The organism is Massilia sp. CFBP9026 (genome assembly GCF_034045165.1).
GTDB lineage: Bacteria > Pseudomonadota > Gammaproteobacteria > Burkholderiales > Burkholderiaceae_D > Telluria > Telluria arenae.
The window spans coordinates 1-114177 of record NZ_JAXCWH010000014.1; the positions used below are offsets into that span (position 1 = coordinate 1).

A 114177-nucleotide genomic window follows, 5' to 3' on the forward strand; every position below is an offset into this window, starting at 1 on the left:
CAAAGAAATGGTCATGCCAGGCGATAACGTCTCGATCACCGTCAAGCTGATCGCTCCGATCGCGATGGAAGAAGGTCTGCGCTTCGCAATCCGCGAAGGTGGCCGTACCGTCGGCGCCGGCGTGGTTGCCAAGATCTTGGCCTAATACGCCAAGGTAGAGGGAAGCAGGCAGGGTTGCAAAGCCGGCTTGTTTCCCTCGAACAGCATTGCCAGTGAGCGCGCGCTTGCTGTATAATGCTGGATTCAGCAGTAAAGTCTTCGTAGGGGTGTAGCTCAATTGGCAGAGCGTCGGTCTCCAAAACCGAAGGTCGCGGGTTCGATTCCCTCCGCCCCTGCCACCGAATTCTGGTGCGCAGCACCGAAAGTAAAGAAGAATGTCTAATCAATCCGTGCAAACTGTCAGCACCTCGAATGACAAGTTCAAGGTCGCGCTGGCGGTGGTTGCAGCGATTGCAGGCGTCGTCGGGTTCTTTTACCTGACTGGCCAGAACAAACCAGCCTTGGTCGCCGCAGGCGCCCTCGTGGCTGGTTTAGTTTTTGCTGTCCTGCTTTTGTGGACTTCCACCACTGGCCGTGATTTCCTGAGCTTTGCCAAGGAGTCGGTGCGCGAGACCAAGAAGGTTGTCTGGCCTACCCGCCGCGAAGCCATGCAGATCACCGGCATCGTGTTCGCCTTCGTGGTCGTGATGGCGATTTTCCTGTGGGGCACGGATAAGCTTCTCGAGCTCCTGTTGTACGACTTTGTCCTGGGTTGGAAATAACATGAGCGATAACGTGCAAGAAAATGCACCAGTGCCGGACGATGTTCCGGCCTCTGACGCTGGTGAACAGCCGGCTGCCGCTCCAGTGAGCGTCCCGGTCAGCAACAAGCGCTGGTACGTCGTCCATGTCTATTCGGGCATGGAAAAGAGCGTGATGCGCGCATTGACCGAGCGTGTCGAACGCGCGGGCATGCAAGAACAGTTCGGCCAGATCCTGGTGCCGACCGAGGAAGTCGTCGAGATGCGCAACGGCACCAAAGCCGTTTCCGAGCGCCGCTTCTTCCCGGGCTACGTGCTGGTTGAGATGGAAATGACCGACGAAACCTGGCACCTGGTGAAGAACACCAGCAAGGTCACCGGTTTCATCGGCGGCAAATCGAACAAGCCGACCCCGATTCCAGCACGCGAGATCGACAAGATCATGCAGCAAGTGCAAGAGGGCGTCGAAAAACCTCGTCCGAAAGTGCTGTACGAAGTGGGCGAGCAGGTCCGGATCAAAGAGGGCCCGTTCACCGACTTCAACGGCAACGTCGAGGAAGTGAACTACGAAAAATCGAAGGTGCGTGTCTCAGTCACCATCTTCGGCCGCGCAACTCCGGTGGAACTGGAGTTCGGGCAAGTCGAGAAAGTTTAAACGCCGTAATCGGAGCGTCGCAGTAGTCAGGCGGAATCCGGTAAGAGGAGCCCCGCCGAGACGAGTAGTCGTGGTGGGGCGCTACTACTCAAGTCAAAGATAGGAGCCTTTCATGGCAAAGAAAATCATTGGCTTTATCAAGCTGCAAGTTCCAGCTGGTAAAGCAAACCCATCCCCACCGATCGGTCCAGCACTGGGTCAGCGCGGTCTGAACATCATGGAATTCTGCAAGGCGTTCAACGCCCAGACCCAGGGTGTCGAGCCAGGCATGCCAATCCCGGTCGTGATCACCGCGTTCGCCGACAAGTCCTTCACCTTCGTGATGAAGACCCCACCGGCAACCTACCTGATCAAGAAAGCCGCTGGCATCACCAAGGGTTCGCCAAAGCCGCACACCGACAAGGTTGCGTCGCTGACCCGCGCCCAGGCTGAAGAAATCGCAAAAACCAAGCAGCCGGACCTGACCGCCGCCGACATGGACGCCGCAGTGCGTATCATCGCTGGCTCGGCACGTTCGATGGGCATCACGGTGGAGGGTCTGTAATGGCTAAGCTGTCCAAGCGCATTAAAGCAATCAAAGCAAAAGTTGACCGTAACAAGGTCTACGAGTTCGACAACGCTGTGTCGATCGTCAAGGAATTCGCCACTGCCAAGTTCAACGAGTCGATCGACGTCGCCGTTCAACTGGGCGTGGACCCGAAGAAGTCGGACCAGGTGGTTCGCGGTTCGGTCGTGCTGCCAGCTGGCACCGGCAAGACCGTGCGCGTCGCTGTGTTCGCTTCGGGCGACAAGGCTGAAGCTGCTAAAGCAGCCGGCGCCGATGTGGTCGGTATGGAAGACCTGGCAGAGCGCGTGAAGGCCGGCGACATGCCGTTCGACATCGTCATCGCTTCGCCAGACACCATGCGTATCGTCGGTACCCTGGGCCAGATCCTGGGCCCACGTGGCCTGATGCCTAACCCGAAAGTCGGCACCGTGACCCCAGACGTCGCTACCGCCGTCAAGAACGCCAAAGCCGGTCAGGTCCAGTACCGTACCGACAAGTCGGGCATCATCCACGCGACCATCGGCCGCAAGTCGTTCAGCGACGCAGATCTGAAGAGCAACCTGGTTGCCCTGATCGACGCCCTGAACAAGGCCAAGCCAGCGACCTCGAAAGGCGTGTACCTGCGCAAGGTCGCCCTGTCGTCGACGATGGGTGCCGGCGTTCGCGTCGACCACGCGTCGATCTCGGCTGCTGCTTAAGCGATAACGGCGCTTGCGCCGTTGTCGTCCCCGCGAAGGCGGGGATCCAAGTTGCTGTAAAAGTTTAAGTCGTCACAATTGTGACGCGCATCTTTGGGCTGTCGGAGCAATATACCGCTCCGGCAGGCAATCAAAGACCGTTGGGCCGAAAGCAGAGGTTGAGCTGACGGTTAATAGACCACCCAACGCAGATGGTGTACCCGAACAAGTTTTGTAGTCCAGCTGTGTGAGTTTATCCGCCCAGTTTTAAGACTTCTTAACTTCGGACGCCGTGTGTTCGAACCGATAAGGACATCTCGTCCCTATCATTTAAGGAGATTGACCGTGGGTCTTAATCTGAATGACAAAAAGGTCGTCGTCGAAGAAGTTTCCGCAAAAGTAGCAACTGCGCAAACCATCGTCGTGGCTGAGTACCGTGGCATCCAGGTTAGTCACTTGACCAAGCTCCGTGCAACCGCACGTGCCCAGGGCGTGTACCTGCGTGTTCTGAAGAACACGCTGGCTCGCCGCTCTGTCGAAGGCACGCAGTTTGCCCCGCTGGCTGATGCCATGACCGGTCCGCTGATCTACTCGATCTCGGACGACGCCGTTGCTGCCGCTAAAGTCCTCGCCGACTTCGCGAAAACCAACGACAAGCTGGTCCTGAAAGCCGGTAACTACGCAGGTAAGCAGCTCGACGTAGCTGGTGTTACCGCGTTGGCAAGCATCCCATCCCGTGAAGTCCTCATCTCGCAGCTGTTGGGCGTCATGCTGGCTCCGGTGTCGGGCTTTGCACGTGGTCTGGCTGCACTGGCAGCGAAAAAAGGCGAAGGTTCTTCCGAGGCAGCTCCGGCAGCCGAAGAAACCGCTGCTGCTTAATTTAAGCACAGCCTTTTTTCTCAAGTACTAACTGAACTACACACAAATCAAAACTGGAGTTTCAAATGGCAATTAGCAAAGACGATATCCTGAACGCAGTGAGCGAAATGTCCGTCATGGACCTGAACGAACTGGTCAAGGCATTCGAAGAGAAGTTCGGCGTGTCGGCAGCTGCAATGGCAGCTCCTGCAGCTGGTGGCGCAGCCGCTGGTGCAGCAGTTGAAGAGCAGACCGAATTCAACGTCGTCCTGACCGAAGTCGGCGCGAACAAAGTCGGCGTCATCAAAGCCGTCCGTGAAATCACCGGTCTGGGCCTGAAAGAAGCCAAAGACGTGGTCGATGGCGCACCGAAGACCGTGAAAGAAGCCCTGCCGAAAGCTGACGCTGAAGCCGCTAAGAAGAAGCTGGAAGAAGCTGGCGCCAAGGCCGAGCTGAAGTAATACATATGCACCGGGCACTTGATACAAGTGCCCAGCGCGGGAGTCAAAGCTTGCAAAACCTTCCGGAAGGAAGGAATTGCTGCTTTGGCTCTTTTGTCGTCCCTGCGGCAAACGTCAGAATATAGTGGCGACAGGGAACAGGCAGTACCGAATTCAGCAGCATCGTATCACAGCAGTTTGCTTGTCCTTTTCATCTGGCGCGAAAGAGTAAGAGACTTCAGGACTTGTGTGTGGTAGTGGCGTTCGCCACTGGCAAATCCTGAAATCTCCATCCTTTCTGTCACTCACGGAGTGTCCATGCACTACTCATTTACTGAGAAGAAGCGCATTCGCAAGTCGTTCGCGAAGCGCGCCAACGTTCACAACGTTCCCTACCTGCTGGCTACCCAGCTGGAATCCTACGAGAACTTCCTGCAGGCCGAATTCGCTCCGTCCTCGCGCAAGAACGAAGGCCTGCAATCGGCCTTCTCCTCGATTTTCCCTATCGTGTCGCACAATGGTTTTGCGCGCCTCGAGTTCCTGTCGTATGTGCTGGGCGACCCCGCGTTTGACGTGAAAGAGTGCCAGCAGCGTGGCCTGACCTTCGCGTCGCCGCTGCGCGCCAAGGTGCGTCTGGTGATCCTGGACAAGGAATCGCCGACCAAGCCTGTCGTCAAGGAAATGAAAGAGCAGGAAGTCTATATGGGCGAGCTGCCGCTGATGACCACGAACGGTTCGTTCGTGATCAACGGCACCGAGCGCGTCATCGTCTCCCAGCTGCACCGTTCGCCTGGTGTGTTCTTCGAACACGACCGCGGCAAGACCCACTCGTCGGGCAAGCTGCTGTTCTCGGCACGTATCATTCCTTACCGCGGCTCGTGGCTGGACTTCGAGTTCGACCCGAAAGACATCCTGTTCTTCCGCGTCGACCGTCGCCGCAAGATGCCGGTAACGATCCTGCTGAAGGCCATCGGCATGACGCCGGAGCAGATCCTGGCGAACTTCTTCGTCTTCGACAACTTCACCCTGCGCAACGATGGCGGCGAGCTCGAGTTCGTCTCCGAACGCCTGCGCGGCGAAGTCGCGCGCTTCGACATCGTCGACAAGGCGGGCAAGACCATCGTCACCAAGGACAAGCGTATCAACGCCAAGCACGTCCGTGACATCGAAGCTGCCGGCATCAAGTCGATCTCGGTGCCAGAGGACTACCTGCTGGGCCGCGTGCTGGCCAAGAACATCGTCGACCAGGACACCGGCGAGATCATCGCCGTGGCCAACGACGAGCTGACCGAAGAACTGCTGGGCAAGCTGCGCGACGCCAGCGTGACCGACATCCAGACGCTGTACACCAACGATCTGGACCAGGGCGCCTACATCTCGCAAACCCTGCGCACCGACGACACCGCCGACCAGACCGCCGCACGCGTGGCGATCTACCGCATGATGCGTCCTGGCGAACCGCCAACCGAAGAATCGGTCGAAGCCCTGTTCAACGGCCTGTTCTACATGCCGGAACGCTACGACCTGTCGGCTGTCGGCCGCATGAAGTTCAACCGCCGTATCGGCCGTGACGAACTGACCGGCGACATGACCATGTCGAACGAAGACATCCTGGCCGTGATCAAGATCCTGGTCGAGCTGCGCAATGGCCGCGGCGAAGTCGACGATATCGATCACCTGGGTAACCGTCGCGTGCGTTGCGTCGGCGAACTGGCTGAGAACCAGTTCCGTGCCGGCCTGGTGCGCGTGGAACGCGCCGTCAAGGAACGCCTCGGCCAGGCCGAAGCGGACAACCTGATGCCGCACGATCTGATCAACAGCAAGCCGATCTCGGCCGCGATCCGTGAATTCTTCGGTTCGTCGCAGCTGTCGCAGTTCATGGACCAGACCAACCCGCTGTCGGAAGTCACCCACAAGCGCCGCGTCTCGGCACTGGGACCTGGCGGTCTGACCCGCGAACGTGCAGGCTTCGAGGTGCGCGACGTGCACCCGACCCACTACGGCCGCGTGTGCCCGATCGAAACGCCTGAAGGCCCGAACATCGGCCTGATCAACTCGCTGGCACTGTACGCCCGCCTGAACGAATACGGCTTCCTGGAAACCCCGTACCGCAAGGTCGACGATTCCAAGGTCACCGACAAGATCGAATACCTGTCGGCGATCGAAGAAGGCCGCTACATCATCGCCCAGGCGAATGCGGCGATCAGCGACGCAGGCCAACTGGTCGACGAACTGGTCTCGGCGCGTGAAGCCGGCGAAACGATCCTGGTCTCGCCAGAGCGCATCCAGTACATGGACGTCGCCCCAGGCCAGATCGTGTCGGTCGCAGCATCGCTGATTCCATTCCTGGAACACGATGACGCGAACCGTGCACTGATGGGCGCCAACATGCAGCGCCAGGCCGTGCCTTGCCTGCGTCCTGAAAAGGCCGTGGTCGGCACCGGTATCGAGCGCACCGTTGCGGTCGACTCGGGCACCACCGTGCAGGCACTGCGTGGCGGTGTGGTCGACTACATCGATGCAGGTCGTGTCGTGATTCGCGTCAACGATGAAGAAGCGACGGCTGGTGAAGTCGGCGTCGACATCTACAACCTGATCAAGTACACCCGTTCGAACCAGAACACCAACATCAACCAGCGTCCGATCGTGCAGGTTGGCGACCGCGTTGCCCGTGGCGACGTGATTGCCGACGGCGCATCGACCGACCTGGGCGAGCTGGCACTGGGCCAGAACATGCTGGTGGCGTTCATGCCGTGGAACGGCCTGAACTTCGAGGATTCGATCCTGATCTCGGAAAACGTCGTCAAGGACGACCGTTACACCTCGATCCACATCGAAGAGCTGTCGGTGGTCGCTCGCGACACCAAGCTGGGCGCGGAAGAAATCACCCGCGACATCTCGAACCTGGCAGAAAACCAGCTGGCGCGCCTGGATGAATCGGGCATCGTCTACATCGGCGCCGAAGTGCAAGCCGGCGACGTGCTGGTCGGTAAAGTCACGCCAAAAGGCGAGACCCAGCTGACCCCGGAAGAGAAGCTGCTGCGCGCGATCTTCGGCGAAAAAGCGTCGGACGTGAAAGACACCTCGCTGCGCGTGCCTTCGGGCATGGTCGGCACCGTGATCGACGTCCAGGTGTTCACCCGCGAAGGCATCCAGCGCGACAAGCGCGCCCAGCAGATCATCGACGATGAACTCAAGCGCTATCGCCTGGACCTGAACGACCAGATGCGTATTGTCGAGGGCGATGCCTTCGAGCGTCTGGAGCGTATGCTGATCGGCAAGATCGTCAACGGCGGTCCGAAGAAGCTGGCCAAAGGCGCGGCGATCACGTCGGAATACCTGGCAGACCTGGACAAGTTCCACTGGTTCGACATCCGCCCGGCCGAAGACGACACCGCGAACGCCCTCGAAGCGATCAAGGAATCGATCAACGAGAAGCGTCACCAGTTCGACCTGGCCTTCGAAGAGAAGCGCAAGAAGCTGACGCAAGGCGACGAGCTGCAGCCTGGCGTGCAAAAGATGGTCAAGGTCTACCTGGCCGTCAAGCGCCGCCTGCAGTCGGGCGACAAGATGGCCGGTCGTCACGGTAACAAGGGTGTGGTCTCGCGTATCGTGCCGGTGGAAGACATGCCGTTCATGGCAGACGGTCGTCCAGCCGACGTCGTGCTGAACCCGCTGGGCGTTCCGTCGCGTATGAACGTCGGTCAGATCCTGGAAACCCACCTCGGTTGGGCAGCCAAGGGCCTGGGCTGGCGCATCGGCGAAATGCTGCAGGCGCAAGCCAAGGCTGCAGATCTGCGTCCGTTCCTGGCCAAGATCTACAACGAAACCGGCCGCAAGGAAGACCTGGACAGCTTCAGCGATGAAGAAATCCTGACCCTGTCGGCGAACCTCAAGAACGGCGTGCCGTTCGCGACCCCGGTGTTCGACGGCGCACACGAGGAAGACATCCGCCGCATGCTGGACCTGGCGTTCCCTGACGACATCGCTGCCCACCTGGGCATGACGCCGTCGAAGAACCAGGTCACCATGTTCGACGGCCGCACCGGCGAAGCGTTCGAGCGCAAGGTCACCGTTGGCTTCATGCACATGCTGAAGCTGCACCACCTGGTCGACGACAAGATGCACGCCCGTTCGACCGGTCCGTACTCGCTGGTGACGCAGCAGCCGCTGGGCGGTAAAGCCCAGTTCGGTGGCCAGCGCTTCGGTGAGATGGAGGTGTGGGCACTGGAAGCGTACGGCGCATCGTACGTGCTGCAGGAAATGCTGACTGTGAAGTCGGATGACGTGAACGGCCGTACCAAGGTGTACGAGAACCTGGTCAAGGGCGACCACGTGATCGACGCCGGCATGCCGGAATCGTTCAACGTGCTGGTCAAGGAAATCCGTTCGCTGGGTATCGACATCGATCTCGAGCGCAACTAAGCAGGGCCAGCATGGCCGCCAGCCTTCGGGCCCGGCCTGCTGCTCTTGAATTGTCGTTCCCGCGCAGGCGGGAACCTAAGCCCGGTGGTTTGCCGGCAAACTTGGATTCCCGCCTGCGCGGGAATGACCGTTTTAAGGGTTAGCGGACCGCGCAAGCACCGGCGAAAATCGGTGAGAAGCGGCGGCAGTAGTACTTAGTACAGAATCAATCACCTTTGGAGTGATACATGAAAGCACTGCTCGATCTATTCAAGCAAGTTCAGCAAAACGAAAGTTTCGACGCCATCAAGATTGGCCTGGCGTCGCCTGAAAAAATCCGTTCGTGGTCGTTCGGCGAAGTCAAGAAGCCGGAAACCATCAACTATCGTACGTTCAAGCCTGAGCGTGACGGCCTGTTCTGCGCCAAGATCTTTGGCCCGATCAAGGACTACGAATGCCTGTGCGGCAAGTACAAGCGCCTGAAGCACCGCGGTGTGATCTGCGAGAAGTGCGGCGTCGAAGTCACCCTGGCCAAAGTGCGCCGCGAGCGCATGGGCCACATCGAACTGGCTTCGCCAGTTGCGCACATCTGGTTCCTGAAATCGCTGCCGTCGCGTCTGGGCATGGTCCTGGACATGACCCTGCGGGACATCGAACGCGTGCTGTACTTCGAAGCATACGTGGTGACCGATCCTGGCATGACCCCGCTCAAGAAGAGCCAGATCATGTCGGAAGACGACTACGCCGCCAAGTACGAAGAGTACGGCGACGACTTCACCGCCTTCATGGGCGCCGAAGGCATCCGTGAACTGCTGCGCTCGATCGACATCCACCGCGATGCCGAAGCCCTGCGCGTCGAGCTGAAAGAGTCGAAATCCGAAGCCAAGATCAAGAAATACGCCAAGCGCCTGAAAGTGCTCGAGGCGTTCCAGCGTTCGGGCATCAAGCCTGAGTGGATGATCATGGAAGTTCTGCCGGTCCTGCCGCCAGAGCTGCGTCCGCTCGTTCCTCTGGACGGTGGCCGTTTCGCGACCTCCGACCTGAACGACCTGTATCGCCGCGTCATCAACCGTAATAACCGCCTGAAGCGCCTGATGGAACTGCGCGCACCAGAGATCATTACGCGTAACGAAAAGCGCATGCTGCAGGAAGCGGTCGATTCGCTGCTGGACAACGGCCGTCGCGGTAAAGCGATGACCGGCGCCAACAAGCGTCCGCTGAAGTCGCTGGCCGAAATGATCAAGGGTAAAGGCGGTCGTTTCCGTCAGAACTTGCTCGGTAAGCGCGTCGACTACTCGGGCCGTTCGGTCATCGTGGTGGGTCCACAGCTGAAACTGCACCAGTGCGGTCTGCCGAAGCTGATGGCCCTGGAGCTCTTTAAACCCTTTATCTTCAACAAGCTGGAACTGATGGGTCTTGCGACCACCATCAAGGCTGCGAAGAAGCTGGTCGAAGTGCAAGAGCCAGTGGTCTGGGACATCCTTGAGGAAGTCATCAAGGAACACCCAATCATGCTGAACCGTGCACCAACCCTGCACCGCTTGGGCATTCAAGCATTTGAGCCAGTCCTGATCGAAGGTAAAGCGATCCAGCTGCACCCGCTGGTCTGCGCGGCGTTCAACGCCGACTTCGACGGTGACCAGATGGCAGTCCACGTCCCGCTGTCGATCGAAGCGCAGATGGAAGCGCGTACGCTGATGCTGGCGTCGAACAACATCCTGTTCCCATCGAATGGCGAACCGTCGATCGTGCCGTCCCAGGATATCGTGCTGGGTCTGTACTACGCGTCGCGCGAGGCGATCAACGCCAAGGGCGAGGGCATGATGTTCCCGGACGTGTCGGAAGTCATCCGCGCGTACGACAACAAGGAAGTCGAACTGGCGACCCGCATCACCGTGCGTATCGTGGAATTCCCACGCAACGCCGAAGGTGGCTTCGACCAGACCCTGACCCGCTACGAGACCACGGTCGGCCGTGCGATCCTGTCCGAGATCCTGCCGAAAGGCCTGCCATTCTCGGTGCTGAATCGTTCGCTGAAGAAGAAAGAAATCTCGAAGCTGATCAACACGTCGTTCCGCAAGTGCGGCCTGCGTGCGACGGTCGTCTTCGCCGACAAGCTGATGCAGTCGGGCTTCCGCCTGGCAACGCGCGCCGGTATCTCGATCGCTGTCGACGACATGCTGATCCCGGACGTCAAGAAGGGCATGATCGCGACCGCCGAAGCCGAAGTGAAACAGATCGAGCAGCAGTACAGCTCGGGTCTGGTCACGGCTGGCGAGCGTTACAACAAGGTCGTCGACATCTGGGGCAAGACCTCGGATGAAGTCGGCAAGGCGATGATGGACCAGCTGAAAATCGAGCCGGTCACCAAGCGCGACGGCACCGAAGGCACCCAGGAATCGTTCAACGCGATTTACATGATGGCCGACTCGGGCGCCCGTGGTTCGGCAGCCCAGATTCGCCAGCTGGCGGGTATGCGCGGCCTGATGGCGAAACCGGACGGTTCGATTATCGAAACGCCGATTACCGCGAACTTCCGCGAAGGCCTGAACGTTCTGCAGTACTTCATCTCGACCCACGGCGCTCGTAAAGGTCTGGCGGATACGGCACTGAAGACCGCGAACTCGGGTTACCTGACCCGTCGTCTGGTGGACGTGACGCAAGATCTGGTGGTGATCGAAGACGATTGCGGCACCAACAACGGCACGCACATGAAGGCGCTGGTCGAAGGTGGTGAAGTCATCGAAGCCCTGCGCGACCGTATCCTCGGCCGTGTGACCGGCACCGATGTCGTCAATCCTGAAACCCAGGAAACCCTGTACGAAGCCGGCACGCTGCTGGACGAAGACATGGTCGAAGAGATCGAACGCGTCGGCATCGACGAAGTCAAGGTCCGCACCCCGCTGAACTGCGACACGCGCTTCGGCCTGTGCGCCAAGTGCTACGGTCGCGACCTGGGCCGCGGTAGCCTGGTCAACAGCGGCGAAGCAGTCGGTGTGGTCGCTGCACAGTCGATCGGTGAGCCGGGTACCCAGCTGACCATGCGTACCTTCCACATCGGTGGTGCGGCATCGCGTGCAGCAGTGGCATCGTCGGTCGAAGCCAAGTCGAACGGTACGGTCCGCTTCACCGCGACCATGCGTTACGTCACCAACGGTAAGGGCGCGCAAATCGTCATTACTCGTTCGGGCGAAGTGCTGATCACCGACGACCACGGCCGTGAGCGCGAGCGTCACAAGGTGCCGTACGGCGCGACCCTGCTGGTCAAGGATGGCCAGACCGTCAAGGCTGGTATCGCCCTGGCAACCTGGGATCCGCTGACCCGTCCGATCATCACCGAGTACGCCGGTACCATCCGCTTCGAGAACGTCGAAGAAGGTGTCACCGTGGCTCGCCAGGTCGATGAAGTGACCGGTCTGTCGACCCTGGTCGCGATCGATCCGAAGCGTCGTGGTTCGGGCAAGGTCGTGCGTCCACAGGTCAAGCTGCTGAACGAAGAAGGCCAGGAAGTGAAGATCGCCGGCACCGAACACGCCGTGACGATCGGTTTCCAGGTCGGCGCGCTGATCATGGTCAAGGACGGTCAGCAAGCAACCGTTGGTGAAGTGCTGGCACGTATCCCGACCGAATCGCAGAAGACCCGCGACATTACCGGTGGTCTGCCGCGCGTTGCCGAACTGTTCGAAGCACGTTCGCCGAAAGACGCGGGCATGCTGGCTGAAGTCACCGGTACCGTGGCGTTCGGTAAAGAAACCAAGGGCAAGCAACGCCTTGAGATCACCGACATGGATGGCAACAAGCACGAGTTCCTGATCACCAAGGACAAGCAAGTGCTGGTCCACGACGGTCAAGTCGTGAACAAGGGCGAGATGATCGTGGACGGTCCGGCCGATCCGCAAGACATCCTGCGCTTGCTGGGTATCGAAGCGCTGGCCCGCTACATCGTGGACGAAGTGCAGGACGTGTACCGTCTGCAAGGCGTGAAGATCAACGACAAGCACATCGAGGTGATCGTTCGCCAGATGCTGCGTCGTGTTCAGATCACCGAAGCAGGCGACACCGACTACATCGTCGGCGAGCAGGTGGAACGTTCGGAACTGCTGGACGCGAACGACCGCGTGAACGCAGTCGGCAAGCTGCCGGCACAGTACGAAAACGTGCTGCTGGGTATTACCAAGGCATCGCTGTCGACCGATTCGTTCATCTCGGCCGCATCGTTCCAGGAAACCACCCGCGTGCTGACCGAAGCGGCGATCATGGGCAAGCGCGACGGTCTGCGCGGCCTGAAAGAGAACGTCATCGTCGGTCGCCTGATCCCTGGCGGTACCGGTCTGGCATTCCACCGCGCCCGCAAAGAGAAGGAAGTGTGGGAAGCGGAAGAGCGTCAGGCACTGCTGCAGCAAGAGAAGGCCAATATGGCTGCTGAGCTGCAAGCGATGGAAGACCAGCAAACTGCACAGGCTTCGGCTGAGCAGCATAACGACGGCGAGTGATCGCGTAAGTTGTTAGTGAAAGCGGCACCCTGAGGGGTGCCGCTTTTTTTTGTCCGATGAATTCGCGGCGACGGTCACGATTGCCTACGTCGGTGCCAGAGATAGCCTAAGGCTAGTCCGCCTATGACAAGTGCCAATGCACCATAGGCTCGCAGGTGGTAGCTGCTGCCTTGTGATTGGTGAAACGCATTCTACGAAGCAGGCATCTAGTCGAAGCGCTCGAAGATATTCAGCAAATGCTTCCACCGATACTCTTCCCGGTGACGAGATCGAAGCCGAAGTTGCAGATGTGGTCGCCTTCCTTGCTGCGCGTGCACGAGAGATTCTCTTTATCTCTGGCACGAAATCGCGTCCCACTTCCCTCGGTGCATGCATCATGTTTGTCTGGCCCAATCGCATCGAAGATCTGTTGGGCCGCCTCTCCTTCAATAGAGAATGCAATCTTCTTGTCGTTCGTCTTGGGAGGAATGGGATCTCCAAGTCCGCCACCATACAGCCAGTACGAGGCTTTTGCCGGCTTATATGGTTCGAGATTGTCGCTGGCGACAGAAGCGGGCGGGATCAAGAGGATCAATAAAAGACGCAAGAGTCGAATGTTCATCGCCTGCCTCAAGCTAGCCCAACATGAAAATGGTCGTCGTGCCCGCGGCTGGGCCGGACGCCAGTGATGGAAGCGTCATTAAAAAGTATCCCTTGAACGTAAGGATGGCGCAGGAATAGCCCAATCAAGACAGCGGTTGCTGCCTGATCATATTGCGGATCACCGATGCTGCATCCAATTTCACGACCGTCTTTTCGGATTGTGCGAACATCTACTTGAAGCCCGTCTCGATGTGACCGATGAGGCTTGAATTCTGCACCATTCGCAAGGCTGATATTTCCCACGCCAAACTTTCGGCGGTCAAGTTGACTCCATTGATAGCCTATCAATAGCAGAAGCGTGATCATGCGCGGATGCGCATACTGTCCCTGTCCCCTGCTAGGCGTGCCGTAGGTGTAATAGCCGCCTCCCTCGTATCGTTGTGGAAGAACGAAAAAACCACGATCGTCCTGCGGTGATGCTGTCATCGACGCTCTCCAGAATAGGCATGGGCACCACGCTTACTTTAATCAAGCCGCATCGCTGAGAACTGACAAAAGGCAAGCATTGAAGAGCACCGCACGGACGGGGGCACGCGGACGGGGTCAGGTGCCTACCTGCCAGAGAAGAACAGCAACGCTTGGGGAGTGTGATGCCGCATCCCGATGTCCTTTAAGCTCACGAAGCAATCAGCATCACGGTATGTCCCGCCGACAATCGAGGCTCATTCTTCAATGCGCTCCGCACGAGATAATCGCGCAGCGCTGGCACTGCTATCACGCGGCCCAGCAAGCGGTAGCGCATGCTGTTATCGATCAAGCGGGAACGATAGACGCCGAATCGTGCCAGTGCGTGATAGGCCAGCGTCGTCGCATGCCACTCCTTGTGGAAGTCGGCAACGGGTTCGTGCCAGATATCGGCTTTTTGGAAGCCTTCGCGATGAGCCAGATTAGTCAGGGCGCGATCGGTCCAGCGCGTGACGTGGTGCGGGGCATATTAAGCGGCGAGTTCGTCGCATGGACGGGGTCACGTCGCATGGACGGGGTCAGGTCTGACATCCGGACACGACCTCAGCTGTATCCTGTGGTTCTTGTTGCGATCGCGAGCGCATGGACGGGGTCAGGTCTGACATCCGGACACGACCTCAGCTGTATCCTGTGGTTCTTGTTGCGATCGCATGGACGGGGTCAGGTCTGACATCCGGACACGACCTCAGCTGTATCCTGTGGTTCTTGTTGCGATCGCGAGCGGATGGAGATAAGTCAGGGCGGTTTGCGCCTGTGCAAGAAATAGCCTCCGATGAGTCCAGAGACGACAAGTCCGCATGCCGCATACGCTTGCAGGTAGTAACCGTTGCCCTGTTCCAATCGCAGATACGGCCCAACGTCAGGCGAGTGTATTTCCAGGAATAGACCGGTAAACCAGATCGCCGCCGGCGCAAAGCAAATCGCGCCGAGCCATGGCCTGAAGCGAGCGGTGAAGAGGCATAGAAGCGCCGCGGCCAAACCCACCTGCCAAAAAAGGACAGCACTAGGCTCCTTATCGCTTACTTCAGCTTGTAGAACTGCGGGATAGAAAAGGCAGGCGAGCGCTAGTATTGCACGGTGAGAATGACATAGCATTCCGGAAGTCCTCCGAGCTCCTGCTTGAGGCGCTCAACAAACCTGTCGATATACTGGACTAGATCGATGCAGCCTGCACTGCCCGCCACGGCACCCCCATGGATGAAGAAGCCTCCTCGGCCATGTGTCTGCGTATGCGGATATGGATGGATTGTAAGTCTAAAATTACCCCAAGCTCCTCGAGGTGAATGAAGAGCGCTCTTGATCCAGTTGTTTTCCCATAGTTGGGATGGCTGGATCCAGTATTGACCGGCAGGGATAGGCCCGTGGAAAGGAATGCGTTGCCGCTCTGTCGAGTAGTCGAAGTGTCCTCTCCCGTTCGGCTTTCCTGACGCTGCGGGGAAGACCAATGACGCTTTGGTTCCGAAAGCGTGTAGCGTTTTTCCATCAAATCTCAACGAAATGCTTGATTTTGCACACGCTGGCGAGCACGGCAATCCTCTTTCCTCAGCATATCTTGCCATCATCCGCATCCTCGATAGATCGGCTTGAGCATGTGCTTGCCGCCAATGGATGATTGGTCATTCTGCGAAGGTCTAATTTATTCTTACTCAAGTTAACTGAAGATGCTCGCCAGTGAACGGCAACGTTCAATGGTGGGTGGAGGGCCAGAGCAGGTTCGATCCTTCAGGTTACGAAGCAGCCAGCATTACTGTATGTCCGACCGTCAGTCTTGGGCTAGCCCTAAGTGCACTCCGCATGAGATACCGGCGCAGCATGGGTCTGCGAACCAGGTGACCAAGCAGTCGATAGCGCATGCCGTTATCGATCAAGCGAGGACGATAGAGACCGAACCGCGTCAACGCGTGATAGGCCAGCGTCGTCGCATGCCACTCCTTGTGGAAGTCGGCCACGGGTTCGTGCCAGATGTCGGTCGTGCTGAAACCTTCACTACGGGCCAGATTGGTCAGCGCACGGTCAGTCCAGCGCGTAACATGATGCGGCGGCATATTGAGCGGAGAGTTCGGTGCGATCGCCAGGAAGCTGTCCTGGGCTGGCACGGCGATCAGCAGGGTGCCGCCGGGCTTGAGCGCCTGGACGCAGGCGTGGAAGAACTGTTTGGGATGCTCCACATGTTCGAGCACCTGGAACGCGCACACGACGTCGTAACGGGGGCTCGCGGCGGCATGCTCCTCGACCGGCTGTTTCATGACGTCCAGCCCAGCCGCACGCGCCTTTTGTACCGCCTCGTCATTGAACTCGAGCCCGGTGTACCGGATCGATTGCGGCAGCCAGCGCCGGAATGCTCCCTTTCCACAGCCGACTTCGAGGACCGAGCTATCTCGGTGAATCAGCTTCGCCGCATGGGCGTATTCTGGTTTGTCATCCTGGTAGTACCAGTCCTGTGTCTGCAACTGCTCGTAGAAGCGACCATCACCCACGCACGCTGGATCGAAAAAGCCCAGTTTGCAATGATTGCAGTGGCATAAGGTGACGCTGTCGCCATGGAGATAGGCACTGACGTCGATGCCTTTCTGGCGATAGCTGCGGATCAGGTCCTTCCGATCGACTGAGTCGACGGCCTCGGTATCGTTGGCATGGCATGCTGGACAAATGCGCTCAGGCATAACGTCCTCTCATGGCGGAGTCCTGGTCGATCAAGTGGCGTTGCTGGTCAGCGTAGCAAGCGGTGGATGTGTCAATCTGCCCATCCTCAAACGTGCGCACTTGCATGCCAACGTGCGCAGTATTCGATCGCATCCAATAATCGTTGCTCCACGTAACTCCTGTATCCCGACAGCACTGGCATAAGTTCGAACAGAACCTCCGTCGGCAGTCATACCCAAGTCAGCAGGACGCCCCAATGCATGGGATTGTTCTACACTGGGTTGGCTTTTTACTATCCCTGTAGATCTTCGAAGGAGCAAACAATGAAAATGCGATGGATGAGCGCCGTCCTGCTGAGCGCCGTATGCGCTACCGCCAGTGCTGCCGACAATACCGTGACCCTCAAGCTGGCCACCGACAAAGGCGATGGCGCCACCGTTGGCACCGTGACGCTCAGCGAAACCAAGTTCGGCGTCGTGCTCACGCCCGACCTCAAGGACCTGCCTCCGGGCCTGCACGGCTTCCACATCCACGCCAACAGCAGCTGCGCGCCGAACCAGGCTGACGGCAAGACCGTCCCGGCCGGCGCGGCGGGCGGCCACCTCGACCCTGCCAAGACGGGCAAGCACGGCACCCCATGGGGCGACGGCCACCTGGGCGACCTGCCTGCGCTGACCGTCGACGCCAAGGGCGTCGCCACCAACCCGGTCCTGGCTCCACGCCTGAAGATGTCGGATATCAAGGGCAAGGCCCTGATGGTCCACGTCGGCGGCGACAACCACTCCGATCACCCGGCGCCGCTGGGCGGCGGAGGCGGTCGCATGGCGTGCGGCGTGATCCAGTAATCCTCGACTCGCACTGACAGCGGATGGCGGCGCCTGGCGCGCCGTCCGCGATCAATCCACGCGCGCCTGCCCGCGCAGCCACACCAGGCTCGACGCGGCATAGTTCATCACCGAGATATGCCCATCGTCCGGCCGCTGCCACAGCTCGGACGCACAGCAGTGACGCGCCAGCCATTCGCTGTGCGAGGCCGGCACCACGCGATCCTGCATCCCATGCACGAACAGCGCCGGACAGGCGATGCGCGTGCAATCGAATCCCCATGGCGTCACATAGGCGATATCGTCGTCGATCAAGCCGTCGGTTCCCTTGGCCACCGCCGGTCCCACCACGCTGTCGAACCATGACCACGGTCCCGCCAGCGCGTCCCAGTCTTCAAGCGTAAACATCTCCCGGTCGAACGCGAGCCCGAGCGCCTCGTGATATGCCTTGGCCGCACGCCCCTGCGCGGCAGCGCGCAGCGCCGCCGCCCCGAATGCGCCCATGCCTTTGAACCAGTCGAGTCCCTGCGCGTCGGACGGCGCCAGGCCCGCGATGCTGACCGCGCCCACTACCCGCTCGGGCAGCAGGGCGGCGCAAGCCAGCGCATGCGGCCCGCCGCCTGAATGTCCCATCACCGCGAAGCGCCGGATGCCCAGCCGGTCGGCGATGCGCTCGACGTCGAAGGCAGCCGAGGCGACGTCCCGCCCGCTGCGTTCCGACGAGCCGCCATAGGCCGGGCGGTCGTAGCCGATCCAGCGGATGTCCAGCTCCGCCGCGAGCGCGAACAGCGGCTCGGGCGGGCGGCCGATGTTCGGCGTGCCGTGGTGCCAGAACACGGCCAGCTCCTGCTCGCCGGGTGGCGCCAGGTCGTAGAAGTGCAGCGTGCGCCCGTCGCCGAGCACCAGGTCTTCTTCGCGCATCGTTCGCCTCTCTCGTCAGTAGGTCGGAAATCGTTGGCCCAAACGCGTCGTTCCCGCGGAGGCGGGAACCTAAGTGTGCCAGCGTTATCGTAACGCGAACAACTTGGGTTCCCGCCTGCGCGGGAACGACGTGGTACTGCTGACTAAACGTGAAGCTTGGCGGGTACGATTACTTCGCCGCGCGCGCCTTGCCGAACGGATCGCCTTCCTTCCACGCCGGCATCTTCGGCGCGTCGGCCACTGCGCGGCCCAGGTTCAGCGTGTACTGCGCCTGTTGCACCATGCCCGACAGGTCCCAGCTCGGATCGTATTCGTCCGACGCTTGATGGTACTTGTCGCGGTAGGTCGCGGCCTTGGCGTTGTTGGCTTCGACGTCCTTCACCCAGCTGCGGCCCGCGCCCACCGAGAAGGCCGGCACGCCGGCCTTGGCGAAGCTGAAGTGGTCGCTGCGGAAGTAGCCGCCGGCCAGGTCAGGCTTAGGCTGCGCGACGGTCAGGCCCATGGCCTGGGCGGTGGTGGCGGCCATCGCACCGAGTTCGGTGCGCTCGCTGCCCGGCACGCTGACGTCCTTCACCAGGCCCACCCAGTTCAGGCTGTCCAGGTTCAGGTTGGCGGCGGTCTTTGCGATCGGCCACAGCGGCTTGGCGACGTAGGCGGCGCTGCCCAGCAGGCCTTGCTCTTCGGCGGCCACCCACAGGAACATCTGGCTGCGCTTGGCAGGGTTCTTGACGGCTTGCTCGGCCATCGCCAGCAGCGCGCCGGTGCCCGAGGCATTGTCGACCGCGCCGTTGAAGATGGTGTCGCCCTCGGTGCCCTGCTTGCCCATGTGATCCCAGTGCGCGCTGTAGATCACCACTTCGTCTTTCAGCTTCGGATCGGTGCCCGGCACCACGCCGGCCACGTTGAACTCTTCGAGCTTGCGCACTTCCGCGCGCGCCGTGCCTTTCAGGCGGGCCTTCAGGGTCACCGGCTTGAAGTTCTTGTCTTCGGCGGCGGCGCGCAGTTTATCGAGGTCCTGGCCGGCCGCGGCGAACACCTTGCGTGCGGTGGCGTCGGTCATCCAGCCCTGCAGGCCGGTGCCTACCTTGCCTTCGGTGAGCTGGAAGCGCTCGGCGTTGGCCCAGCTGTTCTGCACCACGCTCCAGCCGTACGAGGCCGACTTGTCGGTGTGGATCAGGATGGCGCCGGCCGCGCCCTGGCGGGCCGCTTCCTCGAATTTATAGGTCCAGCGGCCGTAGTAGGTCAGGCCTTCGCCGTTGAAGCGGTTCGGTTCCGCTGCGGTCGGCAGTGGGTCGTTCACCATCATCACCAGTACCTTGCCCTTCAGGTTCATGCCCTTGAAGTCGTTCCAGCCGCCTTCTTCCGGCGCCACGGTGCCGTAGCCGACGAAGACCAGGTCCGCGTCCAGCTTGTGGTCGGCCTTGCCGTCGCCCGGGCCCCAGACCCAGTCAGCGCCGAACTGCAGCGGCAGCGCCTTGCCGCCGGCGGTGATCGCGATGTCGCTCTTGGCCGGCAGCGAACGCACGCCGGCGATCTTGACCGCCTGGCGGAAGCTGTTGCCGTTGGCCGGCTTCAGGCCGGCGGCCTTCGCCTGCGCCTCGAGGTAGGCGACGGTCAGCTCGCCGCCGCGCTGGCCGGTGCCGCGGCCTTCCATGGCGTCATCTGACAGGTGGGCCAGGTGCGCGCGCAGCGGTGCTTCCTGGACGGTTTGCGCATGGGCCGGATAGGCCAGTGCCAGGCTGCCGGCGATGGCGGTAAAGACGAGGGAAGAGACGATCTTGTACATAAAATCCTGCGACTTGAGTTGATCGGGAAGGGCACGTTCGTGGCGTGCGCGGAACATTCTATGACAAGTTCTCAATAAAATCGCAGGATATCGGTCGACATCGTCATTCCCGATTGCTCCCGTAAATACGGGGCGCCTTCGTCGCGCGAGGGTAGAAGATGCTGCGGTACGCCGGGCATGCGCTCCTGCACCGTGATCGCGAAAATCTCGTCGGGCGCACTCTCGATCTCGAAGTGCAGCACCCGGTCTTCCATTCCGTACAGCGACAGCAGCCACGGCGCCTCCTTCGACGTGAGCGGCATGCCGTCGAGCCGTGAGCGCAGCGCCTTGGCGCCCGACATGCGCAGCTCGATGTGCGGCGCGCGGTTTTTTGAACGCACAGTGAACGTAGCGCGCCGCACCTTGCCGACGGTGTTGAGCAGGGCGAAGCATTCGGGGAAGGCGACCGCATCGTCGCGCGGCGCCTCGGCATACCACTGGCGCGGGCTGTTCCAGCCGAAGACTTCGACGAAGATGGTCGGCTGCCGGCCGGGGAACAGCTGGCGGCGCCAGTCGTCGAGCGGCTGCTCCGGCAGCAGCCAGTAGGAGCGCCAGGTGTTCGCATCCTTGTAATAGACCAGGCGTTCGAGGCCATCGGATACGGGCAGCGGCGCGTCGCGTGGCGCCGCCTGTCCCGGCAGGGCGAAGCAGCTTGCGGCCAGCAACGCCAGCACAGCGGCGACGGCCGGCGCGATGGACAGCACCATCAACAGGCTGGCAAAGCACAGCATCGGCAGCGCCATCAGCATCGGCGGCAGGTACATGTGGTGCGGCGTGAGCAGTAGCCAGGCATCGCGCAGCGCCGGGGGGAACAGCGCGGCGGCCGGCGCCAGCCCGGCCACCAGCACCAGCAGGCGCAGGGCGAAGGCCTGGCGCCCGCCCCAGCGCGACTGCAGGCCGAGGAAGGCGGCCAGCGCCGCCGTCAGCGGCCAGGCCAGCACATAGGCGGCGCCGGGCAAAAAGAAGACGACCAGCAGCAGCGCCAGCGCAGGCCAGGCCAGCGCGCCGAGCACCATCGCGGCGGCGCCGACGCTGCGGCGGAACAGATACAGCCCGGCGACGAAGACGCAGGCCGCGACGATCATCACCACCAGCGGCAGGCGGTGCTCGCCCGCAAGGCCGGCGGCGGCCAGCTCTTCGCGCCAGGTCCAGCTGCCGACGCGCACCACGAGCAGCAGGAAGCAGACGCCGAACACGCCTTGCGCCGCCTCGGTCGCGCCGTCCGCACCGAACAGGCGGCGCCAGGCGAAGCCCAGCATCAGGCAGGACAAAATCGCCGGCGCCCAGGTAAGCCAGGCCGGGTGCTGCACCAAGCCGACGATGGGCAGCGAAAAATAGGCGGCGGCCGTCTGCGCTCCGCGCTCGAGCGGCGTGTCGCCGTAGGCCTGCGCCAGGCGCAGCATCGCGTCGCCCAACTGCCGCGGATCGTTCTCGCCGCCGGCGAACAGCAGCACCGGCGTATCGAGCGCCGCCAGCGGACCGACGTGCGGCGCGTCGTTCAGCATGCGCGCCAGGGTCGTCTCGAGCGAGGAGCCGCGCAGCTCGGGCGCGGAGCGTATCCAGCCGGCCAGCGCGGCGCCGCCCGCGCCGCTGGTTTCAAGCATGCGCAGGCCTGCATCGCCGGCAGGATCGAACTTGAGCGCCAGGCCGACGTTGGCGGCCAGCGGATGCTGTTCGACGAAGCCCTTGGCGCCGAGCGCGCCGACATGGTGGCCGTCGGCGAACAGCAGCACGACATCGTTGGCGGGCGGCGCGGCGCGCAGCGAGCGCGCCGTTTCGAGCAGGGCCGCCATGGTGGCGGCGCCGCGCGCTGTATCGCGCACAGCGTTGCCGCTGTCGTAGTGCGCCGTGAGCAGCAGCGCCGGGCGGCGGCCCGCATCCGGCGCGCTGCCGGGAATCCTGGCGACGACGTTATGGACGACGCCAACTGTGTTGTGGATGGCGCCAAAATAGTAGACGACCGACTTGCGCACCGTGGCGCGCTGCACCGCCGGCGCCAGGCCCATCGCCCGCAGCTCCGACAGCAGGTAGGTGCGCGCCTGGGCATTGCCTTCGGTCGCGATCGAACGCGGACTGGCCCCCAGCACTCGCATGTGCTCCTGCACGCGGGCGTTCCAGCTGCCGGCTGCGATCTCCGCCTTCGGCTCGGGCGGCGCCGGTCGCGTCAACGCCATCCAGCCCAGGATGACCAAGATGGCCAGTCCCAGGCCGCCGGCAAGGGCCTGCATGAACCCGGTGACACGTATCGCCGGTATCTGTGCGCTTGCTGCATCCATGTGTTCTCTCTCCATTGTTGTTGTGATCGGATGTCGCCCGTGCTGGCGTCTATGCACCAGTCATAGGGGCGAAAAAAAGCCCGCCGGATGAAGATTGGCGGGCTCAAGAGGGGAAGACGGTCTTACTCGAGTGTCCAGACATAGGCGAGCTGCGCCCACCCGGATTCGGCTGTTCCGCCGTTCATCGCCGGCTGGAATTTGCACATGCTCAGGGCATGCACGGCAGCCCGATCGAGCTCACGCGAGCCGCTGGAAGACTGGATGCGGGAGTCCTGCACCCGGCCATCGGTCCCGACCAGCAGCGCCAGGGTCACGGTCCCGGTCTCGCCATTGCGCGCAGCGCGCACCGGATAATCGGGTTTGGCGCAGCCGTTGGCGTCGGCCAGCACGGCGCTACGCATCTCGCCGCTGTTCGACGACGGCGTGGAGGCCGGCTGCGGCGGGGCTTCGGACTGGGTTTGCTGGGACGGTTCGGGCGATGGCTCCGTGCTTGCCTCTATCGCCTGCTCGATCGGCGGCGCGGGCACTTCGACTTCCACATCCGGCACCACGATATCGGGCGGTGCAGCCTTGGCGACGGGTTTCGGCGGTTCGGGTGGCGGGGCAGGCGGCGGCGCCTCCGGCTGGATCCACACCAGCTTGTCTTCCAGCATGGCGGGCAGCGAGAGCGACTTGGCGTTCATGGTGCTGATGACGCCCATCGCCACCAGTACGTGCAGGCCGGCCACCAGGGCGAACTTGCCGGCCTTGCCGCCGGCGCCTTGATTGATGTCAGAAAAATGCATGGCAACCTCCTTTATTCGTTCCGGCATCCCGCGGGATGGCCAAGTTTACTACCTTGGAAGAATGCATATCTACAGCTCGTTAGAATCAATATATGCTATGTCCTAGCAATTTGCAAATCCATAATCTAGTAAATTTGTTTCCAGTTGTGTGTGCGCCAACATACCAAGCGATGCCAGCCGTAGGGTGGACCGCTCCGCCGTCCCCGCGTCCAGCAAAAGGAAGCGCCTCAAAAACGCCTGCCGCAGAGCACAAAAGTTCTCCGCCTTTCCATTCGCTTCCCCGCCCGTTGTATGAAATAATTCCCAACTGTGCCGGGGCTTTTCGCCCCGACCTACGCAAAGCCAGACACTGGCAAAGCACACCGGCCACGCGCCAGGAGAATCAAATTGGCAGAACAGAACAAACCCATCCGCGTCATGCTCGCGGATGATCACCCGATCGTCATGACCGGTTTCGCCATGTCGCTGGAAGCGGCCGGCATGCAGGTGGTGGGGCAGGCCAAGACCCCGAGCGAGGCGACCGCGCTGTACGCCGCCGAGCACCCCGACGTCGCCGTGCTCGACATGCGCTTCGGCACCGAGCTGACCGGCATGGACGCGGCCCAGGCCATCCTCAAGTCCGACCCGTCGGCCAAGATCGTTTTCCTGAGCCAGTTTGACCAGGACAGCCTGATCAAGGAAACCTACCGCCTCGGCGCCCATGCCTTCGTCACCAAGGATTGCGACCCGGCCGACCTGGCCACCGCGGTGCGCCACGCCCACGAGGGCAAGCTTTACTTCCTGCCGCACATCGCATCGCGCCTGGCCAGCATGGCGGTGCGCGGCGAAGTCACGCCGCAGTCGCAGCTCGACGAGCGCGGACTGGAGATCTTCAAGCTGATGGCCGAGGGCATGACCAATGCCGAGATCGCGGAGCGCCTCGACCTGTCGACCAAGACCATCAGCAATATCAGCCAGTCGATCAAGGAAAAGCTGGGCGTGCACCGCCAGGCCAGCATCACGCTGCTGGCGGTCAAGCACGGCCTGATCGAGCCCTGACGCGATGGCCATCCTCCCGCGCCGCATGCCCCACCAGCGCAGGCGCGCGCCCGTGCTGGCGCCCCTGCTGGTCCTTGCCTTCATGCTGGCGCTGTCGGCCGGTGGCGTCCACGCCGCCCAGCAGTCCGAACGCGAACGCGAAGAAGCGCAGGGCTTCCGCTTCCAGATCCTGACCGGCGACGACAGCGCCGTCACCCATCGCATCGCCGACGACCTGTACAAGCGCCTGGTGCCCACCTTCGCTGCCTTCCGCACCGAGCTGGCGCAGAAGCGCCGCATGCTGTACGTGGCGATCGGCCCGACCGCGCTGCGCGACGCGCTGTCGCGCCGCTGCGATTGCGTGGTGATCTCGGCGTACACCTCGAGCCAGGTGTGGCGCACGCTCACCGCGCGCCTGCCCAAGCCGCGCCGCATGGCCATGACCGCGATCTATGCCGAGCCGGCGCCGAACGACCAGATGCGCCTGGCCGAACTGCTGTACGGCCGCCCGGTGCGGGTCGGCGTGCTGCTCGGCCCCGACACCGCTTTCCTGAAGCCGGCGCTGACCGATGCCACCGAAATCCAGATGTATGCGCCGGGCGACGACCTGAATCACACGCTCAACAGCATGACGCGCGCCGAGACCCTGCTGGCGCTGCCCGACAGCGACATCTACAACGCCGAGAACGTGCGCAACATCCTGCTCTCGACCTACCGCCGCAAGCAGGGCGTGATCGGCTTCTCGGCCGACATGGTCAAGGTGGGGGCACTGGCCACCACCTATTCCGAGATCGAGGAGATCAACGCCCAGGTGGCCGAGCTGGCCGCCGACTTCGTGCGCACTGGTGAACTCGATCCGCCTCAGTTCCCGCGCTACTTCCGCACCATCATCAACGAAGGGGTGGCCAGTTCGCTCGACCTGCGCGTGACCGACAGCGCCCGCAACTTCGCACGGCGCGCGCCGGCTCCGCAATGAACCTGCGTTTCTGGCGCGGCTGGGGTGTCGGACGGCGTATGGCCGTGATCACCATGCTGCCCGTGATCCTGCTGTTCACCTCCTTCGTCTGGTATTCCTGGTATGCGCACCGGGCCCAGGTGGCCGAAGAGCTGGCCGAGCGCGGACGCATCCTGGCGCGCGCGCTGGCCGAGACGTCCGAGTACAACGTCATCTCGGGCAACCTGTCCGACCTGCGCCTGACCATCAACGGCCTGGTGCAGTCGGACCGCAGCATCTACAAGGTCGACGTGATCGACGGCAGCGGACGCGCCGCGGTGCGCGTGGTGTCCGACTCGGCCAGCGACGCCCAGGCCCATTACTACGAGGCGCCGATCCGCAAGCAGGTGGTGTGGATCAACCTGTTCTCGGACAACGGCACGCCGCACGTGTCGGCATCGAGCGATTCGCGTCCGCCCACGCTCACCACCGAAGTCGTCGGCTGGGTGCGGGTGACGATGTCGCCGGCGAACATGATGGCCAAGCAGACCGACCGCTTCCAGATCGAGCTGTCGATGGCGGCGCTGGCGCTGGCCGCGAGCGGCATCCTGGCATGGGTGCTGGCGCGCTCGCTGATCGTGCCGCTGCGCGAGGCGATCGGCACCCTGCGCCAGATCCGGGGCGGCAACTACCGCGTGCATCCACCGGTCACCACCGGCGGCGAGATCGGCGAGCTGCAGGCCTCGATCGGCGAGATGTCGCTGGCGCTGGACGAATCCAAGCGCGACCTCGAGAACAAGGTGGCCGAGCGCACGCGCGACCTGCTGGCTTCGCGCAACGAGGCGCTGCGCGCCGACGCCGACAAGCGCAAGCTGATCCAGAAGGTCAACGAGATCATCGAGGACGAGCGCAAGAGCATCGCGGTCGAAATCCACGACGAACTGAATGCGTCGCTGATCGCGGCGCGCCTCGAGGCGCAGTCGATCGGCCTGCTGGCGGCCAAGGCGCCGCCCGGGCCCGAGGTCGACGAGATCCGCCGCAAGTCCGAGGCCATCACCAAGCTGGCGCTCGACCTGTACGCCAACGGCCGGCGCCTGGTGCGCCGCCTGCGTCCCGAAGTGCTCGACATGCTGGGCCTGCACGGCGCGGTGGAAGAGATGGTGCGCCACTACGACACCACGTCCGGCTGCCGCTTCGACCTGCACAGCGAGGGCGATTTCGCGCGCCTGTCGAACGAGCTGGCGATCTCCGCCTACCGCATCGTGCAGGAAACCCTGTCCAACGTCATGAAGCACGCTGCCGCGCGTTCGGCCCACGTCAGTCTGCTGCTCGACGAAGGCAAGGGCCTGCTGCGCATCCGCGTGGTCGACGACGGCGCCGGCTTCGACACCGCCAGCGCCTCGGAAGGCATTGGCCTGATCGGCATGCGCGAGCGCGCCTATGCGCTGCACGGCACGATCGAGGTGCGCTCCAGCCCGGGCGAGGGCACCGACGTCGCGATCGCGCTGCCGCTCAACCTGCCGGTCCAGACGCCGGCCGTGCCGGCGACGATTTCTGAAGCATCAACCTCACAACGATAAGATTTATGTCCACTGAACTGCTGACGCCCTACGAAAAGGGCAACCTGAACCAGACCACCACCTGGGCCGAGTGCATCGCCTGGTACGAAGACCTCGCGCGCCGTTTCCCTTCCGTGCTGCGCTTCGAGAAAGTGGGCGTGTCGGATGCGGGCGTGCCGATCCACGCGGGCGTGGTCAGCAGCGACGGCGTGTTCGAGCGCGAGGCGATCAAGCGCGCCGGCCGTCCGGTCTTCTTCAACAATAACGGCATCCACCCGGGCGAGCCGGAAGGCGTCGACGGCTGCATGGCGATCGTGCGCGACTTCTGCCTGCAGCCGGAGAAACTGGCGGCGCTGGGCCAGACCGTGTTCCTGTTCGTCCCGCTCTATAACGTGGACGGCAGCTTCAACCGCGCCGACACCTCGCGCGTAAACCAGGACGGGCCGGAGCAGTTCGGCTTCCGTGGCAACAGCCGCCACCTCGACCTGAACCGCGACTTCGTCAAGTGCGACACCCTGACCGCGCGCACCTTCAATCAGCTGTTCGCGAGCTGGGATCCGGACGTGATGGTCGACACCCACACCTCCAACGGCGCTGACTACAGCTATACGATGACCCTGATCCACACCCAGGCCGACAAGCTGGGCGGCGGTCTGGGCGAGTTCCTGCGCGCCGAGATGCTGCCCGCGATGTATGCCGGCATGGATGCGCGCGGCTGGCCGACCTGTCCCTACGTGAATCCGGTCAAGGACAGCCCGGACCACGGCATCGCCGAATTCCTCGAGACGGCGCGCTTCTCGACCGGCTACGCGGCGCTGCACCACACGATCGGCTTCATGCCCGAGACGCACATGCTCAAGCCGTTCAAGGACCGCTACGAGTCGATGCTGGCGCTGGTCGAAGTGGCGCTGGAGTTCACCGTCAAGAACGCCGACCGTATTCAGACGCTGCGCCGCGCGGCGCGCGAGGAAGGCCGCAAGCAAAGTGAATGGCCGGTGCGCTGGAAGATGGACGAAGCCAATCCGGCGAGCTTCCGCTTCAAGGGCTACGAGGCCAGGTACAAGAAGAGCGCCATCGGCGACTACAGCCGTCTGTACTACGACCGCAGCAGCCCATGGGAACGCGACATCGCCTATTACAACAGCTTCCCGGTCGACGTCGCGGTGCCGGCCCCGCAAGCCTATGTGGTGCCGCAGCAGTGGCGTGAAGCGATCGAGCGCCTGGAGTGGAATGGCGTGCGCATGGAGCGGGTCGAGGCGGACCGGGTGCAGGAAGTGGCCTATTACCAGATCGCTTCGGTGACCTCGCGCCCGTCGGCCTACGAAGGCCATATGTTCCATGACGAGGTGGCGCTGGACCGCCGCATTGGCCAGGTCCTGCTGCGCGCCGGCGACTACATCGTGCCGCTGGACCAGGACCGGGCGCGCTATGCGGTCGAAACGCTCGAGCCGCTGGCGCACGACAGCTTCTTCCGCTGGGGCTTCTTCAACAGCGTGCTGGAGAAGAAGGAGCATTACTCGGATTATGTGTTCGAGGACGAGGCCGAGAAATTGCTGGCGGACGAACCCGAACTGGCGGCGAAGTTCGCCGAGTGGAAGGCTGCGAATCCAGGGCTGCTTACGAGCCAGGAAGCGGTGCTGGACTTTATCTATGCGAACTGCGCGCGTTATCGCGAGCCGGAGTGGAACCGGTATCCGGTGTTCATGATCGCGCGCTGACGCGCATTCACATCAATCCGTAGCGCTAAAACGTCGTCCCCGCGAAGGCGGGGACCCAAGTCTGCTTGCGCAGCCACTTCGCTTGATAGGTCGGCAGCGCGAAAAAACTTGGGTCCCCGCCTCCGCGGGGACGACGTGGTTTAGTGGGTGGTTAATTCGACAGCGCTTACTTCGACGCCGCAATCCACCGATCGACCTTCGCCTCCAGCACCGCCAGCGGCAAGGTGCCTTCGTCCAGCACCACCTCGTGGAACTTCGGCAGGCTGAACTTATCGCCCAGCGCAGCCTGCGCACGCTGGCGCAGTTCCATGATCTTCAGCGAACCGATCTTGTACGCCAGTGCCTGGCCCGGCATCACCATATAGCGCTCGATCTGCGCGCGCGCTTCCAGTTCGGCGTAGCCCAGCGTATCGCGGAAGTACTTGATGCCCTGATCGCGGCTCCAGCCCTTGGTGTGCATGCCGGTGTCCACCACCAGGCGCGCGGCACGCAGCATCTCGTCGTTCAGGTGGCCGAAATAGTCTTCCGGCTGCTCGAACAGGCCCATCTCCTTGCCCAGGGTCTCGGCATACAGCGCCCAGCCTTCGGTGAAGGCGGTGTTGCCGCCGAACTTGCGGAAGTTGGGCAGGCCAAGTTCTTGCAGCAGCGCGATGTGGAAGTGGTGGCCCGGCTGGCCCTCATGCAGGTACAGGGTCACCATGCCGGTGCGGCCGTACTTGGTCGGGTCGTTCACGACCGACCAGAACACGCCCGGCCGCGAGCCGTCGGCCGCCGGCGCCGAGTAATGGTCCGATGCGGTTTCGCGCGTCAGTTCCGGCTCCAGCCGCACTTCCAGCGGCGCCTTCGGCATCAGGGTGAACAGGGCCGGCAGCTTGGCGCGCACTTGCGTGTCCAGCTTCTGGAACACCTCGATCACCTGCTGGTCGGTCGTGAACGGCTTGTACTTCGGCTGCTCCGACACCCACTTCGGCAGGCCGGCGGCCGGGCCGGTATAACCCATCTTCGGGCCGATCTTGCCGTATTCGCCCTGGATGCGCGCCACTTCCTTCAGGCCGATCGCGTGGATCTGCTCGGGCGTCATGTCGGTGGTGGTCATCGCCGCCACGCGCGCCTTGTACCACTCGGCGCCGTTCGGCAGCGCGTTCCAGCCGGCTGTGGTGCGGGTCTTCGGTAGGTAGTCCTTCTCGACGTAGTTCGCCAAGCGGTCCAGGGCGGGATTGAGCTTGTCGACCGTCTTGCGATAGGCATCCGTCAGGCTGCGCTTGTCGGCGGCCGAGAAGCCTTCCGGCAGCTTCTTGATCGGGGTGTAGAAGATGCTGGCTTCCGCGCTCTTGGCCTGCAGCTGCTTGAGCTGCGGCAGCAGCGACTCGATTGGCTGGCGCGGATGCACGACGCCGCGCTTGACGCCTTCGCGCATGTTCGCGATCGACTGGTCGATGTAGGCCACCATCTGGTCCAGGCGGTTCAGGTAGTTGCGGTAGTCCTTCGGCGTGGCGAACGGTTGGGCGCCTTCGCCACCGGCGTAGTTCGCGATGAAGGCCGGCATATTGAACATCTGGTCCATCGGCAGCAGGTGCTCGGGGAAGGCGCCCAGGCGCAACGCGGTCTCGAGCTCGAACTTGACGATGTCGTAGCTGGCCTGCTCGTGCGCATTCAGGCGCTCGCGCGGGATCGTGGCCAGGCGCTTCAGGTAACCGCGGTACAGCGCAAACTGGGCTTCGCGGTTCTTCGGCGCGATCGACAGGCCGAGCTGGTCGAAGAAGCGGCCGTCGCCGCTCTCGGTCGCCCACACCGGCTCGAAGCGGGCATAGGCCTCGTAGTACTCGTCGACCAGCTTGTTGATCGCCTTGCCGGCTTCGGTCGTGGCGACTTTTTGTTTGGCTGGCGCAGCATTGGCGGCGACCGCAGGCGCGGCCTGGACGGCTGCGCATGCGAGCAGGGCGCCAAGCGCCAGCGCGCCGAGCTTGAAGTTCTCTCTCATCTTGTTTTCCTTGTGGTGGTCAGTAGCTGGCCAGCGGCGTCAACGCGCCGTTCTTGAAGGTGTACACCGTCACCGCCGTTTTCTTGAGGTTGCCCTTGGCGTCGTAGCCGTAGGCGCCGACCACGCCCTGGTAGCTGATCGCGTGCATCGCGGCGCCGACCTGTTTGGCGTCGACCGACTTCGCCTGGGCGATTGCCTGGGCGATGAACTTGGTCTGGTCGTAGAACGATGGCGCGTAGACGTCGGGATCGCGGCCGAAGCGCTTCTTGTAGCTGGCCAGGAAGGCCGGGCCGCCCGGCTGCTTGGCGACGATGGCGCCGGCCTGCGCGCAGCGCACGTTCTCGCCGACCGCCGCGCCGCCCAGCCTGGCCATCTCGGGGCTGCACAGGGTGTCGCCGCCCAGCAGCGGCACGTTCAGGCCCAGCTGCTTCATCTGGCGCACCATCGGCGCGCCTTGCGGGGCGTAGCCGCCGAAGAAGATCGCGTCCACCTTCTTGGCGCGCAGCGAGGTCAGGATGGCGGCGAAGTCGCTCGCCTTGTCGTTGGTGAATTCATGGCCCGCGACCTTGATGCCGGCTTGCTGCGCCTGGCGCTTGAATTCCATCGCGATGCCCTGGCCGAAGGCGGTGCGGTCGTCGATCACGCCGACGTTCCTGACCTTGAGCTCCTTGGCGGCATAGCCGGCGACCGACGCGCCTACCTGCGTGTCGCTGGCCACGATGCGAAACACCGTCGGGTAGCCGGCGGCCGTGATCTTGGGATTGGTGCCGACGGTCGACATCAGGATGCCGTTGTCGTTGTAGACGCGCGAGGCCGGAATCGCCACGCCCGAGTTGTACGGGCCGAGCACGTACTTGACGCCGGCGTCGGCGAATTTCTGGGCCACGGTCACGCCCTGTTTCGGGTCGCCCGCGTCGTCCTCGGACTGCAGCACGAAGCGCAGCACGTTGCCGCCCACCTGGATCTTCTGCGCGTTGAGTTCTTCGATGGCGAGGCGCACGCCGTTCTCATTGTCCTTGCCGGCGAAGGCGTTGGAACCCGACAGCGGGCCGCTCACGCCGATCTTCACGACTTGTTCCGCGGCGGTTGCCTGAGCGGCGAACAACGCCGCCAGCGCCAGCGGCGCCATCTTTATTTTCGATCGCATTCCCTTGGTCTCCGTTGATGTCAACGGGCGCCATCATCGCACGATTCGCACGCCGCGCGAAAGCACGGCGCTCCGTGTAAACACTCAGGCCGGCACGCCGTGCGAGATCAGTTCGAGCGGCAGGGCGGTGGTCGACTTGATCTGTTCCATCGAGAAGGCGGACGACACGCCAGTCAGGCGCGCAGTCTTGATCAGCTTTTTGTAGAAGCGGTCGTAGCCGGCGATATCGGTAGTGACGACCTTGAGCAGGTAGTCGACGTCGCCGCTCATGCGGTGGAACTCCAGCACTTCGGGCAGGGCGATCACGGCGGCGGCGAAGCGGGCCAGCCATTTTTCGTCATGCTCGGTGGTCTTGATGCTGACGAACACGGTGACCGGCAAGCCGACCTTCTGGCGGTTGACGATGCTGACGCGGCTTTCGATATAGCCGTCTTCCTCGAGGCGCTTGACGCGCTTCCAGCAGGGCGTGCTGGAAAGGCCGACTTTTTCGCTCAGGCCCGAGATGGAGAGGGTGGCATCCGCCTGCAAGGCGGCGAGAATCGCACAATCAAACTTGTCGAGTGAGTTCATATTCCGTAAAGCGTGTTTATAAGAATAATTATTCTATTAACAGCCCACAAATCGAGAAATTTGGGACGTTTCGATTGGCGTATTTCCGTACCATATTACTGGACAATAACGTGTTGTGCGACACCTTTTTTTATGTTTTTGGCAGCTAATCCATGATCACCGAAATCTATCTCGACGCCAATGCGACTTCGCCGGTGCTGCCTGCCGCCGCTGCTGCCGCCATGGCCGCGCTGCAGGAGTGCTTCGGTAATCCGAGCAGCAGCCATGCGAGCGGCCTGCGCGCACGCGCGCTGCGCGAGGGCGCGCGCGCCTGCGCACGGCGGGTGCTGGGCGCCCCGAGCGGACGGCTGATGTTCAATAGCGGCGCCACCGAGGGCATCCAGACCGCGGTGCTGTCGGCGCTGTGCGCGGTGCGCGAACGGCGCGCGCGGGGTGAGGCCTGCGGAGACGTCGTGCTGATTGGCGCCACCGAGCACAAGGCGGTGTCCGAAAGCCTGGCGCACTGGAACCGGCTACTGGGAACCGGACTCGAATTGCGCGTGCTGCCGGTCGACGGCGACGGCCGCCACCGCCTGGACGTGCTGCGCGCGCTGGCGCCGCGCCTCGCCTTTGTCTGCACCATGGCCGCCAACAACGAGACCGGCGTCGTGTCCGACCTGGACGGCATCGCGGCGGTGCTGAACGAGACGGCCAGCCCGGCGCTGTGGATGGTCGATTGCGTGCAGGCGCTCGGCAAGCTGCCCTTGAACCTGGGCGCAAGCCGCATCGACTACGCCCCGTTCTCGGGCCACAAGCTGCATGCGCCGAAAGGCATCGGCATGCTGTACGTGCGCGAAGGCGCGCCGTTCACGCCGCTGATCTGCGGCGGCGGCCAGGAAGACAATCAACGCTCGGGCACCGAGAACATGGCCGGCATCGCGGCGCTGGGCGCGGTGCTCGAGGCACTGGAGCGCGGCGACACCTTTCTCGGCCATGAAGCGCTGCAGGCCTGGCGCGCGCGACTCGCGGACGCCCTGACCCTTGCCTTCCCCGGCATCGTGTTCAACGCGCCGCCGGCATACGCGCTGCCGACCACGCTCAACTTCTCGGTCCCCGGCGTCGCCAGCGCCGAGCTGCTCGACCTGTTCGATGCCGCCGGCATGCGCGTCAGCGCCGGTTCGGCCTGCGCCGCGTCGAAGGCCGCGCCGAGCTATGTGCTCGATGCGATGGGCTTGCCGGCCTGGCGCAGCGCGTCGGCGGTGCGCCTGTCGATCGGGCCGCTGCTGGACGAAGCCGCGCTGGAACAGGCGTGCGAGCGCATCGCACGCTGCGGGGCGGCGCTGGCAATGCCGGCGCCTGCACCGGCTGCGGTAACGACGGCAGCGCAGCCGGATGCCACGCTGGACGCCGGCATGGAGCTCGACGTCATCGCGGCGCGCGGCTGGCTGGCGGCCCATCCCGACGCCATCGTGGTCGACGTGCGCGATGCGCGCGAGCACAGCGTCGCCGGCCAGGTTGAGCTGCACGGCCGCATGGCGCTCAACGTGCCGCTGGCGAGCGTGGCCGAACACGCCGCCGCCTGGCTGGGCGCCGATGTCCGCCCCTTGCTGTTCGTGTGCCGCAGCGGCGCACGCAGCGCCCGCGCCGCGCGCACCCTGCGCGCCCTGGGTCATCCGCGCGCCTGCTCGCTGGCCGGCGGTTTCGCGCTTGCCTGAGTAAGAGCCTATCCCGGCCGCCTGCCAGCCCGGCAGGCGGTGTGTGTACGCCAGCGCACGGTAACTTTCCGGTCCTTTCCCTAGCATGGAGTCAGCCGTGCGCGCCCAGCATTGTTTGTCTGGTCTCTTGCCCTGACTACCCCAGGGTGTCCCACCGCGCACGCCTCCATCCCGAGGTCCCCGTTGAAAGTTGAGAACGACAAGATGCCCTCCGGGCAGCATGCGCCACATGGCGCCGGCGCCACCGCCCCCGTGGCGCTGCTGGCCGCGAATGCGGAGGCCATCGTTCGTTCCTGCGATACGCTCGACCGCGCCATGCGCGCCGGGATCGAACTGCCGCCCGCCGGCGCACGCCTGCTCGATGGCTACCACCTGCTCGACACCCAGCTGCGGCTGGCGCGAGCACAAGCGCGGCAAGTCGCCGCCCACGGTGGCGCCGCGCGTGTGTGGGATCTGGCGGTCGACGCGGTGGCGCGTGCCGACGGCGTCGTCGACACCGAAGAATTGGCAAGCATCCTCGCCGCCAGCCAGCAGGACGCGCCGTTGCGTGTCGCCGAACTCGATGCGCTGCCCGCGCTATTGCGTCTCGCGCTGATCGACCGGCTGGCCGCCCTGGCGGCGCGCGCCGCGCATGCCTGCGCCGGCCGCGAACGCGCCGCCGCCTGGGCCGCGCGCTTCCTCGACACCGCCGAGGCCCGCCCGGGCGACCTGGTGCTGCTGTTCGCCGACATGGCGCGCAGCGAAGACGCGGACAATGGCGCTTTCATCGCCGAACTGGCGCGCCGCCTGCAGGGCCGCGGCGCGGCGCTGGCACGGGTAGCGGACTGGCTCGACGCGCGCCTGGCGGATGCGCAGGGCAGCATCGCCGCGTTGACGCAGGACGAGAGGAGCAGCCAGGCGCAGGATGCCGTCGTCGCCGGCAACGCACTGGCCAGCCTGAGAGCGCTCGGCGGCGTCGACTGGCGTGCATTCACCGAGCGCCTGGGCGTGGTCGATGCGCTGCTGCGGGACGATCCGGATGGCAGTTATGCGCGCATGGACGGCGCCACGCGCGACCGCTATCGCCACACGATCGCGCGCCTGGCGGCCTCCCTCGGCGTGAGCGAACCCGCGGTGGCGCAAGAGGCGATCGCGCTGGCCGGCGTGCATCGCGCGCCGGGCGAGGGCGGGCTCGATACGCGCATCCGCCACGTGGGCCATTACCTGGCCGGCCCTGGCCTGGCGACGCTCGAAGCCAGGTTGCGCGGACGGCATGGATGGGCGCCACGCGTTCGCGCCGCATTACAGGGCGCTTCCTCCGGCATGCATACCGGCGCCACGGCGGCGCTGGCCCTGCTGTTTACGGGCGCGGGACTGGTCCACGCCTGGCAAGGGGGGGCCGGGCCGCTGCTGCTGGTCCTGATCGGTATTCTGGCGTTGCCGGTCGCCGGCGCCCTGGCGCGCGCCCTGATGGGCATGGCGGGGCACTGGCTGGGCCGGCCCGAAGCCACGCCGCGCATCGACGTGGCGGCCGGCATTCCTGACGATGCGCGCACGCTGGTGGCCGTGTCGGCGCAGCCGGCCGACGCCGCGCAGCTCGCGGCGCTGTGCGAAGATCTCGAAGTGCGCTACCTCGGCAACCGCGATCCGCGCCTGCGTTTCTGCCTGTTGCTCGACCTGCCCGACGCGCCAGAGGCAACGCTGCCTCTCGACGCCGGCCTGCTCGCCCAGGCGGGCGGCGCGATCGAGGCGCTCAACCGCAAGTACGGCGTTGAACAGGATGGCCCCTTCATGCTGCTGGCGCGTGCGCGCACCTGGAGCGAAGACCAGCAGGCCTGGATCGGCCGCGAACGGCGGCGCGGCCAGCTGGCCGACCTGGATGCCTGGCTGTGCGGCGAGCGCGAACGCTTCGCGCTCGCGGTCGGGAACCTCGGCGGCGCGGCCGAGATGCGCTACGTGATCGCGCTCGATGCCGATACCGGCCTGCCGCGCGACGCCGCGCGCAGCCTGGTGGCGGCGATGGCGCATCCGCTGCACCGGCCGTTGCAGGATGAAGCGGGCCGGGTACTGGAAGGCCATGCCATGCTGCTGCCACGGCTCGGGACCGCCTTGCCGCAGCCGGGCGCGATGCGCTACCAGCGCCTGTGGCCTGACGGTGGCCATGGCTGGGCCGCGATCTACGACGTCGATGCCTGGCGCCGCGCGATGGGTCTCGAGCTGCGCGACGAGGGCCGGGCGCAACCCGGCGCGGTCGAGGAAGACCGCCTGCGCGCCGCGCGCGTGGACGACCTGCGGCTCGATGCCGCGCATCCGGGCAGCTTTGGCGAATACGTGCTGCGTCGCCATCGCACCTTGCGCGCCGCCTGGCAGGAAGCGCGCCGCCTCGGGCGGGGCGCCGATAGCCTGCGCGCCGCGCGGGTGCGCCGGCGCCTGTTCGACACGCTGGCCGGGAGCCTGGCCGCGCCGGCGTCGATCGCGCTGCTCGTGTTGTGCTGGAGCCTGCTGGCCGCGCCCGTGTTCTGGGCCGTGGCCATCCTGGCGCCGCTCTGGCTGCCGGCGCTGCTCGAGCTGCTTGCCACGCTGGCTGGCCGCGCGCCGGATGCGCCGCTGCGCCAGCACCTGGACGCCTGGGTGCGCGGCGCGCGCACGACCCTGGTGCGCGCCGCGCTGGCGCTGGCCTTCCTGCCGCACCGGGCCTGGCTCGACGCCGACGCGGTCGTGCGCGGCCTGTGGCGGCGCGACGTGAGCCGCCGCAAGCTGCTCGAACTGCGTCCGCCGGCACTGGCGCGCGCCAGCAGCGCGATGGAGAACACCTGGCGCACGATGTGGTTCGCGCCGCTGCTTGCGGTCGGCGTCGCGGTGCTGCTGACCTTCGCCAACCCCTACGCCCTGTTCGCGACAGCGCCGCTGCTGCTGGTGTGGTTCCTGTCGCCGGTGCTGGCCTGGTGGGTCAGCCAGCCGTCGCGGCGCGGCATGCGCCTGGCGAAGGGGCAGACCCTGTTCCTGCGCACGCTGGCGCGCCGCAGCTGGGCCTTCTTCGAGCAGCACGGCGCGGGCCGGCACGGCCTGGCGCCGGAAGCCGTGTTCGACCATTCCGAGCCCACCGTCGACGAGCGGGTGTCGCCCGCCAGCATGGGCATGACCCTGCTTGCAACCCTGAGCGCGCGCGACTTCGGTTATCTGCCGCTGGGAGGCCTGCTCGCGCGCAGCGAGCAGGCGCTGGCGTCGATGGCCTTGCTGGAACGCTGGCATGGCCACCCCTTCGAATGGTATGACGGCGTCACGCTCGCTCCCCTCGAACCTGCCCGTGTCGATACCGCGGCCAGCGGCGGCCTGGCGCTGGCGCTGCGCACCTTCGCCGCCGGCCTCGATGAATTGCCGGACCGGCCGATCTTCGACGCGGCCGCGCTGGACGGCATCCGCACCACGCTGTGCGTGACGCGCGAGCATGCACCGCCGGACCTGCTGCCGGCGCTGGACGCGATGGACGAGTCCCTGGCGCCGGGCCACCGCCGCGCCACCGATACCTTGCCGGGCCTGGCCGACTGCCTGCGCGCGGTCGTGGCCAAGGCGGCCGAGCTGGATGCCGGCTTGCCTGGCGACGCCGCCCCCGCGTTGCGCGCCTGGACGGCGCGCCTGGCGCGGCAGTGCGCGGCGCAGCTGGACGACCTGCATGCGCTCACGCCCTGGACCCGCGCGGTGCAGGAATACGTGCTCGATGCCGGCCTGACCCGCATCCCGACCCTGCGCGAGCTGGCCGCGGTCGAGCCGCCAGGCGACAACGCGGGCCTGGCCCAGTTGGTCGCGCAAGGGCGCGACTGCGCGCAAGAACGCATGGACGGCATCGCGCGCCTGGCCGCGCAGGCGCGGCAAGCGGCGCGCATGGATTTCGGCGCGCTGGTCGACCCGTCCACGGGCCTCTTGGCCACCGGCTGTCACGTACGCGAGGGGCGCGACGGGCGCCTGGACGGCGACAGCTGCGACCTGCTGGCGTCCGCGGCGCGCATGGCCAGCTTCGCCGCCGTCGCCCAGGACCAGTTGCCGCAGCGGCACTGGTGGGCGCTCGGCCGTCCCTTGCGCATGACCGGGAGCGGCGCGCTGCTGCTGTCGCGTACGGGCGCGCTGGCCGACTATCTGGCGCCGCAGCTCGTGATGCCTTCGTTCCGCGACACCCTGCTGGACGACGCCGGCCGCGCGGTGGCGCGCTTGCAGGCGGCCCATGCCAGGGGCCGGAACCTGCTGTGGGGCTATACCGAATCGGGCTGCAACGCGGTCGACGCGGCGGCGCGCTACCGCGTCGGACGCTTCGGCCTGGACGCCGCGGCGCTGCAGCGGCGCGCGGCCGACGACCTGGTCGCCGCGCCCCATGGCGCCGCGCTGGCGCTGGCCGCGGCGCCGGCGCTGGCGGCGGCCAATCTGCGCCGCATGGCCGAGCAGGGCCTGCTGGGCGAGAACGGCTTTCATGAGGCGCTCGACTATGCCCCGGCGCGCCTGCCGCAGGGTGAACGCCAAGCGGTGGTGCGGGCCCAGCTCGCGCGCCACCAGGCCACGACCCTGCTGGCGCTGGCGCGCCACCTGCAGGGCGAACCGATGCAGCGCCGCTTCATGCGCGATCCCGAATTGCGCGCCGCGCTCAGCCTGTTGCAAGAGGCGGCGCCGGCCGCCGGCGCCGAGCCGCCCCTGCGTTACGAGGCCGGTCTGGCGCTTGAAGGCGTCGCGGCGATCCGCCCCTACGCGCGCGTGCTCGCGCCGGACGCTTCGCCGCTGCCGGAAATCCAGCTGCTGTCGAATGGCCGCTACCACCTGGTGGTCGACAGCGCTGGCGCCGGCGCCAGCCGCTGGGATGGCGCCATGTTGACGCGCGCCGGAAACGGCGAGACCGGCCTGGCCCTTCACGTGCGCGATACGGCCTCCGGCGCCACCTGGGCCAACGTCCTGCTGCCCGGCGCACCGGCGCCGGACGAGGTCGAGGCGGTGCTGGCCGAAGGGCGGGCCAGCCTGCGCCGCGTGGACCACGGCATCGAGATGCGCACCGATGCGGTGGTGGCCCCTGGCGACGACGTCGAGCTGCGCCGCATCCGCATCGTCAATCGCGCGCCCGAAGCGCGCACCCTGGAGTTGACGGGCTGCGTGGCGCTGGCCGGGCCGCCGCTGGAAGAGGGCGGCCGCAGCGACATCCGGATCGAATTCGACGGCGCCGCCGACAGCCTGCTGTGCGTGACCGAGGCCAGCGCGCCCGTCCTCGTGCACCGCATGACGGTGCGCGCGATGGCGGGGCAGCCGAGCGTGGAAACGAATCGCGCGCGCTTCATCGGGCGCGGCCATGACCTGTGCCGGCCGCAGGCGGTGAGCAACGGCGGCGCGCTGCCGGGCCTGGACCCGGAGCCGGACGAAGCATTGCTGGCGCTGCGGCGCGGCGTGACCCTGGCGCCGGGGCAGGAGATCACGGTCGACCTGGTGCTGGGCGCCGCCGCCAGCCGCGCGCTGGCGCGCGAGCTGGCGGCGCGCTATGGCGTCGCTCACGAGGTCGACCACGCGATCGAGGCCGCCTGGACCCTGGCCCAGGCCGAGCTGCGTCGCGCCGAGATCGGCGAAGCCGACGCCCAACTGATCAACCGCCTGGCCGGATGCCTGCTGCGGCCCACGCTGGCGCTGCGCGCCGATCCCGCCGTCATCGCGCGCAACCTGCGCGGGCGGGCCGACTTGCCGGCGTATGGCATCGCGGGCGACTTGCCGCTGCTGTTGCTGCAACTGGGCGAGGGACCGGACACCGGCCTCGCGCGCCAGCTGCTGCAAGCCCACGGCTATTGGCGCGGCCACGGCCTGGCGGTCGACCTGCTGGTCCTGTGCGACAGCCGCGCGGCGCGCGAAGCCCTGATGCACCTGGCGGTGCCGCTGGTCGATCCGTCCAGCTTCGACCAGCCCGGAGGACTGCACCTGCACCTGAAGGAAGACGTGCCGCACGAAGATCGCATCCTGCTGCGCGCCGCCGCCAGCGTACTGCTCACGGGCGAGCGCGGCGACCTGGCCGACCAGCTGCGCCGCGCCGGGCGCGCGGGCAGCGCTGCAGCGGCGCCATTCGTCGTCGCCACGCCGGCGCCAACATGGACCGCCGCGCCCTCGACCGAGGCCGAGCTGGAACTGATGTTCGACAACGGCACCGGCGGCTTCACGCCGGATGGCCGCGAATACGTGGTGCGCAGCAGCCCAGGCATCGCCGCGCCTGCCGCGCCGTGGATCAACCTGCTGGCCAACGAGGCCTTCGGCAGCATCGTCTCGGAGCGCGGCCATGCCGTCAGCTGGAGCGGCGAGCGCGCCACGCGCCTGACAGCGGGGGACATTGATGCGGTCGCGCCTCAGGGTGGTGAAGCCTTCTACCTGCGCGACGAGGACAGCGGCGCAGTCTGGTCGCCGACGCCGTGGCCGGCGCCGTCGCCAGAGGCGTACACGACGCGCCACGGCATCGGCTACAGCGTGTTCGAACACCGTGTCCACGGCATCGATTCCGCGCTGCGCTGCTTCGTCGCCCAGGACGCGCCGCTCAAGTACAGCGTACTGCGCCTGCGCAACGACAGCGATGCGCCGCGCCGCCTGAGCGTTACCGCTTATGTGGAGTGGCTGCTGGACGACCGCCACGCAGCGCCAGGCCTCCAGGTAGTGACGGGACGCGATCTGGCCAGCGGCGCGCTGTTGGCGCGCAATGCCTTCGGCGCGGGCTTCCATGACAAGGTCGCGTTCTTCCACGTCGACGCCGAGCAGGTTGCCGTGAGCTGCGACCGCCAGGAGTTCATCGGCAGCCTGGGCTCCATCGCGCGGCCGGCGGCGCTGGAGCGTGCCGGGCTGTCGGACGCCGCCGGCGCGGGCTTCGACCCATGCGCGGCGCTGCAGGTCGGCGTCACCCTGGAGCCGGGCGCCGAGTGCGAACTGGTCTTCGTGCTGGGCGTGGCCGGCCCCGGCAGCCTGGACGCCAGCGCGGTCGTGCAGCGCCATGGCACGGCGCAAGCCGCCGCCGCCGCATGGCATCGCCTGCGCGACTGGTGGGATCACACGCTGGGCGCACTCACCGCGCACACGCCCGACCCCGGGTTCGACCTGCGCGTCAACCGCTGGCTGCCTTACCAGGCGCTCGGCGCCATGATGGGCGAGCGCGATCCGGCGCTGCGCCTGCAGTCGGCCCTGGCCTGCGCCCACGCCCGCCCTGAGCTGCTGCGCGAGGCCTTGCTGGGCGCCGCGCCCGCATTCACGACGGGGGCCGATGTCGAGGACTTCCTGTGGCTCCCCTACGCGTTGACGCACTATCTGTCGGTAACGGAAGACCATGCGCTGCTGGCGGTGCCCGTGTCGGACCGTGACGATCTGTACCAGCACTGCGTGCACGGCCTGCGTGGCTGCCTGCGCTTCGGGCCGCGCGGCCTGCCGCCGGCGGCGGGGCGCCTGCATGAGGAAGGCGTCGCCGGCCGCGTCGAAAGCGTGCGCCTGGGCTTCTTCATGGCGACCGTGCTGCAGCGCTTCGCCGAGGTGGCCGACCGGCGCGGCGACTTCGGTTTCGCCACCACCTGCCGCGGCGCGGCGCTGGCGCTGCGCGCACAATGCGAGGAACACGGCTGGGACGGCGACTGGTATCGCTGGACCTGGCTGGACAGCAGCACGGCCCTCGGCTCGATCGCCAATGCCGCCTGCCGCGTCGAGCTGTCGACCCAGTGCTGGGCGCTGGAGGCCGGCGCGGCGCACGGGCCGCAGGCGTTGCGCGCGGCGGTGCGGCGCCTGCGCATCGACGGCGCCGTGCCGCGCTGCGATCCGCCGGTGGATGGCGACTGGAGCGAGCGGGTAAGCTCGAGCCCCGGCCAGGACCATCGCGCCACCGCCTGGGCCGCGGCCGGATTCGCACGGCTGGGCGACACCGGCAGCGCCTGGCAGCTGGCGCGCATGCTCGACCCGATGGCGCAGGGCGACGGGCCGCCCTACCTGATGAGCGGTGGCCTGCGCACGATCGCGCCGCATGCCGGCCGCGCCACCGGCGGCTTCGCTACTCCGGCGGCGGGGTGGACCTGGATGCTGTTCGTCGAAGCGTTGCTGGGCCTGGAACGCCATGGCGACACGCTGCGTTTGAGGCCGCGCCTGGCGCCGGGCTGGGATGGTTTCAGCCTGCGCTACCGTCATCGCGGCGCGTTCTACGAGATCGCGGTGCGCGCCACGGAAGGCGTTGAAGAGATGCTGCTGGACGGCCAACCGTGCCCGGATTGGACGGTCGTGCTGCGCGACGATCGGCGTGACCACAAGGTAGAATTGCGGGTTGCGCGCACGCCGATAGCGCCGGAAGCATAGGAACAAGATCATGAACATCGTCACCCGCGCCTTCGGCTGCGGCGCCTGCCTGCTGGCCGCGGGATTCGCGGCCGGTCCCGCGCAGGCGCTCGACTGGAGCGATACCGCCGTCAGTTGGCGTTACGGCAGCCGCTTCGCCGAGCCCTTCAATCCGGACCACATCGACAAGCACGTCCTCGCGCTGACCCACGCCAGCGGCTACAAGTACGGCAGCAACTACTTCAACCTCGACTGGCTCAAGTCGGACCGCAACGATCCGCGCTCGCTCGGCGGCAGTGCCGGCGCCGAGGAAGCCTATCTGCTGTACCGCCACACGCTCGACATCGGTGCGCTGAGCGGACGCGAGCTGCGCTTCGGGAAGGTGAAGGGCATCGGGCTCACCGCCGGCTTCGACGTCAACACCAAGCGCGACGTCGGCTACAACTCGCGCAAGCGCATGCTGGTGCTCGGGCCGACCCTGATGTGGGACGTGCCGGGTTTCCTCAGCACCAGCATACTCCTGATCCGCGAAAGCAATGCGCCGAGCGGCGCCTTCGCCCCGATCTCCGACGTGCGCGGGCGCTACAAATACGAGAACCACCCGATGCTCAACGTCAGCTGGGGTATTCCGCTGAACGAACGCTGGGCCTTCGAGGGCTATGCCAACTTCATCGCCGAGAAGGGACTGGACGAAACCGGCAACCCGACCGGCGCCGAAACGAATATCGACATGCAGCTGATGTACGACGCCGGCGCGCACTTCGGCCAGAAGAAGAACCGCTTCCGTGTCGGCGTCGAATACCAGTTATGGAACAACAAGTTCGGCAATACGCGGGCAACCACCGGCGGGCGCGGACAGCGCGCCAGCACGCCGATGATCCGCGCCGAGTATCACTTCTGAGCTATGTTCCGCTGAAGTAGCGCCACAGCCGCACCATGGCCAAGGTATCGAGTTCGCAGTAAGCGAGCAACTGCGTCTCGATCGCGCGCTTGCGCGCCGGCGCCGTGCCGGCCGCGATCGCCTCCAGGTAGGCCTGCATCGCGGCGCCGCCGTCCTGCACGCCGTCCAGGTCGTCGTAGCGCAGGTCGGGCGCGACCGCCGGCAGCACCTTCTTGATGCTCCAGCTGCCCTCTTGCGACGGGTGGTAGTAGCGCTCGCGCGCCACCGGCAGCAGGTCGACCACGCGCGCATTGATCGCCAGCAGTGCATCGTGGAGGGGTGGTAAGCGCTCGGCCAGTTCCTTGATGCGCGACTTCTCGAAGCCGGCGTTATACACGAACACGGGGCCGTGCTCGCCGCAGGCCTCGATCAGCCTGATCGCGAAAGCGTGCGACGGATCGTCGCCCGAGATGTCGAGGAAGGCGGCGTGTTCGAGCTCGCCCTCGCGATCCAGCCGGTGCACGCTGAACTGGAACGGGATCATCTGGAACGGCCGCGTGCCTGGCCAGACCGGCACCGCGAAGGCGATGGTCTCGAAGTCGAGGAAATACCCCGGCAGCGGATGCGGCGCCAGGTCGGCGGCGGCGCCGGCGGCATCGAAGTAGGCCTGTCCCGACATGGTGTGCTGCTTCACGCGCAGCTGCCTGTCGTTCAGCAGCGCATCCGGGATATCGCGCATATCGAGCGCGCCATCGTCCACGCATTGCCTGGCCGCCTTGCTGCGCAGCTGCGGCAGCCAGGCGACCGGAAACTCGGCTTGCGGCATGCCGCTGGCGCAATGGGCGACGAAGCCGCAGTCGAAGGGACTGGCGCAATGCTTGCCGGGCTTGACGTCGGGTTCGTCGATCGAGGCGGCCACGGCGCGCGCGCCGGCCACCCAGGCCGCGACTTCGTGCCCGCGGCCGAAGGCTTCCTGGGTCAGGTCTTGCTCGACCAGCAGGCCGCGATAGTCGCCGCCTCCCGGATAGACCCAACTGCTGTCGATGTGGGCCAGCGCAATGCCTTCCAAGGCCACTCCGGCGTCCAGCGCCACCCGCGCCTGGATCGCGGCGTCGTCGCGGTGGTAGTCCTTGACCGAGGTCGAGGACTTGACCTCGACCATGCGCCAGCGGCGCGGCCCCTGGCCCGATACGGGAAGCAGGATGTCCGCGAAGGCCATGGCGCCGCCGGCGGCGAAGCCGGCCTCGAAGATCGGCCGGCCGGAATCGAGCAGCGCCAGGCTGCGCGCCAGCGCCGCATCGAAGCCTTCGGTGTGCGGATCGAGCAGGGCGCCCGTGCCGTGCGGGTCGTACAGGCTGCGCGCCAGGTCGCCGACCTGGTGACCGGCGGCGAAGGCCGCCATGCTCGCCGCATTGTCCGCGCGTAGCGCGGGGCGGTGCAGCTCGAGCCACAGGCGACGCTCGCACTGGCGATAGGCCATCAGCCTGGATTTCGAAAGACGTCGCATCGTTTCTCCTTCTGAACGGTGATTATGGCATCGCGGGTTCAGGCCAGGAAGCCGATCGATGCCTGGCGGCCGCGCTTCCCCGCGCACTCCTGCTCGAGCGCCGCCACCAGTTGCGCGCAACCGGCAAAGGGGGCGAAGCGGTGGCGCCGCGCCAGGGCGGCGAAGTCGCCCGGGGTCAGCTGCGCCTGGCCTTTCACGCGCGCAGCCTCGGATGCGCCGGGCGGCGCCAGGCCGAGTGCGGCGCACTGGCGTTCCAGCATCAGCAGCGCCTGTTCCGGGCGCAGGTAGCCGAAGCGCAGCTTGAGGTCGAAGCGGCGCAGCGCGGCCGGGTCGATGTCGTCCATCAGGTTGGTCGAGGCGATGAACACGCCGCCGAAGGCTTCCATCCGGGTCAGCATCTCGTTTACGCGCGTGACTTCCCACGAGGCGCGCGCGCCTTCGCGGTCGCGCAGGAAGCTGTCGACTTCGTCGATCATCAGGAGCGCGCCTTCGCGCTCGGCCTGGCGGAAGGCCTGGGCGATCGCCTTTTCGCTCTCGCCGACATATTTCGACATCAGTTCCGAGGCGCTGCGCAGCATCAGCGGCATCTCGAGCTGTTCGGACAGCCAGCGTCCGAAGGCGCTCTTGCCGGTGCCGGGCGGGCCGTACAGGCAGATGCGCCCCGAGCGGGCATGCTGCAGGCCGGGCAGCAGCGCCGCCAGCGCGGTGTCGGCGTTCAGGATGGCCGGGTCGTAGTCGGACGGCAGCCGGCTGGCGGCGCCGGCATCCAGGCCCGCATGGCCTTGCGCCTCGAGCGAGCGGTTGGCGAGCCAGGCGACGGCGCGCGCGGCGCCGCGCGCGTCGAACTGGTCGCGGATCGTGCGCACCACGGAGGCCACGCGGTCGACCACGGCCGGGGCCAGCGTCTCCACCTGTGCCATGCGCGCCAGGGTCGGCGGATCGACCAGGTCGCCGCAGGCGGCCTGCAGGATGCGTTCGCGCTGGGCGCGCGGCGGCACCTGCACTTCGACCAGCACGTCGAAGCGGCGCAGGAAGGCCGGGTCGATGCCGGCGATCGAGTTCGACAGCCACAGGGTCGGCACCTGGTTTTGTTCCAGCGTGCGGTTGATCCATGCCTTGCGCCGCTGGGCGGTGCTGCGCTGCCCGAATATGCCGTCGTCGGCGAACACGTCCTCGACCTCGTCGAACAACAGCAGCGCGCGGCGGCGGTCGAAGAAGCTCTGGGCGGCGCGGTAGGCGCGCAGCCGGCGTTCGCCGCCGACCGGGTCGCCGTCCTCGTCTTCGCTGGCCACTTCGAACAGCTCGCAGCCCAGCTCCGCCGCCAGTGCGCGCGCCAGCTCACTCTTGCCGGTGCCGGGCGCGCCGTAGACGAACACGTTCACGCCCTGGTGCACGCCGTCCCGGGCCACGGTGCGCGCCAGGTAGGGGCGCAGGATGGCCAGTTCCTGTTCCAGGTGGGGAAAGTCGTCCAGCGTCAGGCGCGCCGGCGCGCTCGGCGCCACCGTGTCGCGCAGCAGCGAGATCGGATCGGCGTCGAGGCCGACGACCGAGTCGGCGAAGCGGTTCGACAGCAGATCGAGCTTGCTGCGCAGCGAGCCGTTGATGGCGCGGTCGACGGTGAGCAGGCCCGAGCGCGCCAGCACGCCGCCGGCGCCCAGCGCGGCGCGCACCGCGTCGGGCTGCAGCTCGAGCAGCGTGGACAACACGTCGACGATCTTCGCCGCCGACAGGTTGCCCAGCATCTCGGCGGCGTCGTCGAGGATGCGCTCGTGATGCAGCATGGTGGCGAATTCGAGGATGCGGCATTCGGTGGAGGACATCCCGACCAGGGCCGCCAGGCGCGCCACGTTAGCGTGCAGGATCGCGGGCACCTTGCGCTCGGCGTCACGCCCGGCCTCGCGCTCGGCCTCGCGGTGCAGCTCGCGCAGGCGCGCGCGCACCATTGCCGCATCGAAGCCGCGTTCGTCGTCGTCGATCCAGTCTCCCAGTCCCAGCGCGCGCGCCAGGTGGTCGTTGGAAAAGCACATCGACCCGACCAGGTCGCGGTGGCCGCCGAGCGGCATCATGATGCGCAGGACCCACAGGCTGACGGCCGGGGCGAGGTCTTGGGGGACGGAACGGGAACGGCGGCGGCGTACGGTCAAATTGGCTCTCCTGGTGATGGGGTGACGTCATTGTGCGGCAGGGGTGCGACGGTTTGCGTCGCGGACTACTTGACGCGGGTGAGCCGCGGCGCGGCGCCCAGGGGCGGCGCCGGCAGGCCGCGCCGCTGCGCCATCTCGGCGTAGCGCTTGCGGAATGCGCCCTTCCACGGCGCGACCCCGGCCCCGTCCTGGGCCATGGCGTCGCGCAGGCCGGCCAGGCGGCCGACCACGAAGGCGCCGAGCCAGTCGCGGCGGCTGGCCACCTGCATCGCCGGCCCGTTGCCGGCCACCGCATCCTGCACCGAACCGGGCCACGGCGCGCGGCTGGCGCTCACCTGGTCGTCGAGCGCCCCGAGGGCCAGGCGCAGATCGAAGTCGCGGCTGTCGACGCAGGCCAGCAGCGCCGCCAGCTTCAGGTGCGGGGACAGCGCCGACATGCCGATGAAGGCCAGCAGCGCATCGTGGTGGCGGACCGGGTCCTGGCCAGGCAGGCTGGCGGCCCGCTCGAGGAGGGGCTGCCACTGGCGGCGGATGGCGTCGAGGCTGCGGCACTGTTCGAGCGGGAGATACCAGCGCAGGTCGGTCATTGATTCCTTGTCGGCTGTGAAAGACGGAACACAGCATAGGAGGCCCTGGCGACAGGATGTGTCGCAGCCAGCAGCGGGCATGGCGCGACGCAAGCTGTCGCAGGCGCATGCCAATCTGCGTCTGTCCGGCCGGTCTTTAATTTCCCAAGGGTAATTTGTTTGCTAGTATCACATCTTGAACGCGCCACGTCGGCGCGGCGAAAGCCACCATGCCTGCACTGATCGAACACATCGACGCCATCGCGCGCCAGAAGGGGCGCGCCGCGCTCTACCTCGAATTCCATCCGCAAGCCGCCGCCGAACGGCGCGCCTACCACCATGAAGAAGACCCGATGCGCGCCCAGGTGCTGGCCTGGCTGGACGCCAACGGCGTTCCGTGGCGGCCCTGCGGTCCGCTGGCCAATCCGTCGGTGATGGCGTCCTGGCGCGGCCAGGTGTACCTCGACCTGCCGTGGGACGAGGCGCTGCCGGCCTACCAGGTGCTGCGCGATTATCTCGAGCTGCCCGACGGCAGCATGCGCCATGCCGGCGTGCGCTTCTACGCAATGCCGCTCGAACTGGCGATGGAAAACGCGGAACACGACGAGCCTGGATACTGGCAGCGCCGGGCGGAGGAATTCTGATGGCAAGCAACCAGCAAGCCCTCCTGCGCCAATGGCATATGCTGCAGTTGGTGCCGCGCGCGCCGCTGTCGATCGAGGCCGGCGAATTGTGCAAGCGCCTGGATGCGCTCGAATTCCCGGTCACCAAGCGCACCGTCGAGCGCGACCTGAATGCCTTGTCCGAGGTGTTCCCGCTGGTGTGCGACGACGCCGAGAAGCCCTTCAAGTGGAGCTGGCTGCGCGGCGCCCAGCGCTTCGACCTGCCCGGCCTGACCGTGCCCGAGGCGCTCACCATGACCCTGGTCGAGCAGCACTTGCGCCACCATCTGCCGCCCAGCACCGCCGAAGCGCTGCAGCCGTATTTCGCATCGGCCGCGCGCACCCTGTCGACCGACGACGATCCGGCGCCGTCCAAGGCCTGGCTGCGCAAGGTGCGCAGCGTGCCGCCGCAGCAACCGCTGATCGCGCCGCGCCTGGACCACGACTGCCAGCGCACCGTGTACCTGGCCCTGATGGAAGACCGCCAGCTCACGCTGCACTACCGCAAGCGCGACGCCCTCGAGCCCACCGTCTACGAGGCGGTGCACCCGCTGGCGATCGTCCAGCGCGGCGGTATCGTCTACCTGGCCTGCATGTTCGGCGACTACGAGGACGTGCGCACCATCGCGCTGCACCGCGTCGTGGCGGCCGAGGCGCGCTACGAGGATGCGCGCAAGAAGGAAGGCTTCGACCTCGACGCCTACATCGCCTCGGGCCAGTTCGGCGTGATCGCCGGCGAGCCGCTGCGCCTGCGCGCCGTGTTTACGCGCGCGGCCGGCGAGCACCTGTATGAAACGCCGCTCAGCACCGGGCAGGAACTTACCGCGCATGGCGACGGTCACCTGCTGCTCACGGCCACCGTGCCGCATACGCGTTCGCTGGTGTGGTGGCTGCTGGGCTTCGGCGACGGCGTGGTGGTCGAGGAACCGGCCGGTCTGCGCCAGGAGATGGCGCAGACCGCGGCAAAGATGGCGCAGGCCTATGCCTGACGTCATTCCCGCGTAGGCGGGAATCCAAGCCCTGTGCGCAGCCGCTCGCTTGAGGATGGTGGCTGATCGCGCTTACTTGGATTCCCGCCTTCGCGGGAATGACGTGTCGAGGCCGCGGGTATGACGTGTCGACGTTACGGATATGAACCTGCAGGCCCGCGCACCGGCGCTAGCCGCCTGCCGCGTCCCGCAGCGCCGCATACAGGCAGCGCTCGGCTTCGGGCGACAGCACCAGCTCGACCGCCATCTGCGCCCGGGTGAGGGCGACGAACAGCATGCGCCGCGCCTTGTCGTCGAGGACCTCGACGTCGAATTCGGTCACCACCACTGCGGGCGCGCTCTGGCCCTTGTAGCGGTACACCGATTCCACCAGCAGCTCGCCCTCGCTCCAGCGCTGCACGCCATCGCGGTCGTATTCGCCGGTAAAGCGGCGCGTCAGCCAGGGCCCGATCGTGGCGCGGTTCAGCAGCTGCGAGCCGCCCCGCCCGCGGCCGCACACCACCGCGATATCGTCCAGCGCAAAGCCGCGCGCCAGCAGCGCCGCCACCGCCGCCCCGGTCTGCGCCAGCAGTTCTTCGCCGGACGCATAGCTGCGGATGCCAGGCACCTCGCCGGCGTAGGGATTCATGCTGCGCACCGGTGGGCGCACCAGGTCCAGCGCATTGATCATGTCGCACAGGATGCGCGGGCTGCGGAAGTTGTCGCTGCAGCGGATCATGACCGCCTGGTCCAGATCGAAGCCCTCCTTGCCGTAAATGCGCTGGGCCTCGTCTTCCAGCACGTACAGGCGGCCGCCTTCGCGCAGCTGGCCGCACAGGCTGGCCACCCATTCGGCGCTGAAATCCTGGGCTTCGTCGATCACTAGCAGGTCGAAGCGCGCCTTGAAGCCGGCGCTGTCGTCCAGGTAGGCTTGGGCCATGCGCTCGAAGCCTTCGGGCGAGAATGCGGGTTCGCCGTGGCGGTCGCGGTAATGCTCGACGCACAGCTCGTGGTAGTTGACGATCTCGCACGACGGCGGCGCCAGGCTGCGCACATGGTCGGCCAGACTGCGGTTGTAGCAGACGTAGAGCGCGTCCTGGCGCGCGGCGCGCGCATCTTCCAGCAGCTGCAGGGCCAGCTGGGTCTTGCCCGAGCCGGCCGTGGCCTGCACCCGCACAATGCCGGACGCCGCCTCGACCCGTGGCACCCACGTCGCCAGGCCGTCCGCCAGCCGGCGCACCGTGCCTTGCAACTGGTCGCGCAGCACGTCCAGTGCCGGCATCACCTGGAACTGGTTGAGCAGCAGGCGCCGCAGCGCCTCGCGGTCGACTTCGCGCGGGGTCGGCGCCAGCCAGTCGCGCACCGCGCTGACCATGCGGTCGTAGCCGTGGGCGTCGATGATGCGCTCGCGCGGGATCGCCGAGACCTGGCCGTCGCCCAGCGCATAGTCGGGCAGGACCAGGCAGCTGATGAGTTCTGGATGGATGCCGGCCTGCTGCAGGCGGTTCTGCATGGCGCCGCGCTGCACCGTGGTCTGGCGCGCCACGTCGCATTCACGCTTGCCGTACAGCTTGTAGATGCCGCCTTCGCGCAGCACGACGTCGCCGGCCTTCACTTCCATCAGCAGCAGGTTGCCGTTCGGCGCCAGCACCACGATATCGATCTCGCCGTAGCGGTCGCGTCCATGATGGAGCGTGTGCAGCGCCACGCTGTGGAAGACTTCGAAGCCGTCGGGCAGGTGGTCGCGCAGGCGCTCGAGGACCTCGAGTTCGCGGTAGCGTCCGGCGTCGGTGCGCAGTGGCGGGAGCAGGTGGGGAGACAGGGTGGCCATGGCGGGAGCAATCTTCAGGAGTCGCCCATTATCGAGCAAGCAGCCGGATGACACCATGGCTTGTCGCTTTTTTGCCGCGGCCGGAATGGAAGGTCAGTCGTCGTTGCTGCTCTCGCGCACCACCAGCTGGACCGCGAGCGTCTGCTCCAGGCTGGCGCCGTCCGCTTTCTCCAGCAGCGATTCGACGCCCATCCGCCCCAGCAAGTCCTTGTCGATCTGGACGCTGGACAGCGGCGGGATCGCGCTGGAGGCGGCGCTGATGTCGTCGAAGCCGACGATCGCGATGTCGTGCGGGATCTTCAGGCCGCGCTCCAGGCAGTGGCGCATGGCGGCGAGGGCCGTGCTGTCGTTGTAGCAGAACAGCGCATCGGGCCGAGGCTGGCGCGCCAGCAGGGCGTCGACCGCCTGGCGCACGTTATCGAGGCTGTTGCCGATGCTGGGCAACTGGACTTCGAGGTCGGGATCGGCCAGCATGCGCGCCTCGAACAAGGCCTTGCGAAAGCCGCGGTAGCGCTCGAGGATGCTGTGGTGGGCCAGCGGGCCGGTGAGCATGGCGATGCGGCGCCGGCCCTGCCGGATCAGGTGGCGCGTGGCCAGGTAGCCGCCCAGCGCGTGGTCGGGATTGACCGAGCGGTAGCCGGGCAGGCGCATGTCGAGCAGCACCATTGGTTTGCCGGTGTCGCGCAGCGCCGCCACGAGTTCCGGCTCGAAGAAGCCGGCGCACAGCAGGGCGTCGGGCTGGTGCAGGCGCACCAGGTCGAGCACCGGCTCGGCCGGGCCCACCACCACGAACGAGAGCGCGATGCCGCGCTTGCGGCAGGCATCCTCGGCGCCATGAAGCACCGGCAGGTAGAACGGGCTGGCCGACTGCGTGTTGTGCTGGCGGTGCAGCAAAAACGCGATGCGGCGCACGTCGCCTTCGCGCAGCTTGGCGAAGTCGTAGCCCATCTCGCGCGCCACGGCGCAGATGCGTTCGCGCGTCCTGTCGGTCAGGCCGTCCTGGTTCTTCAGCGCGCGCGAGACCGTGCCGATCGAGTAGCCCGTGGCGCGGGCGATGTCGCGGATCGTGACGGCCATGGCGCGCTTTCCTTCGTCAGTACCTGGTCTGGGTGTAGGGGCGGGCGTTCTGTTCCTTGCCCCAGTCCTTGTTCGGCGTGGCCTGCATGGTGAACACCAGTTCGCCGCCGGCCATGATGTCCTCGTGGCGGATGAAAGTGCGCGTCAAGGGCTTGCCATTCAGGGTCACGCGGCCGACGTAGCCGTTGCCGCTCGAGAGATTATCGGCGCGCACCGTGAAGCGCTTCCCGTTCGGCAGGTTCAGGGTCGCCTTGTCCAGGAATGGGCGGCCGATCACGTACTCGTTGCTGCCCGGCGCCACCGGATAGAAGCCGAGCGCGGTGAAGGCGTACCAGGCCGACATCTGGCCCAGGTCGTCGTTGCCCGACAGGCCGTCCGGCTTGTCGCTGTACTGGCTGGCCATGATGTTGGCCAGGCGCTCCTGGGTGCGCCATGGCGCGCCGGCGTAGTTGTACAGGTAGGCCACGTGGTGCGAAGGCTCGTTGCCGTGGGCGTAGTGGCCGATCAGGCCCGAGATGTCTTCCATGTGGGCGTACACGGTCTCGTCGACCTTGGCGTCGAACACCTGGTCGATCTTCTCCACCAGCTTGGTGTCGCCGCCCAGCAGGGAGATCAGGCCGGCGTTATCGTGCGGCATATACCAGGAATACTGCCAGGCGCTGCCCTCGGTGTAATCGCTGCCGAAGTTCGACAGCTCCGGATTGAACGGGGTGCGGAATTCGCCGGTGGACTTGCGGGCGCGGATGAAGCCGGTCTCCTTGTCGAACACGTTGCGGTAGTTCTGGGCGCGCTTGTAGTAGCGCGCCGCGATGTCCTTCTTGCCCATCTTCTCGGCCATGCGCGCGATGGTCCAGTCGTCGAAGGCGTATTCGACGGTCTTCGATGCGGCCTCTTTCTCGAGGTCGATCGGCACGTAGCCCAGCTTCATATAGTGCTCCAGGCCGCCGTAGGGACCGTATTCGGCGCTGGCCGTCATCGCGGCCAGGGCCTTGTCGGCATCGAAGCCGCGGATGCCCTTCATATAGGCGTCGGCGATCACGGGCACCGCGTGGTAGCCGATCATGCACCAGGTTTCCAGGCCGTGGAACTGCCATACCGGCAGGATGCCGTAGGGGCTGTGCTGCTGCGAGGCGATCAGCGAGTTGACGAAGTCGGCGTTGCGCTGCTCGGGCGCGACGATGGTGAGCAGCGGATGCAGCGCGCGGTAGGTGTCCCACAGCGAGAAGGTCGAGTGGAAGCGGAAGTTCTTCGCCTTGTGCACCTGGTTGTCCGGGCCGCGGTAGCTGCCGTCGATGTCCATGAACAGCGACGGTGCCAACATGGTGTGGTACAGGGCGGTGTAGAACTTGGTGCGCATCGGGCCCTCGGCCTCGACCTTCACCGCGCCCAGCGCGTCGTTCCAGGCCTTGCCGGCGCGCTCGCGCTCCTGGTCGAAATCCCAGCCCGGCATCTCGGCCAGGTTGGCGATCGCATTGTCTTCGCTCACCGCCGACAGGGCGACCTTGACCAGCAGCGTGCCGTCGTTCGGTACGCCGAAGTTGAAGTCGGCCATCAGCTGCTTGCCTTCGACCAGCGCCTTGTCTCCAGGCGTCTTACCCGGCGGGGCGAAGCCGCGGTAGGGGATCGCTTCTTCGCGGTTCAGGAGCTGGCGGGTATCGATCGGGCGCGAGAACTGGATCGCGAAGTGCACCTGGCGGCCGGGCGCCCAGCCGCGCGTCTCGCGCATGCCGGTGATGGTGGTGCTGTTGCGCACGCGCAGGCGCGCCCACAGGTTCTTCTCGTCGTAGTTGTAGATGCTGGTGCGCAGGTCGAGCAGCACCTTGGCCGGCTCGCCGGCCTTGAATTTATAACGGTGCAGGCCCACGCGCTCGCTGGCGGTCAGCTCGACGTCGACTTCATGGTCCTTCAGGCGCACGGCGTAGTAGCCCGGTTCGGCCTTTTCCTGGTCGTGCGAGAAGCGCGAACGATAGCCCGAGAACGGACGCTCCGGATAGCCCGGCTCCAGCTTGGTCTCGCCACTGTAGGGCATCAGCAGCACGTCGCCCAGGTCGGAGTGGCCGCTGCCCGAGAAGTGGGTGTGCGAGAAACCGAGGATCGAGCTGTCGGTGTAGTTGTAGCCCGAGGCCCAGGGATAGCTCTGGCGGAAGTGGCGGTGCTGGGTGTCGGGGCTGAGCTGCACCATGCCGAAGGGGCGGCTGGCGCCGGGGAAGGTGTGGCCGTCGCCGCCGGTGCCGATGAAGACGTCCACGGCTTCGGCCGGGCTGCCCGGCGGGGCTGCCAGGGCGGGGGCCGCACTAAACAGAAATGCCGCACCCACGGCGATCGAGAGTTGTCCGAAATTGAGTCTGGCCGTCATGAAGTCTCCACGCGTGGCGGCAGCGATAGGCGCCGCCTGTTTTAGTTGCACTATACCCAAATGCAACTTATATGTGGAGACTGGTTTCCGGGCAATCCTTACCGTGTTTCAACCCATCTGTTTAGCCGGTTTACTAAACATTTTGCGCGCGGCGCTTGGCCACCGCCTCGATTTCGACCAGGGTGTCGGGCGAGGCCAGCGAGGCCACCCCGATGCCGGTCAGGGCCGGGCGCGGCAGGCCGAGGTGACGCACCAGGATCGGCGCCACGGTCTCCAGGTGCTCGCCGATCTCGCCGCGCACGTAGACGCGCAGTTGCAGGATCTGCTCGACCGAGGATCCGGCGGCCTCCAGCACCGCGATCAGGTTGCGCGCCGCGCCTTCGGTCTGCTCGGCCAGGGTGGTGTGCCTGACCTTGTACTCACGATCCCAGTCGACCTGGCCCGACACGAATACCAGGCCGGTGTCATGGTCGATGGTCGCGTGGGACAGGCCATGCGGGGCGCCGTCGTACAGTGCAGGGGGATTGATGCGTTCGATGCTCATGCGGGTTCCTTTGCGTTGAAAGGCGCCAGCTTAGGCATGCGCACCCGCCGCCGCAATCAAGCGCGGCTTGTAGCGGATACAAGGCCGGATCCGACCCGCTCCAGCACCCAGGTGATGAAAGCATCGTTTTGCGTATTCGGATGGTGGGCGGCCACGACCTGGTAGCCGGGCGGGTACTTGGGCAACGCGATCTCGAATACTCCCTCGCAGGGCAGCAGGCGCGATGGCATGAAGGCGACCAGGTCCGATCCCTTCAGGTATTCCAGCGCCATGAAGAAGGACGGCGCCGACGCCGCCACCCGCCGCTGCAATCCCTGGCGCGCGAACCAGCCGTCGGCCGATCCCGTGAAACTGGCCATGCCCGGGTTGGTGATGATGAAGTCGTGCTCCACCAGCTTCTCGAGCGGCATGACGCCGCCGCCGGCCAGGGCGCGGTTGCCCGTGACGCAGCGGTACTGCTCTAGAAACAGCGGTCGCGTCACCAGGCCCGGCGCGACGTAACCGTCCACCGTGAAAATCAGGTCGATGTCGCCCTGGTGCAGCTTGCGGGTGAGGGCGCTGACCTCGATGTCGACCACCGCCACCTTCACCTTCGGCGCCTCGCGCCGCAGCACGCGCACCAGGTCGGCCACGATCACCTTCTGGGTGTAGTCGGTGCCCGAGATGACCAGCGTGCGTTCGGCGTGTTCGGGCCGGACCTCGAAGGGCAGTGGAATCCCGTTCAGCTGGGCCAGCACCTGGCCGATGTGGGGCGCGATCAGCTTCGCATAGGGCGTCGGCGCCATGCCCTGGCCGGTGCGCACGAACAGCTGGTCGCCCAGGATGGTGCGGATCTTCTTGAGCTGCAGGCTGACTGCCTGTTGCGAGACGTCCAGGTGCTCGGCCGCAGCCGAGATGGTGTCGAAGCGGTTCAGGGCGTCGAGCGTGCGCAGGTGGGTGAGTTCGAGCTTGTCGATCATGAGGCTGCCAACATAAACGGCTATCCCGCGCGTTGCAAGTTGTCATGGTTGAAATTCATCAAAGCTAGTGGACGAAATGACAATTTTTGCGGGAGGCTGATCAATATGGCTGAGGCATGAAATTGTAAAAATTGCATCATGAAAACCTCGCTCCTGCCCCCACTTCTGGCCCTGTCGCTGTGCTGCAGCCTGGCGCAAGCCGCCCCCGCAGAACACCAGGAATTCGAAGCCACCCTGCTCGCGCCGTTCCAGGCCGGCGCGGCCCCGGGTCGGACTTTCACCCTGCAGTTCGCCTATCCCGGCTTGGCGCGCACGGACACGGTCGACTGGCGGGTGGAACTGATGCGCCCCGACGGCCGCGTGGCCCTGCGCTGGCACGGCGCGGCGCCGTTCACCGGCGATGAAATGACGGTCGCCGTACCCTGGTCCGGCCGCCTGGGATTGTCTCCCGCGCCGAGCGGCATCTACCGCGTCCGGCTGCGCGCGACCGTGCGCGGCGATGCGCATGAGGAAATCGAGCAGGATTGGGAGATCGCGGTCGGTGCGCCGCTGCTGCCTGCCATGCCGGCATTTTCGCCGCTGCCGCGCGCCTTCGAGCCGGCGGCCGTCGCCGCGCCGGGCGCGCTGCCCTACACGGTCTATCTCGGCAACCTGCACAGCCAGACCAACCACAGCGACGGCGGCGCCGACATCGCCGAGTGCAAGGGCGCGCAATCGCCCCTGAAGGCGCCGCACGGCCCGGACCACGCCTTCGCCTATGCGCGCGGCCGCGGCCTCGACATCCTGGTCGCCTCGGAACACAACCACATGTACGACGGCTCGGAGGGCAGCGCGCCGGATGCCGACCCCGCCGCCGCCAGGGCCCTGTACCGCGCCGGCCTGGAAAGCGCAGCCGGCTTCTCCAAAAAGAACCCGGACTTCCTCGCAGTGTATGGCCTGGAATGGGGCGTCATCAGCAACGGCGGCCATATCAACATCTTCAACAGCGACGAGCTGCTGGGCTGGGAGACCAATGCCAAAGGCGAGCTGATGGCCGACACGCGCACGCCGCGCGGCGACTACGCGGCCCTGTACACGCTGATGCGCGAGCGCGGCTGGGTAGGGCAGTTCAACCATCCGGCGCATTCGGGCCAGTTCCAGGTCGATGGCGTGCCGCTCGCCTATACCGAGGACGGCGGCGAAGCGATGGCCTTGTGCGAAGTGATGAACAGCACCGCCTTCTCGACCAACGTCAGCGAGACCGAGACCCGCCGCAGCAATTTCGAAGGCGCCTGCAACCGGCTGCTGGAGGCGGGCTATCGCCTGGCCTTCAGCACCAACCAGGACAACCATTGCGCCAACTGGGGCGCGTCGTTCACCAACCGCACCGGCGTGCTGCTCCCGAACGGCACGGCGCTGAACCGCGCATCGTTCGTCGAGGCGCTCAAGGCGCGCCGCGTGTTCGCGACGATGGACAAGGATTCGCAGCTGGTCCTGACCGCGAACGGCCGCCTGATGGGCGAGCGCTTTACCAATCGCGGGCCGCTCGCGCTGGTGGCGAACTTTGCCAGCTCAACCGGCAAAAAGGCGGCTTCGGTTGCGATCATGGAAGGCGTCCCGGGCCGCAAGGGCACGGTCACGCAGATGTCGGACCAGGCCGAGACCAGCTTCACCCCGAGCCCGGGGGCGCACTTCTATTATGCGAAGGTGACCCAGGACGACGGCAACGTGCTGTGGTCGGCGCCGGTGTGGGTCATGCAGGAAGATTAGAAGCCCAGGCCTTCGCCCATCCCCAGCAGGGTGGCGATGCCGAGCACCGCGAAGATCAGCGCCGCGATGCCATGCACGAGCCTGAGCGGCACGCGGTTCGCGATGCGTTCGCCGAAGTACACGGCCGGCACGTTGGCCAGCATCATGCCGAAGGTGGTGCCGGCCACGATCGCCGCCATCGATTCATAGCGCGCGGCCAGCGCCACGGTGGCGACCTGCGTCTTGTCGCCCATCTCGGCAACAAAAAAGGCGATCAGGGTGGTCAGGAACACGCCGTATTTCGCCAGCTGCGCTTCCTCTTCGTCGATCTCGTCCGGGATCATCGTCCACGCCGCCATCGCGAGGAAGGACAGCCCCAGCACCCAGCGCGTCACGCCGGCGCCCAGCAGCTGGCTGACCAGCGCGCCGACGGCGGCGGCGAAGGCGTGGTTGGCCACCGTCGCGACGAAGATGCCCAGCACGATCGGCAGGGGGCGGCGAAAGCGCGCGGCGAGCAGGAAGGCCAGCAACTGGGTCTTGTCGCCGATCTCGGCGAGGCCCACGATGCCGGTCGAGACGAGAAAGGCGTCCATCAGTCGGGTGTTTACACAGCAGGAGGAAGGCCGCGATCATAGCAGAGCCTGTCCCGTTTTCGCCGGTCCGCACGCGTATTTATCGGGCGTGATGCCGGCGCCGGCCCGCTTTCGCTGCCCAGGCGTGCATGCTATCCTGCACCCGCCCCCGGCCTGCCGGGCACACCTTCCCCTGCGAGAGACCATGAACCAAAGCACCCTGCTGCGCGCGAGTACCGCCGCCTTCCTGAGCGCCTGGAGCGCCTACGCCTTCGCCCTCGATCCCCTCAGCTACGCCAAGTACGACCAGGTCAAGACCACGGCCCTGCACCTGGACCTGAAGGCCGATTTCGCGAAGAAAAGCCTGGATGGCTACGCCGAGCTGACCCTCGACTGGCTGGACAAGAAGGCGACTACGCTCGACCTGGACACGCGCGAGCTGACGATCTCGAAGATCGAGGCGCAGGATGCGAAAGGCGCATGGCGCAAGGCCGACTACTCGCTCGGCAAGTTCGACGAAGAGAAGGGCCAGCCGCTGCACGTCAAGCTGCCGGGCCAGCAGAAGAAGGTGCGCATCCACTACCGCACCGCGCCGACCGCCACCGCGCTGCAATGGCTGCAACCGGTGCAGACGATGTCCGGCAAGTACCCGTTCATGTTCAGCCAGTCGCAGGCGATCAACGCCCGCTCCTGGGTGCCGATCCAGGACACGCCGGCGGTGCGCTTCACCTACAGCGCGCGCATCGAGGCGCCGCAAGGCCTGCGCGTGGTGATGAGCGCCGATAACGACATGAAGGCTACCGGCAAGGGCGGTTGGAAGTTCAATATGCCGCAGCCGATTCCCTCCTACCTGCTGGCGATCGGCATCGGCGAGCTCGAAGCCGCCACACTGGGCGGACGCACCGGCGTCTACGCCGAGCCGCAGCGCATCAAGGCCGCCGAATACGAGCTGGCCGACACCGAGAAGATGGTCGAAGCGGCCGAGAAGCTGTACGGCCCGTATCGCTGGGGGCGTTACGACATGCTGGTCCTGCCGCCATCGTTCCCGATCGGCGGCATGGAGAACCCGCGCCTGACCTTCCTGACCCCGACCATGATCGCGGGCGACCGCAGCCTGGTCGACCTGATCGCCCACGAACTGGCGCACAGCTGGTCGGGCAACCTGGTGACCAACTCATCGTGGAAGCACTGGTGGCTCAACGAGGGTTTCACCACCTACGTCACGACCCGCATCCTGGAGGAGATCTACGGCAAGGAAGTCGCCCTCATGAACCTGCAGCTGGAGCAGGAAGAGGCGCTGGAGATGCTGAAGGACCTGCCGCCCGCCAAGCAGGCGCTGGTCTCGCGCCAGCCGGACACCTCGGCCGAGTACTATCCTGATACCTCGCTGGCCTATCCGAAGGGCGCCTGGTTCCTGCACACGCTCGAGCAGCGCGCCGGCCGCGCCGCCTTCGACACCTTCCTGCGCGGCTGGTTCGACGGCCACGCCTTCCAGAGCGTGACCAACGACCAGTTCCTGGATTACCTGCGCAAGAACCTGCTGGCCAAGAATCCGAAAATCATGAGCGAGGCCGAGCTGGACGAGTGGATCTACGGTCCCGGCATCCCGCAGAGCGGGAAGCAGGCCGTGTCGCAGCGCCTGGCGCAGCTGAACGCCTCGATCGACGGTTGGGTCAAAGGATCGGTGTCGACCGAGCAGCTGAAGGCCAAGGACTGGAACGCCGCCGAGTGGATGAAGTTCCTGAACGATATCGACAACAAGGCCGATGCGAACAAGCTCGCAGAGCTGGACCGCGTCTATGACCTGGCCAACACGAAGAACAACGAAGTCGCGTTCCGCTTCTACCGCGCCTCGGTGCACGCCGGCTACCGCGCCGTGCGTCCGCAGCTCGAAGCGTTCCTGATGAGCGTGGGCCGCCAGAAGTTCGTGGTGCCACTGTACGCCGCGCTGCGCGAGAAACCGGAAGACCGCGCCTGGGCCGAAGGCATCTACAAGAAGGCGCGCGAGCGTTACCACCCAGAGACGCAATCGAGCGTCGACAAGGCGATGGGCAAGCAATGATGATCATGAATCGACTCGCCGGTGTCGCAGTGCTTGCGCTCTGCAGCATCGGCGCCGCAGTGGCGCAAACCGCCGCCGCGCCAACGGCCAGCGCCGCGGCGCCAGCGTATAACCTCGAAGCCGACATCAACCGCGTCCTGAAAACCTTCGATGTCCCCGGCATCGCCATCGCGGTGGTCAAGGACGGCAAGGTCGTCGTCACCCAGGGCTTCGGCGTGCGTAAACTTGGCGACCCGACGCCGGTCGACGGCAAGACCATCTTCGAGATCGCATCCAACTCCAAGGCCTTCACGGCGGCGGGGCTGGCGATGCTGGTCGACCAGGGCAAGCTGGAATGGGACGATCCGGTCATCAAGCACCTGCCGGACTTCCGCATGTACGATTCTTACGTGACGGCCGAGATGACGGTGCGCGACCTGCTCACCCACCGCAGCGGCCTGGGACTGGGCGCCGGTGACCTGATGTGGTGGCCGACCACCACCTTCAGCACCGACGAGATCATCCACAATCTTCGCTACATCAAGCCGGCGACGAGCTTCCGCAACAGCTACGCCTACGACAACCTGCTGTACATCGTGGCCGGCAAGATCATCGCCCAGAAGTCCGGCAAGGATTGGGGCACGACCATGCGCGAGTGGATCCTCGATCCGGTCGGCATGGGGGCCACCACCACCAGCCTGGACCAGCACAAGCCGGGCATGAACGTGTCGGCGCCGCACAGCAAGATCGATGGCAAGGCGGCGGTGGTGAAACCGATGCCGGTGGCGAACGCCATTGGCGCGGTGGGCATCAACACCAATGCCGAGGACATCGCGCGCTGGATGAACGTGCTGCTCGACCAGGGCCGCATCCCGCAGGCTGCGGGCGGCAAGGAAGTGCGCCTGTGGTCCGAGAAACAGGCGCGCGAGATGTGGACCGCGCAGACGCCGATGAAGATCAACGAACCGCGTCCACCGCTGGCGGCAACCAAGCCGAACTTCTTCGCCTATGGCCTGGGCTTCCAGCTGCGCGACTACCAGGGCAAGCTGGTGGCGATGCACGGCGGTGCGCTGCAGGGCTTCTATTCGCGCGTGCTGCTGGTGCCGGAAGCGAAGCTGGGCATCGCGATCTTCACCAATGCTGAAAGTGGCCCGTCGCTCAATGCGCTGCAATACCGCCTGCTGGACCAGTACCTGGGCGTGGCGCCGACCGACTGGATCGGCCGCATCGCCGACGTTGCCGAAGAAGCGAGCCAGAAGGAAGCTGCGCGCGTAAAAACCGAGACCGCCAGCCGCGCCAAGGCCTCGAAGCCGTCGCTGGCGCTGTGGGACTACGAAGGCGAGTACGAGGACGCCTGGTATGGCAAGGCGATCGTCAAGCGCCAGGGCAGCAAGCTGGTGATGACGTTCTCGCGCACTCCCGACCTGACCGGCGAGATGGAGCACTTCCAGCACGATACCTTCATCGTGCGCTGGAAGGAGCGCAACTTCAACGCCGACGCCTACGCGACCTTCTCGCTGGACCATGACGGTTCGATCGAGCGGATGCGGATGAAGCCGGTGTCGACCGAGACGGACTTCAGCTACGACTTCCAGGACTTGCTGTTCACGCCCGTGAAAAAGGCGAAGTAAGACCAACGAAAAACGCCCGCATGTTCGCGGGCGTTTTTCATGGTGGGGATTATTTGCGCTCCCACACCTTCATCATGTCTTCCGACCCTTGCGTCCTGATCCCGTTATCCGACAGGATCGACTCGGTCGCCGCCAGCGTCGCCTGGCGCGGCAGGATCATGGTCTCGCCGTAGCGCTGGTCGAAGCGCAGCACCACCTGCTCGTCCTTCAGGTCGCGCAGCAGTTCCACCAGGTGGCGCAGGCTGCGCACCGGTTGGCCGTTCACCGATTCGATCACCGAGCCGAAGCGGTTGTTGTAGCCGCTCACCAGCTTGTGCGGGAAGAACGGCGCGCTGATCACCACCAGCTCTTCGCGCTCCGGCGTCGGCGAATCGCCGCGCTGCGTGACCAGGGGGCTGGCGTTGAAGGCATAGGCGTTCATCCCGGGCGCGCTGCCGGCGACAAAGCTCATGAATTCGCTGGTGGCGCGCGAGAAGGTGATCGGGCCGTAGATGAAGTAGGACGGATAGCCGCCGTCCAGGTCCGAGATCAATAGCGGACGCGGACCGGTGGCCGGCACCTCGACCTTCATGTGCTTGCCGCCGCGGATGATCGTCATCGGCACCTTGCCGTTCTTCGCCACCTGCTGGATGCGGTACTGGAAGCGCACGCGCAGGTTCGAGCCCAGCTTGACCATGCCCTGGTTGTCGACCGCGTACTCGCCGATATGGGTGATCACGTCCCATTCCTTCAGCGGCCAGCTGGCGTCGACCCGGTAGGGGCGGTGCACCACCGCGCCTTCGACCGATTTATCCAGCTTGAGGAACTGGCGCAGCGCCGGGTTTTCCAGCGTCTGCACGCTGTCGTGCAGCAGCGGCTTGCCATCGTAGCGGCCGTCGGCCACGTCGCGCAGGAACAGTTCGATTTCCTCGTTGGGGATCACATAGCCGATGTTCTGCGCATTGGTCGCGCCAGCGAAGGCCAGGCCGACCATCCGCTCGCCCGAGATCACCGGGCCGCCGCTGTTGCCGGGATTGATCGGGGCGTCGATCTGGATCCGCAGGCCCGAGCTGAAGGCGCCGTAGTTGACGAACTCCACCCGCGAGACGATGCCGGTGGTGGTCGACAGCGAGTTGCCGCCGACCGGATAGCCGTAGGCGAACACCTGCTGGCGCACGTCGGGCAGCACGGGCGCGCGCGGCACCGGGGGACGCTTGTCGAAGAAGGACGGGTCTTCCAGTTCCAGCACGGCCAGGTCGATGCCGCGCGCCAGCGCGATCACCTTGGCCGCCACCTTGTCGCCCGACTGGCTGGCCTGCACCTCGACCTGGCTTGCGTAGCCGACCACGTGGGCATTGGTCAGGATGCGCTTGCCCTCGATGATGACGCCGGAACCGGTGACCGAGGCTGGCGCCGCCTTGGTCCAGGGTTTATAGGGTTCGGGGCGGCGGATCGTGGCGAAGATCTTCACCACCGAGTTCTCGACCGCAGGCAGGACCGGCGCGGGCACGGCGCTCTTGGCGGCAGGGGGCGCAACGGTGGGAGTAACGGCAGGCGCCGGGGCCGGAGCGGGGGCCGGCATGGCCTGGGCTTCGGGCGGCACGGTATCCTGGGCGTGCGCGGCGCTGCAGACGCCAAGGAGGAGGGCGGCCAGGCGCAATGTCGGCAGAGTCTTCATGGTTTCCTTCGGTGGACGATGCAGGATGCAATTGGAAGAATAACCACAGGCGGCGCAAAAGGAAATACAAGAATCGTCGCGGAGAGAGGCGTGGCCTTCCTCCGCGACCGGGGTTCCCCGTTACTGCTTGACGAACTTGAGCGTCATGCGGTCGCTCTCGCCGATGGCGAGGTACTTTTCGCGGTCCTTGTCCTTGTTGGTCAGTACCGGCGGCAGGCTCCACACGCCTTTTTCATGGTCGGCGGTGTCCTTCGGATTGGCGTTCACTTCCGACTTGGCGGCCAGCTTGAAGCCGGCGCGTTCGGCCATGCGAATCACATACGCCTCGTGCATATAGCCGCTCGAGGCCTTGGCATCCTGCGTCATCTTCGCCGGCAGGCGGTGCTCGACCACGCCCAGCACGCCGCCCGGTTTCAAGACCTTGTGCGCTTCTTTCAGGACGGTGAGCACGGCGTCGTCGCCATTGCCCAGCCAGTTGTGCAGGTTGCGGAAGGTGACCACCATGTCGACGCTGTTCGGGGCGCCCAGCGCGATGCTGTCAGGTGGCGCGAACTGGACCGGGGTCACCTTGCCGTACACGGCACCATTGGCGGCCATCCGGTCGCGGAATGCCTTGCCGCCGCGGCTCTCGGCGTCCGGCACGGCGCCATACAGCTTGCCCTGGTCGCGCAGGTAGGGCGCCAGGATCTCGGTGTACCAGCCGCCGCCCGGAGACAGCTCGATCACCGTCATGGTCGGCTTGATGCCGAAGAAGGTCAGGGTTTCGTAGGGATGGCGGTAGGTGTCGCGGGCCTTGTTGGCGGCGGCGCGGTGTTCGCCGGCGATGGCGGATTTGAGGGCGTCGTCCGCGTGCGCGGCGCCGGCAAGGCCAGTTGCCAGCATCGCGGCCAGGATCAGTCGTTTCATCGTGCGAGGTCTCCGTGATGGGTCGGACGGCAGGCGGGTTCGCCGCCGTCAACCCGAAGATGATCGAACAGGCAACCTCCATAGTCAAGCGTTCCCCGTATATGCATATACGAGGAATGTTCATCGTACAGACACTGCCTTGCACAGGCAGAGAACGTTGCATTGAGGTGGCACAAAGATTGCCTATTCAAAACGTTAAGTCAATGCTATGGTTGAGAGGTTTGCCGCGTGGCACACAGGCAAATCCACAACAATAGCGATGTACATACAAGAGCGGCGCCGAGCTGTTTTGCGGAACCGCTGCCCGGAAGTAGGTCATTCAGGAGAACACATGGAACGCCGTACCTTTCTCAATCTCAGCAGCCTGGCCGCCGCCTCGATGCTGTTGCCATTCGGTCGCGCGATCGCTGCCGAGGAACTGGTCAGCACGATGCCCGTCGCCGCCAAGAAGGCCCTGGCCGACGTCGCGCTGAACGCCGCCACCAAGGCCGGCGCCAGCTACGCCGACGTGCGCATCGGCCGCTACCTCAACCAGTTCATCACCACCCGCGACCTGAACGTCGAGAATGTCGCCAATACCGAATCGGCCGGCGTCGGCGTGCGCGTGATCGTGAATGGCGCCTACGGCTTCGCCGCCACCTCGGACATGTCGAGCGACGGCATCGCCAACGCCGCGCGCCAGGCAGTCGCGATCGCGAAAGCCAACGCCAGGCTGCAGACCGAACCGGTGCAGCTTGCACCAGTCAAGGGCGTCGGTGAGGTTTCGTGGAGCACGCCGTACACCAAGGACTGGCGCACGGTGCCGATCGCCGAGAAGACCGACATGCTGATCGCCGCCAACAAGGCGGGCATGGAAGGCGGCGCCAACTTCATGCGCACGATGCTGTTCCAGGTGAACCAGCAGAAGTACTTCGCATCGACCGACGGCTCGTATATCGACCAGGACGTGCATCGCCTGTGGGCGCCGCTGTCGGCTACCGCGGTCGACAAGGCCACCGGCAAGTTCCGCTCGCGCGACGGCCTGAGTTCCCCGGTGGGCAAGGGCTATGAATACTTCGACGCCCGCCCCGAGCACAAGATCAAGGCCGCGGGCGGCGTCGCCACCCTGTACACCGAGACCTACGACATCGTCGAGGACGCGCGCGCCGCGGGCCGCGACGCCAAGCGCAAGCTGACCGCCAAGTCGGTCCAGCCGGGCAAGTACGACCTGATGCTGTCGCCGGAACACCTGTGGCTGACCATCCACGAGAACGTCGGCCACCCGACCGAACTCGATCGCGTGCTGGGCTACGAGGCCAACTACGCCGGCACCAGCTTCGCCACGGTCGACAAGCTCAAGTCCAAGACCTTCAAGTACGGCGCCCCGATCGTCAACCTGTACGCCGACAAGACCACCCCGGGTTCGCTGGGCGCGATCGGCTTCGACGACGAAGGCGTCAAGACCAAGCGCTGGGACATCATCAAGGACGGCATCCTGGTCAACTTCCAGGCCACGCGCGACCAGGCCCACATCATCGGCGAGAAGGAATCGCACGGCTGCTCGTACGCGGATGGCTGGAACACGGTGCAATTCCAGCGCATGCCGAACGTGTCGCTGGCGCCGGGCAAGGCCAGGCTGACCCCGGACGAGATGGTCAAGGGCATCAAGAAGGGCATCTACATCATCGGCGACGGTTCGTTCTCGATCGACCAGCAGCGCTACAACTCGCAGTTCGGCGGCCAGCTGTTCTTCGAGATCAAGGACGGCAAGATCGGCCAGATGCTGGAAGACGTGGCCTACCAGTCGAACACCCAGGAATTCTGGGGCGGCTGCAGCGCCATCTGCGACGAGCGCGATTGGCGCATGGGCGGCTCCTTCTTCGACGGCAAGGGACAGCCGCCGCAGATCAGCATCGTCTCGCACGGTTCGTCGACCGCGCGCTTCAACGGCATCAACGTGATCAACACCGCTCGCAAGATCGGCTAAGGCAGGAACGCACATGAGCATCTTGACCCAGGAACAAACGAAAAAGATCAGCGACCGCGTGATGTCGCTGTCCAAGGCCGACGAGTGCATCGTCAATATCGAAGGCAGCCGCATCGGCAATATCCGCTTCGCCCGTAACGCCGTCTCGACCGCCGGCCTGGCCGACGACACCCGCGTGCAAGTGCAGGTCGCCTTCGGCAAGAAGCAGGGCACGGCCACCATCAACGAGTTCGACGACAAGTCGATCGAGCGCGCGGTGCGCCGTGCCGAAGACCTGGCCAAGCTGGCGCCGGACAATCCGGAATTCATTCCGGCGATCGCCAAGACCGAGTACAAGAAGTCGGACACCTTCGTCCAGAAGACCGCCGACATCGATCCGGAATACCGCGCACAAGCCGCCGCCTACGCCATCGAAGGTTGCCGCAAGCGCGGCCTGGTCTCGGCCGGCTTCTTCACCGACCGCACCAGCTTCGAGACCATCGCCAACTCCAACGGCCTGTTCGGCCACCAGGATTCGAGCTCGCTCGACTTCACCCTGACCGTGCGTACCGAAGACGGCCGCGGTTCGGGCTGGGTCAAGCGTTCGGCGCGCGACGTTACCAAGTTCGACCCGCGCGAAGCGGCCGAGATCGCGATCGAGAAGGCACTGCGCTCGGTCGACGCCAAGGCGCTGGAGCCGGGCCGCTATACCGTGATCATGGAGCCGGCCGCGACCTCGGACCTGCTGTCCTTCATGCTGGGCGGCTTCGACGCGCGCCGCGCCGACGAGGGCCGCAGCTTCCTGTCGAAGGCCGGCGGCAAGAACCGCCTGGGCGACAAGCTGTTCGACAGCCAGGTCAATATCTGGTCCGACCCGTGGGACAAGGATGTCGCCGTGCTGCCGTGGGACGACAATATGCTGCCGCGCGAACGCGTCGAACTGGTCAAGGACGGCAAGATCAATGCCCTCGACTACTCGCGCTTCTGGGCGCAGCAGAAGAAGCAGCGCGCGGTGGGCGCGGCCGGCAACATCATCATGGCCGGCACCAACAAGACCACCGAAGAGCTGATCGCCAACACCAAGAAGGGCGTGCTGGTCACCCGCACCTGGTACATCCGCATGGTGGACCCGCAGTCGGTGCTGCTGACCGGCCTGACGCGCGACGGCACCTTCTACGTCGAGAACGGCAAGATCAAGCATCCGATCAAGAACTTCCGTTTCAACGAGAGCCCGGTCTCGATGCTGAACAATATCGAGGAAATCGGCAGGCCGGTAGTCATCGGCGCCGACGAGGCGCGTTACTCGATGCTGATCCCGTCGATGAAGATCCGCGACTTCAACTTCACGTCGCTGTCGGACGCGGTGTAATCACCCGCGGCCCCAGCACCGTCGTTCCCGCGCAGGCGGGAACCCAAGTTTGCATGCGCTTGCCACTACGCTGAGAACTTGGATCCCCGCCTGCGCGGGAACGACGGGTACACGCTAACATTAGTGTGAACGCAAACGGATAACACATATGGAACGTCGTAAATTCCTGCAGATCGGCGCCGGCACTGCCGGCGCCATGCTCATTCCGGTCTTCGGCAACGCGATCGCGGCCGAAGACCTGCTCAAACCGATGGCGGCAAGCGCCAAGAAGGTCCTGGCCGATACCGCGATGGGCGCGGCCACGCAAGCCGGCGCATCCTATTGCGATGTGCGCATCGGCCGCTACCTGAACCAGTTCATCATCACGCGCGACCTGAACGTCGAAAGCATCAACAACACCGAGTCGAGCGGTGTCGGCATCCGCGTGATCGCCGACGGCGCCTACGGTTTTGCCTCGACCAACAGCATGACCGCGGACGGCATCGCCCAGGCCGCGCGCCAGGCGGTGGCGATCGCCAAGGCCAACGCCAAGCTGCAGATCGAACCAGTACGCCTGGCGCCGGTGAAGGGCGTGGGCGAGGTGGCCTGGGCCACGCCGATCAAGAAGGATTGGCGCACCCTGCCGGTCAAGGAAAAGGCCGACATGCTGATCGCCGCCAACAAGGCCGGCCTGGATGCGGGCGCGAACTTCATGACCGCTTCGCTATTCCAGATCAACCAGCAAAAATACTTCGCATCGACCGACGGCTCCTACATCGACCAGGACGTGCACCGCCTGTGGGCCCCGATCAATGCCACCGCGGTCGACCAGAAGACCGGCAAGTTCCGCTCGCGCGGCGGCCTGGGCGCACCGGCCTCGATGGGCTATGAATATTTCGACGCCCGCGCCGAAGACAAGGTGCGCGCCGCCGGCGGCGTCACCACGCTGTACACCAAGTCCTACGACATCGTCGAGGATGCGCGCCTGGCCGGCAAGCAGGCGCGCGAGAAGCTCAGCGCCAAGTCGGTCGAGCCGGGCAAGTACGACCTGGTGCTCTCTCCCGAACACCTGTTCCTGACGATCCACGAGAACGTCGGCCACCCGACTGAACTCGACCGCGTGCTTGGCTACGAAGCCAATTACGCCGGCACCAGCTTCGTGGGTCTCGACAAGTGGCAGAGCAAGAAATTCAAGTATGGCGCCGAGCGCGTCAACTTCGTGGCGGACCGCACCACGCCGGGCTCGCTGGGCCTGATCGGCTACGACGACGAGGGCGTGCCGGCCAAGCAGTGGGACATCATCCGCGACGGCATCCTGGTCAACTACCAGGCCACGCGCGACCAGGCCCACATCATCGGCGAGAAGGAATCGCACGGCTGCTCGTATGCCGACAGCTGGAGCACGGTGCAGTTCCAGCGCATGCCGAACGTGTCGCTGGAGCCGGGCAAAGCGCGCCTGACCCCGGACGAGATGGTCAAGGACGTCAAGAAGGGCATCTACATCCTGGGCCGCGGCTCGTACTCGATCGACCAGCAGCGCTACAACTTCCAGTTCGGCGGTACGCTGTACTACGAGATCAAGAACGGCAAGATCACCGGTCCACTGGAAGACGTGGCCTACCAGGCGAACACCCAGGAATTCTGGAACGCCTGCTCGGCCATCTGCGACGAGCGCGACTGGCGCATGGGCGGCTCCTTCTTCGACGGCAAGGGCCAGCCGAGCCAGGTGAGCGCGGTGTCGCATGGATCGAGCACCACGCGCTTCAACGGCATCAACGTCATCAATACCGCACGCAAGATCGGATAAGGAGACCAGGATGAAAACCCTGAACCAGGAACAAGCAAAGAAAATTACCGATCGCGTGCTGTCGCTGTCGAAAGCCGACGAGTGCACGGTGCAGATCGGCGGCAGCCGGGTCGGCAATGTGCGCTTCGCGCGCAATAGCGTGTCGACCGCCGGCCTGACCGAAGACATGCAGCTGGTCGTGCGCGTGGCCTTCGGCAAGCGCAGCGGCACTGCCGTAATCAACGAATTCGATGACAAGTCGCTCGAACGGGCGGTACGCCGCGCCGAAGAGCTGGCCAAGCTGGCGCCGGAAAATCCGGAATTCATGCCGGCTATCGCCAAGCAGGAATACCGCGCCACCAATACCTTCGTCACCAAGACCGCGGCTATCGATCCGGACTTCCGGGCCGATGTCGCGGCGACCGCCATCGAACTGGCGCGCAAGAACAAGCTCGTCACCGCGGGCTTCTTCACCGACCGCACGAGCTTTACGACCATCGCCAACTCGAACGGCGTGTTCGGCCACCAGGACTTCACCGACCTGTCATTCAGCCTCACCGCGCGCACCGAAGACGGCCGGGGTTCGGGCTGGGTGACCCGCTCGGCGGTCGATGCGGCGCGTTTCGATGCGCGTGAAGCGTCGGAAGTCGCCATCGAGAAGGCGCTGCGTTCGGTCGAGGCGCGTGCCCTGGAGCCGGGCCGCTATACCGTGATCCTGGAACCGGCGGCGACCTCGGAAATCCTCGGCAATATGTTCAGTGCTTTCGATGCGCGCTCGGCCGATGAAGGCCGCAGCTTCCTGTCCAAGGCCGGCGGCAAGAACCGCCTGGGCGACAAGCTGTTCGACAGCCAGGTGAATGTCTGGGCCGATCCGTGGGACAAGGACGTGCCGGTCTCGCCATGGGATGAGGAATCGCTGCTGGCGCGCGAGCGCACCCAGTTGATCAAGGATGGCCGCATCGCCTCGCTCGACTACTCGCGCTACTGGGCCCAGAAGATGGGCAAGCGCGCCACCGCGGGCCACGGCAATATGATCATGGAAGGCGGCACCAAGTCGCTGGAAGAGCTGATCGCGGGCACCAAGAAAGGCATCGTGGTCACTCGCACCTGGTATATCCGCATGGTCGATCCACAGTCGCTGCTGCTCACGGGCCTGACCCGCGACGGCACCTTCTATGTCGAGAACGGCAAGATCAAGTACCCGCTCAAGAACTTCCGCTTCAACGAGAGCCCGGTCACGATCCTGAACAATATCGACGAACTGGGCAAGCCTCAGATCATCGGCGGCGACGAAGTGCCGTTCCAGATGGTGCTGCCGCCGATGAAGGTGCGCGACTTTAATTTCACCTCGCTGTCCGACGCGGTCTGACGACCGAGCGTTTATTTACATGGCAAGTTACGACTTCTACTTCACGCGCCTGATGTATGAATCGGGCAACTGGGACGTAGATATCCGCATGCCCAGCAACGTGCTGAACTCCCTGGTGGAGTACACCACGTTGCGGGTGGATACGACCGAGCGCATGGTGGCCCTGTCGGATCCGAAGATGCTGCAGGCGCCGTTCTGCTACCTGGCCGGCCACAAGCTGGTGCAGTTCACCCCGGCCGAACGGAGCAATTTCGAGAAGTACGTGCGCGGCGGCGGCTTCGTCTTCGTGGACGACTGCAACCACGACATCGACGGCCTGTTCGCCAAGTCGTTCGAGGCCGAGATGGCGAAGATCTTCGGCGCGCAGGCGCTCAAGAAGATCCCGAACAACCATCCGCTGTACTCGTGCTTCTTCAAGTTTGAGGACGGGCCGCCGACGACGTCGATGGAACTCAACGGCTGGGGCGACGACCTGGTGCACGAGTACCTGAAGGCGATCGAGATCGGCGGGCGTGTGCGCGTGCTGTACTCGAACAAGGACTATGGCTGCGAGTGGGATTACGACTTCCGCAACAAGCGTTTTCTCGCGGTCGACAACACCCGCTTCGCGGTGAACATCATTCAATATGCGTTGGGAGCATGACCAGTGTCGCAACAAGATGCAGTAGCGTGGAATGAACAGGATATCGCCGCCCTGACGGCGAAAGTGGGTGCGCTGAAAGCCAGCATGGCGCGTGTGATCATCGGCCAGGAAGAGGTGGTCGACCTGCTCGTGACCTGCCTGCTGGCAGGCGGCCACGCGCTGGTCGAAGGCGTGCCGGGGCTGGGCAAGACCCTGCTCGTCAAGTCGCTGTCGCAAGCCACCGACATGCAGTTCCGCCGGGTGCAGTTCACGCCCGACCTGATGCCGTCGGATATCGTCGGCACCGAGATCCTGGAAGAAGACGCGAACACCCGCCAGCGCGTGTTCCGCTTCCAGCCCGGCCCGGTATTCACCCAGGTGCTGCTGGCCGACGAGATCAACCGCGCCCCGCCCAAGACCCAGTCGGCGCTGCTGGAAGCGATGCAGGAACGCTCGGTGACCTTCGCCGGCCAGACCCATACACTGCCGCGTCCCTTCTTCGTGCTGGCGACGCAGAACCCGATCGAGCAGGCCGGCACCTATCCGCTGCCCGAGGCCCAGCTCGACCGCTTTTTGCTGCGCATCGACGTGGTCTATCCGACCGAGGACGAAGAAGTGCTGATGGTCTCGCGCACCACCCACGCGGGCCTCTCGGACGCCGAGCCGGTGATGGACGTCGAGACCCTGCTGCGCCTGCAGCAGCTGGTGCGCGATATCGAGATCGGCGACCACCTGGTGCGCTATGCGACGCGCCTGGTGCGCGCCACCCGTCCGAGCGAGACCACGGTCGAGGCGGTGAAAAAACACATCGGCTGGGGCGCCGGCCCGCGCGCCGGCCAGGCGCTGGTGCTGGCCTCCAAGGCGCGCGCCCTGATGCAGGGCCGCCTGGCGGTGACCCGCGACGACATCGGCGCCATGTTGCTGCCGGTGCTGGCGCACCGCGTGCTGCGCAACTTCGAGGCCGAGGCCGACGGCATCGCCATCGCCGACGTGCTGCAGGCCCTGCGCAACGACATCAAGGTGCCGTAAGCGGCGTTCGTACCATGTCGCTTGCGAACACCGCGCTGATCGCGCATACAAGGAAGCTCGACCTCGTCATTCGCCACGTGCTGGCAGGCCTGGGTCACGGCATCCACGCCGGCCGCGAACGCGGGGCGGGTGTCGAGTTCTCGGAATACCGCGCCTATGTGCCCGGCGACGAGTGGCGCCGCGTCGACTGGAAACTGGCGGGGCGCGCCGACCGTTATTTCGTGCGCGAGGCCGAGCGCGACAGCCATGTCGCGGTCTGGCTGGTGCTCGATGCCAGCGCTTCGATGGCCGAACCAAGCCGCAGCGCCCCCGGCCTCGACAAGCTGGCCTACGCACGCATGCTGCTCGGCTGCGTCGCCGCGATCGCGCAGCGCCAGGGCGATGCCTTCGGCCTGGTGGTGCTCGGCGGCGGCAAGGCGGCGTTCACGCCGGCCCTGCGCGGACCGCGCCACCTGCAGCGCGTGCTGTCCCAGCTCCAGCGCGCCGAGCCGGATGGCGAGCTGCCGGATACCGAGACCCTGAAAGCGAGCCTGCACTTCGCCCAATCGCCGAGCGCGATCTATGCTGCCAGCGACCTGCTCGACTGGCCGTCGCCGCTGTCGGTGGCCCTGACGCGCCTGCGCCAGATGCGCCACGACGTGCGCGTGCTGGGCCTGCAGACCCAGGCCGAGGTCGACGCCAGCTTTTCCAGCGAGCTGGCCTACCGCGACCCGGAGCGTCAAGAGGGCGTGTTCCGCTTCGGCGCAGACCTGAAGGAAGGCTACCGCCGCAACCGCGAAGTCCACTTCGGCGCCGTCACGGCGCAGTGCCGCAAGAGCGATATGCCGCTGACGCTGGCCGCGATCGAGCAGTCGCCGATCGAGGTGTTGCGGCGCTGGTTGCGGCGTCCCGGAAGGTAACTCATGAATGCACTCTGGTGGCTCGCGCTGCCTGTCCTCCTTTTGCCGATCTGGTGGCACCGCAAGAAGCGCGTGCAGAACCAGGCGGCGCCGATGGCGACCGCGCGCTTCCTGCCGCGCACCGAGCCGCGCCAGACCCGCGTCTGGCGTTGGAGCGATCCTCTGTTGCTGTTGCTTCGTTGTCTGCTGCTGGCCGTCCTGATCGCCTGGCTGGCCGACCCGGTCTATCCGTGGCGCGGCGATACGGTCGTGGTGACGCAAGGCGCCGACCCGGCGTGGGTCGAGCGCGAAGCAACGCAAGCCGGCCTGGCGAACGCCGAGCGCGTCACGCTGCCCGCCGCACAGGCTTTGGGCTGGGTGCATACGCACGAGCGTGAGTGGCGATCGGACGCGTGCCTGCTGGTGCTGGGCGACGTGCCGATGCCGGCGGCGAAGCCGGCGTTCGGCCGTGCGGTCGAGGTGCGTACCCAGGCCGCCGCGCCCGCCAAGGCCGAGCGCCACATCTACATCGCCAGCGAGCGTGCGGCCGAATGGCGCCGCATGTTTGCTGCGCAGGGCGGTCTTGACACCGTCATCGTCGATGACGCGCCGGGCGCCGCGACCTCGCTGATCGTGTGGGACCGTGCCGAAGCGCCGCCCGCCGCGCTGCGCGCGCCGTTGTGGTGGGTGACGCAGCCGTCGGCCTTCCCCGAGCTGGCCAAGGCGCGCGTGGTCGACGGCCTGCGCTACGCCGACAGCGCGCGCGGCCGTTTGTGGCATCATGCCGATTGGCCCCCACATGACGCGGATGCCGCGCGTGCGCTGCTCGACGATTGGCAGCAGCTGCACGTAGGCCCGCGCCACATTACGCTGGCGCCGCAGACGTTCGCGGCGGTCGATGGCGCCAATGCGCCGGAACCGAGCGGCGCGCTGCGCAGTGTCCTGCTGGCCGTCCTGGCCGCACTTTTTGTACTGGAAAGGAGTCTCACGCATGCACGGAGGCGTTGAGATCACCAAACGCGTATGGCGTGCAGCCCAGCTGCGCCGCCTGCCGCTGTGGATACTGGGCGCGCTGCCATGGCTGGCGATTCCTTCGGGACCGGGCCTGCTGGCCTGGGCCGGCTGGTGCGCGCTGGACTGGGTCAAGCTGCGCCGCCGCGTCACCTTCGAGTGGACCGCCTGGCTGGACGGCGCCGTGCCCGAGATGGAAGACAGCGCGGCCCTGCTCGAGGCGGCCGATTCCCCGATCGGCCGCCTGCAGCAGCAGCGCCTGTTCGACCGCCTGGACGCCGTCATCTCGCCGGCCCAGCTGCGCCAGATCGTCGCACGCTATGTGTCAAGCGGGTATCCGATCATCCTGGTCAGCGCCCTGCTGGCCGGGATGGTGTGGTACGCGACCACCAGGCCGTCGGATGAGGGCGGCGTGGCCCCGGCGAGCCCGGTCGGCAGCGCGACCGCGGCCACGCTGGCCCAGCTCACCATCAAGCTGGCGCCGCCGGACTATACCGGCGTCAAACCATCCGAATCCGGCCCGGGCGACCTGCAGACGCCGGAACAGACCGTCGTCAGCTGGTGCCTGAAGGACGGTACGGCGGGAAACAACAAGATTGAGCTGGGCAATGGCCAGGTTCTGGAACCGGGCCAGGAGTGCGCGCGCTGGACCGCCACCGAGTCGGTGGTCTGGCGCTGGCGCGGAAATCGTCACACCCTGCGTGTGATCCCCGACCAGCCGCCCGAGATCACGATCGCTGCGCCGACCCAGATGATCCAGGACCTGCGCGAGAACGCGACCGGCACCGCGATGGCGATCCAGATCCACGACGACTACGCGATCCGGCGCGCCACCCTGCACATGACGCTGGCGCGCGGCAGCGGCGAGAACGTCAAGTTCACCGACCGCGAAATGCCGCTGCCGGCATCCAGCGATCCGAAGCGGCGCGACTGGTCGAAGCAGTGGACACTCGCCGAGCTGGAAATGGAACCGGGCGACGAGCTGTATTTCTTCGTGCGCGCGACCGACAACGCCGGCCGCCCCCAGACCGTGCAGTCGCCCACCTACACGGTGCGCCGGCCGGCGCCGGAACAGGAGGCGGAAGAAGAGAGCGCGGCGATGCCGTCGCTGGTCAAGCCGGCTTCGCTGCGCAGCCAGCGCCAGATCATCATCGATACCGAACAGCTCATCGCCGATATGCGCGGCACGAAGATGGCAGCCGATGACGTGCGCGACCGCAGCGAACGCATCGCCAACGACCAGGCGCAGCTGCGCCGCCGCTACGGTCAGTTCCTGGGCGAGGAATCGTCGCTGTTCGCCGACAATGCCGGTTCCGGCATGGCCGGCGCGCAGAAAGCGGACGACCATGACGATCACGAAGGCCATGACCATGGCCCGGGCGAGCATCCGGATGAGGATGGCCACGGCCACGACCACGGCAGCGCCAATACCCGCAAGAGCGCGATCCGCAACGAAACCCAGCACATTCTCGAAACCTACGGCCACGCCCACGACGAGGCCGAGAACGCGACAATGTACGACGAGGGCACCAAGAAGGTGCTGCGGCGCGCGCTGGTGGCGATGTGGGATGCCGAGAAGTCGCTGCGCGCCATCGTACCGAAGACCGCCTTGCCGCCCGAGCACAAGGCCCTGGAAGCGATCAAGGAGTTGCAGCAGGCCGAGCGCATCTACCTGCACAAGACCGCCTTCACGCCGCCGCCGATCAAGGAAGAAAAACGCATGACCGGCGAGATGGTGGGCGCCGCCAGCTACCGCCGTGAACAGGCCGGGGAGGATTCGCCGCTGCCGGAAGAGTTGCGCGCATTGGTGGTCTCCCTGTCCGGCGAAGCCGGATTGCCGTCGCTGTGGATGCGCACCGCCAACGACTGGGTGCGTACGCGCCTGAAGGACGACGAACAGCGCCTGGCCGCCCAGCGCGCGATCCAGGACGTGGCCGACGGTTGCATCGCCTGCCGTCCGGTGCTGCGCGCCTGGCTGCGTACCGGCGCCGGCGAAGGCCAGGTGCTGCTGCAGGCCAGCAGCAAGGTCGAGACCCCGTTCGCGCGTCACTGGCGCGAGGCGGGCGCGCCATGAACCAGACCCTGCTCATTGACCCCATCATCGGCCTCATTGCCCTGGCCGGCATCGTCAGCGCCGCGCTCTACCTGCGCCGCCGCCAGTGGCTGGACGCGCTCTTGATCGTCGTCGCGGCAATCGCCCTGGGCCTGTTCGCAAGCGACCTGCGCGTGCCCGGCGAGGCCGGCCGCACGCTCGCCATCGACCCGGCCGCGCCACCGCGATCGCTGGAAGGGGTGAATGCCCTGCGCCTCGAAGGCGATGGCTTGCGCGCCGCCGCATGGAACGATCTGCCGGCCCTGCCGCTCGTCTGGAACGCGCCGAAGGGCGGCGCGCTGCGCCTCGACTTCCCGAGCCAGCTGGCGCTGGGCCGGCTGTTCACCCTGACCGTCGAGCGCGAAGACAAGACCGAAGCCCGTCTGGAACTGCTGGCCGAGAACGGCCAGCCGATCGCGCAGGCGCGCGGCGCCGGCAATCTGACCGTCGAATGGATGCCGCCGGTGGCCGAGCGCGTCGTCCTCAGGGCGCGCCTGCTGGATGCGAAGGATAAGGTCATCGCCGAAGGCCCGGTGCCGTTCACCGCGCATGAGCCGGTCCAGTTGCAAGTCGTCGGCCGCTTCGGCGCGCCGTCGTTCGACCTGCGTGTGCTGAACGATTTGATGGCCGGCAGCGGCGCGCTGCTCGACTGGCAGGTCACGCTGGGCCGCGACGTCACCCGTACCGAGGCGCCGCGCGAAGAGATGACGGCGCCGAACCTGATGGTGATCGATGCCGCCCGCTTCGAGCGCATGGGCGCCGGCGAACGCACGTCCTTGCTGGGGCGCGTGGCCGACGGCATGCCGTTGCTGGTGCTGGGCGGGAACGCGAACGATCCGGGCGTCTGGTCGCGCACCCTGCAATTGCCGCTGCGCGTGCAGCCGCTGGGCGGCATGCTCGATGCGCCGCTGGAGATGCCGCTGGCGCCAATGCTGCCGACGGCGCGCGACGCCGGCCCCTGGACCGGGTCAAGCGACATGGTCTGGACCCGCGACTGGAAGAAGGGCCGCATCGCCTGGCTGGGCGTGAGCGAATGGCACCGCCACGCGATTGCCGAACCGCGCAAGCTGGCGCTGTGGTGGCAGGGTGTGCTCGACCGCGTCGGCGTCGAGCGCCGCCAGGAGACCGAATGGCTGGCTGCCGCCGAGATGCCGCTGCCCGGACAGCGCCTGGAAGTCTGCGCCCGCGGCGTCGATGGCGAGGTCACTTTCCCCCAACTGAAGCAGGCCTTGCGCTGGCAAGCCCGCGCCGATCGCATCGATGCTTCCTGCGTCGCGCTATGGCCGCAGAAGTCCGGCTGGCTACAGATCGCGGACCGCAAGGCGGGCGCGCATGCCGTCTACGTGTATGCGGCCAACGACTGGCCGCAATGGCAAGCCATGCAACGGCGCGACGCCACGGCGCGCTATGCCGCCCGCACGCCGCTTGCCGCCGAGGAGGGACCGACACGCCCGATGCCGGCCTGGCCGTTCGCCCTGGCCTTCGCCGCGGCGATGCTGGCGTTGTGGTGGCGCGAGCGCCGCTGACGCCGCCCCTGGCGCCACCGCGGGTGGCGCCGATGTCGACTTGTCTCGTACTAGAAGATTAGGCAAGAACTCCAGAAGAACGGGCATTTGTGCCCGATCCCGCCACATCTACCATCTGCAGAGTTCAATCCTGACAACTCGGAGGTGAGATGAGCGACTCCCATGCAACCCGCCTGGTCGTCAACGGTAAGGAAACGACGCTGGTCCTCGAGCCGGCGGTCACCCTGCTGGACGCCCTGCGCGACGACCTGGGCCTGACCGGCACCAAGAAAGGCTGCGACCATGGCCAGTGCGGCGCCTGCACGGTCCTGGTCAATGGCCGCCGCATCAACAGCTGTCTTTCGCTCGCGGTGATGCACGACGGCGACGCGATCACGACGATCGAAGGCATCGGCACGCCCGGCGAGCTGCATCCGATGCAGGCCGCGTTCATCCGCCACGACGGCTTCCAGTGCGGCTTCTGCACGCCGGGCCAGATATGCTCGTCGATCGGGGTGCTGGACGAGATCCGCCGGCAGGTTCCGAGCCACGCCACGCGCGACCTGCTGGCGATCGATGCCGGCGACGACGAACTGCGCGAGCGCATGAGCGGCAACCTGTGCCGCTGCGGAGCGTATCCGAACATCATCGCAGCGCTGCGCGAAGTCGGGGAGGGGCGACCATGAAGGCGTTTACTTACCAGCGCCCCGCCTCCGTTCAGGAAGCGGTGGCCGCCGTGCGCGCGAATCCGGGCGCCCGCTTCATCGCGGGCGGCACCAATCTGCTGGACCTGATGAAGCTGCACGTCGAGACGCCGGCCCATCTGGTGGACGTCAACCGCCTCGGACTCGACCGGATCGAGACGACGCCGGAGGGGGGATTGCGCATCGGCGCCATGGTGCGCAACGCCGACCTGGCCGCGCACGAGGGCGTGCGGCGCGACTATGCGCTGCTCAGCCGCGCCATCGCCGCCGGCGCGTCCGGCCAGCTGCGCAACAAGGCCAGCACCGCCGGCAACCTGCTGCAGCGCACGCGCTGCCCCTATTTTTATGACCGGGCGATGGCCTGCAACAAGCGCACGCCGGGCAGCGGCTGCGCCGCGCTGGGCGGCCACACCCACAACCTGGCGATCCTGGGCGCCAGCGAGCATTGCATCGCCACCCATCCGTCGGACATGGCGGTGGCCATGCGCGCGCTCGATGCCGCCGTGGAAACCGTCGACGCGGACGGCGCCACCCGCGTCATCCCCATCGCCGCGCTGTACCTGCCGCCGGGGACGACGCCGCACCTGGAAACCAGCCTGCGCCGGGATGAGCTGATCACGGCCGTGACCCTGCCGCCGCCGCTCGGCGGCGTGCACGTTTACCGCAAGGTGCGCGACCGCGCCTCGTACGCCTTCGCGACCGTGTCGGTCGCGCTCGTCGCCCACTTGAAGAATGGTAGAGTAAGCATCGGCCGGATGGCGTTCGGCGGCCTGGCGCCGGCGCCCTGGCGCCGCGAGGAGTCCGAGCGCATGCCGGAAGGCGCATCGGCGGCGGACATCGCCGACAGCGTGCTGGCCGGGGCGCGTCCCACGGCGCACAATGCCTACAAGCTCGCGCTGGTGCGCCGCACGCTGGCGGCCACCATGGCGCACGTTCAGGATATCCAGTCGCAAGGAGCACGCACATGATCGGCTCGCCCATCGAACGCATCGACGGCCCGTTCAAGGTCAGCGGCACGGCCCGCTACGCACTGGATCGCCGGGAAACCGAACCGCCCCTGTCCGGCGTCATCGTCGGCGCCGCGATCGGCCTGGGACGGATCCGGCGCATCGATCCGGCCGAGGCCGAGGCGGCGCCGGGCGTGGCCCTGGTGCTGACCCACTTGAACGCTCCGCCCCAGGGCCGGCTCGACACCTCGACGCCCGCCCAGTTCTCGCGCGCGCGGCCGGTGTTTACCGACGATCGCATCCGCCATGCCGGCCAGGCGGTGGCGCTGGTGGTGGCCGACACGCTGCAGCGCGCCCAGGCGGCGGCGGCGCTGCTGGTCGTCGAGTATGAGCCGGAAGAAGGCGAGTTCGTGCTAAAAGACCAGGAGGGCTACGCGCCCGAAACCGCCAATGCCGGCTTCGCGACCGACACCGCCGTGGGCGACTTCGAGCATGACTTCGCCGGCGCCCCGGTGCGCCTCGACCGCGCCTACCGCACGTCGCACCAGGCCGCGCACGCTCTCGAGCCGCATGCCTGCCAGGCGCGCTGGCAAGGAGACCAGCTGCACCTCTGGAGCAGCCTGCAAAGCATCCGCAACGCGCGCGCCGCGGTTGCGGCTACCTTGTGCGTGCCGGAGGAAGCGGTCCATCTCGACGCCGCCTTCGTGGGCGGCGGCTTCGGATCGAAACTGAACATGCATGTCGAGACCATTTGCGCAGCGCTGGCCGCGCGCATCCTGGACCGGCCGGTGCGGGTATCGCTCGCGCGACGCCAGATGACGTCCCTCGTCGGCGGGCGGCCGGAGACACGCCAGCGGGTGCGCCTGGCGGCCACGCCGGGCGGACGCCTGACCGGCATCGCGCACGAGGTATGGATGCAGGGAAGCCGCGACGAGGAGTTCGTCGAGCAGACCGCCACCGTCACCCGCTCGCTGTATGCGGGGGCGCACCGCCTCACGCGGCATCGTGTGGTGCCGCTCGACCGCCCGCTGGCGGAGGCCGTGCGCGCGCCGGGTGAACTGCCCGGCCTGCTGGCGGTGGAGACGGCGATGGACGAGCTGGCATATGAACTGGGAATCGACCCGGTGCAGCTACGCCTGCTGAACGACGTGGCCATCGATCCCGAGCGCGGCCTGCCGCTGTCGTCCCGCAGGCTGGCGGACTGCCTGCGCAGCGGGGCCGAATTGTTCGGGTGGGCGCGCCGTCCGCAGGCTCCCGGCGCAGCGCGCGAGGGGCGCCTGCTGGTCGGTTGGGGAATGGCGTCGGCAATCCGCAGCCATTTCCAGAGCGATGCGCGCGCCATCGTACGGGTGGCCGGCGATGGACACATCCAGGTCCTCTCCGACATGACAGACATCGGCACCGGGACCTATACCATCGTGGCCCAGATGGCCGCCGCCACGCTGGGCGTGCCGCTCGAAGCGGTCGAGGTCCAGCTGGCGCGCACCGACCTGCCCGCCGGCGGCGGCTCGGGCGGTTCGTGGGGCGCGGCCAATACTTGCCTGGCCGTGCGGCGCGCCTGCGAGGCCCTCAAGGACAAGGCGCGCGCGGGCGGCGTGCTGGCGCCCGGGCTGGAGGCAGAGGGCAGTATCGTCGGCCAGGCGGACGACCCGCGCTACGAGCGCTTCTCGCAGCATGCCTATGGCGCCCACTTCGCCGAGGTGGCAGTGGACATGGACACTTTCGAGGTGCGGGTGCGCCGGATGCTGGGCGTGTTCGCGGCAGGACGCATCCTCAATGCCAGGACCGCGCGTTCGCAGCTCCAGGGCGGCATGATGTGGGGCATCGGGTCGGCCTTGTCCGAAGCCGGCCACATCGACCCGCGTTTCGGCCACATGGTCAATGGCGACCTGGGCGAGTACCTGGTGCCGACTCATGCCGACGTGCCGCCGATCGAGGTGCACCTGCTCGACGACGTCGACGAAGGCGCCAACGAGATGGGTATCAAGGGCGTCGGCGAACTGGGCGCCTGCGGCAGCGGCGCCGCCGTGACCAACGCCATCTATCACGCCACCGGCATCCGGGTGCGCGAGTTCCCCATCACGCCCGCCAGGTTGCTGCTGGCCGCCGAGTCGCCGGGAAGGTGTTGAGCGCCATGTCCGGAAAGCTGAGCGCATTACGGCAAGAGCTGGTCGAGTGCCTGCGGCGTGGTGCGCCCGGAGACGGCCTGCACATCACGGCGGTGCCGAAGCTCAAGCTCTTGCGCGCGTCCAGCGCGTCGTCCATGGCCGAGGTGCTGTACGAACCGGCCTTGTGCCTGCTGGCCCAGGGGCGCAAGCAGTTGCTGGTGGGCGAGGCGCGTATTGCCTACGATCAGGCGCACCACCTGGTCGCCGTGCACGACATACCGGTCTCGGGCCAGGTAGTCGAGGCATCGCTTGACGCCCCTTACCTGAGCGTCTGGCTTGACATCGACCCGCTGGTGGTGGGCTCGCTGCTGCTGGGCCAGGGCGTGCCGGCCGCGCCCGCGCCGGAGCATGACGACGTCACGCTCGGCATCTATACCGCGCGCACCGACGAGGCGTTGCTGGATGCGGTGCTGCGCCTGTGCCGGCTGGTGGAGACGCCCCAGCACATCCCCGAGCTGGCGCCGCTGGTCTACCGCGAGATCATCTACCGCCTCTTGAGCGGCGAAGGCGGTTGGCGCCTGGCGCAATTCATGACGCCGGGGACGCAGTCGCACCGCATGCGCGTCGCCACCCAGCAGATCACGCTGCGCTACAAGGAGCCGCTGCGCATGGGCGAGATCGCGCAGGCGGCCAATATGAGCCAGTCTTCGCTGCACCACCATTTCAAGCTGGCCACCAATATGACGCCCCTGCAGTACCAGAAGCGACTGAGGCTGCAGGAGGCGCGGCGCCTGCTGGTGTTCGAGGCTACCAGCGTGGCCAGCGCGGCGCACCGGGTCGGCTATGAGAGCGCGTCGCAGTTCAGCCGCGAGTACACGCGCGCTTTCGGCATCAGTCCGTCGCAGGACGTGCGCGAACTGCGTTCTTCCCTGTTCCGGTCGCGCGGCGGCACGCCACCGGGCCTGGACGAATTGAGCCAGGCCGAGCGCGCCACCTGGGCCGCCGTCGGCCAGGCCGTCACGGCCGAACCGGCGACCTGAACGAGGAGGGCATCGGCATGCAAGGGCCATCGTCCCACTGTGCGCAACAGCGCCTGATCGAGCTCATGCTGCGCATAGCGCCGCATGACGGCCTGCACGTGACAAAAGTGCCGAAACTGAAGCTGGTCCGCGTCTCTGGCCCCACCGCCCTGGGCCAGGTGCTGTACCAACCCGGTTTGTGCCTGCTGGCGCAGGGATCGAAACAGCTGCTCGTGGGCGATACCCGGTTCGTCCACGACAGCGCGCGCCATATGGTGTTCGCGCATGACATCCAGGTGTCGGGACAGGTGGCCGAGGCGTCGCCCGAGAAACCGTATCTGTGCGTCTGGCTCGATATCGACCCCGCGGTGATCGCCAGCCTGCTGCTGGAGGACGCGCACCAGGCCGCGCCGTTGCCGACCGGCGTGGACGCCACCTTCGGCATCCATACCGCCAGCACTGACGACGACCTGCTCGACGCGGTGCTGCGCCTGTGCCGGCTGCTCGAGACGCCGCGCCACATCCGCCAGCTGGCGCCCCTGGCCTACCGCGAAATCATGTACCGCCTCCTGATTGGCGAAGGAGGCTGGCAACTGGCGCATTTCATGACGCCCGGGACCCAGCCGCACCGCATCCGGCTCGCGGCGCAGCAGATCACGCTGCGCTACAAGGAGCCGCTGCGCATGGAAGAGATCGCGCAGGCGGCGAACATGAGCCAGTCGTCGCTGCATCATCACTTCAAGCTGGCCACCAGGATGACGCCCCTGCAATACCAGAAGCAGTTGCGCCTGCAGGAGGCGCGCCGCCTGCTGGTGTTCGAGGCGGCCACCGTGGCCAGCGCGGCGCACCGGGTCGGCTACGAAAGCGCCTCGCAATTCAGCCGCGAGTACACACGCGCTTTCGGCGTCAGTCCCTCGCAGGACGTGCGCGAGCTGCGTTCCTTCCTGTTGCAGCCCGCGTCCGGCGCGCCGGACGGCCAGCCTCAGAAAGTATAGTCCGCCTTGACGTAGGCCGAGCGTCCATTCATGCCGAACGGGCAGGTCTCCCAGCAGTGCGTGAAGCCCATCTGCGGGAAGGGCGCCGCGCGCTCGGGATCCCAGCGCGTCGGATAGGTGTCGAACAGATTGTTCACGCCCGCCGACAGCGCCAGGTTCTTGTTGAAGGCATAGCGCCCGGTCAGGTCGACGATCCACTTGGCTTCCCAGGTCTGCACGAATGGCGCCGTGAACCCTTGGCCCTGCACCTCGCCGAAGTAGTTGGCGCGCGCCGTCAGGTTCCACGGCCCGGTGGTGTAGTCGGCCGACACCACGTGGTGCTTGCGCGGCTGGCCGCGTTCGATCAGCGTCACCTGGGCGTCGTCGAACAACTGGGCGCCGGTGAGTACCGGCGACTGCGAGTGGCGATCGTCGACCTCGGTCTTGTTGAAGCCCAGCTGGCCCGACAGCACCAGGGTCGAACCCTGGCCCTTGATGGTCTGCTGCGCCACCAGGTCCAGGCCGGTGGTGGTGGTGTCGATCGCATTGGTGAAGAACTGGGCCTGGCCCACGCGCAGCGGATCGAGGATGTTGCGGATAGGGCAGGCGGCCGGCGTCGCGCAGGGGCCGGACTCGGGCGCGATATTGCTGGAGAAGACGATGCGGTCGTCGATCCTGGTGCGATACACGTCGGCGGTGAGCGAGAAGCCCTGGGTCGGGCGCAGGATCATGCCGATGCTGGCGCTTTTCGAGGTTTCTTCCTGCAGCGGCGCGATGCCGAAGGCGCGCGTGACGGCGCTGTCTTCGCGCGCGGTCAGGGTCTCGGTCAGCACGCCGGCGGCGTTCAGGTTGGTCGAGACCGAGCTGTAGAACTTCTGCTGCACGCCCGGCGCCCGGAAGCCGGTCGAGGCGCTGCCGCGGATGCCGACCGTACGGCTCGGGTCCCAGCGCAGGCTCAGTTTGCCGATGGTGGTGTTGCCGAAGTCCGAGTAGCGCTCGTGGCGCGCCGCGGCGCCGAGCGTGACGCTGTCGCCGAATTTGCGCTCCAGGTCCAGATAGTAGGCGGTGTTGTGGCGGCCCTCGTCGACCGCGGTGCTCGGGGTGTAGCCGGGGAAGCCCTGGATGCCCGAGGCGGCGATGCCGCCGTTCTGGTCGCGGATGATGATGGCGGGATTGTTGGTGCGGCCATACTGGTACGAGACCGGATCGCCGGCCTCGATCTCGTAGTTATCGCGCCGCCACTCGAAGCCGGCGGCCACGAACAGCTCGCCGCCCAGTACATTCACCGGGCCCTTGAAATCGAGGTTGAAGGTGGTCTGCTCGAACTTGAGCGTGCCGGTGTCGGCCGACGTCGGCGATTCGCCGTTCTCGTACCAGTAGCTGACGTTGATCGAGTTCCGTTCGTGGAACTTGAGCTGGCTGCGGCCATGGTTGATGCTGGCGTCGGCGTTCCAGCCGTTCGGCAGGTCGTGGCGGTAGCCGACGGCCAGCGAGGCGTCCTGCACGGTGGTCACGATATTCGGCAGGAAGCCGTTCGGATAGATCTCGGGCACGTTGCGCGAGTCTTCGGCCGGGCGGAAGAAGCCGCCCGAATCGCCCTTGCGCTTGGAGGCGCCGCCGAAGGCATACAGTTCGCCGCCGGCGGTCGGGATGGCCGAATTCAGCCACAGGTAGTAGTCCTTGGCGTTGCTGTCGCCCAGGCGCTGGGTCACGCGCGGCGGGTCGACGCGCAGCGTGTCCGGGCCGGCGCGATTGGTCTCGTCGCGCTTCCTGGCCTCGACCGACAGGTTCAGGTAGCCGCCGTCGGCGCCCAGCGCGAAGCCGCGGTTGGCGCTGGCCGAATAGGTGTCGCCGTCGCCTTCGTCGGTGGTGCCGGCGCTGGCGCTCAGGGTGCCGTTGCCGGCGCCCTTCTTGAGGATGATGTTGATGACGCCCGCGATCGCGTCCGAGCCGTACTGCGCCGCGGCGCCGTCGCGCAGCACCTCGATCGACTGGATCGCCGACAGCGGGATCGCATTGATGTCGGTGCCGGCCGAGCCGCGGCCGATGGTCTGCTGCACGTTGACCAGGGCTTGCTGGTGGCGGCGCTTGCCGTTGATGAGCACCAGCAGCTGGTCCGGGCCCAGGCCGCGCAGGGTGGCGGGGCGGATGATGTCGGTGCCGTCGCTCACGAAGGTGCTGGTGAAGTTGAACGAGGGGTCGAGGTCTTGCAGCACCTTGCCCAGTTCGAGCGTGCCGGCGGACTGGATGTCCTTGCTGTTGATGAGGCCTACCGGGACCGCGGTGTCGAGCGCGGTCTTGGCCTGGGTGCGCGAACCGAGCACCACCACCTGCGACATATTGCTGTCCGTCTCCTGGGCGCTCACGGGCGCCAGTGCCGCCATCAGTGCCGACGCCAGCAGGGCGCGTTGCGGCAGTATTTTCTTGTTCAACTTCATGGTCATCCTCTACCCCCTGCAATGAGTTTTGTCATGTCATCCGCTTGTTCGGATGTCATTTGATGTTAGCAATGGGATATGTCCGTACACTACGAAGATATTGAAATAAGTAAATACGAAGGTAAATAAGCGGGATGTCCGTGGCGCAAAAGAGACGTGCTCTTGTAGTTCACAACATTTTCATGAGTGTCGGGTAATGCATTGAGAATAAAGAAGTTTTTGGTGAGAAATGTTGCAGGAAAGAGTTTGCTGGATTGTTACGTTCTCTAACAAGATTTCCAATGGTGTGCTGCCGAGGGGCTTTAGCATAGGTCTCAAGACGGCGCTTTCGCCGCACTTCGTAGGCAGCCACATCATGATCCAACGACGAATCGACGAGCGGTCCGCGCTCGCTACCGAATATGCGTTGTTCCTGGCCGAGACGCGTGGCGTGTCGGCGGGGCTGGTGTACCTCGAGAGCTGCAATGTCTCACAAGAGGTCCTGCTGCGCGCCATGCAGGATCCCGCCGCCCGCCGCAACCGCGAGCGGCGCCAACGGCAACGGAACGACTAGATGAATATCACCCAGCTATGCAAGCGCTACGGCCTTGAACACCACGGCAGTCTCGAAAGCGCCTGGGACGCCCACGGGCCGACCGGCATCGTGCTGATGCAGCTCTGGCACGCTCCCAACCAGAAGATCGATGATCATCCACTGCCGGGCGCGCAACTGCGGGTGCGCTGCATGGATGCCGGCCAGGGCGGGGAAGCGGATGAAGAGGCGCATGCCGCCCGCGTGCGCAGCATCGCGGCGGTAGAGAAGGGCGCGCGCGGCTTTGCCGCGATGTCGATCCCGCCGAGCCAGTCGCGTGGCGCCGGCGCCTGGGCCAAGTACGCCAACCTCGAACGGGTGTTCCCGGTGCTGGGGCTGGAGCGCGAACCCTGCGGCGCGGTGTTCGCGGTGCTCGGCGCGCCGGTGCCGGCGTCCGAACTGGGCGTCAGCGGCCACCTGCCGGGCCGCCGCCCGCCCACGCCGCGCCATAAACTCACGAATGGTCGCGCATCCACTCTTTCAGGCCGTTGACCCAATTCTTGGCCGGCAGGTTCAGGCGCCGCTTGATCTCGCCGGCGCGCTCGTACAGCACCGCGAAGTCGATCTCGGGCGCCTCCTTGAAGGCCAGCACCACCACGTTCGCATCGTGCACTTCGGGCAGCCAGGCGACGGCGTCGAAGACCTGTTCCATGTTGAGGAAGTTCTTGTCGTAGTTGCTGAAGTCGCCGAACACATTGGCGGTCATGAGGCCGCCCGGCGCCAGGCAATCGCGGCAGCCCTGGTAGAACTCGACCGAGTCGAGCACCGGGCCGCGCGCGTCCTGGTCGTACAGGTCGACCTGCAGCACGTCGAACTTGCCGTGGTTGCCGCGATCGAGCACGAAGTCGAGTGCATTCATCTCGCGCACGTCGAGGCGGGCATCGTTGTCGGGCAGGCCGAACAGCGCGCGGCAGATCGCGATCACGTTGGGATTGAGTTCGACCGCCGTGACCTTCGCCTCGGGAATGCGCTGGTAGCAGAACTTGGTGAGCGCGGCACTGCCCAACCCGAGCTGGGCGATCTGGCGCGGCGCGCGCTGGAACAGCGTCCACATCATCATCATCTGCACGTATTCGAGCTCGATCGTGTCCGGCTTGGCGATGCGCATCGCGCCCTGTACCCAGGAGGTGCCGAGGTGCAGGAAGCGCACGCCTTCGAATTCGTCGATGGTGGCGGGCGGATGGCCGGGCTGGGCGAAGCGGGGATCGATGGTGGAAGGCGGCATGGTCGCAACGAGGCAAAATCAAAGCCGATCTTACCAGAGCGCGCCGGGCTTCAGCCGGATGGCGGGGCGGATAGCGCCGGCAGGAACAGCGTCACCGCCAGCCCGCCGCCGTCGCGGTTGGCGAGCAGGATGCGTCCGCCGTGCGCTTCGGCGATCTCGCGCGCCAGCGCCAGCCCCAGGCCGGTGCCGCTGCGCTTGGTCGAATAGAAGGGCACCAGGGCCTGGGTGAGCACGGTGTCGCTCATGCCGCTGCCGCGATCGAGCACGTCGATGCGCAGCTGGTCCTGCACGCGCCGCACCTGCAGCCCGACGTCTTCAGGCTTCGAGCCCGATTCGTGCGCATTCTTGAGCAGGTTCAGGAGCGCCTGTTCGAATTGGGCGGCATCGACCCAGGCAGGGTCTGGCGGCAGCTCGCCTTCGACCGAAAAATCGACCTGGCCGGCCAGGCGCGCGACCAGGTCCGGCCACGGGCAGGCTTCCAGGCGCGGTGTGGGCAGCTTGGCGAAGCGCGCATAGCCGAGGATGAAGCTTTCCAGGTGGCGGGTGCGCTCGCCGATGGTCGAGAGGATCTGCGGCAAGCGTTCCACCTGCCCGCGCCGTACCAGTTCGGCGCCGGAGTGGGCCAGCGAAGCGAGCGGCGCCAGCGAGTTGTTGAGTTCATGGCTGATCACGCGGATCACCTTCTTCCAGGTCTGCACTTCCTGGCGCCGCAGTTCGGCCGTCAGCTGGCGCAGCAGCAGCAGCTCGTGGCGGCGCCCGTTCAGGTTGAAGGTGCTGCGCGCCAGGTGATAAACCTCTTCGTCCTCGCCCTGGCCGGCGCTGAACAGGCCGTCGCCGCCGCGCGCCAGCGCTTCGCGCAGGGCCGGCGCCGCCTCGTCGAGCACGGCGCGCAGGGCGTTGCCCTCGAGCTTGCGGCCATGCGCCAGCAACTGGCGTGCGGCGACGTTGGCGTAGACGATGACACCTGAGTGCTCACCCGCGTGGGCGGAAGAATCGGCTACCAGCAGCATCGCCACCGGCGTGTTCTGCACCATCGAGTCGAGCAGCAGTTCGCGCTGCACCAGGCCCAGGCGCTGTTCGCGCAGCACGGCGCCAAGCCGGTTATGGGCCGCGATCAGGTCGCTCAGCTCGTCGTTGTGCGGCCAATGCAGGCTGAAGGAAAAGTCGCCGTCGCGGTAGCTGTCCACCGTGCCTTCCAGTGCGCGAAACAGCGACAGGATGGGCTGGACTTGCGCGCGCAGGGTGATGATCGCCACCGGCAGCAGTCCAAGCAGGCACAGGCCCGCGACCAGCAGCGGGCGGCCGGGGAACAGGGCATCGAGGCCGAGCGCGGCCAGCATGGCCAGCACGAGCAGGGTGCCGACCAGCGCCGACAGGCGCGTGACCAGCGAAAACCTGGTCCGCGTCGGCGCCTGGCTCATGGACGTTCGATTCCCAACCGTTCCATGCGGCGGTACAGCGCCTGGCGCGACAGGCCAAGCTCGTTTGCCGCCTGCGCCACCACACCGCCGGCGCGCGCCAGCGCTCCCACGATGGCGTCACGGTCGGGCTCCGTGTCCTGGGCCGGCAGGCTGGCCGCCGGTAGGCCGAGGTCCGCCACCGTGATGGTGCCGCCGGCGGACAGCAGGTTGGCGCGCGCCATCACGTTCTTCAGTTCGCGCACATTGCCGGGCCAGGGGTGGGCCAGCAGTGCCGCTTCGGCCGACGGGTGCAGGGTCTTGCCATGCGCCAGGAAGGATTGCGCCAGCGGCAGGATGTCGCCCGGGCGGCTCGTGAGCGGCGGCAGGCGCAGCTCGATCACGTTCAGGCGGTAGAACAAGTCTTCGCGGAAGGTCCCGGCGCGGATCATCGCGGAGAGATCGGCATTGGTGGCGCTGATCACGCGCACCTTCACCTGCCGCTCGCGGTTCGAGCCGAGCCGCTCGAAGCGGCCGGTTTCCAGCACCCGCAACAGTTTCATCTGTCCGGCCAGTGGCAGGTTGCCGATTTCGTCGAGGAACAGGGTGCCGCCGTCGGCCGCCTCGAACTTGCCTTCGCGCGCCTTAGATGCGCCGGTATAGGCGCCGGCGTCGGCGCCGAACAGCTCGGCCTCAATCAGTTCGGACGGCAGGGCGCCGCAGTTGAGCACCACAAAGGGGCCGTCGGCTACCGTCGAATTGGCCTTGATGATCTCGGCGATGCGCTCCTTGCCGGTGCCGTTGGGACCGGTGATCAAGACCGGCACGAAGGCAGCAGCCACCTGGCAGGCCAGGTGCAGCACGCGTTCGGTGGCCGGGTCCTGCCACACCAGGCCGCGCAGGTCGAAGTTCAGCTCGAGCTCGCGCTTGGCCTTGTGTTCGCGTTGCAGGCGGCTGGCAAGCAGCCGGTTGGCCTGGCCCAGCTCGATCAGGTTGCTGACCGTGGCCAGCAGGCGCTCGTCGTTCCAGGGTTTGGAAAGATAGTCGGCGGCGCCAGCCTTGACCAGGTCGACCGCCGCATCCAGGTGGGTCCAGGCGGTGAGCAGGATCACCGGCAGGTCGGGATGGCGCAGGCGGATCTCGCGAAACAGGGCCACGCCTTCCTCGCCCGACGTGGTGTCGGCCGTGAAGTTCATGTCCTGGATCACCAGGTCGACCGGCTCACGGCCGAGGAGGTCCAGGCCCTCCTCGGGCGAGGCCGCGCGCAGCGCCGCGATGTCGTGCAGCGAGAACAGCACTTCGAGCGCCATGGCGACGGCGGCATTGTCGTCAATGATGAGAACTGTGGGCATGGCCGCCAGCATAGCACCCTCCCGCCTAGGTGCTGCGGGTGGCCAGCGCCGGCGAGGTGCTGGCCGCGCGCCACGCCGGGCCGTAGGCGGCCAGGATGCCGATCGTCCAGAACATCAAGGCGCCGCCGGCAAGGTACACCAGCGGCAGGCGCGTCATTTCCAGCTTGCTCACCAATAGCCCGTTCAGGCCCACGCCCAGCAGCACGCCGCCCGCGACGCCAGCGCTGGTGATCAGGACATTCTCGACGATGAAGTAGCGCAGGATGTCAATCTTGCGCGCGCCGAGGGCACGGCGCACGCCGATCTGCTTGCGGCGCTGGGTCACCCACAGGCTGGCCATGCCGACGATGCCGCTGCAGGTCACCAGCAGCAGCAGCACGCTCACCGTCACCAGCATCCATGACAGCGCCATGTCGGCACGGTAGCGCTTCTGGCGATCCTGCTCCACGGTGGCGGTTTCGAGGATCATCGGGATCAAGGACGACTTGCGCAGCGCCTGCTCGGCATCCTTGATGATGCGATCGCGTTGGCCCGGTTCGGCGCGCACGGCATAGATCGCGCCGGCTGCGCCGTACAGCCGCGCCGGCATGATCACCGAGAACTCGCCCAGGTCCCCGATCTGGACATGCGCGGTCTGCAGGCGCTCGACGACGCCGACGACCATCGCGCCCGGCGCGTCGCCTGTACCGAAGTACATTGTCTTGCCGATCGCAGAGGCGCCAGGCCACAGCCTGTCGGCCAGCGCCTTGGTGATGATGACGGTGCGGGGCGGCGTGCGCTCCTGCTGCTCGTTGATATCAACCAGCTCGCCGGGAAGAAAATCACGGCCCTCCACCAGTTGCAACCCGAAGGTCTGGACCAGGGAATCTCCCGACACGTACATGGCGGCCGACGTGGTCTCCTGCTGGGGATCGCGGGTGGCCGACATGCTGCTGGTGCTGCCACTGTTCGACAAGGGCATTTGCGAGACATGCGCCACCGAGAGTACGCCCGGCACCCCGCGCAATATCTCGGTATGCCGCTTGATTGTCGCCAGCATCTGCTCCGGGGTATCGTTGTTCAGGCTGCGTACCTGGAAGTAGAAAGTGGCTGCCTCGTCGAGCAGGCCGGACGGGCGGGCGGCGACGGTGCGGCGCTCGTTGACGATGTGTAGTGCGTTGGCCAGCAAGGCCAGGCTCAGCGCCACTTGCAGCGCGACCAGGATCGGGCCGGTCTTGTTGCGCAGGAGCGCCGAAAGGATGGGACGGATTTCCATGGAGGCTCCCGGATTATTGAGATTTGAGTTGGATGGCCGGCGTGACCTTGCAGGCGCGCCAGGTCGGCAACAGGCCCGCAATCACGGCAGCCGCGATCGACATCACGAATGTCAGGGCCAGCATTTGCCAATCCATGCGCGCAGCGGCCGCCATGCGCGCGCTTTGCATGCCGATCAGTGCTAGCGCGCCGAACGACAGCGCCAGGCCGAGCAGACCGCCTGCAAGGCCGATCACACCGGTCTCGATCAGGAATTGCCGGAAGATGTCGCCACGGGAGGCGCCCAGTGCGCGCCTGATGCCGACTTCGGTTGCACGTACCGAGAACTTGGCCAGCAGCAGGCCGATGGTGTTGACGAGGCATAGTACCAGGAAGGCGAATGCCAGCCACGCCGACAGCTTGCTGTCATTGCCGACGACCTTGAGCTTTTCCATCCATTCCATCACGTTGTACAGCGCATTGGGGGCGTTGCGCTGCATCCGGCCAAGCTTGCGCTGCTCGCTCGCATAGTTGTCGATATAGGTTTGCAGTTCGGCGCGATCGGCACTCGAGCGGGTCTCGAACCAGAACTGGATCCAGGTGCACTCGGAGGCGAGCAGGTTGGCGTAGCCGCTTTCGCGGTTGCTGCTGCAGCTCATGCTGCCGGAGTGCCCGGTTTCGTGGCGGATGGCGCTGGAAAATGGGATGAAGAATTCCTCGCCCTGTCCAGGGTGGCCGCCGCCGACGAGCTTGTAGTAGCGCGTCAGCGGCTTCCAGGTATCGGTTACCCCAACCACCGTGTAGGGATTGCCCATCAGCGTCAGACGTTGGCCGATCGGGTTCGCATCGCCGAACAGTTTTTCCGACATGGCGCGGCCGAGCACGACGACGTCCGCCCCGCGTTCTTCGTCCTGCTCGCTCCAGGCCTGTCCGTGCAGGAAAGGCACGTCGAACATGGCGAAAAAATCGCGCGTCGGCGCGATGCCATTGCTTTTGAAGGCCGACATATCCTTGCGCGGCGGTTCGATCGGAAGCTGCACGCCGTACATGGCCGTGCGGCGCTCGCCCTGGCCGCCGCGCAGCAGGTTTGCGGCATCCTGGTAGCTCATCTGCATATCGTCGGGTTCGGCGCCGGGCGTGTAGCCATCCAGCCCACCGTTGTCGAACTGCGGCACGAACAGGCGTTCGCTCTTGGATGGGATCGGGTCGCCCGACATCATGTGCAGGATAGTGAGGGTCGAGACGCTGGCGGCCACCCCGATCGCCAGGGTCAGGACCATCAGCGCGGTCAGCGCCGGATTACGGCGCAGGCTGCGAAGGCCGAGCTTGAAGTAGTAGCCGAACATGGAGGCTCCTTATGCCGGCAGGCCGGCGTTGGCGTCGCTATCGACGTTGGCCAGGGAAGGGCTGCGCCGCACCAGGTCGGACACCTGGCCGTCGATGATGTGCACATTGCGATGGGTGCGCACCGCTAGCTCGGGATCGTGGGTCACCATCAGGATGGTGGTGCCGGCGGCGTTGATCTCCTCCAGCAGTTCCATCACGCCGCGCGCCATTTGTGTATCCAGGTTGCCGGTCGGTTCGTCAGCCAGCAGCAGTTTCGGCGAGCCCGCCAGCGCGCGCGCGATCGCAACCCGCTGCTGCTGGCCGCCCGACAGTTCGGCCGGATAATGCTTCATGCGCGAGGCCAGGCCGACTTTGGCCAGCGCGTCCTCGATGCGCTCCTTGCGCTCGCGCGCATTGAAGCCGCGGTAGCGCAGCGGCACGTCGACATTGTCGAACAGGTTCAGGTCGGGGATGAGGTTGAAACCCTGGAAGATGAAGCCCAGCTTCTCGTTGCGCAGGCGCGAACGGGCAGCGTCGTCCAGGCCCTTTACGTTCACGCCGTCAAGGATGTACTCGCCCGAGGTGAATTCTTCGAGCAGGCCGGCGATGTTCAGGAAGCTGGTCTTGCCCGAGCCGGACGGGCCGGTGACGGTGACGAATTCGCCAGGCTTGACCTGGATCTCGAAACCGCGCAGCGCATGGGTCTCGATCATCTGGGTACGGTACACCTTGCTCAGGTTGGACATGCGCAGCATGGTTTGCTCCTTGTTCTGTTTGTGTGCTTGAGGGTAGTTCAATTGTTGAGCGAGACGCGTGCGGCGTCCTTGAAGGCGTCGGTGCCCGAGATCACGACCTGGTCGCCCGGTTTCAGTCCGGACACGATCTCCACCGCCGAGATGCTGGTCGCGCCCAGCTGGATCGGGGTGCGCACGGCGACGCCGTCCTGCATCACATACGCATGCCGGCCACCTTCGTTCTCGACGAAGGGGCCCCGCGGGAGCATCAGGACGCCAGGCTTCTCCTCGATCAGGAGGCGCGCCGTGACGCGCTGGCTCTGGCGCAGGCCCTTGGGCTGATCGCCGTCGAAGCGCACCCGCGCCAGCACCTGGTTCTTGACCACCTCGGGTGACAGCGCCGACAGCTTGCCGGTGGCGCGGCCCGAGGGCAGGGTGATCTCGGCGCTCATGCCCAGGCCCAGGTCGCCGGCATAGGTTTCGGGCACCTCGACCTCGACTTCGAGCTTGGACAGGTCGACCAGCGTCATCAGGGGGGCATTGGCGATGACCACCATGCGGTTCTGCACGTTCAGGGTGCCGATGAAGCCGTCCACCGGCGCGCGTACGGTCAGTTCGTCGACGCGGCGCTGGGCGTTGGCCATCGACAGGCGCGCGCGCTCCATCTCGTTGGTCTTGGTGCGGATCGCCAGCTGGACGTCGTCGCCTTCGAGGTTGGCCGCCTGCGCCGCATGCTTGGCGCGGATGCCGGCCGAGTTGAGGGCATCCTGGGCCTTCTGGTAGTCGATCTTGGCGATGATGCCGACCACGCCCACGCTGTCGTAGCGCTCCACCGTGCGCTGGGCCGACAGGCGTTCGATCTCGGCGGTGTCGGCTTCGCGCTTGGCCAGCAGTTGCTGCTTGCGCGCCAGGATCTGCTGGCGCGCCACTTCGGCCTTGAGCTGTTCGTAGGTCGAGACTTCGCGCTTGAGGGCGTCGCTCAGGTCGGGCGACTCCAGTACCGCCAGCACGTCGCCCTTCTTGACGGTGTCGCCGGCGGCGACCTTCAGGTTGACGGTGGCGGGGGCGGTGGAATACAGGGTGGGGCTGACGGCAGCGACCACGCGGCCGTTGACGGCGGCATCACGCACCAGGGTGCCGCGCTGGACTTCGGCGATGCGCACGCGGCTGCCGGAGACGGAATGTTCGCTGCCGCTCCAGGCCGCGAACACGGCGACGCTGGCAGCCAGCAGGGCGGCGGCGGTACCGATCAGCAGCGCGGGGCGCTTGAACTTGTGGGACGCCGGCGTGGCGACGACGGCGTCTTGTTGGGATGTATCGCGGATCATGTTGTGTCCAGTAACGACGAGTTTCCTGTCGTTACTGCACGATCCGTGCCAGCGCTTATTCCAATGTTAAGTCATTGATTCATATGGGAGAGGCCGGACGGACACCACTGTCCGCGGTGTCCGTCCGGCCTGGGCCGGTCGTTCGCGGACAGGGCTGTCCGCGTTCAGGAGCTCACTTCTGCGGCTGCTGCTTCTGCCCATACTTGCCCACGATTTCGCCCTTGGCCAGCACATGGCCCTTCATCGCCTGCAGCACCTGGTCGCGGTCGGCGCCGAATGGCACGTCGAGCATCTTGTCCAATGCATAGACCTGGAAGTGGTAGCGGTGCGCCGCCTCGCCGACCGGCGGCCTTGGCCCATAGTAGCCGGGCGCGCCGCGCGTGGTACGGCCCTGCAGCACGCCGTCCGGGTCGGACAGGCGCGGCTGCTCCTGCACGCCTTCCGGCACGCTGGTGATGGTGGCCGGGATGTTCCACATCACCCAGTGCACGAAGGGCGTGACCGGCTTGGCGTCCGGGTCTTCCACGATGACCGCGTACGATTTCGCGCCCGCCACAGGTTTCCAGGACAGCGCCGGCGAGACGCCGTCCGCATACTCGGTGTAGCGATCGTCCATCGTCCCGTTGGCGCTGAAGCTCGACGAGGTCACGCTCAGTTGGCCTTTGGCCTCGGTCTCGGGGCGCTTGTTCGCCAGCGGGACCTTGTTGCCCTTGTTGACTTGCTGCTCCATGGGGCCGGCCGGCGCCTTCGGCGGCGTGGCGGCGGCTGCCTTGCCACCGGTGTAGGCGATGCGGTAGATCACACCATTGGCGTCGTCCGCCATCAGGAGCGCGCCGTCCTTCGCCAGCGCGAGGCCGACCGGACGCGCGATATGGGTCTTGCCGCCGTCCGTCAGGAAGCCGGTGACGAACGGCTCGACCGACTTCGGCTGGCCGTCCTGGTAGCGCACGCGCACGATCTCGTAGCCCGATGCCGGCACCCGGTTCCACGAACCGCGCATGGTGACGAAGGCGTCGCCCTGGTAGTCGGCCGGGAAGGCGCTGCCGGCGCCCCAGACCCACTGCATTGGCGCCGCGTGGGCGGTATAGCCCAGCACCATCGGCGTGCTGCGCGCCTTCCATTCTTCTTTGGTGATCTCGCCCTGGGGCGTGCTTTGTGGGTAGATCTCGCCGGCCCCGTAGACGTGCGGCCAGCCATACTGCTTGCCCAGCTCGATCTTGTTGATCTCTTCGGGCTGGACGTCGTCGCCCAGGAAGTCGATGCCATGGTCGAAGCCCCACAGCTCGCCCGTGGTCGGATGCCAGCCGAAGCCGATCATGTTGCGCAGGCCGCTGGCGAAGATGGTGCGGCTTTTACCATCGGGGGATACGCGCAGCAGGGTGGCGTTTTCCACATTGCTTTCGTTGCAGGTATTGCAGGTGCTGCCGACGCTCAGGTACAGCATGCCGTCCGGGCCGAAGGCCATGGTACGGTTCGGGTGCTGGCCCGAATCGGGCAGGTCGCCGATCAGCATCTTGAGTTCGCCCAGGCGGCCGTCGGGCTTGATGTCGGCCACGAACAACTCCTTGACGGTGACCAGATACAGCTTGTTGTCGCGGATCGCCAGGCCGTGGGCGCCGGCGCGGTTGGCCACCGTGACCGGCGCGCCGTCGGCGCGGCCGTCGCCGTTGGCGTCGCGCAGCAGCAGCACGTCGCCCTGGTCGCGCCGGCTCAGGTAGACGTCGCCGTTTGGCGCCACCGCGATGATGCGCGCGTTCTTGAGGCCCGTCGCGAAGGCGCTGACCGTGAAGCCAGGCGGCGCCTTCAGGGCAGCGATGCGCTCAGGCGTGGCCTCCACCTTATTGGGTTTCCAGACGTTGATCTTGGTGGAGAACATGGTGCCGTCGCCCTGCTGGGCGGTAGCGGAACCGAACACCATGCACAGCGCGGCTGCGAGCGAAGCGCGTTTCATTGGGGCCTGCCTTTCTTGGTCATTGTTGGTGGGAGCCTTGCGCCAATGATCGTGCCAGCGATTCGGAACGCGGTATGTTTGGAAACGTACATTGTCGGATTCAATGTTGAACATGCGCCACGGGTAATTTCAGCCCATAAATTTTTTCGATCTTGCAAGATGGCAATCGATCCGTATATTGGATTGGCACCCGGCGTCGCCGGTTCTCCAGAAAGTTCATCAGTGTCGTTGTTCGACCGCCTGCAAGACCTGTTGCGCAGCCTTGCGCTCGCCCCACCCGCCCCGCCGCCGCGCCATTTCTTCATCCCGGACGAAGTCGAGCGCCTGTACCGCCTCAATGGCGCCGCCGGCATCGACGACCAGACCTGGAACGACTTGCTGCTCGAATCGTACGAAGAGAAATTGGCGCCCCGGGCCAGCATCTTCGCGCGCCAGGTGCTGCACCGGCGCCTGCGGGCCGGCATCGACGATGCGGCGTGCGTCGCACAGCGCGCGCGCCTGCAGGCGCTGATGGATGACCCGGCGCGGCTGGATGCGATCGACGCCAGCCTGTCTACCTTGCGCCATGCCGATGCCGAGGTGGCCGGACTGCTGTTCCAGGATACTGCGCCGACCATCCCGTGGTGGCCGCGCTGGCTATGGCTGCTGCCGCTCGCGCTGCTGCTGTCGCTGGCCGCCCTGGCGACCCTGCCGCTGGGCTGGATGTTGACCCTGGCGGCGCTGGCGCCCCTGATGGCGCTGCAGATGCGCCTGCACCGCCCGCTCGAGCAATGGGCCGCCACCATCCGCGCGCTGCACGCACTGCTGCGTGCGACCAGCCTGCTGGGTGGGCAGGGCGGGCAGCTGCTGGAACCTTTCGTGGCGGCGCGCCCGCGAGCGGAACGCCTGCACCTGCGCCTGGCGCGCTCGCTGAGCCTGCGCATGATTCCGGGCGCGATCCAGTACGCCGACTGGTTCGCGGCGGCCAATGTGGTCTACCATTTCAAGACGCTGCGCATCGTGCACGCCGAGCGCGCCTTGCTGCGTGAGTGCTACCTGGCCTGCGCCAACCTGGAGGCCGACGTGGCCCTGGTGCGCCACCTGGCATCGATCGGGCGCTGGTGCTGGGCCGAGCGCGGCGATGCGCGCACCCTGGTGCTGGAGGGCGGCATCCACCCGCTGATGGAAAGTCCGGTTGCGCTATCGGTGGCGCTGGAAGGAAAAGGCGCTTTCGTCTCGGGCCAGAATGCCTCGGGCAAGAGCACCTTCCTGCGCATGGTGGGCCTGAACGCAATCGCGGCGCGCGCCTTCGGCTTTTGCTATGCCGCGCGGGCCTGCCTGCCGGCGGTCCCGGTGCGCGCCAGCATGCAGAACGAGGATTCTCTGCTGGGCGGCGAGAGCCTGTACATGGCGGAACTGCGGCGGGCAAAGGAATTGCTGGATGCCGCAGGCCAGCCGCCGGGCATCTGCCTGATCGATGAGGTATTCCGCGGCACCAACCACCTGGAGTCGGTATCGGCGGCGTGCGCCGTGCTGGAACAGCTGGCCGGCCGCGACCTGGTGCTGGTGTCGTCGCACAACCTGGTGCTGGCGCCGCTGCTGCGCGAGCCGCTGGCGCCGTTCTTCATCGACACCGCCGGCGGCCAGCCGGTGCTGGCGCCGGGCGTGCTACGTAACCCGAACGGCATCGCGCTGCTGGCGAGCCAGGGCTTTGGAGCGGAGATTGAAAACAGGGCGGCCGAGGTGGCGCGCTGGTTGAGCAGCCACCTCGTGGAGCCCGCCCCGCCTCAATCTTCCAGCTTCAAGGCCTTGGCGATATCGTCCCAGGCCACCGCCTTGTAGTTCTGGGCCGCGTCCGGCATGCGCTTGAAGCCGTCGTGCACCACCAGCATGCCGCGCGCGAACGGGCCGCCGAAGTTGGCCGAGCTCACTTCCAGGCCGTCGGTCTCGGACGCGCCATCGATGCCTGCCACCGGGTCCATGCCGACCCGGAAGGCGCCGCGCACCTTGAACGGCGGCGCCGCATCGAACACCACGTAGCTGCTATTGCCCTGGCTCGACACCACCAGGTAGCTCTGCTTGTCGCCGTGGTAGATGCCCATGCCTTCGATGTCGTCGTGCAGCCATTCGCCCACCGGCATCACCATCTTGAGCGTGGCCGGCTGGTCGGCCTTGGCCGACGTGACCCACAGCGCCTTGTCTTCTTCGCCCACGAACAGCAGGCCGCTGTGGTCGTCCGCCACGCAGCCTTCGGGTTGCGTCGCGACCTTGAACTGGCGCGCCAGCTTCGCGCTGAACTTGCCGCCGCTGCGGGTGATCTGCCAGTGCTCGTAGCGGCCGTCCTTGTCGTTCACGAAGGCGTCCATGCCGCCTTCAGCGGTGCGGTAGGTGCAGGTGCCGTAGATGTCATCCAGGCCGGTCGGCAGGCGCGCGGCTTCCGCCAGAGTGCCCCTGGCGTCGATCGTGAACAGCACCATCGCATTCTCGTCGCGCTGGGTGGCCAGGGCCAGGTCGAAGCGCTCGTCGCCGAAGCGCAGGTCCTGGCGCACGTCGACGTTGTTCAGGCGGCCCGCCGGCAGGAACTGGGTTTCCTTGCCCTGCAGGTCGTACACCAGCATGCCCTGCTTCTTGTTGGTGCCGAGGATGCGCGACTGGGTCGCATCCTTCGGGTTGACCCAGATCGCCGGATCGTCGGCGGCGTCGCCCAGTTGCGCGACCGGCGCGGTCTGCATGCGCGGCATCACGATCGGCAGTGCGCGCGGCGGCGGGGTGCCGGCCTTCCATGCCAGCGCCGGCGCCTGCCAGCCTTTCTTCGTCTGCACCAGCAGCGAGGCGCCGTCCAGCGCCACCAGCTGCTTGCCGCCCAGCGCGCGCGCCGGCAGCGCAGTCCAGGCCGCGCCGGCGCGGCGCCAGCTCAGCAGGTCGCCCTCCTCGTCCAGGGCGGCCACGCCGCCCGGCAGCACGGCCAGGCCCTCGATCTCGCCGGCCAGCTTGCCGTACGGCGCGCGCAGCGCCACCGGCACGCGCGCCGACGGACCTTCGGCATCGGCGCCATAGGCCCACAGGCCCATGCCTTCCTCGGCCACGAATAGCGTGGCGTGGGCGTCGTCGACGCGGCAATGGGTAACCGCGGTCGGCAGCGCCAGGCGGCGCACCAGGCGATAGCCGCCCTGCGCCTCGCTGCCCAGCAGCCACTGCTGCGCCTGGCCGTCAGGGCCGACCATGAACACATGGTCCAGGCCCTGGGCGTCACGGTACATGCAGGCAGCTTCCAGGCCGAAGCCGGCTTCCGGCATCGGCGGCAAGGCTTTCAGTGCGCCGGCCGCGAGGTCGACCCGCACCGGTTGCACGCGCTCGGTGTTGGAATCCATGATCACGGCCAGCACGCCTCCTTCGACCGGGCGCAGGTCGAGCTGCTCGGCGCGGATGGGCAAGCTGGCGCGTTCGCTGCCGTCGGCGCCGACCAGGCGCAGGGCGTTCTTGTCGAGCGCCAGCCAGGCGCCGCCCGGCAGCGCGGCCAGGGCTTCGGTCCTGGCCAGCGAGGCCGGCACTTGCGGCGCAGCGGCGGCGGCCGCGTGCAGGGTGGTGAGGAGAACCAGGGATACGATTTTTTTCATTAGAAGATGCTCGCTTTCAGGCCGATCTTGAAGGTGCGGCCGTATTGTTCATGTTGCGCGTTGCGGGACTTGTCGCCCATGTACACGTAGTATTTTTCGTTGTTCAGGTTGCTGGCGTCGAAAGTCAGCTGCCAGCGCTTGTCCAGCTTGAACGACATCGAGAAGTCCAGCTGCTTCTGGGCGTCGACGTAGCGGTCCTGGCTCGCATCGAGCACGTCCTCGCCCAGTTCGAGCAGGTAGGGCGACTTGTAGTTCATCGCCAGGCGGGCGCTGAACGGACCGGACTCGTAGCCGACCATCAGGTTGCCGATGCGGTTCGACTGGCCCGGCATGCGGATGCTGCGCGAAGCCACGCCTCCATCGCCATCGGCGCTCTCGATGTCGGCCCGCGAGTGAGTGATGGCGCCGTTGATGCCGATCAGCAGGCCGTTGAACGGCGCCGGCAGCATGCGCAGCGGCTGCTGCCAGGCCAGTTCGATGCCGCGCACACGCGCTTTTTCGCCGTTGGCGTACGAGATCGCGCTATTGAAGTCGGCCCAGGCTCCGCGTCCGGCCAGGTCGGTGGCGTAGGTGAAGTCCTTGATATCCTTGGTGAACACATAGGCCGACACCACGCCGTCGCCGCCGATGGTGCGCTCGATGCCCAGGTCCAGGTTGTGCGAGCGCAGCGGATTCAGGTCCGGATTGCCGATCGTGGCTTCGTCGTCGCCATCCAGGCTGACGCCCGGCGCCAGTTGGGCGAAGTTGGCGCGCACCACCGAGTTGCTCCATGCCGCGCGCAGGCTGGTGTGCTGGTCCATGTCATAGCGCAGGTGCATGCCCGGCAGCCAGTTGGTATAGGAGCGCGATGCGCCGCGCGGCGTGATTTCTTCTTCGTCCGTCACCTGCGAGCCGTCGGCCTTGAAGCGGGTGCGCTCGGCGCGCACGCCCGCCAGCAGCGACCAGGCGCCGCTGCGCAGGCTGGCCTGCACGTAGGCGGCGTCGATGTCTTCCTGCAGCTTGAAGTCGTCCAGCGCCGAGTCGACGATCGCGCGTGCGCCGTCGCGGTTCAGGCCGGCCAGGCGGGCGCGTACCAGGTTCGGGTCGAGCGTGTAGCCCAGGTTGCCGAACGGGTAGTCGATGCGGGTGCCATTGACGAAGGCGGCCATCGAGGTCGGGCCGGCGCCCCAGTAGTCGCCATCTTCCGGGTCGTCGCTGCCGAATTCCCAGGCGTCCGTGTCGGTGCGCTTGTCGCGGCGGGTGGCCTTGGCGCCGAATTTGAACGCGCCGCTCCAGTCGCCGGCGTCGAATTCGCGCTGCAGGTCGAGGCGCAGCTGGTGGCTGGTGTCCTTGGCGTAGGCGCGCTCGATTGCGAACGAATCGAGCTCGTAGTTGGCGGCGTCGGCCACGCCGGCGGGGGCGATCAGGTGCGGAGCGCGGGTGTTGGTGAAGCCGACGCCCTCGAAGCTCTCGATGTTGGTGAAGCGCGCGTCGCTGATCGCGTTCGGCGTCTTGTCGGTGGCGCGGCTGGTGGCGGCCTCCAGGTGCATCTTCCAGGCGTCGCCGAAACGGCGGTCCATCGAGCCGGTGAGAGAGCGGATCTCTTGCGTGTACTTGCGCTGGCGCAGGCGGCGCTCGACGGTGGCGGGAGCGAGTTCGCCCTCAAGGACGCTTTCCTCGTCGTTCTCGAAGTCGCCCACGGTCATGCGGTCGCGCGACTCTTCGTCCGAGAAGCGGCTGAGGAAGCCGCGCAGGGCGTAGCTGGTGCTGGCGTCCGGGCGGTAGTCGAGGTTGAAGGCGCCGGCGCGGCGCTCGCGCGTGGGCAGGTAGTCGCGCATCTCGAAGCCTTCGAGGCGGTTGCCGTCCCAGGCGCCACCGGTTTCCACGTTGTCCGAGCCGAACTTGCGCTTCTCGCCCGACAGGCCGGCGGCGATGCCCAGCTTGCCGTCCATGAAGCGCTGGGCCCACAGCAGGTTGGCGCTGGGGCTGTTCTGGTCGGTATTGGTGTCGTGGCTGGCGGCGACGCCGACGCTGAGCAGCTTGCCCGGCAGGTCGAACGCCGACAGGGTCTTGACCTCGACCGTGCCGCCCAGCGAGTTGGCGTCCTGGTCGGGCGTGGCCGACTTGGTCACTTCCAGCGAGCGCACCAGGCCGGCCGGCAGCACGTCCAGCGCCACCGCGCGTCGCGTCGCTTCCGGCGAGGGCACCATGGCGCCGTTGATGGTCACGCTGTTGTAGTCGGCGTCCAGGCCGCGCACCACCACGTAGCGGCCTTCGCCCTGGTCGCGCTGGACCGAGATCCCCGGCACGCGCGCCAGCGCCTCGGCGGCATTCTTGTCCGGCAGGTGGCCGATGTCGTCGCTGCTGATGACGCTGACGATGTTGTCGGCCTGTTCCTGGGCGGCGATGGCGCGCGCCAGGCTGGCGCGCTGGCCGGTGACGACCACGCTGGATTCGACGGCCGGCGCGAAAGCAGGGGCAGCGTGGACGCCGGCAGCGGCCAGCAGGCTGGCGGTGATGGCGGGGAGGGCGAGATAGCGCATGGGGGCAAGGAGATAGTTGGAGTGGGGCGGATTCTGGTGTCCCAATATGACGAGTTGGTGACGCCCTCCCAGCGCCGGAGTCCGGTCGAGCCCCGTCGGGCCGACCATGAGCTGAAATGACCCGCCGCCCATGACGCAGGCCGCATGGCGCGGCCGGATGCATTCGAGGGGACGCCATTTGCCGTGAGCCGTTCGGACCCTGTGCCCGGATGCGACAGTTTTGCCATCCTGTCATCCTGCGGTCATCTGGCTGCGCTATGTTCCGGCGATCCACCTTGAACGCTGCCTCCATGTCCAACGTTATCCGCCATGCCTTGCTGATCGGTGCGCTGCTCGGCGCCTTCGCCTTCCTGTTCGTCGGCGCCGGGACGACGATCCCGATGGCCGATTGGGACTGGGTCGACATCGCGAGCGAGGGTGGCACCTCGCTGCTGGCGGTGCTGTGGTGCCTGATCGTGCTGTCCAGCCGGCCGGACGGGCTGGTCACGCGGCTGCTGGCCGGCGGCCTGGCCTGCATCATGCTCGGCTCCTGGGCCGATTGCCTGGACGAGGTGGTCGACATCGACAAGGCGGCGTTGTGGGACAACGCGCTGGAGTCGCTGCTGCCGCTCGGGATGCTGATCCTTACCGTCGGCATGTATTACTGGAAGCTGGAGCAGGCCACGCTGTCCGACCACATGCGCAAGCGCGAGCGGCTGTTTCGCAATCATCGTCCGTTCGACCGCATCACCCAGCTGGCCGACGCCGTCTACCTGCGCGAGCAGCTGCGCCTGGAGAGCCGTCGCAATGAAGGCGAAGGCGTCAGCGCGCTGGTGCTGTTCGACATCGACGAATTCCACCGCATCAATCGCGAACACGGCCAGGCGGAGGGCGACCGCGTGCTGCAGGCGGTGGCGCACATGCTGCTCCTGAACCTGCGCAACGAAGACCTGCTGTGCCGCTATGCCGGCGACCGCTTCGCGGTGCTGATGCCGGGCCTGACGGAGCTCGACGCGCGCGACGCAGCCCAGCACCTGTGCCGCATGGTGTCGTCGATGCGCCACCATGCGGCGGGCGGACGGGTGCGGATCTCCCTGCGCCATGGCTGCGCGCCCGCGCAGGGCGCGCCGGATGCGCTGCTGGCCGCCTTGTGCCGCCAGATGGACGCCGTGTGATCGCCTGGCAGCCAGCCGGAGAGCCCTCGATCCCGGCGCGGCAGCAGCCCGCGCTGGCGCTGGAATACGGCCGCTCGCGCGACGCGGACGACGCCGACCTGTTGCGCCACACCGGGCTGGTGGCCGGCCTGGATGCCGATGGACTGGTCGCGCCGGCGCAATACCTGCAGCAGCTGTCGAACACCCTGCACACGCTGGACAGCCCCGACACCAGCTTCATGCTGGGCCAGTTGCTGCTGCCCGGCCACGACGGCGCCGCCAGCCACGCGCTGGTGCAGGCGCCTAACGTGCGCGCGCTGCTGCAGACCCTGTGCCGCTTCCATGCGCGCCTGACGCCGCTGTTGCGGCCGCGCTTCGAGACCTGGGGCGACGTGGCGCTGCTGTACTGGGTTGACGCCTATGGCGCGCCGGGCATCCGGCCGGCCCTGGTCGAGATGCACATGACGGCGGTGGTGGCGCTGTGCCGCTGGCTGGGCGGCGAGCGCCTGCCGTGGCGCTTCTGCTTCAACCGCAGCGCACCGCGTCACGTCGAACAGCACCACGTCCACCTGGGCACCGAGCTGCGCTTCGGTTGCCAGCTCGACGCCATGCTGCTGCCCGCCGCCTGGCTCGACCGGCCGTGGCCGCGCGCCAGCGAGATGGCGGCGCGCCTCGCGCTGCAGTCGGCCGAGCAGGAACGATCGCGCGCGCCGGGCATCCTGGCCGCGCTCTACGACTACCTCCTGGAAAATGTGCGCCTGGCGCCGACGCTGGAGCGCACGGCGGCCGATTTCGGCGTCAGCCCGGCAACCTTCAAGCGCCAGCTGCTGCGCCACCACACCCATTTCCAGGGTGAGCTCGACGGGGTGCGCACCCATGTCGCGCTGTGGCTGTTCCAGGTCGAACGGGCCGACAACGAACAGGTCGCGCGTTACCTGGGCTTTCATGACGCCGCCAATTTCCGGCGCTCGTTCAAGCGCTGGACCGGCCTCACGCCGGGGCCGATCCGAGCCGCGCTGGACGGGGAGCTGGGCTGGTTCACCGGGGCGCTTGTGCCCGGGGTGTAGCGCACGAGAGAATTCACGCACATTTCCTCCTTCGAGAAGTGGTATCTTTCACAACCAAGAGCGTTTTCGAAGAGAAGGAATGAGCGCCAGCCAGGTCTTGCACATCGTCTGTCCAACCCAGAAGCGCGGCTTTGCCGCGGCCATGTCCTTTTGCTTCGTCTGCCTGCTGGCCTATGGCCTGGCGAGCGGCGCGCGGCGCGACCTGTCTCCCGGCGTCATCATCTTTACCGCCTGCGCGCTGTCCATCGTCAGCGTGGCCGCCTGGGCGCTATATCGCAACTTCGTGTTCCGGGATGAGCTGTACATCGCCCCTGCAGGCGAGCTGCCGCCGATCGAGCTGGCCTTCCGGCCCGACGAGATCCGCGCGGTGCGGCTGTTGCCGGCGCCGGAGGCCTGGACGCCGGAAGCCAAGTGGGATGCTTTGGGCTTCGGCCATGGCCGGATCGAGATCGAGACCACGACCCATCGCTACCATTTCGGGGCGGGGCTGGATGAGCGTGAAGCCGAGGCAGCGCTGGAGCGCATCGAGGGTTTCTGCCTGGCGCAGCGCGGCATGCCAGTGGCGGCGTGAGTGATATTGAATGAGGAGTGCTATGTCAGAGCTTGAAAAAAAGTGGTGGTTTTCAGGGGCCGTGGGCGGACTGGCCGCGTTTCCGACGATGTGCAAACTCAGCGCGGCGCTGCTGCTGTTCCTGGCCGCCGGCATCGCCTCGGCACAGACGAGCGAAGAACACATCAATCTCGACACGCCGACCGGCCGCATCGCCGGCACCCTGCAATTGCCGGCCGCCCTCGAGGGCAAGCCGCGGGTCGCCCTGATCATCGCCGGCTCCGGCCCGACCGACCGCGATGGCAACAATCCCCTGATCCCCGGTCGCAACGACAGCCTCAGGATGCTGGCGCTGGCGCTGGCCGGGGAGGGCATCGCCACGCTGCGCTACGACAAGCGCGGCGTCGCCGCCAGCCTGGCGGCCGGTCCGACCGAATCCGAGCTGCGTTTCGAGAACTATGTGGAAGACGCCGCGGCCTGGATCGCCAGGCTGAAGGCCGATCCGCGTTTCGGCGCTGTGGCCGTGATCGGCCACAGCGAAGGATCCCTGATCGGCATGCTGGCGGCGCAGCAGGGCGGCGCCGCGGCCTTCGTCTCGATCGCCGGCATCGCCGATGGGCCGTCCACCGTCCTGCGCAAGCAGTTGGCCGGCAAGCTGCCGCCCGAACTGGACAAGGAGAGCGAACGCATCCTGGCATCGCTCGAGAAAGGCACGACGGTCGACCAGGTGCCGCCTGCGCTGCTGACCCTGTACCGGCCGAGTGTCCAGCCCTATATGATCTCGTGGTTCAAGTATGTGCCGTCGGAGCGCATCGCCGCCCTGACCATGCCGGTGCTGATCGTCCAGGGCAATACCGATATCCAGGTGGCGGTTGCCCAGGCCAATGGCCTGTACCGCGCCAAGCCGGATGCGACCCTGGCCATCATCCCCGGCATGAACCATATCTTCAAGCACGTGCGGGCCGACCCGGCGCTGCAGGCCGCGGCCTACAGCGATCCGTCGTTGCCGGTCTCGCCGCTGCTGGTGAAGGCAGTCGGCGATTTCCTGAAAAAGGTCGACTAGACCTCAGGCGGCGCGCAAGGTGTGCGCCGCGGCCACCATATTGCGCAGCGCCGGCAGCACTTCTTCCCAGTTGCGGGTCTTGAGGCCGCAGTCCGGATTGATCCACAGGCGCTCGGCCGGGATGCGGGTGGCGGCCTTGCGCATCAGGTCCACGATGTGGTCCTGGCTCGGGATGTTCGGCGAGTGGATGTCGTAGACGCCCGGCCCGATCTCGTTCGGATAGCTGAAGTCATCGAAGGCGTCCAGCAGCTCCATGTCCGAACGCGAGGTCTCGATCGTGATCACGTCGGCATCCATGGCGGCGATCGCGGCGATGATGTCGTTGAACTCCGAATAGCACATATGGGTGTGGATCTGGGTCTCGTCGGCCACGCCGTTGGCCGTGATGCGGAACGATTCGACCGCCCAGTCCAGGTAGTCCTTCCACTCGCCGCGCCGTAGCGGCAAGCCTTCGCGCAGGGCCGCCTCGTCGATCTGGATCACGCGCACGCCGGCGCGCTCCAGGTCCAGCACTTCCTCGCGGATGGCCAGCGCCAGCTGGCGGCAGCTCACGGACCTCGGCTGGTCGTCGCGCACGAAGGACCAGTTGAGGATCGTCACCGGGCCGGTCAGCATGCCCTTCATCGGCTTGTCGGTCAGCGACTGCGCATAGGTGGTCCACTTGACCGTCATCGCCTGCGGCCGGCGCACGTCGCCGAACAGGATCGGCGGCTTCACGCAGCGCGAGCCGTAGGATTGCACCCAGCCGTTCTGACTAAAGGCATAGCCGTCGAGCTGCTCGCCGAAGTATTCGACCATGTCATTGCGCTCGGCCTCGCCGTGCACGAACACGTCCAGCCCCAGCGCTTCCTGCTCGCGCACGCAGCGCGCGATCTCGCCGCGCATCGCTTCTTCGTACGCCGCCGCATCCAGTTCGCCTTTTTTATGGGCATTGCGGGCCTGGCGGATTGCCGCCGTCTGCGGGAAGGAGCCGATGGTGGTGGTCGGGAAGCTGGGCAGCTGGAGCAGGGCGGCCTGTTTCAGGCTGCGTTCGGCGTGGCTGCTGGCGCGCTGGCCCAGCTCGGCAGTGATCGCGGCCAGGGCCTGCGCCACTTCCGGGTTCGACACGCGTTTCGAGGCGCGGCGGCGGTCGATCGCGGCGGCATTCTCGACCAGTTCGAGCTGCACTTGCGAGCGGCCATGGTCGAGTGCATGGGCCAGGATGCGTAGTTCTTCCAGCTTCTGCACGGCGAACGCCAGCCAGGAGCGGATCTCGGGATCGAGCGCGGTCTCGTTCTGCAGGTCGACCGGCACATGCAGCAGCGAGCACGATGGTGCGATCCACAGGCGCTGGCCCAGCTGGCGCTGCACCGGATCGAGCCATTCGAGCGTCGCGTGCAGGTCGGTCTTCCAGATATTGCGGCCGTCGATCACGCCCAGCGACAGCACCTTGTCCTGGCCCAGCGCGTCGATCACCGGCGCGATCTCGGCGCGGGCATTGATCGCGTCCAGGTGCAGGCCGTCCACCGGCAGCCCACATGCCAGCGCCAGGTTGTCTTCCAGGCGGCCGAAATAGGTCGCCAGCAGCAGTTTGACGCCGCTGTGCTGGAGCGTGTCGTAGGCGCTCGCATAAGCGGCCTGCCAGTGCGCATCGAGCTCGGTGACCAGCGCCGGCTCGTCGACCTGCACCCATTCGATGCCTTGCGTGACGAACCAGGCCAGCAGCTCGGCATACACCGGCAGCAGGCGAGGCAGCAGGTCGAGCCGGTCGCTGCCATCCTTGGCCTTGCCCAGCCACAGATAAGTCAGGGGGCCGACGATGACCGGCTTGGCCTTGACGCCCAGCGTGCGCGCCTGGGCCAGCTGTTCGTCGAGGCGTGCGGTGTCGAGCTTGAAACCGGTGTCGGCGCCAAACTCGGGGACGATGTAGTGGTAGTTGGTGTCGAACCACTTGGTCATTTCGCCGGCGTGGACGCCGCCGCAGGCGTGGTCGTGCTCGCCCTGGCTGCGTCCGCGCGCGACGCGGAAATAAGCATCGAGCGCGTCGCCATGGTGGCTGTGAGCGCGCTCCGGCACGTTCCCGAGCGTGAAGCTCATGTCGAGCACCTGGTCGTACAGGGAGAAATCGCCGACCGGCGCGAAGTCGAGTTTCGATTGCTGCTGCCAGTGGCGCTGGCGCAGCTGTGCCGCCTGGGCGCCGAGCTCCTGGGCCGTGGCTTCGCCCTTCCAGAAGCGTTCGAGGGCGAATTTCAGTTCGCGGCGCGCGCCGATGCGCGGAAAGCCGAGGGTGTGGGTGGTCGTCATGATGGTGTCAGCCTGGTGAAGAATGGATGAGTTCATCATAGGCCGCTTGATTCATGAATAAAATTGGTATGATTTCATCCATCCATTAATTCTGTTCATGTGAAATGATCGAACGCATCCACCTGTCCCTCATCCGCGAGGTCGACCGGCGCGGCTCGCTGACCGCCGCCGCCGACGTGCTGTGCCTGACGCAGTCGGCCCTGAGCCATACGGTGAAAAAGCTCGAGCAGCAGCTCGGCACGCCGGTCTGGACGCGCGAGGGACGCTCATTGCGCCTGACCCAGGCCGGGCGCTATCTATTGGCGCTGTCCGAGCGGGTGTTGCCGCAGCTCGAGCATGCCGAGCGCCTGATGCACGAATACGCGCGCGGCGAACGCGGCACACTGCGCATCGGGATGGAGTGTCACCCCTGCTACCAGTGGCTGTTGAAAGTGGTGGATCCTTACCTGGCGGCGTGGCCCGAGGTCGACGTCGACGTCAAGCAGCGCTTCCAGTTCGGCGGCCTCAAGGCCCTGCACGGCTACGAAATCGATCTGCTGGTCACGCCCGACCCGCTGTTCAAGCCCGGTTTGCGCTTCGTGCCGGTATTCGACTACGAGCAGGTGCTGGTGGTGGCCCGCGGCCATCCGCTGGCCGGGCGTTCCCACGCCGAGCCGGCCGACCTGTCGGACGACGTGCTGATCACCTATCCGGTCGACCTCGAGCGGCTCGACATCTATAACCAGTTCTTCCTGCCGGCCGGCTGCGCTCCGCGCCAGCGCAAGACGATCGAAACCACCGACATCATGCTGCAGATGGTGGCCAGCGGCCGCGGCGTGGCGGCGCTGCCGCGCTGGCTGGTGGACGAGTACGCGGGCCGGATGGCGGTGGCGCCGGTGCGGCTGGGGCGGGAGGGCGTGTTCAAGCAGATCTTCCTGGGCACGCGCGAGGTCGATGCTGGCACCGCCTACCTGGAGGCCTTCGTCGACACCGCTCGTCGTACATAGGCAACGCTGGCATATTCGCCACGGTTTACCGGCCGCGCGGCCGGTAACGACTTAACAGGGCAGCAAATAGGTTGACCCGTCGTCACATTCGGCGTATATTCGCGAGTTCTCGTTTTTATTCTGCACATCGTATACGCATTCGCAGCCGCTCCTTTCGTTGAGTGGCTTTCGTCGCCTCCGCTGTCAGTTCTTACGGGACTAGGTTTAGTCCCCGGGCCAGCATGTTCGCCGTCCCGGGTCGTCAATTCAGTAGCAATTTTGTTGGATTAGGAACGATGCCAACCATCAATCAACTGATTCGCAAGCCGCGTGAAGCCGCGGTTGTGAAGAGCAAGTCGCCGGCACTGGAAAACTGCCCGCAAAAACGTGGCGTGTGCACCCGTGTGTACACCACCACCCCGAAGAAGCCTAACTCGGCACTTCGTAAAGTCGCTAAAGTGCGTCTGACCAACGGTTTCGAAGTCATTTCGTACATCGGCGGTGAAGGCCACAACCTGCAAGAACACAGTGTCGTGCTGCTGCGCGGCGGCCGTGTGAAAGACTTGCCAGGTGTGCGTTACCACATGGTTCGCGGTGCACTGGATACCCAGGGCGTCAAAGACCGTAAGCAAGCGCGCTCGAAGTACGGCGCCAAGCGTGCCAAGGCTGCGAAGAAGTAATCTTCGAGGTGCGTGTCATTGACACGTCACATTAATTAGATAAGTTGAGCCGGCCGTAAGGCCGAGTAAGTGAAGGGTCATGAGGACCTTTCGCGAGTGCGGAATCCGCACTCAACTGAAGACAGGAAGGAATTGAAATGCCACGTCGTCGTGAAGTACCCAAGCGCGAGATCCTGCCGGATCCAAAATTCGGCAACACCGATGTCGCCAAATTCGTCAACGTTCTGATGCTGTCCGGCAAGAAGTCGGTTGCAGAAAACATCATCTACGGTGCATTCGAACACATTCAATCCAAGTCGGGCAAAGACCCGCTGGAAGTGTTCACGACCGCGATCAACAACGCTAAACCGCTGGTGGAAGTCAAATCCCGCCGTGTCGGTGGCGCCAACTACCAGGTGCCAGTGGAAGTTCGTCCGGTTCGTCGTATGGCGCTGTCCATGCGTTGGTTGCGCGAAGCCGCAAACAAGCGCAGCGAAAAATCCATGCCGCAACGTCTGGGTGGTGAACTGATGGAAGCGGCTGAAGGCCGCGGCGGCGCGATGAAGCGTCGTGACGAAGTCCACCGCATGGCAGAAGCGAACAAGGCGTTCTCGCACTTCCGCTTCTAAGCATCAGGACTTGGCTTGGGGCTTTTTGCCCCAATCTAGGGCCCTTGCAGTATCTGTTGTTCAGGCCGAGCTCATTTTGATCGTCAAGATGTTGCTCGGTTTTGTCCATTCAAAGATTTAGGAAAAATTATGGCACGCAAGACCCCCATCGAGCGCTACCGCAATATCGGTATTTCGGCTCACATCGATGCTGGTAAAACCACCACCACCGAACGCGTCCTGTTCTACACGGGCGTCAACCACAAGATCGGCGAAGTGCACGATGGCGCAGCGACGATGGACTGGATGGAGCAAGAGCAAGAGCGCGGCATTACCATTACCTCGGCAGCGACGACCTGCTTCTGGAAAGGTATGGCCGGTAACTTCGAGCCTCACCACATCAACATCATCGACACCCCGGGCCACGTTGACTTCACCATTGAAGTCGAACGCTCGATGCGCGTGCTCGACGGCGCCTGCATGGTTTACTGCGCAGTCGGCGGCGTGCAGCCACAGTCGGAAACCGTGTGGCGTCAGGCTAACAAGTACAAAGTTCCACGTCTGGCCTTCGTCAACAAGATGGACCGTACCGGCGCGAACTTCTTCAAGGTCTACGAGCAGATGCGCGCTCGCCTGAAGGCGAACCCGATCCCTCTGCAGATCCCGATCGGCGCGGAAGAGAACTTCCTGGGCGTGGTCGACCTGGTCAAGATGAAAGCAATCATCTGGGACGAAGCATCGCAAGGCATGAAGTTCGACTACCGCGACATCCCTGCGGAACTGGTCGATCAAGCCAACGAGTGGCGCGAGAAGCTGGTCGAGACCGCGGCTGAAGCCAGCGAAGAGCTGATGAACAAGTACCTGGAAGAAGGCGACCTGACCGAAGCCGAGATCAAGGCTGCTCTGCGTCAGCGCACCATCGCATCGGAAATCGTCCCGATGATGTGCGGCACCGCGTTCAAGAACAAGGGCGTGCAAGCCATGCTCGACGCCGTGATCGAATACCTGCCATCGCCGATCGACATCCCACCAGTCGCCGGTACCGACGAAGATGACCAGCCGGTCACCCGTAAGGCCGATGACAACGAGAAGTTCTCGGCGCTGGCATTCAAGATCATGACCGACCCGTTCGTGGGCCAGCTGATCTTCTTCCGCGTCTACTCGGGCATGATCAATTCGGGCGACACCGTCTACAACCCGGTCAAGGGCAAGAAGGAACGCCTGGGTCGTATTCTGCAGATGCACGCCAACCAGCGCGAAGAAATCAAGGAAGTCCGTGCCGGCGACATCGCCGCTGCGGTCGGCCTGAAAGAAGCGACCACCGGCGAAACCCTGTGCGATCCTTCGGCTGTCATCACCCTGGAAAAAATGGTCTTCCCTGAGCCGGTCATCCAGCAGGCTGTCGAGCCAAAGACCAAGGCTGACCAGGAAAAAATGGGCCTGGCGCTGAACCGCCTGGCACAAGAAGATCCGTCGTTCCGCGTGCGTACCGACGAAGAATCGGGCCAGACCATCATCGGTGGTATGGGCGAGCTGCACCTGGAAATTATCGTTGACCGCATGAAGCGTGAGTTCAACGTGGAAGCAACCGTCGGCAAGCCACAGGTTGCATACCGCGAAACCATCCGCAAGGCAGTCACCGACGTCGAAGGCAAGTTCGTCAAGCAGTCGGGCGGTCGTGGCCAGTACGGTCACGCAGTCCTGTCGATCGAGCCGCAAGAGCCAGGTAAAGGCTTCGAGTTCGTCGACGCGATCAAGGGCGGTGTGGTTCCACGCGAATACATCCCTGCAGTCGAAAAAGGTGTGCGCGAGACCCTGACTTCGGGCGTGCTGGCCGGTTACCCAGTGGTCGACGTCAAAGTCACCCTGACCTTCGGTTCGTACCACGATGTCGACTCGAACGAAAATGCGTTCCGCATGGCCGGTTCGATGGCGTTCAAAGACGGCTGCCGTAAAGCAAGCCCGGTCATCCTCGAGCCGATGATGGCCGTGGAAGTCGAAACGCCAGAAGACTACGCCGGTTCGGTGATGGGCGATCTGTCGTCGCGTCGCGGTATGGTGCAAGGCATGGACGAAATCCCAGGCGGCGGCGGCAAGATCATCAAAGCCGAAGTGCCACTGTCGGAAATGTTCGGTTACTCGACCTCGCTGCGTTCGGCGACCCAGGGCCGCGCGACCTACACGATGGAATTCAAGCACTATTCGGAAGCTCCGAAGCACGTGATTGACGCCATCGTCACCGCGAAGTCCAAGTAATACATAATGGGGGGATGGGACGTCCCGTCCCCCCGGTAAACAAAATATATCGTTTCTCTTAAAGGAATTTGGAAATGGCAAAAGGTAAATTCGAACGGACCAAGCCGCACGTCAACGTCGGCACCATCGGTCACGTTGACCACGGCAAAACCACCCTGACGGCTGCAATCGCTACCGTCCTGTCGAAGAAATTCGGCGGCGAAGCCAAGGCCTACGACCAGATCGATGCGGCTCCAGAAGAAAAAGCACGCGGCATCACCATCAACACCGCGCACGTCGAGTACGAGACCGAAAACCGTCACTACGCTCACGTTGACTGCCCAGGCCACGCCGACTACATCAAGAACATGATTACCGGTGCTGCGCAGATGGACGGCGCGATCCTGGTGTGCTCGGCCGCTGACGGCCCAATGCCACAGACCCGCGAGCACATCCTGCTGGCGCGTCAGGTTGGTG

83 protein-coding genes and 1 tRNA gene are annotated in these 114177 nt (G+C 66.0%); 50 read left to right on the forward strand and 34 right to left on the reverse strand.

What is annotated here, in order from left to right:
• From SOM28_RS24520 to rpoC, 10 genes are all read left to right on the forward strand, one after another.
• On the forward strand, positions 1-145 hold a 145-nt coding region (locus SOM28_RS24520), incomplete at its 5' end, for an EF-Tu C-terminal domain-related protein (protein WP_491715954.1).
• A 117-nt stretch (positions 146-262) separates the two neighbouring features.
• Positions 263-338: transfer RNA gene (locus SOM28_RS24525), tRNA-Trp, on the forward strand.
• 36 nt (positions 339-374) lie between these two features.
• Positions 375-761 carry a preprotein translocase subunit SecE gene (gene secE, locus SOM28_RS24530; protein WP_005663637.1) on the forward strand — a complete coding sequence of 129 codons (387 nt, stop codon included), beginning with the start codon at positions 375-377 and terminating at the stop codon, positions 759-761.
• A 1-nt stretch (position 762) separates the two neighbouring features.
• Positions 763-1395, forward strand: a complete 633-nt coding sequence (gene nusG, locus SOM28_RS24535; RefSeq protein ID WP_123070146.1) for a transcription termination/antitermination protein NusG — start codon at positions 763-765, stop codon at positions 1393-1395.
• A gap of 112 nt (positions 1396-1507) precedes the next feature.
• A complete protein-coding gene (rplK, locus tag SOM28_RS24540; RefSeq protein WP_123070147.1) occupies positions 1508-1939 on the forward strand; it encodes a 50S ribosomal protein L11 in 432 nt (143 codons plus the stop codon).
• The gene (gene rplA, locus SOM28_RS24545) at positions 1939-2640 is read left to right on the forward strand and encodes a 50S ribosomal protein L1 (protein WP_123070148.1); all 702 of its coding nucleotides are present in this window, start codon (positions 1939-1941) and stop codon (positions 2638-2640) included. Before rplK ends, rplA begins: the two co-directional genes overlap by 1 nt.
• A gap of 324 nt (positions 2641-2964) precedes the next feature.
• A complete protein-coding gene (gene rplJ, locus SOM28_RS24550; RefSeq protein WP_147936279.1) occupies positions 2965-3498 on the forward strand; it encodes a 50S ribosomal protein L10 in 534 nt (177 codons plus the stop codon).
• A gap of 65 nt (positions 3499-3563) precedes the next feature.
• Positions 3564-3938, forward strand: a complete 375-nt coding sequence (gene rplL, locus SOM28_RS24555) for a 50S ribosomal protein L7/L12 (protein ID WP_123070150.1) — start codon at positions 3564-3566, stop codon at positions 3936-3938.
• Between the two features lie 297 nt (positions 3939-4235).
• Positions 4236-8342, forward strand: a complete 4107-nt coding sequence (gene rpoB, locus SOM28_RS24560) for a DNA-directed RNA polymerase subunit beta (RefSeq protein WP_320469738.1) — start codon at positions 4236-4238, stop codon at positions 8340-8342.
• 227 nt (positions 8343-8569) lie between these two features.
• The gene (rpoC, locus tag SOM28_RS24565) at positions 8570-12814 is read left to right on the forward strand and encodes a DNA-directed RNA polymerase subunit beta' (protein ID WP_123069016.1); all 4245 of its coding nucleotides are present in this window, start codon (positions 8570-8572) and stop codon (positions 12812-12814) included.
• Between the two features lie 229 nt (positions 12815-13043).
• Here the strand turns inward: rpoC and SOM28_RS24570 are convergent, their stop codons facing one another.
• From SOM28_RS24570 to SOM28_RS24585, 4 genes are all read right to left on the reverse strand, one after another.
• Positions 13044-13415, reverse strand: coding sequence for a hypothetical protein (locus SOM28_RS24570; protein WP_123069017.1), 372 nt, complete (start codon positions 13413-13415; stop codon positions 13044-13046).
• Positions 13416-13423: 8 nt separating this feature from the next.
• Entirely contained in the window at positions 13424-13882 is a 459-nt protein-coding gene (locus SOM28_RS24575) for a penicillin-insensitive murein endopeptidase (protein ID WP_123069018.1), read from the reverse strand.
• A 1103-nt stretch (positions 13883-14985) separates the two neighbouring features.
• Positions 14986-15489, reverse strand: a complete 504-nt coding sequence (locus tag SOM28_RS24580; RefSeq protein ID WP_307719557.1) for a tlde1 domain-containing protein — start codon at positions 15487-15489, stop codon at positions 14986-14988.
• 159 nt (positions 15490-15648) lie between these two features.
• Positions 15649-16584 (reverse strand): class I SAM-dependent methyltransferase, encoded by a 936-nt coding sequence (locus tag SOM28_RS24585; RefSeq protein ID WP_320469739.1) that lies wholly within the window; start codon positions 16582-16584, stop codon positions 15649-15651.
• 303 nt (positions 16585-16887) lie between these two features.
• On the opposite strand from SOM28_RS24585, the gene sodC reads away from it, so the two are divergent.
• Positions 16888-17409, forward strand: coding sequence for a superoxide dismutase family protein (sodC, locus tag SOM28_RS24590; protein ID WP_221176224.1), 522 nt, complete (start codon positions 16888-16890; stop codon positions 17407-17409).
• Positions 17410-17460: 51 nt separating this feature from the next.
• Here the strand turns inward: sodC and SOM28_RS24595 are convergent, their stop codons facing one another.
• From SOM28_RS24595 to SOM28_RS24610, 4 genes are all read right to left on the reverse strand, one after another.
• Positions 17461-18309, reverse strand: coding sequence for an alpha/beta fold hydrolase (locus SOM28_RS24595; protein WP_320469740.1), 849 nt, complete (start codon positions 18307-18309; stop codon positions 17461-17463).
• A 169-nt stretch (positions 18310-18478) separates the two neighbouring features.
• Complete coding sequence (locus SOM28_RS24600) at positions 18479-20095, reverse strand: M28 family peptidase (RefSeq protein WP_320469741.1); 1617 nt, start codon at positions 20093-20095, stop codon at positions 18479-18481.
• Between the two features lie 71 nt (positions 20096-20166).
• Positions 20167-22410, reverse strand: coding sequence for a M28 family peptidase (locus SOM28_RS24605; protein ID WP_320469742.1), 2244 nt, complete (start codon positions 22408-22410; stop codon positions 20167-20169).
• 122 nt (positions 22411-22532) lie between these two features.
• Positions 22533-23195 (reverse strand): energy transducer TonB, encoded by a 663-nt coding sequence (locus SOM28_RS24610; protein WP_320469743.1) that lies wholly within the window; start codon positions 23193-23195, stop codon positions 22533-22535.
• Positions 23196-23582: 387 nt separating this feature from the next.
• Between SOM28_RS24610 and SOM28_RS24615 the strand changes: the two genes are divergently transcribed.
• The 4 genes from SOM28_RS24615 to SOM28_RS24630 are packed head-to-tail and all read left to right on the forward strand — an operon-like array spanning position 23583 to position 28423.
• A complete protein-coding gene (locus tag SOM28_RS24615; RefSeq protein ID WP_123071681.1) occupies positions 23583-24233 on the forward strand; it encodes a response regulator in 651 nt (216 codons plus the stop codon).
• Between the two features lie 4 nt (positions 24234-24237).
• On the forward strand, positions 24238-25188 hold the full coding sequence (locus tag SOM28_RS24620) for a hypothetical protein (protein ID WP_320469744.1): 951 nt from the start codon (positions 24238-24240) through the stop codon (positions 25186-25188).
• Positions 25185-26726: a sensor histidine kinase gene (locus SOM28_RS24625; RefSeq protein ID WP_123071683.1), complete on the forward strand. Its 1542-nt coding sequence runs from the start codon at positions 25185-25187 to the stop codon at positions 26724-26726. The genes SOM28_RS24620 and SOM28_RS24625 overlap by 4 nt, the downstream gene beginning before the upstream one ends.
• A 5-nt stretch (positions 26727-26731) precedes the next feature.
• On the forward strand, positions 26732-28423 hold the full coding sequence (locus tag SOM28_RS24630) for a M14 family zinc carboxypeptidase (RefSeq protein WP_320469745.1): 1692 nt from the start codon (positions 26732-26734) through the stop codon (positions 28421-28423).
• 166 nt (positions 28424-28589) lie between these two features.
• Here the strand turns inward: SOM28_RS24630 and SOM28_RS24635 are convergent, their stop codons facing one another.
• The 3 genes from SOM28_RS24635 to SOM28_RS24645 form a co-directional block, all read right to left on the reverse strand.
• Positions 28590-30404 (reverse strand): DUF885 domain-containing protein, encoded by a 1815-nt coding sequence (locus SOM28_RS24635; RefSeq protein WP_320469746.1) that lies wholly within the window; start codon positions 30402-30404, stop codon positions 28590-28592.
• 19 nt (positions 30405-30423) lie between these two features.
• Positions 30424-31551 carry a branched-chain amino acid ABC transporter substrate-binding protein gene (locus SOM28_RS24640; RefSeq protein WP_123071686.1) on the reverse strand — a complete coding sequence of 376 codons (1128 nt, stop codon included), beginning with the start codon at positions 31549-31551 and terminating at the stop codon, positions 30424-30426.
• Positions 31552-31635: 84 nt separating this feature from the next.
• Positions 31636-32121, reverse strand: coding sequence for an Lrp/AsnC family transcriptional regulator (locus SOM28_RS24645; protein WP_123071687.1), 486 nt, complete (start codon positions 32119-32121; stop codon positions 31636-31638).
• Between the two features lie 152 nt (positions 32122-32273).
• Here SOM28_RS24645 and SOM28_RS24650 point away from each other — a divergent pair, with 152 nt between their 5' ends.
• The 3 genes from SOM28_RS24650 (at position 32274) to SOM28_RS24660 (ending at position 42999) form a co-directional block, all read left to right on the forward strand.
• Positions 32274-33815, forward strand: a complete 1542-nt coding sequence (locus tag SOM28_RS24650) for an aminotransferase class V-fold PLP-dependent enzyme (protein ID WP_320469747.1) — start codon at positions 32274-32276, stop codon at positions 33813-33815.
• A 183-nt stretch (positions 33816-33998) separates the two neighbouring features.
• The gene (locus SOM28_RS24655) at positions 33999-42119 is read left to right on the forward strand and encodes a GH36-type glycosyl hydrolase domain-containing protein (protein ID WP_320469748.1); all 8121 of its coding nucleotides are present in this window, start codon (positions 33999-34001) and stop codon (positions 42117-42119) included.
• Between the two features lie 10 nt (positions 42120-42129).
• On the forward strand, positions 42130-42999 hold the full coding sequence (locus SOM28_RS24660; protein ID WP_320469749.1) for an outer envelope protein: 870 nt from the start codon (positions 42130-42132) through the stop codon (positions 42997-42999).
• 1 nt (position 43000) lies between these two features.
• On the opposite strand, the gene SOM28_RS24665 is transcribed toward SOM28_RS24660, so the two are convergent.
• From SOM28_RS24665 to SOM28_RS24675, 3 genes are all read right to left on the reverse strand, one after another.
• Positions 43001-44485, reverse strand: coding sequence for a DUF2779 domain-containing protein (locus SOM28_RS24665; protein ID WP_320469750.1), 1485 nt, complete (start codon positions 44483-44485; stop codon positions 43001-43003).
• A 38-nt stretch (positions 44486-44523) separates the two neighbouring features.
• On the reverse strand, positions 44524-46629 hold the full coding sequence (locus tag SOM28_RS24670; protein ID WP_320469751.1) for an AAA family ATPase: 2106 nt from the start codon (positions 46627-46629) through the stop codon (positions 44524-44526).
• A 65-nt stretch (positions 46630-46694) separates the two neighbouring features.
• A complete protein-coding gene (locus tag SOM28_RS24675; RefSeq protein WP_320469752.1) occupies positions 46695-47216 on the reverse strand; it encodes a hypothetical protein in 522 nt (173 codons plus the stop codon).
• Between the two features lie 209 nt (positions 47217-47425).
• Here SOM28_RS24675 and SOM28_RS24680 point away from each other — a divergent pair, with 209 nt between their 5' ends.
• Positions 47426-47839 (forward strand): hypothetical protein, encoded by a 414-nt coding sequence (locus tag SOM28_RS24680; protein WP_320469753.1) that lies wholly within the window; start codon positions 47426-47428, stop codon positions 47837-47839.
• Entirely contained in the window at positions 47839-48846 is a 1008-nt protein-coding gene (locus tag SOM28_RS24685) for a helix-turn-helix transcriptional regulator (RefSeq protein WP_320469754.1), read from the forward strand. The genes SOM28_RS24680 and SOM28_RS24685 overlap by 1 nt, the downstream gene beginning before the upstream one ends.
• Positions 48847-49015: 169 nt before the next feature.
• Here the strand turns inward: SOM28_RS24685 and SOM28_RS24690 are convergent, their stop codons facing one another.
• The 5 genes from SOM28_RS24690 to SOM28_RS24710 form a co-directional block, all read right to left on the reverse strand.
• Complete coding sequence (locus tag SOM28_RS24690; RefSeq protein WP_320469755.1) at positions 49016-50656, reverse strand: nuclease-related domain-containing DEAD/DEAH box helicase; 1641 nt, start codon at positions 50654-50656, stop codon at positions 49016-49018.
• Positions 50657-50749: 93 nt separating this feature from the next.
• A complete protein-coding gene (locus SOM28_RS24695; protein WP_320469756.1) occupies positions 50750-51733 on the reverse strand; it encodes a LacI family DNA-binding transcriptional regulator in 984 nt (327 codons plus the stop codon).
• Positions 51734-51749: 16 nt separating this feature from the next.
• The gene (locus SOM28_RS24700) at positions 51750-54089 is read right to left on the reverse strand and encodes a GH92 family glycosyl hydrolase (protein ID WP_320469757.1); all 2340 of its coding nucleotides are present in this window, start codon (positions 54087-54089) and stop codon (positions 51750-51752) included.
• Positions 54090-54222: 133 nt separating this feature from the next.
• Positions 54223-54633 carry a RidA family protein gene (locus SOM28_RS24705; protein WP_320469758.1) on the reverse strand — a complete coding sequence of 137 codons (411 nt, stop codon included), beginning with the start codon at positions 54631-54633 and terminating at the stop codon, positions 54223-54225.
• Positions 54634-54689: 56 nt separating this feature from the next.
• Entirely contained in the window at positions 54690-55592 is a 903-nt protein-coding gene (locus tag SOM28_RS24710; RefSeq protein WP_320469759.1) for a LysR family transcriptional regulator, read from the reverse strand.
• 138 nt (positions 55593-55730) lie between these two features.
• On the opposite strand from SOM28_RS24710, the gene SOM28_RS24715 reads away from it, so the two are divergent.
• Positions 55731-57341 (forward strand): CehA/McbA family metallohydrolase, encoded by a 1611-nt coding sequence (locus tag SOM28_RS24715; RefSeq protein ID WP_320469760.1) that lies wholly within the window; start codon positions 55731-55733, stop codon positions 57339-57341.
• On the opposite strand, the gene SOM28_RS24720 is transcribed toward SOM28_RS24715, so the two are convergent.
• Complete coding sequence (locus tag SOM28_RS24720; RefSeq protein WP_320469761.1) at positions 57338-57913, reverse strand: TMEM165/GDT1 family protein; 576 nt, start codon at positions 57911-57913, stop codon at positions 57338-57340. The two genes, SOM28_RS24715 and SOM28_RS24720, sit on opposite strands and share 4 nt — an antisense overlap.
• A 184-nt stretch (positions 57914-58097) precedes the next feature.
• Between SOM28_RS24720 and SOM28_RS24725 the strand changes: the two genes are divergently transcribed.
• A complete protein-coding gene (locus SOM28_RS24725) occupies positions 58098-59954 on the forward strand; it encodes a M1 family metallopeptidase (protein ID WP_123071593.1) in 1857 nt (618 codons plus the stop codon).
• Positions 59951-61564 (forward strand): serine hydrolase, encoded by a 1614-nt coding sequence (locus SOM28_RS24730; RefSeq protein WP_320469762.1) that lies wholly within the window; start codon positions 59951-59953, stop codon positions 61562-61564. Before SOM28_RS24725 ends, SOM28_RS24730 begins: the two co-directional genes overlap by 4 nt.
• A 49-nt stretch (positions 61565-61613) precedes the next feature.
• Here SOM28_RS24730 and SOM28_RS24735 read toward each other — a convergent pair whose 3' ends face one another.
• Together SOM28_RS24735 and SOM28_RS24740 are read right to left on the reverse strand one after the other, a co-directional pair.
• Positions 61614-63221 (reverse strand): S1C family serine protease, encoded by a 1608-nt coding sequence (locus SOM28_RS24735; protein WP_320469763.1) that lies wholly within the window; start codon positions 63219-63221, stop codon positions 61614-61616.
• A gap of 120 nt (positions 63222-63341) precedes the next feature.
• Positions 63342-64127 (reverse strand): class I SAM-dependent methyltransferase, encoded by a 786-nt coding sequence (locus SOM28_RS24740; protein ID WP_123071596.1) that lies wholly within the window; start codon positions 64125-64127, stop codon positions 63342-63344.
• Between the two features lie 331 nt (positions 64128-64458).
• Here SOM28_RS24740 and SOM28_RS24745 point away from each other — a divergent pair, with 331 nt between their 5' ends.
• From SOM28_RS24745 to SOM28_RS24815, 15 genes are all read left to right on the forward strand, one after another.
• The gene (locus tag SOM28_RS24745) at positions 64459-66093 is read left to right on the forward strand and encodes a TldD/PmbA family protein (protein ID WP_320469764.1); all 1635 of its coding nucleotides are present in this window, start codon (positions 64459-64461) and stop codon (positions 66091-66093) included.
• Between the two features lie 13 nt (positions 66094-66106).
• Positions 66107-67441: a TldD/PmbA family protein gene (locus tag SOM28_RS24750; RefSeq protein WP_320469765.1), complete on the forward strand. Its 1335-nt coding sequence runs from the start codon at positions 66107-66109 to the stop codon at positions 67439-67441.
• 148 nt (positions 67442-67589) lie between these two features.
• A complete protein-coding gene (locus SOM28_RS24755; protein WP_320469766.1) occupies positions 67590-69227 on the forward strand; it encodes a TldD/PmbA family protein in 1638 nt (545 codons plus the stop codon).
• 10 nt (positions 69228-69237) lie between these two features.
• A complete protein-coding gene (locus tag SOM28_RS24760) occupies positions 69238-70575 on the forward strand; it encodes a TldD/PmbA family protein (RefSeq protein WP_147936238.1) in 1338 nt (445 codons plus the stop codon).
• Positions 70576-70594: 19 nt separating this feature from the next.
• Entirely contained in the window at positions 70595-71218 is a 624-nt protein-coding gene (locus tag SOM28_RS24765) for a DUF4159 domain-containing protein (protein ID WP_109345447.1), read from the forward strand.
• Positions 71219-71221: 3 nt separating this feature from the next.
• A complete protein-coding gene (locus SOM28_RS24770) occupies positions 71222-72226 on the forward strand; it encodes an AAA family ATPase (RefSeq protein ID WP_320469767.1) in 1005 nt (334 codons plus the stop codon).
• Positions 72227-72240: 14 nt separating this feature from the next.
• Positions 72241-73125, forward strand: coding sequence for a DUF58 domain-containing protein (locus tag SOM28_RS24775; RefSeq protein ID WP_320469768.1), 885 nt, complete (start codon positions 72241-72243; stop codon positions 73123-73125).
• Positions 73126-73128: 3 nt separating this feature from the next.
• Positions 73129-74112 (forward strand): BatA domain-containing protein, encoded by a 984-nt coding sequence (locus SOM28_RS24780; RefSeq protein WP_320469769.1) that lies wholly within the window; start codon positions 73129-73131, stop codon positions 74110-74112.
• On the forward strand, positions 74096-76189 hold the full coding sequence (locus SOM28_RS24785) for a hypothetical protein (protein ID WP_123071491.1): 2094 nt from the start codon (positions 74096-74098) through the stop codon (positions 76187-76189). The genes SOM28_RS24780 and SOM28_RS24785 overlap by 17 nt, the downstream gene beginning before the upstream one ends.
• A complete protein-coding gene (locus tag SOM28_RS24790; RefSeq protein ID WP_320469770.1) occupies positions 76186-77733 on the forward strand; it encodes a hypothetical protein in 1548 nt (515 codons plus the stop codon). Before SOM28_RS24785 ends, SOM28_RS24790 begins: the two co-directional genes overlap by 4 nt.
• Before the next feature lie 149 nt (positions 77734-77882).
• Positions 77883-78398 carry a 2Fe-2S iron-sulfur cluster-binding protein gene (locus SOM28_RS24795; protein ID WP_320469771.1) on the forward strand — a complete coding sequence of 172 codons (516 nt, stop codon included), beginning with the start codon at positions 77883-77885 and terminating at the stop codon, positions 78396-78398.
• Positions 78395-79384 (forward strand): FAD binding domain-containing protein, encoded by a 990-nt coding sequence (locus SOM28_RS24800; RefSeq protein WP_123067553.1) that lies wholly within the window; start codon positions 78395-78397, stop codon positions 79382-79384. Before SOM28_RS24795 ends, SOM28_RS24800 begins: the two co-directional genes overlap by 4 nt.
• Positions 79381-81492 (forward strand): xanthine dehydrogenase family protein molybdopterin-binding subunit, encoded by a 2112-nt coding sequence (locus SOM28_RS24805; RefSeq protein WP_123067552.1) that lies wholly within the window; start codon positions 79381-79383, stop codon positions 81490-81492. The genes SOM28_RS24800 and SOM28_RS24805 overlap by 4 nt, the downstream gene beginning before the upstream one ends.
• A 5-nt stretch (positions 81493-81497) precedes the next feature.
• Complete coding sequence (locus tag SOM28_RS24810; protein WP_320469772.1) at positions 81498-82511, forward strand: AraC family transcriptional regulator; 1014 nt, start codon at positions 81498-81500, stop codon at positions 82509-82511.
• Between the two features lie 17 nt (positions 82512-82528).
• Entirely contained in the window at positions 82529-83485 is a 957-nt protein-coding gene (locus tag SOM28_RS24815; RefSeq protein ID WP_320469773.1) for an AraC family transcriptional regulator, read from the forward strand.
• Here SOM28_RS24815 and SOM28_RS24820 read toward each other — a convergent pair.
• Positions 83473-85902, reverse strand: a complete 2430-nt coding sequence (locus tag SOM28_RS24820; protein WP_320469774.1) for a TonB-dependent receptor plug domain-containing protein — start codon at positions 85900-85902, stop codon at positions 83473-83475. The genes SOM28_RS24815 and SOM28_RS24820 overlap by 13 nt on opposite strands.
• Before the next feature lie 355 nt (positions 85903-86257).
• On the opposite strand from SOM28_RS24820, the gene SOM28_RS24825 reads away from it, so the two are divergent.
• A complete protein-coding gene (locus SOM28_RS24825; protein ID WP_148043931.1) occupies positions 86258-86455 on the forward strand; it encodes a hypothetical protein in 198 nt (65 codons plus the stop codon).
• The gene (locus SOM28_RS24830) at positions 86456-86965 is read left to right on the forward strand and encodes a hypothetical protein (protein ID WP_123067547.1); all 510 of its coding nucleotides are present in this window, start codon (positions 86456-86458) and stop codon (positions 86963-86965) included.
• Here SOM28_RS24830 and SOM28_RS24835 read toward each other — a convergent pair.
• The 8 genes from SOM28_RS24835 to SOM28_RS24870 all read right to left on the reverse strand — a co-directional run bounded on the left by SOM28_RS24835 (position 86928) and on the right by SOM28_RS24870 (position 97019).
• On the reverse strand, positions 86928-87698 hold the full coding sequence (locus SOM28_RS24835) for a spermine/spermidine synthase domain-containing protein (protein ID WP_320469775.1): 771 nt from the start codon (positions 87696-87698) through the stop codon (positions 86928-86930). The genes SOM28_RS24830 and SOM28_RS24835 overlap by 38 nt on opposite strands.
• Positions 87699-87748: 50 nt before the next feature.
• On the reverse strand, positions 87749-89119 hold the full coding sequence (locus SOM28_RS24840; protein WP_320469776.1) for a sensor histidine kinase: 1371 nt from the start codon (positions 89117-89119) through the stop codon (positions 87749-87751).
• Positions 89116-90447 (reverse strand): sigma-54-dependent transcriptional regulator, encoded by a 1332-nt coding sequence (locus SOM28_RS24845; protein ID WP_123067555.1) that lies wholly within the window; start codon positions 90445-90447, stop codon positions 89116-89118. The genes SOM28_RS24840 and SOM28_RS24845 overlap by 4 nt, the downstream gene beginning before the upstream one ends.
• A gap of 25 nt (positions 90448-90472) precedes the next feature.
• A complete protein-coding gene (locus tag SOM28_RS24850; RefSeq protein ID WP_123067544.1) occupies positions 90473-91702 on the reverse strand; it encodes an ABC transporter permease in 1230 nt (409 codons plus the stop codon).
• 13 nt (positions 91703-91715) lie between these two features.
• On the reverse strand, positions 91716-93026 hold the full coding sequence (locus SOM28_RS24855; protein WP_123067543.1) for an ABC transporter permease: 1311 nt from the start codon (positions 93024-93026) through the stop codon (positions 91716-91718).
• Positions 93027-93035: 9 nt separating this feature from the next.
• Complete coding sequence (locus SOM28_RS24860; protein ID WP_123067542.1) at positions 93036-93761, reverse strand: ABC transporter ATP-binding protein; 726 nt, start codon at positions 93759-93761, stop codon at positions 93036-93038.
• Positions 93762-93799: 38 nt separating this feature from the next.
• Positions 93800-95068, reverse strand: a complete 1269-nt coding sequence (locus tag SOM28_RS24865) for an efflux RND transporter periplasmic adaptor subunit (RefSeq protein WP_320469777.1) — start codon at positions 95066-95068, stop codon at positions 93800-93802.
• A 172-nt stretch (positions 95069-95240) separates the two neighbouring features.
• On the reverse strand, positions 95241-97019 hold the full coding sequence (locus SOM28_RS24870) for a YbhB/YbcL family Raf kinase inhibitor-like protein (RefSeq protein ID WP_320469778.1): 1779 nt from the start codon (positions 97017-97019) through the stop codon (positions 95241-95243).
• A gap of 222 nt (positions 97020-97241) precedes the next feature.
• Here SOM28_RS24870 and SOM28_RS24875 point away from each other — a divergent pair, with 222 nt between their 5' ends.
• Positions 97242-98840: a MutS-related protein gene (locus SOM28_RS24875; protein WP_320469779.1), complete on the forward strand. Its 1599-nt coding sequence runs from the start codon at positions 97242-97244 to the stop codon at positions 98838-98840.
• Here the strand turns inward: SOM28_RS24875 and SOM28_RS24880 are convergent.
• Together SOM28_RS24880 and SOM28_RS24885 are read right to left on the reverse strand one after the other, a co-directional pair.
• A complete protein-coding gene (locus SOM28_RS24880; RefSeq protein WP_320469780.1) occupies positions 98786-100615 on the reverse strand; it encodes a phytase in 1830 nt (609 codons plus the stop codon). The two genes, SOM28_RS24875 and SOM28_RS24880, sit on opposite strands and share 55 nt — an antisense overlap.
• The gene (locus tag SOM28_RS24885) at positions 100615-103137 is read right to left on the reverse strand and encodes a TonB-dependent receptor (RefSeq protein WP_320469781.1); all 2523 of its coding nucleotides are present in this window, start codon (positions 103135-103137) and stop codon (positions 100615-100617) included. Before SOM28_RS24885 ends, SOM28_RS24880 begins: the two co-directional genes overlap by 1 nt.
• A gap of 290 nt (positions 103138-103427) precedes the next feature.
• On the opposite strand from SOM28_RS24885, the gene SOM28_RS24890 reads away from it, so the two are divergent.
• From SOM28_RS24890 to SOM28_RS24905, 4 genes are all read left to right on the forward strand, one after another.
• Positions 103428-104291 (forward strand): GGDEF domain-containing protein, encoded by an 864-nt coding sequence (locus SOM28_RS24890; protein WP_123067536.1) that lies wholly within the window; start codon positions 103428-103430, stop codon positions 104289-104291.
• Complete coding sequence (locus tag SOM28_RS24895; RefSeq protein ID WP_320469782.1) at positions 104288-105337, forward strand: AraC family transcriptional regulator; 1050 nt, start codon at positions 104288-104290, stop codon at positions 105335-105337. The genes SOM28_RS24890 and SOM28_RS24895 overlap by 4 nt, the downstream gene beginning before the upstream one ends.
• A 79-nt stretch (positions 105338-105416) precedes the next feature.
• Positions 105417-105908, forward strand: a complete 492-nt coding sequence (locus SOM28_RS24900; RefSeq protein ID WP_320469783.1) for a hypothetical protein — start codon at positions 105417-105419, stop codon at positions 105906-105908.
• Positions 105909-105996: 88 nt separating this feature from the next.
• Positions 105997-106950, forward strand: a complete 954-nt coding sequence (locus SOM28_RS24905) for an alpha/beta hydrolase (RefSeq protein ID WP_320469784.1) — start codon at positions 105997-105999, stop codon at positions 106948-106950.
• A gap of 3 nt (positions 106951-106953) precedes the next feature.
• Here the strand turns inward: SOM28_RS24905 and metE are convergent, their stop codons facing one another.
• Positions 106954-109233 (reverse strand): 5-methyltetrahydropteroyltriglutamate--homocysteine S-methyltransferase, encoded by a 2280-nt coding sequence (metE, locus tag SOM28_RS24910; protein ID WP_320469785.1) that lies wholly within the window; start codon positions 109231-109233, stop codon positions 106954-106956.
• A gap of 104 nt (positions 109234-109337) precedes the next feature.
• On the opposite strand from metE, the gene SOM28_RS24915 reads away from it, so the two are divergent.
• The 5 genes from SOM28_RS24915 to SOM28_RS24935 form a co-directional block, all read left to right on the forward strand.
• The gene (locus tag SOM28_RS24915; protein ID WP_320469786.1) at positions 109338-110219 is read left to right on the forward strand and encodes a LysR family transcriptional regulator; all 882 of its coding nucleotides are present in this window, start codon (positions 109338-109340) and stop codon (positions 110217-110219) included.
• Between the two features lie 275 nt (positions 110220-110494).
• Positions 110495-110878 carry a 30S ribosomal protein S12 gene (gene rpsL, locus SOM28_RS24920; RefSeq protein ID WP_005663517.1) on the forward strand — a complete coding sequence of 128 codons (384 nt, stop codon included), beginning with the start codon at positions 110495-110497 and terminating at the stop codon, positions 110876-110878.
• Between the two features lie 137 nt (positions 110879-111015).
• Positions 111016-111486, forward strand: coding sequence for a 30S ribosomal protein S7 (gene rpsG / locus SOM28_RS24925; RefSeq protein WP_005663516.1), 471 nt, complete (start codon positions 111016-111018; stop codon positions 111484-111486).
• Positions 111487-111615: 129 nt separating this feature from the next.
• On the forward strand, positions 111616-113721 hold the full coding sequence (gene fusA, locus SOM28_RS24930; protein ID WP_123067529.1) for an elongation factor G: 2106 nt from the start codon (positions 111616-111618) through the stop codon (positions 113719-113721).
• 74 nt (positions 113722-113795) lie between these two features.
• Positions 113796-114177: GTP-binding protein (locus SOM28_RS24935; RefSeq protein WP_320469787.1), on the forward strand; the 382-nt coding region annotated here is incomplete at its 3' end.

What these genes read in the sequence shown, in the direction of transcription:
- SOM28_RS24755 (WP_320469766.1), top strand. Translation starts at nt 67,590, where the DNA reads ATGGAACGTCGTAAATTCCTGCAGATCGGCGCCGGCACTGCCGGCGCC.
- SOM28_RS24710 (WP_320469759.1), bottom strand. Translation starts at nt 55,592, where the DNA reads ATGATCGACAAGCTCGAACTCACCCACCTGCGCACGCTCGACGCCCTG.
- SOM28_RS24810 (WP_320469772.1), top strand. Translation starts at nt 81,498, where the DNA reads ATGTCCGGAAAGCTGAGCGCATTACGGCAAGAGCTGGTCGAGTGCCTG.
- SOM28_RS24660 (WP_320469749.1), top strand. Translation starts at nt 42,130, where the DNA reads ATGAACATCGTCACCCGCGCCTTCGGCTGCGGCGCCTGCCTGCTGGCC.
- rplA (WP_123070148.1), top strand. Translation starts at nt 1,939, where the DNA reads ATGGCTAAGCTGTCCAAGCGCATTAAAGCAATCAAAGCAAAAGTTGAC.
- SOM28_RS24635 (WP_320469746.1), bottom strand. Translation starts at nt 30,404, where the DNA reads ATGAGAGAGAACTTCAAGCTCGGCGCGCTGGCGCTTGGCGCCCTGCTC.
- SOM28_RS24675 (WP_320469752.1), bottom strand. Translation starts at nt 47,216, where the DNA reads ATGACCGACCTGCGCTGGTATCTCCCGCTCGAACAGTGCCGCAGCCTC.
- SOM28_RS24585 (WP_320469739.1), bottom strand. Translation starts at nt 16,584, where the DNA reads ATGCCTGAGCGCATTTGTCCAGCATGCCATGCCAACGATACCGAGGCC.
- SOM28_RS24855 (WP_123067543.1), bottom strand. Translation starts at nt 93,026, where the DNA reads ATGTTCGGCTACTACTTCAAGCTCGGCCTTCGCAGCCTGCGCCGTAAT.
- secE (WP_005663637.1), top strand. Translation starts at nt 375, where the DNA reads ATGTCTAATCAATCCGTGCAAACTGTCAGCACCTCGAATGACAAGTTC.
- SOM28_RS24795 (WP_320469771.1), top strand. Translation starts at nt 77,883, where the DNA reads ATGAGCGACTCCCATGCAACCCGCCTGGTCGTCAACGGTAAGGAAACG.
- SOM28_RS24815 (WP_320469773.1), top strand. Translation starts at nt 82,529, where the DNA reads ATGCAAGGGCCATCGTCCCACTGTGCGCAACAGCGCCTGATCGAGCTC.
- SOM28_RS24605 (WP_320469742.1), bottom strand. Translation starts at nt 22,410, where the DNA reads ATGGATGCAGCAAGCGCACAGATACCGGCGATACGTGTCACCGGGTTC.
- SOM28_RS24730 (WP_320469762.1), top strand. Translation starts at nt 59,951, where the DNA reads ATGATGATCATGAATCGACTCGCCGGTGTCGCAGTGCTTGCGCTCTGC.
- SOM28_RS24690 (WP_320469755.1), bottom strand. Translation starts at nt 50,656, where the DNA reads ATGGCCACCCTGTCTCCCCACCTGCTCCCGCCACTGCGCACCGACGCC.
- rpoC (WP_123069016.1), top strand. Translation starts at nt 8,570, where the DNA reads ATGAAAGCACTGCTCGATCTATTCAAGCAAGTTCAGCAAAACGAAAGT.
- SOM28_RS24705 (WP_320469758.1), bottom strand. Translation starts at nt 54,633, where the DNA reads ATGAGCATCGAACGCATCAATCCCCCTGCACTGTACGACGGCGCCCCG.
- SOM28_RS24680 (WP_320469753.1), top strand. Translation starts at nt 47,426, where the DNA reads ATGCCTGCACTGATCGAACACATCGACGCCATCGCGCGCCAGAAGGGG.
- SOM28_RS24830 (WP_123067547.1), top strand. Translation starts at nt 86,456, where the DNA reads ATGAATATCACCCAGCTATGCAAGCGCTACGGCCTTGAACACCACGGC.
- SOM28_RS24570 (WP_123069017.1), bottom strand. Translation starts at nt 13,415, where the DNA reads ATGAACATTCGACTCTTGCGTCTTTTATTGATCCTCTTGATCCCGCCC.
- SOM28_RS24785 (WP_123071491.1), top strand. Translation starts at nt 74,096, where the DNA reads ATGCACGGAGGCGTTGAGATCACCAAACGCGTATGGCGTGCAGCCCAG.
- SOM28_RS24610 (WP_320469743.1), bottom strand. Translation starts at nt 23,195, where the DNA reads ATGCATTTTTCTGACATCAATCAAGGCGCCGGCGGCAAGGCCGGCAAG.
- SOM28_RS24665 (WP_320469750.1), bottom strand. Translation starts at nt 44,485, where the DNA reads ATGCGACGTCTTTCGAAATCCAGGCTGATGGCCTATCGCCAGTGCGAG.
- rplK (WP_123070147.1), top strand. Translation starts at nt 1,508, where the DNA reads ATGGCAAAGAAAATCATTGGCTTTATCAAGCTGCAAGTTCCAGCTGGT.
- nusG (WP_123070146.1), top strand. Translation starts at nt 763, where the DNA reads ATGAGCGATAACGTGCAAGAAAATGCACCAGTGCCGGACGATGTTCCG.
- SOM28_RS24885 (WP_320469781.1), bottom strand. Translation starts at nt 103,137, where the DNA reads ATGCGCTATCTCGCCCTCCCCGCCATCACCGCCAGCCTGCTGGCCGCT.
- SOM28_RS24835 (WP_320469775.1), bottom strand. Translation starts at nt 87,698, where the DNA reads ATGCCGCCTTCCACCATCGATCCCCGCTTCGCCCAGCCCGGCCATCCG.
- SOM28_RS24595 (WP_320469740.1), bottom strand. Translation starts at nt 18,309, where the DNA reads ATGCGCGAAGAAGACCTGGTGCTCGGCGACGGGCGCACGCTGCACTTC.
- SOM28_RS24905 (WP_320469784.1), top strand. Translation starts at nt 105,997, where the DNA reads ATGTGCAAACTCAGCGCGGCGCTGCTGCTGTTCCTGGCCGCCGGCATC.
- SOM28_RS24780 (WP_320469769.1), top strand. Translation starts at nt 73,129, where the DNA reads ATGAATGCACTCTGGTGGCTCGCGCTGCCTGTCCTCCTTTTGCCGATC.
- SOM28_RS24685 (WP_320469754.1), top strand. Translation starts at nt 47,839, where the DNA reads ATGGCAAGCAACCAGCAAGCCCTCCTGCGCCAATGGCATATGCTGCAG.
- SOM28_RS24775 (WP_320469768.1), top strand. Translation starts at nt 72,241, where the DNA reads ATGTCGCTTGCGAACACCGCGCTGATCGCGCATACAAGGAAGCTCGAC.
- rplL (WP_123070150.1), top strand. Translation starts at nt 3,564, where the DNA reads ATGGCAATTAGCAAAGACGATATCCTGAACGCAGTGAGCGAAATGTCC.
- SOM28_RS24750 (WP_320469765.1), top strand. Translation starts at nt 66,107, where the DNA reads ATGAGCATCTTGACCCAGGAACAAACGAAAAAGATCAGCGACCGCGTG.
- rpsG (WP_005663516.1), top strand. Translation starts at nt 111,016, where the DNA reads ATGCCACGTCGTCGTGAAGTACCCAAGCGCGAGATCCTGCCGGATCCA.
- SOM28_RS24840 (WP_320469776.1), bottom strand. Translation starts at nt 89,119, where the DNA reads ATGAGCCAGGCGCCGACGCGGACCAGGTTTTCGCTGGTCACGCGCCTG.
- SOM28_RS24700 (WP_320469757.1), bottom strand. Translation starts at nt 54,089, where the DNA reads ATGACGGCCAGACTCAATTTCGGACAACTCTCGATCGCCGTGGGTGCG.
- SOM28_RS24600 (WP_320469741.1), bottom strand. Translation starts at nt 20,095, where the DNA reads ATGTACAAGATCGTCTCTTCCCTCGTCTTTACCGCCATCGCCGGCAGC.
- rpsL (WP_005663517.1), top strand. Translation starts at nt 110,495, where the DNA reads ATGCCAACCATCAATCAACTGATTCGCAAGCCGCGTGAAGCCGCGGTT.
- SOM28_RS24695 (WP_320469756.1), bottom strand. Translation starts at nt 51,733, where the DNA reads ATGGCCGTCACGATCCGCGACATCGCCCGCGCCACGGGCTACTCGATC.
- SOM28_RS24760 (WP_147936238.1), top strand. Translation starts at nt 69,238, where the DNA reads ATGAAAACCCTGAACCAGGAACAAGCAAAGAAAATTACCGATCGCGTG.
- SOM28_RS24915 (WP_320469786.1), top strand. Translation starts at nt 109,338, where the DNA reads ATGATCGAACGCATCCACCTGTCCCTCATCCGCGAGGTCGACCGGCGC.
- SOM28_RS24765 (WP_109345447.1), top strand. Translation starts at nt 70,595, where the DNA reads ATGGCAAGTTACGACTTCTACTTCACGCGCCTGATGTATGAATCGGGC.
- SOM28_RS24740 (WP_123071596.1), bottom strand. Translation starts at nt 64,127, where the DNA reads ATGAAACGACTGATCCTGGCCGCGATGCTGGCAACTGGCCTTGCCGGC.
- fusA (WP_123067529.1), top strand. Translation starts at nt 111,616, where the DNA reads ATGGCACGCAAGACCCCCATCGAGCGCTACCGCAATATCGGTATTTCG.
- rpoB (WP_320469738.1), top strand. Translation starts at nt 4,236, where the DNA reads ATGCACTACTCATTTACTGAGAAGAAGCGCATTCGCAAGTCGTTCGCG.
- SOM28_RS24625 (WP_123071683.1), top strand. Translation starts at nt 25,185, where the DNA reads ATGAACCTGCGTTTCTGGCGCGGCTGGGGTGTCGGACGGCGTATGGCC.
- SOM28_RS24865 (WP_320469777.1), bottom strand. Translation starts at nt 95,068, where the DNA reads ATGATCCGCGATACATCCCAACAAGACGCCGTCGTCGCCACGCCGGCG.
- SOM28_RS24650 (WP_320469747.1), top strand. Translation starts at nt 32,274, where the DNA reads ATGATCACCGAAATCTATCTCGACGCCAATGCGACTTCGCCGGTGCTG.
- SOM28_RS24725 (WP_123071593.1), top strand. Translation starts at nt 58,098, where the DNA reads ATGAACCAAAGCACCCTGCTGCGCGCGAGTACCGCCGCCTTCCTGAGC.
- SOM28_RS24860 (WP_123067542.1), bottom strand. Translation starts at nt 93,761, where the DNA reads ATGCTGCGCATGTCCAACCTGAGCAAGGTGTACCGTACCCAGATGATC.
- sodC (WP_221176224.1), top strand. Translation starts at nt 16,888, where the DNA reads ATGAAAATGCGATGGATGAGCGCCGTCCTGCTGAGCGCCGTATGCGCT.
- SOM28_RS24880 (WP_320469780.1), bottom strand. Translation starts at nt 100,615, where the DNA reads ATGAAAAAAATCGTATCCCTGGTTCTCCTCACCACCCTGCACGCGGCC.
- SOM28_RS24790 (WP_320469770.1), top strand. Translation starts at nt 76,186, where the DNA reads ATGAACCAGACCCTGCTCATTGACCCCATCATCGGCCTCATTGCCCTG.
- SOM28_RS24805 (WP_123067552.1), top strand. Translation starts at nt 79,381, where the DNA reads ATGATCGGCTCGCCCATCGAACGCATCGACGGCCCGTTCAAGGTCAGC.
- SOM28_RS24820 (WP_320469774.1), bottom strand. Translation starts at nt 85,902, where the DNA reads ATGAAGTTGAACAAGAAAATACTGCCGCAACGCGCCCTGCTGGCGTCG.
- SOM28_RS24745 (WP_320469764.1), top strand. Translation starts at nt 64,459, where the DNA reads ATGGAACGCCGTACCTTTCTCAATCTCAGCAGCCTGGCCGCCGCCTCG.
- SOM28_RS24720 (WP_320469761.1), bottom strand. Translation starts at nt 57,913, where the DNA reads ATGGACGCCTTTCTCGTCTCGACCGGCATCGTGGGCCTCGCCGAGATC.
- metE (WP_320469785.1), bottom strand. Translation starts at nt 109,233, where the DNA reads ATGACGACCACCCACACCCTCGGCTTTCCGCGCATCGGCGCGCGCCGC.
- SOM28_RS24715 (WP_320469760.1), top strand. Translation starts at nt 55,731, where the DNA reads ATGAAAACCTCGCTCCTGCCCCCACTTCTGGCCCTGTCGCTGTGCTGC.
- SOM28_RS24900 (WP_320469783.1), top strand. Translation starts at nt 105,417, where the DNA reads ATGAGCGCCAGCCAGGTCTTGCACATCGTCTGTCCAACCCAGAAGCGC.
- SOM28_RS24735 (WP_320469763.1), bottom strand. Translation starts at nt 63,221, where the DNA reads ATGAAGACTCTGCCGACATTGCGCCTGGCCGCCCTCCTCCTTGGCGTC.
- SOM28_RS24640 (WP_123071686.1), bottom strand. Translation starts at nt 31,551, where the DNA reads ATGCGATCGAAAATAAAGATGGCGCCGCTGGCGCTGGCGGCGTTGTTC.
- SOM28_RS24850 (WP_123067544.1), bottom strand. Translation starts at nt 91,702, where the DNA reads ATGGAAATCCGTCCCATCCTTTCGGCGCTCCTGCGCAACAAGACCGGC.
- SOM28_RS24645 (WP_123071687.1), bottom strand. Translation starts at nt 32,121, where the DNA reads ATGAACTCACTCGACAAGTTTGATTGTGCGATTCTCGCCGCCTTGCAG.
- SOM28_RS24890 (WP_123067536.1), top strand. Translation starts at nt 103,428, where the DNA reads ATGTCCAACGTTATCCGCCATGCCTTGCTGATCGGTGCGCTGCTCGGC.
- SOM28_RS24825 (WP_148043931.1), top strand. Translation starts at nt 86,258, where the DNA reads ATGATCCAACGACGAATCGACGAGCGGTCCGCGCTCGCTACCGAATAT.
- SOM28_RS24870 (WP_320469778.1), bottom strand. Translation starts at nt 97,019, where the DNA reads ATGAAACGCGCTTCGCTCGCAGCCGCGCTGTGCATGGTGTTCGGTTCC.
- SOM28_RS24575 (WP_123069018.1), bottom strand. Translation starts at nt 13,882, where the DNA reads ATGACAGCATCACCGCAGGACGATCGTGGTTTTTTCGTTCTTCCACAA.
- SOM28_RS24630 (WP_320469745.1), top strand. Translation starts at nt 26,732, where the DNA reads ATGTCCACTGAACTGCTGACGCCCTACGAAAAGGGCAACCTGAACCAG.
- SOM28_RS24620 (WP_320469744.1), top strand. Translation starts at nt 24,238, where the DNA reads ATGGCCATCCTCCCGCGCCGCATGCCCCACCAGCGCAGGCGCGCGCCC.
- SOM28_RS24800 (WP_123067553.1), top strand. Translation starts at nt 78,395, where the DNA reads ATGAAGGCGTTTACTTACCAGCGCCCCGCCTCCGTTCAGGAAGCGGTG.
- SOM28_RS24845 (WP_123067555.1), bottom strand. Translation starts at nt 90,447, where the DNA reads ATGCCCACAGTTCTCATCATTGACGACAATGCCGCCGTCGCCATGGCG.
- SOM28_RS24580 (WP_307719557.1), bottom strand. Translation starts at nt 15,489, where the DNA reads ATGCGGATGATGGCAAGATATGCTGAGGAAAGAGGATTGCCGTGCTCG.